Origin of the sequence: Rhodopseudomonas sp. G2_2311 (assembly GCF_047501505.1) — a bacterium.
Taxonomy (GTDB): Bacteria; Pseudomonadota; Alphaproteobacteria; order Rhizobiales; family Xanthobacteraceae; genus Rhodopseudomonas; species Rhodopseudomonas palustris_H.
This window is the reverse complement of the sequence record NZ_JAZDRK010000014.1, coordinates 1-114214: the sequence shown is the minus strand read 5'-3', so window position 1 is coordinate 114214 and position 114214 is coordinate 1. Positions and strand designations below refer to the sequence as shown.

102 protein-coding genes and 2 riboswitches (1 of these 104 cut by a window edge) are annotated in these 114214 nt (G+C 65.7%); of the genes, 59 read left to right on the top strand and 43 right to left on the bottom strand.

Features of this window, described 5'->3' with window-relative positions; all coding sequences use genetic code 11:
- Window positions 1-904 carry the end of a phenylalanine--tRNA ligase subunit beta gene (gene pheT, locus VRZ08_RS17840; RefSeq protein WP_414533371.1) on the top strand. 1508 nt of this gene lie to the left of the window's left edge, so 904 of the gene's 2412 nt are visible here — the last part of the coding sequence; the start codon falls outside the window, past its left edge; the stop codon is at window positions 902-904.
- 6 nt (window positions 905-910) lie between these two features.
- On the opposite strand, the gene VRZ08_RS17835 is transcribed toward pheT, so the two are convergent.
- Window positions 911-2368, bottom strand: coding sequence for a flavin monoamine oxidase family protein (locus tag VRZ08_RS17835; protein WP_414533370.1), 1458 nt, complete (start codon window positions 2366-2368; stop codon window positions 911-913).
- A 348-nt stretch (window positions 2369-2716) separates the two neighbouring features.
- On the opposite strand from VRZ08_RS17835, the gene VRZ08_RS17830 reads away from it, so the two are divergent.
- Complete coding sequence (locus VRZ08_RS17830) at window positions 2717-3598, top strand: YiiX/YebB-like N1pC/P60 family cysteine hydrolase (protein WP_414533369.1); 882 nt, start codon at window positions 2717-2719, stop codon at window positions 3596-3598.
- Window positions 3599-3601: 3 nt separating this feature from the next.
- Here VRZ08_RS17830 and VRZ08_RS17825 read toward each other — a convergent pair whose 3' ends face one another.
- Both VRZ08_RS17825 and VRZ08_RS17820 read right to left on the bottom strand, forming a co-directional pair.
- Entirely contained in the window at window positions 3602-4174 is a 573-nt protein-coding gene (locus tag VRZ08_RS17825; protein WP_414533368.1) for a thermonuclease family protein, read from the bottom strand.
- An 85-nt stretch (window positions 4175-4259) separates the two neighbouring features.
- The gene (locus VRZ08_RS17820) at window positions 4260-4478 is read right to left on the bottom strand and encodes a DUF1674 domain-containing protein (RefSeq protein ID WP_164637583.1); all 219 of its coding nucleotides are present in this window, start codon (window positions 4476-4478) and stop codon (window positions 4260-4262) included.
- A gap of 152 nt (window positions 4479-4630) precedes the next feature.
- On the opposite strand from VRZ08_RS17820, the gene VRZ08_RS17815 reads away from it, so the two are divergent.
- The 3 genes from VRZ08_RS17815 (at window position 4631) to purH (ending at window position 9844) form a co-directional block, all read left to right on the top strand.
- A complete protein-coding gene (locus tag VRZ08_RS17815) occupies window positions 4631-5983 on the top strand; it encodes an RsmB/NOP family class I SAM-dependent RNA methyltransferase (RefSeq protein WP_414533367.1) in 1353 nt (450 codons plus the stop codon).
- Between the two features lie 337 nt (window positions 5984-6320).
- On the top strand, window positions 6321-8036 hold the full coding sequence (locus VRZ08_RS17810; RefSeq protein WP_346295963.1) for a heparinase II/III family protein: 1716 nt from the start codon (window positions 6321-6323) through the stop codon (window positions 8034-8036).
- A 111-nt stretch (window positions 8037-8147) separates the two neighbouring features.
- A riboswitch (ZMP/ZTP riboswitch) is annotated at window positions 8148-8229 on the top strand.
- A 25-nt stretch (window positions 8230-8254) separates the two neighbouring features.
- Complete coding sequence (gene purH / locus VRZ08_RS17805; protein ID WP_414533366.1) at window positions 8255-9844, top strand: bifunctional phosphoribosylaminoimidazolecarboxamide formyltransferase/IMP cyclohydrolase; 1590 nt, start codon at window positions 8255-8257, stop codon at window positions 9842-9844.
- A 206-nt stretch (window positions 9845-10050) separates the two neighbouring features.
- Here purH and VRZ08_RS17800 read toward each other — a convergent pair whose 3' ends face one another.
- Window positions 10051-11139: a 3-deoxy-7-phosphoheptulonate synthase gene (locus VRZ08_RS17800; protein WP_414533365.1), complete on the bottom strand. Its 1089-nt coding sequence runs from the start codon at window positions 11137-11139 to the stop codon at window positions 10051-10053.
- A gap of 215 nt (window positions 11140-11354) precedes the next feature.
- Complete coding sequence (locus VRZ08_RS17795; protein WP_414533364.1) at window positions 11355-12752, bottom strand: MFS transporter; 1398 nt, start codon at window positions 12750-12752, stop codon at window positions 11355-11357.
- A gap of 105 nt (window positions 12753-12857) precedes the next feature.
- On the opposite strand from VRZ08_RS17795, the gene ggt reads away from it, so the two are divergent.
- Both ggt and VRZ08_RS17785 read left to right on the top strand, forming a co-directional pair.
- On the top strand, window positions 12858-14591 hold the full coding sequence (ggt, locus tag VRZ08_RS17790) for a gamma-glutamyltransferase (protein WP_414533363.1): 1734 nt from the start codon (window positions 12858-12860) through the stop codon (window positions 14589-14591).
- Window positions 14592-14835: 244 nt separating this feature from the next.
- Complete coding sequence (locus tag VRZ08_RS17785) at window positions 14836-15711, top strand: SDR family oxidoreductase (RefSeq protein ID WP_414533362.1); 876 nt, start codon at window positions 14836-14838, stop codon at window positions 15709-15711.
- Between the two features lie 107 nt (window positions 15712-15818).
- Here the strand turns inward: VRZ08_RS17785 and VRZ08_RS17780 are convergent, their stop codons facing one another.
- Entirely contained in the window at window positions 15819-16487 is a 669-nt protein-coding gene (locus VRZ08_RS17780) for a glutathione S-transferase (RefSeq protein WP_414533361.1), read from the bottom strand.
- Between the two features lie 215 nt (window positions 16488-16702).
- Here VRZ08_RS17780 and VRZ08_RS17775 point away from each other — a divergent pair, with 215 nt between their 5' ends.
- The 12 genes from VRZ08_RS17775 (at window position 16703) to VRZ08_RS17720 (ending at window position 27685) form a co-directional block, all read left to right on the top strand.
- Window positions 16703-17305 (top strand): 2-hydroxychromene-2-carboxylate isomerase, encoded by a 603-nt coding sequence (locus VRZ08_RS17775; protein ID WP_414533360.1) that lies wholly within the window; start codon window positions 16703-16705, stop codon window positions 17303-17305.
- A 121-nt stretch (window positions 17306-17426) separates the two neighbouring features.
- Window positions 17427-18164 (top strand): SDR family oxidoreductase, encoded by a 738-nt coding sequence (locus tag VRZ08_RS17770; RefSeq protein WP_414533359.1) that lies wholly within the window; start codon window positions 17427-17429, stop codon window positions 18162-18164.
- Window positions 18165-18236: 72 nt separating this feature from the next.
- Window positions 18237-19157 carry a 2-dehydropantoate 2-reductase gene (panE, locus tag VRZ08_RS17765; protein ID WP_414533358.1) on the top strand — a complete coding sequence of 307 codons (921 nt, stop codon included), beginning with the start codon at window positions 18237-18239 and terminating at the stop codon, window positions 19155-19157.
- A gap of 312 nt (window positions 19158-19469) precedes the next feature.
- On the top strand, window positions 19470-21116 hold the full coding sequence (gene ccoN, locus VRZ08_RS17760) for a cytochrome-c oxidase, cbb3-type subunit I (protein ID WP_107342297.1): 1647 nt from the start codon (window positions 19470-19472) through the stop codon (window positions 21114-21116).
- 12 nt (window positions 21117-21128) lie between these two features.
- Window positions 21129-21863 carry a cytochrome-c oxidase, cbb3-type subunit II gene (ccoO, locus tag VRZ08_RS17755; protein WP_414533356.1) on the top strand — a complete coding sequence of 245 codons (735 nt, stop codon included), beginning with the start codon at window positions 21129-21131 and terminating at the stop codon, window positions 21861-21863.
- Between the two features lie 9 nt (window positions 21864-21872).
- On the top strand, window positions 21873-22037 hold the full coding sequence (locus tag VRZ08_RS17750) for a cbb3-type cytochrome oxidase subunit 3 (protein WP_107353670.1): 165 nt from the start codon (window positions 21873-21875) through the stop codon (window positions 22035-22037).
- A 7-nt stretch (window positions 22038-22044) separates the two neighbouring features.
- Window positions 22045-22926, top strand: coding sequence for a cytochrome-c oxidase, cbb3-type subunit III (gene ccoP, locus VRZ08_RS17745; RefSeq protein WP_011155587.1), 882 nt, complete (start codon window positions 22045-22047; stop codon window positions 22924-22926).
- A gap of 116 nt (window positions 22927-23042) precedes the next feature.
- Entirely contained in the window at window positions 23043-24500 is a 1458-nt protein-coding gene (ccoG, locus tag VRZ08_RS17740) for a cytochrome c oxidase accessory protein CcoG (RefSeq protein WP_263990037.1), read from the top strand.
- 19 nt (window positions 24501-24519) lie between these two features.
- A complete protein-coding gene (locus VRZ08_RS17735; RefSeq protein WP_107346359.1) occupies window positions 24520-25020 on the top strand; it encodes a FixH family protein in 501 nt (166 codons plus the stop codon).
- A gap of 34 nt (window positions 25021-25054) precedes the next feature.
- Complete coding sequence (locus VRZ08_RS17730; RefSeq protein WP_414533355.1) at window positions 25055-27253, top strand: cation-translocating P-type ATPase; 2199 nt, start codon at window positions 25055-25057, stop codon at window positions 27251-27253.
- Window positions 27244-27429 (top strand): cbb3-type cytochrome oxidase assembly protein CcoS, encoded by a 186-nt coding sequence (gene ccoS, locus VRZ08_RS17725; protein ID WP_107342292.1) that lies wholly within the window; start codon window positions 27244-27246, stop codon window positions 27427-27429. The genes VRZ08_RS17730 and ccoS overlap by 10 nt, the downstream gene beginning before the upstream one ends.
- 1 nt (window position 27430) lies before the next feature.
- Window positions 27431-27685, top strand: a complete 255-nt coding sequence (locus VRZ08_RS17720; RefSeq protein ID WP_264053747.1) for a hypothetical protein — start codon at window positions 27431-27433, stop codon at window positions 27683-27685.
- Between the two features lie 84 nt (window positions 27686-27769).
- On the opposite strand, the gene VRZ08_RS17715 is transcribed toward VRZ08_RS17720, so the two are convergent.
- Complete coding sequence (locus VRZ08_RS17715; RefSeq protein ID WP_414533354.1) at window positions 27770-27985, bottom strand: hypothetical protein; 216 nt, start codon at window positions 27983-27985, stop codon at window positions 27770-27772.
- Window positions 27986-28172: 187 nt separating this feature from the next.
- Between VRZ08_RS17715 and VRZ08_RS17710 the strand changes: the two genes are divergently transcribed.
- The 4 genes from VRZ08_RS17710 (at window position 28173) to VRZ08_RS17695 (ending at window position 32506) form a co-directional block, all read left to right on the top strand.
- Complete coding sequence (locus VRZ08_RS17710; protein WP_107353666.1) at window positions 28173-28682, top strand: Lrp/AsnC family transcriptional regulator; 510 nt, start codon at window positions 28173-28175, stop codon at window positions 28680-28682.
- A gap of 390 nt (window positions 28683-29072) precedes the next feature.
- The gene (gene kaiC, locus VRZ08_RS17705; protein WP_264074970.1) at window positions 29073-30764 is read left to right on the top strand and encodes a circadian clock protein KaiC; all 1692 of its coding nucleotides are present in this window, start codon (window positions 29073-29075) and stop codon (window positions 30762-30764) included.
- 9 nt (window positions 30765-30773) lie between these two features.
- Window positions 30774-31058: a circadian clock KaiB family protein gene (locus VRZ08_RS17700; RefSeq protein ID WP_107353663.1), complete on the top strand. Its 285-nt coding sequence runs from the start codon at window positions 30774-30776 to the stop codon at window positions 31056-31058.
- The gene (locus VRZ08_RS17695) at window positions 31058-32506 is read left to right on the top strand and encodes an HWE histidine kinase domain-containing protein (protein ID WP_414533353.1); all 1449 of its coding nucleotides are present in this window, start codon (window positions 31058-31060) and stop codon (window positions 32504-32506) included. Before VRZ08_RS17700 ends, VRZ08_RS17695 begins: the two co-directional genes overlap by 1 nt.
- Window positions 32507-32551: 45 nt before the next feature.
- Here the strand turns inward: VRZ08_RS17695 and VRZ08_RS17690 are convergent, their stop codons facing one another.
- A complete protein-coding gene (locus VRZ08_RS17690; protein WP_414533352.1) occupies window positions 32552-33031 on the bottom strand; it encodes an Lrp/AsnC family transcriptional regulator in 480 nt (159 codons plus the stop codon).
- Window positions 33032-33157: 126 nt separating this feature from the next.
- Here VRZ08_RS17690 and hppD point away from each other — a divergent pair, with 126 nt between their 5' ends.
- A complete protein-coding gene (hppD, locus tag VRZ08_RS17685) occupies window positions 33158-34276 on the top strand; it encodes a 4-hydroxyphenylpyruvate dioxygenase (RefSeq protein ID WP_414533351.1) in 1119 nt (372 codons plus the stop codon).
- A 280-nt stretch (window positions 34277-34556) separates the two neighbouring features.
- On the opposite strand, the gene gyrB is transcribed toward hppD, so the two are convergent.
- The 5 genes from gyrB to rpsT form a co-directional block, all read right to left on the bottom strand.
- Window positions 34557-36998: a DNA topoisomerase (ATP-hydrolyzing) subunit B gene (gene gyrB, locus VRZ08_RS17680; RefSeq protein ID WP_414533350.1), complete on the bottom strand. Its 2442-nt coding sequence runs from the start codon at window positions 36996-36998 to the stop codon at window positions 34557-34559.
- Window positions 36999-37214: 216 nt separating this feature from the next.
- Window positions 37215-38354 (bottom strand): DNA replication/repair protein RecF, encoded by a 1140-nt coding sequence (gene recF / locus VRZ08_RS17675; RefSeq protein WP_414533349.1) that lies wholly within the window; start codon window positions 38352-38354, stop codon window positions 37215-37217.
- A gap of 199 nt (window positions 38355-38553) precedes the next feature.
- Window positions 38554-39672, bottom strand: coding sequence for a DNA polymerase III subunit beta (gene dnaN / locus VRZ08_RS17670; protein ID WP_107342280.1), 1119 nt, complete (start codon window positions 39670-39672; stop codon window positions 38554-38556).
- A gap of 241 nt (window positions 39673-39913) precedes the next feature.
- Window positions 39914-41332, bottom strand: coding sequence for a chromosomal replication initiator protein DnaA (dnaA, locus tag VRZ08_RS17665; protein ID WP_107342279.1), 1419 nt, complete (start codon window positions 41330-41332; stop codon window positions 39914-39916).
- 1235 nt (window positions 41333-42567) lie between these two features.
- Complete coding sequence (gene rpsT / locus VRZ08_RS17660) at window positions 42568-42834, bottom strand: 30S ribosomal protein S20 (protein ID WP_107346358.1); 267 nt, start codon at window positions 42832-42834, stop codon at window positions 42568-42570.
- A 364-nt stretch (window positions 42835-43198) separates the two neighbouring features.
- On the opposite strand from rpsT, the gene VRZ08_RS17655 reads away from it, so the two are divergent.
- The 3 genes from VRZ08_RS17655 to VRZ08_RS17645 all read left to right on the top strand — a co-directional run bounded on the left by VRZ08_RS17655 (window position 43199) and on the right by VRZ08_RS17645 (window position 45113).
- A complete protein-coding gene (locus tag VRZ08_RS17655; protein WP_107357337.1) occupies window positions 43199-43516 on the top strand; it encodes a hypothetical protein in 318 nt (105 codons plus the stop codon).
- 168 nt (window positions 43517-43684) lie between these two features.
- The gene (gene msrA / locus VRZ08_RS17650) at window positions 43685-44341 is read left to right on the top strand and encodes a peptide-methionine (S)-S-oxide reductase MsrA (protein ID WP_414533348.1); all 657 of its coding nucleotides are present in this window, start codon (window positions 43685-43687) and stop codon (window positions 44339-44341) included.
- Window positions 44342-44471: 130 nt separating this feature from the next.
- Window positions 44472-45113, top strand: coding sequence for a polysaccharide biosynthesis/export family protein (locus tag VRZ08_RS17645; RefSeq protein ID WP_107346355.1), 642 nt, complete (start codon window positions 44472-44474; stop codon window positions 45111-45113).
- Window positions 45114-45141: 28 nt separating this feature from the next.
- On the opposite strand, the gene VRZ08_RS17640 is transcribed toward VRZ08_RS17645, so the two are convergent.
- Both VRZ08_RS17640 and VRZ08_RS17635 read right to left on the bottom strand, forming a co-directional pair.
- The gene (locus tag VRZ08_RS17640; RefSeq protein WP_264053735.1) at window positions 45142-45813 is read right to left on the bottom strand and encodes a dienelactone hydrolase family protein; all 672 of its coding nucleotides are present in this window, start codon (window positions 45811-45813) and stop codon (window positions 45142-45144) included.
- A gap of 53 nt (window positions 45814-45866) precedes the next feature.
- Entirely contained in the window at window positions 45867-46235 is a 369-nt protein-coding gene (locus tag VRZ08_RS17635) for a hypothetical protein (protein WP_414533347.1), read from the bottom strand.
- Between the two features lie 219 nt (window positions 46236-46454).
- Between VRZ08_RS17635 and VRZ08_RS17630 the strand changes: the two genes are divergently transcribed.
- Window positions 46455-47558, top strand: a complete 1104-nt coding sequence (locus VRZ08_RS17630) for an HD domain-containing protein (protein WP_164638339.1) — start codon at window positions 46455-46457, stop codon at window positions 47556-47558.
- A gap of 112 nt (window positions 47559-47670) precedes the next feature.
- On the opposite strand, the gene VRZ08_RS17625 is transcribed toward VRZ08_RS17630, so the two are convergent.
- The gene (locus VRZ08_RS17625; protein WP_414533346.1) at window positions 47671-49257 is read right to left on the bottom strand and encodes an AMP-binding protein; all 1587 of its coding nucleotides are present in this window, start codon (window positions 49255-49257) and stop codon (window positions 47671-47673) included.
- Between the two features lie 277 nt (window positions 49258-49534).
- Here VRZ08_RS17625 and VRZ08_RS17620 point away from each other — a divergent pair, with 277 nt between their 5' ends.
- Window positions 49535-49813 carry a DUF3551 domain-containing protein gene (locus VRZ08_RS17620; protein ID WP_263990024.1) on the top strand — a complete coding sequence of 93 codons (279 nt, stop codon included), beginning with the start codon at window positions 49535-49537 and terminating at the stop codon, window positions 49811-49813.
- A 21-nt stretch (window positions 49814-49834) separates the two neighbouring features.
- Here VRZ08_RS17620 and VRZ08_RS17615 read toward each other — a convergent pair whose 3' ends face one another.
- The 3 genes from VRZ08_RS17615 to VRZ08_RS17605 all read right to left on the bottom strand — a co-directional run bounded on the left by VRZ08_RS17615 (window position 49835) and on the right by VRZ08_RS17605 (window position 52425).
- The gene (locus VRZ08_RS17615) at window positions 49835-50062 is read right to left on the bottom strand and encodes an FmdB family zinc ribbon protein (protein WP_414533345.1); all 228 of its coding nucleotides are present in this window, start codon (window positions 50060-50062) and stop codon (window positions 49835-49837) included.
- A gap of 83 nt (window positions 50063-50145) precedes the next feature.
- Window positions 50146-51996, bottom strand: a complete 1851-nt coding sequence (gene recQ / locus VRZ08_RS17610; RefSeq protein WP_414533344.1) for a DNA helicase RecQ — start codon at window positions 51994-51996, stop codon at window positions 50146-50148.
- Window positions 51997-52071: 75 nt separating this feature from the next.
- Window positions 52072-52425 carry a MerR family transcriptional regulator gene (locus VRZ08_RS17605; protein ID WP_263990022.1) on the bottom strand — a complete coding sequence of 118 codons (354 nt, stop codon included), beginning with the start codon at window positions 52423-52425 and terminating at the stop codon, window positions 52072-52074.
- Between the two features lie 71 nt (window positions 52426-52496).
- On the opposite strand from VRZ08_RS17605, the gene VRZ08_RS17600 reads away from it, so the two are divergent.
- Entirely contained in the window at window positions 52497-52871 is a 375-nt protein-coding gene (locus VRZ08_RS17600) for an EthD domain-containing protein (protein WP_414533343.1), read from the top strand.
- Window positions 52872-52922: 51 nt separating this feature from the next.
- Here VRZ08_RS17600 and VRZ08_RS17595 read toward each other — a convergent pair whose 3' ends face one another.
- Together VRZ08_RS17595 and VRZ08_RS17590 are read right to left on the bottom strand one after the other, a co-directional pair.
- Window positions 52923-54473 (bottom strand): AMP-binding protein, encoded by a 1551-nt coding sequence (locus VRZ08_RS17595; RefSeq protein WP_414533342.1) that lies wholly within the window; start codon window positions 54471-54473, stop codon window positions 52923-52925.
- Between the two features lie 126 nt (window positions 54474-54599).
- Window positions 54600-55742, bottom strand: a complete 1143-nt coding sequence (locus tag VRZ08_RS17590; RefSeq protein WP_414533341.1) for an iron-containing alcohol dehydrogenase — start codon at window positions 55740-55742, stop codon at window positions 54600-54602.
- A 279-nt stretch (window positions 55743-56021) separates the two neighbouring features.
- Here VRZ08_RS17590 and VRZ08_RS17585 point away from each other — a divergent pair, with 279 nt between their 5' ends.
- The 9 genes from VRZ08_RS17585 to VRZ08_RS17545 all read left to right on the top strand — a co-directional run bounded on the left by VRZ08_RS17585 (window position 56022) and on the right by VRZ08_RS17545 (window position 66108).
- Window positions 56022-56897 (top strand): S-methyl-5'-thioadenosine phosphorylase, encoded by an 876-nt coding sequence (locus VRZ08_RS17585; protein ID WP_012497916.1) that lies wholly within the window; start codon window positions 56022-56024, stop codon window positions 56895-56897.
- 109 nt (window positions 56898-57006) lie between these two features.
- Window positions 57007-58131: an S-methyl-5-thioribose-1-phosphate isomerase gene (mtnA, locus tag VRZ08_RS17580; protein ID WP_414533340.1), complete on the top strand. Its 1125-nt coding sequence runs from the start codon at window positions 57007-57009 to the stop codon at window positions 58129-58131.
- Window positions 58132-58313: 182 nt separating this feature from the next.
- Window positions 58314-58622 (top strand): hypothetical protein, encoded by a 309-nt coding sequence (locus VRZ08_RS17575; protein WP_011160351.1) that lies wholly within the window; start codon window positions 58314-58316, stop codon window positions 58620-58622.
- A gap of 82 nt (window positions 58623-58704) precedes the next feature.
- Window positions 58705-59043: a PepSY domain-containing protein gene (locus tag VRZ08_RS17570; RefSeq protein WP_164573471.1), complete on the top strand. Its 339-nt coding sequence runs from the start codon at window positions 58705-58707 to the stop codon at window positions 59041-59043.
- Complete coding sequence (locus VRZ08_RS17565) at window positions 59043-59708, top strand: response regulator transcription factor (RefSeq protein ID WP_107346761.1); 666 nt, start codon at window positions 59043-59045, stop codon at window positions 59706-59708. The genes VRZ08_RS17570 and VRZ08_RS17565 overlap by 1 nt, the downstream gene beginning before the upstream one ends.
- The gene (locus tag VRZ08_RS17560) at window positions 59705-61081 is read left to right on the top strand and encodes a sensor histidine kinase (RefSeq protein WP_414533339.1); all 1377 of its coding nucleotides are present in this window, start codon (window positions 59705-59707) and stop codon (window positions 61079-61081) included. The genes VRZ08_RS17565 and VRZ08_RS17560 overlap by 4 nt, the downstream gene beginning before the upstream one ends.
- An 88-nt stretch (window positions 61082-61169) precedes the next feature.
- Window positions 61170-63056: a molecular chaperone HtpG gene (gene htpG, locus VRZ08_RS17555; protein WP_107346342.1), complete on the top strand. Its 1887-nt coding sequence runs from the start codon at window positions 61170-61172 to the stop codon at window positions 63054-63056.
- Window positions 63057-63209: 153 nt separating this feature from the next.
- Window positions 63210-64829, top strand: coding sequence for an outer membrane beta-barrel protein (locus VRZ08_RS17550; protein WP_414533338.1), 1620 nt, complete (start codon window positions 63210-63212; stop codon window positions 64827-64829).
- 85 nt (window positions 64830-64914) lie between these two features.
- Window positions 64915-66108, top strand: coding sequence for an ABC transporter substrate-binding protein (locus VRZ08_RS17545; protein WP_264053720.1), 1194 nt, complete (start codon window positions 64915-64917; stop codon window positions 66106-66108).
- Between the two features lie 263 nt (window positions 66109-66371).
- Here VRZ08_RS17545 and VRZ08_RS17540 read toward each other — a convergent pair whose 3' ends face one another.
- The 4 genes from VRZ08_RS17540 to VRZ08_RS17525 form a co-directional block, all read right to left on the bottom strand.
- Window positions 66372-66764: an MAPEG family protein gene (locus tag VRZ08_RS17540; RefSeq protein WP_107346339.1), complete on the bottom strand. Its 393-nt coding sequence runs from the start codon at window positions 66762-66764 to the stop codon at window positions 66372-66374.
- 67 nt (window positions 66765-66831) lie between these two features.
- The gene (locus VRZ08_RS17535; protein WP_414533337.1) at window positions 66832-67920 is read right to left on the bottom strand and encodes a lipocalin-like domain-containing protein; all 1089 of its coding nucleotides are present in this window, start codon (window positions 67918-67920) and stop codon (window positions 66832-66834) included.
- Entirely contained in the window at window positions 67910-70375 is a 2466-nt protein-coding gene (locus VRZ08_RS17530; RefSeq protein ID WP_414533336.1) for an FtsX-like permease family protein, read from the bottom strand. Before VRZ08_RS17530 ends, VRZ08_RS17535 begins: the two co-directional genes overlap by 11 nt.
- A complete protein-coding gene (locus tag VRZ08_RS17525) occupies window positions 70372-71025 on the bottom strand; it encodes an ABC transporter ATP-binding protein (RefSeq protein ID WP_414533335.1) in 654 nt (217 codons plus the stop codon). Before VRZ08_RS17525 ends, VRZ08_RS17530 begins: the two co-directional genes overlap by 4 nt.
- Before the next feature lie 332 nt (window positions 71026-71357).
- Between VRZ08_RS17525 and VRZ08_RS17520 the strand changes: the two genes are divergently transcribed.
- Window positions 71358-72584 (top strand): MFS transporter, encoded by a 1227-nt coding sequence (locus tag VRZ08_RS17520; RefSeq protein WP_414533384.1) that lies wholly within the window; start codon window positions 71358-71360, stop codon window positions 72582-72584.
- A gap of 115 nt (window positions 72585-72699) precedes the next feature.
- Here the strand turns inward: VRZ08_RS17520 and VRZ08_RS17515 are convergent, their stop codons facing one another.
- On the bottom strand, window positions 72700-73920 hold the full coding sequence (locus tag VRZ08_RS17515; protein ID WP_107357314.1) for an ABC transporter substrate-binding protein: 1221 nt from the start codon (window positions 73918-73920) through the stop codon (window positions 72700-72702).
- Between the two features lie 236 nt (window positions 73921-74156).
- On the opposite strand from VRZ08_RS17515, the gene VRZ08_RS17510 reads away from it, so the two are divergent.
- Window positions 74157-75413, top strand: a complete 1257-nt coding sequence (locus tag VRZ08_RS17510; protein WP_414533334.1) for a hypothetical protein — start codon at window positions 74157-74159, stop codon at window positions 75411-75413.
- Between the two features lie 29 nt (window positions 75414-75442).
- On the opposite strand, the gene VRZ08_RS17505 is transcribed toward VRZ08_RS17510, so the two are convergent.
- The 3 genes from VRZ08_RS17505 to VRZ08_RS17495 all read right to left on the bottom strand — a co-directional run bounded on the left by VRZ08_RS17505 (window position 75443) and on the right by VRZ08_RS17495 (window position 78217).
- Window positions 75443-75637: a hypothetical protein gene (locus VRZ08_RS17505; RefSeq protein ID WP_414533332.1), complete on the bottom strand. Its 195-nt coding sequence runs from the start codon at window positions 75635-75637 to the stop codon at window positions 75443-75445.
- 171 nt (window positions 75638-75808) lie between these two features.
- Complete coding sequence (locus VRZ08_RS17500) at window positions 75809-76096, bottom strand: hypothetical protein (protein WP_107346332.1); 288 nt, start codon at window positions 76094-76096, stop codon at window positions 75809-75811.
- Between the two features lie 171 nt (window positions 76097-76267).
- Window positions 76268-78217 (bottom strand): TonB-dependent receptor plug domain-containing protein, encoded by a 1950-nt coding sequence (locus VRZ08_RS17495; protein ID WP_414533331.1) that lies wholly within the window; start codon window positions 78215-78217, stop codon window positions 76268-76270.
- Between the two features lie 180 nt (window positions 78218-78397).
- A riboswitch (cobalamin riboswitch) is annotated at window positions 78398-78601 on the bottom strand.
- Window positions 78602-78732: 131 nt separating this feature from the next.
- On the opposite strand from VRZ08_RS17495, the gene VRZ08_RS17490 reads away from it, so the two are divergent.
- The 3 genes from VRZ08_RS17490 to VRZ08_RS17480 all read left to right on the top strand — a co-directional run bounded on the left by VRZ08_RS17490 (window position 78733) and on the right by VRZ08_RS17480 (window position 82076).
- Window positions 78733-79449, top strand: coding sequence for a DUF938 domain-containing protein (locus tag VRZ08_RS17490; protein ID WP_414533383.1), 717 nt, complete (start codon window positions 78733-78735; stop codon window positions 79447-79449).
- Window positions 79450-79524: 75 nt separating this feature from the next.
- On the top strand, window positions 79525-80772 hold the full coding sequence (locus VRZ08_RS17485) for an MFS transporter (protein ID WP_414533330.1): 1248 nt from the start codon (window positions 79525-79527) through the stop codon (window positions 80770-80772).
- A gap of 86 nt (window positions 80773-80858) precedes the next feature.
- Window positions 80859-82076, top strand: a complete 1218-nt coding sequence (locus VRZ08_RS17480; RefSeq protein ID WP_414533328.1) for an MFS transporter — start codon at window positions 80859-80861, stop codon at window positions 82074-82076.
- 54 nt (window positions 82077-82130) lie between these two features.
- Here VRZ08_RS17480 and VRZ08_RS17475 read toward each other — a convergent pair whose 3' ends face one another.
- Window positions 82131-82676, bottom strand: a complete 546-nt coding sequence (locus VRZ08_RS17475; RefSeq protein ID WP_414533327.1) for a carboxymuconolactone decarboxylase family protein — start codon at window positions 82674-82676, stop codon at window positions 82131-82133.
- Window positions 82677-82841: 165 nt separating this feature from the next.
- On the opposite strand from VRZ08_RS17475, the gene VRZ08_RS17470 reads away from it, so the two are divergent.
- Together VRZ08_RS17470 and VRZ08_RS17465 are read left to right on the top strand one after the other, a co-directional pair.
- On the top strand, window positions 82842-84026 hold the full coding sequence (locus VRZ08_RS17470) for an acyl-CoA dehydrogenase family protein (protein ID WP_414533326.1): 1185 nt from the start codon (window positions 82842-82844) through the stop codon (window positions 84024-84026).
- Between the two features lie 165 nt (window positions 84027-84191).
- Window positions 84192-85331, top strand: a complete 1140-nt coding sequence (locus VRZ08_RS17465; RefSeq protein WP_414533325.1) for an acyl-CoA dehydrogenase family protein — start codon at window positions 84192-84194, stop codon at window positions 85329-85331.
- 461 nt (window positions 85332-85792) lie between these two features.
- Here the strand turns inward: VRZ08_RS17465 and VRZ08_RS17460 are convergent, their stop codons facing one another.
- From VRZ08_RS17460 to VRZ08_RS17420, 9 genes are all read right to left on the bottom strand, one after another.
- The gene (locus VRZ08_RS17460) at window positions 85793-86827 is read right to left on the bottom strand and encodes an amino acid ABC transporter substrate-binding protein (protein WP_414533324.1); all 1035 of its coding nucleotides are present in this window, start codon (window positions 86825-86827) and stop codon (window positions 85793-85795) included.
- Between the two features lie 40 nt (window positions 86828-86867).
- On the bottom strand, window positions 86868-87461 hold the full coding sequence (locus VRZ08_RS17455; RefSeq protein WP_107357306.1) for a L,D-transpeptidase: 594 nt from the start codon (window positions 87459-87461) through the stop codon (window positions 86868-86870).
- Window positions 87462-87502: 41 nt separating this feature from the next.
- A complete protein-coding gene (locus tag VRZ08_RS17450) occupies window positions 87503-87634 on the bottom strand; it encodes a DUF2474 domain-containing protein (protein WP_107346324.1) in 132 nt (43 codons plus the stop codon).
- Window positions 87631-88635 carry a cytochrome d ubiquinol oxidase subunit II gene (gene cydB / locus VRZ08_RS17445; protein WP_414533382.1) on the bottom strand — a complete coding sequence of 335 codons (1005 nt, stop codon included), beginning with the start codon at window positions 88633-88635 and terminating at the stop codon, window positions 87631-87633. The genes VRZ08_RS17450 and cydB overlap by 4 nt, the downstream gene beginning before the upstream one ends.
- Window positions 88636-88654: 19 nt before the next feature.
- On the bottom strand, window positions 88655-90061 hold the full coding sequence (locus tag VRZ08_RS17440; protein WP_414533323.1) for a cytochrome ubiquinol oxidase subunit I: 1407 nt from the start codon (window positions 90059-90061) through the stop codon (window positions 88655-88657).
- A gap of 508 nt (window positions 90062-90569) precedes the next feature.
- On the bottom strand, window positions 90570-91181 hold the full coding sequence (locus VRZ08_RS17435) for a sigma-70 family RNA polymerase sigma factor (protein WP_107357303.1): 612 nt from the start codon (window positions 91179-91181) through the stop codon (window positions 90570-90572).
- Window positions 91182-91384: 203 nt separating this feature from the next.
- Window positions 91385-92125, bottom strand: coding sequence for a response regulator (locus VRZ08_RS17430; protein WP_107346320.1), 741 nt, complete (start codon window positions 92123-92125; stop codon window positions 91385-91387).
- On the bottom strand, window positions 92122-93861 hold the full coding sequence (locus tag VRZ08_RS17425; protein ID WP_414533322.1) for a DUF3369 domain-containing protein: 1740 nt from the start codon (window positions 93859-93861) through the stop codon (window positions 92122-92124). Before VRZ08_RS17425 ends, VRZ08_RS17430 begins: the two co-directional genes overlap by 4 nt.
- The gene (locus VRZ08_RS17420; RefSeq protein ID WP_414533321.1) at window positions 93831-95912 is read right to left on the bottom strand and encodes an ATP-binding protein; all 2082 of its coding nucleotides are present in this window, start codon (window positions 95910-95912) and stop codon (window positions 93831-93833) included. The genes VRZ08_RS17425 and VRZ08_RS17420 overlap by 31 nt, the downstream gene beginning before the upstream one ends.
- 206 nt (window positions 95913-96118) lie before the next feature.
- On the opposite strand from VRZ08_RS17420, the gene ugpB reads away from it, so the two are divergent.
- Entirely contained in the window at window positions 96119-97447 is a 1329-nt protein-coding gene (gene ugpB / locus VRZ08_RS17415; protein WP_414533320.1) for a sn-glycerol-3-phosphate ABC transporter substrate-binding protein UgpB, read from the top strand.
- 6 nt (window positions 97448-97453) lie between these two features.
- Here the strand turns inward: ugpB and VRZ08_RS17410 are convergent, their stop codons facing one another.
- The 3 genes from VRZ08_RS17410 to VRZ08_RS17400 form a co-directional block, all read right to left on the bottom strand.
- Window positions 97454-98425, bottom strand: coding sequence for a helix-turn-helix transcriptional regulator (locus VRZ08_RS17410; protein ID WP_414533381.1), 972 nt, complete (start codon window positions 98423-98425; stop codon window positions 97454-97456).
- Window positions 98426-98587: 162 nt separating this feature from the next.
- Window positions 98588-99394 carry an SDR family oxidoreductase gene (locus VRZ08_RS17405; protein ID WP_011160318.1) on the bottom strand — a complete coding sequence of 269 codons (807 nt, stop codon included), beginning with the start codon at window positions 99392-99394 and terminating at the stop codon, window positions 98588-98590.
- A 60-nt stretch (window positions 99395-99454) separates the two neighbouring features.
- Window positions 99455-100513, bottom strand: a complete 1059-nt coding sequence (locus tag VRZ08_RS17400) for a polysaccharide deacetylase family protein (protein ID WP_414533380.1) — start codon at window positions 100511-100513, stop codon at window positions 99455-99457.
- Between the two features lie 155 nt (window positions 100514-100668).
- Between VRZ08_RS17400 and VRZ08_RS17395 the strand changes: the two genes are divergently transcribed.
- From VRZ08_RS17395 to phoB, 10 genes are all read left to right on the top strand, one after another.
- Window positions 100669-102063 carry an OmpA family protein gene (locus tag VRZ08_RS17395; protein WP_414533319.1) on the top strand — a complete coding sequence of 465 codons (1395 nt, stop codon included), beginning with the start codon at window positions 100669-100671 and terminating at the stop codon, window positions 102061-102063.
- 3 nt (window positions 102064-102066) lie between these two features.
- Complete coding sequence (locus VRZ08_RS17390; protein ID WP_107346314.1) at window positions 102067-102363, top strand: hypothetical protein; 297 nt, start codon at window positions 102067-102069, stop codon at window positions 102361-102363.
- 247 nt (window positions 102364-102610) lie between these two features.
- Window positions 102611-103645 carry a lysylphosphatidylglycerol synthase domain-containing protein gene (locus VRZ08_RS17385; RefSeq protein WP_164638286.1) on the top strand — a complete coding sequence of 345 codons (1035 nt, stop codon included), beginning with the start codon at window positions 102611-102613 and terminating at the stop codon, window positions 103643-103645.
- A gap of 3 nt (window positions 103646-103648) precedes the next feature.
- Window positions 103649-104998: an ATP-binding protein gene (locus VRZ08_RS17380; protein ID WP_414533318.1), complete on the top strand. Its 1350-nt coding sequence runs from the start codon at window positions 103649-103651 to the stop codon at window positions 104996-104998.
- Window positions 104999-105146: 148 nt separating this feature from the next.
- A complete protein-coding gene (pstS, locus tag VRZ08_RS17375; RefSeq protein WP_107357294.1) occupies window positions 105147-106157 on the top strand; it encodes a phosphate ABC transporter substrate-binding protein PstS in 1011 nt (336 codons plus the stop codon).
- A gap of 210 nt (window positions 106158-106367) precedes the next feature.
- Window positions 106368-107369, top strand: a complete 1002-nt coding sequence (gene pstC / locus VRZ08_RS17370) for a phosphate ABC transporter permease subunit PstC (protein WP_107357293.1) — start codon at window positions 106368-106370, stop codon at window positions 107367-107369.
- Window position 107370: 1 nt separating this feature from the next.
- Window positions 107371-108234, top strand: a complete 864-nt coding sequence (pstA, locus tag VRZ08_RS17365; protein ID WP_107357292.1) for a phosphate ABC transporter permease PstA — start codon at window positions 107371-107373, stop codon at window positions 108232-108234.
- Window positions 108231-109052 carry a phosphate ABC transporter ATP-binding protein PstB gene (pstB, locus tag VRZ08_RS17360; RefSeq protein ID WP_107357291.1) on the top strand — a complete coding sequence of 274 codons (822 nt, stop codon included), beginning with the start codon at window positions 108231-108233 and terminating at the stop codon, window positions 109050-109052. Before pstA ends, pstB begins: the two co-directional genes overlap by 4 nt.
- Window positions 109053-109075: 23 nt before the next feature.
- A complete protein-coding gene (gene phoU / locus VRZ08_RS17355; RefSeq protein ID WP_264053702.1) occupies window positions 109076-109792 on the top strand; it encodes a phosphate signaling complex protein PhoU in 717 nt (238 codons plus the stop codon).
- Between the two features lie 73 nt (window positions 109793-109865).
- A complete protein-coding gene (gene phoB, locus VRZ08_RS17350) occupies window positions 109866-110579 on the top strand; it encodes a phosphate regulon transcriptional regulator PhoB (protein ID WP_263989992.1) in 714 nt (237 codons plus the stop codon).
- Between the two features lie 349 nt (window positions 110580-110928).
- On the opposite strand, the gene VRZ08_RS17345 is transcribed toward phoB, so the two are convergent.
- Complete coding sequence (locus tag VRZ08_RS17345; RefSeq protein ID WP_012497883.1) at window positions 110929-111438, bottom strand: GcrA family cell cycle regulator; 510 nt, start codon at window positions 111436-111438, stop codon at window positions 110929-110931.
- Between the two features lie 476 nt (window positions 111439-111914).
- Here VRZ08_RS17345 and VRZ08_RS17340 point away from each other — a divergent pair, with 476 nt between their 5' ends.
- Together VRZ08_RS17340 and argF are read left to right on the top strand one after the other, a co-directional pair.
- Window positions 111915-113126: an aspartate aminotransferase family protein gene (locus VRZ08_RS17340; protein ID WP_414533317.1), complete on the top strand. Its 1212-nt coding sequence runs from the start codon at window positions 111915-111917 to the stop codon at window positions 113124-113126.
- Window positions 113126-114061, top strand: coding sequence for an ornithine carbamoyltransferase (gene argF, locus VRZ08_RS17335; RefSeq protein WP_264074930.1), 936 nt, complete (start codon window positions 113126-113128; stop codon window positions 114059-114061). The genes VRZ08_RS17340 and argF overlap by 1 nt, the downstream gene beginning before the upstream one ends.
- Window positions 114062-114214: the final 153 nt, after the last annotated feature.

Below are 114214 nucleotides of genomic sequence, written 5' to 3'. Positions count from 1 at the left end.
GGCGGCGCGCGGCCTGACCGAGGCGGTAACCTGGTCGTTCATCTCCAAGCCGTTCGCCGAAGCGTTCGGTGGCGGCCAGCCGGAGCTGGCGCTCGCCAATCCGATTGCGTCCGATCTGTCCGACATGCGGCCGAGCCTGCTGCCCGGCCTGATCGCGGCCGCCCAGGCCAACGCCGATCGCGGTTCGGCCGATCTGGCGCTGTTCGAAGTCGGGCAGGTATTCAAGGGCGACCGGCCGCAGGATCAGTTCATGGCTGCGAGCGGCGTCCGCCGCGGCGTTGCGTCCTCCGCCGGCCTCGGCCGGCATTGGTCGGGCTCGGCGCAGGCGACCGCGCTCGATGCCAAGGCCGATGCGTTCGCGGTGCTGGCTGCGGCCGGTGCGCCGATGGCGGGTTTGCAGATCGCCACCAACAAGCTGCCGGCCTGGCTGCATCCGGGCCGCTCCGGCGCGATCCAGATCGGACCGCAGAATGTGCTCGGTTATTTCGGCGAGCTGCATCCGCGGGTGCTCGAACAGCTCGGGGCCGATGGCCCGCTGGTGGCGTTCGAGGTGATCCTGGAAAAGATCCCCGATCCGAAGCAGCGGCCGACCCGCGCCAAGCCGGCGCTGGAATTGTCTGCGTTCCATCCGGTGTCGCGCGACTTCGCGTTCATCGTCGATCGCAAGGTCGCGGTTGCCGATATCGTCCGTGCCGCGCAGGGCGTCGACAAGAAGCTGATCACTTCGGTCAGCGTGTTCGACGTCTATGAAGGCAAGGGCATCGATCCCGACAAGAAGTCGGTGGCGATTGCCGTGACGCTGCAGCCGCGCGACAAGACCATGACCGATCAGGAGATCGAAGCGGTCGCGGCCAAGATCGTTGCGGAAGTCACCAAGAAGACCGGCGGCAGCCTGCGCGGCTGAGGCCGCTCAGCGCCACCACGACGGCGTGCCGCTCGCGGTGGCGGGCGGGCGCTGCTCGCGCTGACGCTGCGGTTCGCGCCGCGGCTTCTGTTTACGTGCGGGCTTCTCTGGCGCGGGCTCCTTGACGGCGCCGATCTTTTTCAGCGCAGCGTCGGCGGCGCGCTCGCCGGATTCCCAGGCGCCCTGCACCGTGCCGAATAGCGTTTCGTGGGTCGCTTCACCGGCAAAGAACAGATTGCCGAGCGGCTCGCCCAGCACCTTGCGCGACGGCTGGCCGCCTGGCTCCGCAGCCGACATCGCGCCCAGCACGTAGGGCATCTCGTTCCAGCGCGTCACCGCCTTGCGCTCGACGGCGCCCGCGATGTCGCTGCCGAACAGCTTGCCGAGCCATTCGATCGCGAAATCCTGCATCGCGGCTTCGCCCTGCGCGGCGAGCTGGCGCCCGAACGAGCCGGCGACGTCCACCGTGCACAGCGAGGTCCCGCCGATATTGCCCACCAGCGTCGCGGTGCGGATGTCGTCGGCGCGTTCGATGATGGTCTCGTCGCGCGACAGCCCGAGCGGGTTACCTTTGAACTGCAGCGCGATGCGGTCGGTGCTGCCGAGATTCAGCCGTGCCGCGGCGTCGAGCTGCCGTTTCGGCAGTTCGGGGGAGAACGCCAGATTGCCCGAGGTCAGCACGTTGGTCGACGCGGTGACGATGATGGCGCGCGCACCGATCCGGCCGGCTGTGGTTTCGACCGCGAGGTCGCGCCCGCTCCACACGATCCGTTTCACCGGCGTCGACAGTGCAATCGGCAACGAGGACGCGAGCTGAGTCAGCAGACTGCCGACGCCCTGCGGGCAGCCGAGCAGCGCGGTGCGGTCCAGCGTCCGCGCCGCATCCATCGCCGACAGCGCGCGCAGGTCCTTGCTGGTGGTCGCGGGGCCCAGCACATATTCGATGGTCGCCGCCCAATCGCCGAGATCGTTCGGCAGCGCGGCGGCGCAGGAAATATCGGCCTTGCCGCGTGACGCATCGCTGATGGCGCGGGTGGCACGGACGTAGGCCGCGAGAAAATCCTCGGTCTCGCGCGAGCGGGCGTTGCGGCGTCCGATCCTGACCTTCTGGCCGGGTGCGACCGGCGTCACCGCAAAGCCGGAGCTGCGCGCCAGCCGGACCAGCGGGTTGCTGTCGGGGTTGTGCAGCCAGCGCGCGCCGCGGTCGAACGGCGCTGCGAAGCTGGTGGTATCGGTGACGCAGCGGCCGCCGATCTCCGAGGCGGCCTCGACCACGATCACCTTGCGGCCGGCCGCCACGATCCGCCGCGCCGCCGCGATTCCGGCGGCGCCGGCACCGACCACCACCACCTCCGCCTCGCGCGGCAGGGCGGCGCTCGCCCGCCCGCCCAACACGGGCAGCAACGCAAGGCCGGCAGTGGCGCCGAGCAGGCCCTCGAGCAGGCTGCGTCGCGAAATCGTCATGGCATGGTTTCCGAAAGCTTGGAGGCGGCCGGGGCGATCGACCGGCGTGGCCAATGGCGGCCGGCGCGGCGACTATCCGGTGGGGCGACGGTGCGGCGTCCCGCGACTGTGACCAATGTGTTGAACTCCGTCGCGTTTTGCGTCGTCCGCCGACTGTTTCGGCGGTGCCGCACTGCCCGGCCGACCCCGTCAACTTGCCGGAATCGCCTCCGGCCGGCAACCGTTCGTGGTGAACGATGCGTAACTGCGCGAGGAACCAGATGAACTAAACTGCAACGGCTTTGCTCGACGATCGTCCACGAACGCGATGTGACGATATCGCAGCAATGATCCCGCAGGAGCGCAGCAATGGGTGTGGTGCTCGAGACCATCGGCAAGTTGATCGCCAGCTACTTGCAGAAGGAAGAGCCCGGCTACGAGCCGTTCACCCCGAGCGATCCCGACCATCTACGTACCATCATGGAGCCCGGCGACGTCCTGCTGGTCGAGGGCAACAGCCGGATCGCCGGCATCATCAAGTACCTGACGCAGTCGACCTGGTCGCACGCCGCCCTCTATGTCGGGCCGATCGACGGGGTGACCGAGCCGGACGGCGAGCCGCACGTGCTGGTCGAGGCCAATATCGGCGAAGGGGTGAGTTCGTCGCCGCTGTCGCGGCACCTTGCCTACCACACGCGGGTGTGTCGCCCCGTCGGCCTTTCTTACGAGGATCGTCACACGGTGTGTCGCTACGCGATCAATCGCATCGGCTTCGGCTACGACACCAAGAACATCATCGACCTGATGCGTTACCTGGTGCCGCTGCCGCTGCCGCAGCGATGGCGCCGCCGCATGATCGCGCTCGGCTCAGGTGACCCGACCAAGATCATTTGTTCGGCGCTGATCGCGCAGGCGTTCGAGGCGGTGCGCTATCCGATCCTGCCGAAGATCACCAAGGCCGGCAGCCGTGCGGCGCGGCGCGAGATCCTGCACATCCGGCACTCGTCGCTCTACATGCCGCGCGACTTCGATATCTCGCCGTATTTCGAGGTGGTGAAGCCGACCATCGTCAACGGCTTTGACTACACCGCGCTGCATTGGGCCGACAAACCGAAGCCGGTCGAGAGTGACGGCCCGTTCGCGCCGCCGATCGATGCGACTGAAAGTGAGCCGTCGCTGGTGACGCAGACCGCCAAAGCCGATCCGGCCCTCGATCTCGCCGGGTCGCCGAGGCTTGGCGCAGTTGCCTAAACCTCAGCGTCCGTCGCACCAGCCATCGCGATGTCCGCCGCCATAGGCCCGGGCATAGCCGCCGTCGAGCAGCGCGCTGGACACGCTGGCGGTGCGTTTGGTTGCGACGTCCGCCACGACGCGGCCCTGATATTTGTCGGGGCCGATGTTGTAGATCGCGACCTCACCCTCGGCGAGCAGCCGACGCAGCGCCTCGGCGGCGGCTTCGGCCATCCGCAATTCGCGGGCGCATTGCGCCTTCAGCTCCGGCGCATCGATGCCGCGCAGCCGCACCCGCGTGCGCAGGTCCGTGCCCGGCCACAGATGCACCCGCGCATCGAAGGTGTCGCCGTCGATGGTGTACAGCACGTCGACCGGATGCCGGGTGGTCGGGTTGCCGGCGCGCCGCCACACCGTCTCGCTGTCGTTCTCGATCCCCTGCGAAGCCGGCGGCTGCAGCCACGGCAGGTGCAGCCAATGCCGTGCCGGTAGCATCGTGCCGGCCGCAACGCCGAGCACGAACACCCACGGCCACAGCCGGCTGCGCCAGGGCAGCCGCGAAATCCGGACCGGATTCGTTCTCGGGTGTGGGGACATTCCTATGATAGCCCGAGTCGGCAGATGTCGCAACAATCCCGCGCAATCACCGGTTGCGGTGAGCCCGTGACGCCCCGCCAAAGCCTCAGAAGTCGGATGCGATGCCTTTGACTTCCCAGTCGCCGTAGCGGGTCGGCTCGGGACCCTTCGGGCCCTGGACTTCCTTGGCGCGGGCTTCGGCGTGCTTGGCGGCTTCGACGCGGCGGGCTTCGGCTTCGGCGAGGGCGCGCTTGGCCGCTTCGGGGAGATCCTTGCGCGGCGGGGCGGCATCCGTCGTGGCGGACTTCGGATCGGGGTTTGTCATCGGCGGACGCCTTTCTTCATCGCGCGGGGCGCAGGCCATTACCGGCAGGTGCGACGGCGATTCTTACATTTGGCATATTCGAATGCCATCCACGGCAGACCAGCGCGCGGCCTCGCGCGGCGTCTCTCCTCCTGCTGTGATACCCTCAATCCATGCCTGCTCCAAGATTCGCCCAAGCTTCCGAGGTGCCCGGCCTCGCTGCGCGCCGCATTGCCGCGGACATTCTGGATGGGGTGCTGCAGAAGCGCCGTATGCTCGACGACCAGCTCGAAGGCCCGGCTGCGCATCCGGGTCTGAAGACGCTGTCGGATCGCGACCGCGCGCTGATGCGCCGGCTGGTGGCGACGATCCTGCGCAGGCTCGGAACGCTGGAAGGACTGCTCGCCAAGCTGCTCGATCGCGGCGTGCCGACCGATGCGCCGCGCGCCAAGAGTGCGCTGTTGATCGGCGCCGCGCAAATTCTCTGGATGGACGTGCCGGATCACGCCGCCGTCGATCTGTCGGTACGGCTGGTGCAATCCGACCGTCGCGCCGCCAAATATGCCGGCCTCGTCAATGCCGTGCTGCGCCGTTGTGCGCGCGAAGGCCAGCCGCTGGTCGAGGAACTGGCGGCCGGCACGCCCGACGTGCCGCAATGGCTGCTGGCGCGCTGGAGCGCGCATTATGGCGCCGACACCGCGCGCGCGATCGCGCAGGCGATCAGCCACGAACCCTCACTCGACCTCACGGTGAAATCCGACCCGGCGCATTGGGCAACGCGGCTGCATGGCGAAGTGCTGCCGACCGGCACCGTGCGCACGCTGCTGCAGGGCTCGGTGCGGATGCTGCCGGGCTTTGATGAAGGCCAGTGGTGGGTGCAGGACGCTGCGGCCGCGCTTCCGGCCCGGCTGTTCGGCGATATAGCCGGCAAGAGCGTCGCCGACCTTTGTGCGGCCCCCGGCGGCAAGACGGCGCAACTCGCCGCTGCCGGTGCCCGGGTCACCGCGATCGACCGCTCGCCCGCTCGCGTGGCGCGGTTGCGCGAAAATCTGGCGCGGCTGTCGCTCAAGGTCGAAACCGGCGTCGCTGATGCGGCCGAATGGCGGGGCGATGCGACCGCCGAGTTCGACGCGGTGCTGATCGACGCGCCGTGCGCCTCGACCGGCACGATCCGGCGCCATCCCGACGTCGCCTGGCTGAAGCAGGAGAGCGACATCGGCGCGCTCGCTGCGGTTCAGAACCGGCTGTTGAAGAAGGCGGCGTCGCTGCTGCGGCCCGGCGGTACGCTGGTATATTGCACCTGTTCGCTCGAGCCGGAGGAGGGCGAGCAGGCGATCGCCGCGCTGCTCGACGCCGAGCCGTCGATGCGGCGGCAGCCGATCGACCCGGCGGAAGTCGCCGGCCTCACCGAGATCGTCACGGCTGACGGTGCGCTGCGGACCCTGCCGTGTCATCTGCCGCACAGCGATCCGCGGCTCGCCGGGCTCGACGGCTTCTACGCTGCACGGCTAGTGAAGTCGTTGTAATCCTTCGAGATTAGTCGCCTGTGGAACGTGGCGCAGCAGCGCCCGTCCACATTCGCCTATCGCCAGGGTGTGTGAACGCCAATTCCAGATTAAAAGGATTCGCAACGAATTTTCGTTAACTTGAGGTTGCTTTGGTCCAGAACAATCTTTCGTCTCCGCTGCGCGCATGTCTGCAGAGCCGTTTCAGTCGAAGCTGTACCGGACTGGACGATTGTCCGACGTCTTGCGCGGACTGACGTCGGCCGTCCGCAGGGGGCAGCAACGTGATGCGTACCAACGACCCGGGGCTCTAGCGCAGGTGTCGGCCGCGCCCCGCAGAGGAATTTCGACGCTGATCGTGGGCCGCTTCGCGCGGACCGTGATGGCGCGCGCCTCCAGCGGTTCGGTGGCGGTGACCCGGCTGTGGCCTGGCCGCACCGATCGGCTGATCATTGCGCCGCACGACCTGCGCACCGCGGACGCGACCCGCGCCGCCGAAATCTATGCCGGCCGTTTCGTGTTTGCGGGCAAGATCGTCACCTGCCACGGCCGCTCGATCTTCGATCTCGAACCGCCTTCCGACGATTGGGAAGCCGCGCTGCTCGGGTTCGGCTGGCTGCGCCATCTGCGCGCCGCCGACACGGCGATCACCCGGGCCAACGCCCGTTCGCTGGTCGACGACTGGCTCAGCAATATGTCGCGCACCGGCCCGGTCGGCCGGCGGCCGGACGTGCTGGCGCGGCGGGTGATCTCGCTGCTGTCGCAGGCTCCGCTGGTGCTGTCCGACACCGACGGCAAGTTCTATCGCCGTTACTTGCGCGGGCTGACCCGTGAAATCCGTGCGCTGCGCTACGCGCTGCTCGATGTCCAGGACGGCGTGCCGCGGCTGCAGGTGCTGATCGCGCTGTGCTACGCGTCGCTGTGCCTCGCCAATCAGGCGCGGCAGATCCGCGGCGCCACCAAGAAGCTGTCGGACGAGCTGCAGCGCCAGATCCTCCCGGACGGCGGCCACATCTCGCGCAATCCGAGCGCGCTGATCGAATTGTTGATCGACCTGTTGCCGCTGCGCCAGACCTTTGCGGCCCGCAACATCGCGCCGCCGCCGGCGCTGCTGAACGCGATCGACCGAATGATGCCGATGCTGCGGTTCTTCCGGCACGGCGACGGCAATTTCGCGTTGTTCAACGGCATGAGCGCGACGCCGTCCGATCTGCTGGCGACGCTGCTCGCCTATGACGACAGCCAGGGCACGCCGCTCGCCAGCATGCCGCATTCGGGTTACCAGCGGATCGATGCCGGCACCACGCTGGTGATCGTCGATGCCGGCACCCCGCCGCCCGCCAATGTCAGCCAGGAAGCGCATGCCGGCTGCCTGTCGTTCGAATTGTCGTCGGGCCCGTGCCGGATCGTGATCAACAGCGGCATGCCGACCACCAATCGCGAAAGCTGGCGCGGCTTTGCCCGCTCGACGGTGGCGCACTCCACCGTCACCTGCCACGACACCTCGTCGTGCAGCTTCGTCGAGCGCACGGCGATGAAGCGCTTCCTGCACGGCGCGCCGGTGGTCGGCGGTCCGCGCCAGGTCGAGAACCGCCGCGAAGAAGTCGCCGGCGGCGTGCTGCTGACGACGTCGCATGACGGCTACCGCGATAAATTCGGCGTGCTGCATCGGCGCGTCCTGGTGGTGAAGCACGACGGCAGCCGGGTCGACGGTGAGGACAGCCTGTCGCCGATGCAGGGTGGCCGGCATCGTGCCGCGCAGGCCGATTACGCCGTGCGCTTCCATTTGCACCCGCTGGTCAAGGCCAGCCGCCTGCACGATGCACGCGGCGTGATGCTGGTGTTGCCCAATCGCGAGGTCTGGACCTTCGAGGCGGCCGACGACAAGGTCGATCTCGAAGAGACGGTATTCTTGGCCGGTAACGACGGACCGCGGCGCTCGACCCAGATCGTGATCCGGCAGAATTCGATCGAGGCCCCGAACGTGCGCTGGAGCTTCATCCGCTCCAATGCGTCGCCGCAGGCGACCAGCGCCCGCCGCGCCGCCCGCCACGAGCCCGAACTGCCGCTCTGAGGCGTCGTCCCGGCGACGGGAATAGCGGTTCGCCAGCAAAACCCGGCAAATCCGCAAGGCTGAACGACCTTGGTCGCCGTTGTGGCAGTCGGCGAAAACTGCTAACCAACGCCCGCCTCGCGCGACTGGCGACCTAGGATGGAGCACCATCGGGAAGCGCGGGACGTATCCGCCGCGCGCCTGGGCATATGTTTCCTTCCATCAGAGGATCTTGCCCCATGACTAAGCCGCGCCGCGTCACCCGTGCCCTTCTGTCCGTTTCCGATAAGACCGGTCTGATCGATTTCGCCAAGGCGCTCGTTGGCCACGGCGTCGAGCTGGTCTCGACCGGCGGCACCGCCAAGGCGATCGCCGCCGCCGGCCTGCCGGTGAAGGACGTCTCTGATCTGACCGGCTTCCCCGAGATGATGGACGGCCGGGTCAAGACCCTGCACCCCAAGGTGCATGGCGGCCTGCTGGCGATCCGCGACAATGCCGAGCACAACAAGGCGATGGCCGATCACGGCATCGCGCAGATCGACCTGCTCGTCGTCAATCTCTATCCGTTCGAAGCCACCGTCGATAAGGGCGCATCTTACGAAGACTGCATCGAGAACATCGACATCGGCGGCCCGGCGATGATCCGCGCGGCGGCCAAGAACCACGACGATGTCGCCGTGGTGGTCGAGGCCAACGATTATCAGGCGGTGCTCGACGAACTGGCCGCCAACAACGGTGCGACCACGCTGAATTTGCGCAAGCGCCTCGCCGCTAAGGCCTATGCCCGCACCGCGGCTTACGATGCGGCGATCTCCAACTGGTTCGCGCTGCAGCTCAAGACCGACGCGCCGGACTTCCGCGCGATCGGCGGCCGGCTGATCCAGTCGCTGCGCTACGGCGAAAACCCGCACCAGACCGCGGCGTTCTACGCCACCCCGGAGAAGCGTCCGGGCGTTGCCACTGCACGCCAGGTGCAGGGCAAGGAGCTGTCCTACAACAACATCAACGACACCGACGCCGCGTATGAGTGCGTCGGCGAGTTCGATGCCAAGCGCACCGCGGCCTGCGTCATCGTCAAGCACGCCAACCCCTGCGGCGTCGCCGAAGGCGCGAGCCTGCTCGATGCCTATCGCAAGGCGCTGGCCTGCGATTCGGTGTCGGCGTTCGGCGGCATCGTGGCGCTCAACCGCACCCTCGATGCGGAAGCCGCGCGCGCCATCACCGAGATCTTCACCGAGGTGATCATCGCGCCCGACGCCACCGAGGAAGCGATCGCGATCGTCGCGGCGAAGAAGAACCTGCGGCTGCTGCTGGCGGGCGCGCTGCCCGATCCGCGCGCCAACGGCCTGACCTACAAGACCGTCGCCGGTGGCCTGCTGGTACAGAGCCGCGACAATGCGGTGGTCGATGACATGGCGCTGAAGGTCGTCACCAAGCGGCAGCCGACCGAAGCCGAGCTGCGCGACCTGAAGTTCGCGTTCCGCGTCGGCAAGCACGTCAAGTCCAACACCATCATCTACGCCAAGGACCTCGCCACCGTCGGCATCGGTGCCGGTCAGATGAGCCGCGTCGACTCCGCCCGCATCGCCGCCCGCAAGGCGCAGGATGCAGCGGCCGAGCTGAAGCTCGCGGCGCCGATGACCAAGGGTTCGGTCGTCGCTTCGGATGCGTTCTTCCCGTTCGCCGACGGTATGCTGGCCTGCATCGAAGCCGGCGCCACTGCGGTGATCCAGCCCGGCGGCTCGGTGCGCGACGACGAAGTGATCAAGGCGGCGGACGACGCCGGCATCGCCATGGTGTTCACCGGCACCCGGCACTTCCGGCACTAACACGCTCCGACGGCTTTCCGTCTCACTTGGTTGCCCCCGAACTCCGTCATGGCCGGGCTTGTCCCGGCCATCCACGCCTCGTCTGAGTTTCAGTCAGCAAGGCGTGGATGCCCGGCACACGGCCGGGCATGACGTGGGAAGCGAAAGTGCCCGCTGCTGAAGATCGCAGTTCGGGGTAGCACGCGATGGCAATCCCGCTCAGCTGATCAAGCTGCAGCACCTTCCTGCTGAGCGCTATGCCGCGCAGCTCGCCGGCTCTCGACCGCTTCCGCCAGCTCGTGCAGCACCGTCTCGGTCGTCGCCCAGTCGATGCAGCCGTCGGTGATGCTCTGGCCGTACTGCAGCGGCCGACCCGGCACCACATCCTGCCGACCAGCGACCAGATTGCTCTCGATCATCACGCCGATGATGCGGTTCTCGCCCGCCGCCAATTGGCGTCCGACATCGGCCGTGACCTTCGGCTGGTTGTCCGGCTGCTTGCTGCTGTTGGCGTGGCTGGCGTCGATCATCAGTCGCGGCGCCAGGCCGATCTTGCCGAGCACCGCCGCGGCGGTTTCCACACTTGCGGCATCGTAGTTCGGCGTGACGCCGCCGCGCAGGATGACGTGGCAGTCGCTGTTACCAGTGGTGGCCGCGATCGCATTGCGCCCGCCCTTGGTCACCGCCATGAAATGATGCGGCTGCGCCGCGGACTTCACCGCCTCCGCGGCGATCCGGACATTGCCATCGGTGCCGTTCTTGAAGCCGATCGGGCAGGATAGCCCCGACGCGAGTTCGCGGTGGATCTGGCTCTCGGTGGTGCGCGCGCCGATCGCCCCCCAGGCGACCAGATCCGCGATGTACTGCGGCGTGATCAGATCGAGGAATTCGGTGGCGGCGGGCAGGCCGAGATTGTTCACGGCCGACAGCACGTCACGCGCCAACCGCAGTCCCTTGTCGATCCGGAAGCTGCCATCGAGATCCGGGTCGTTGATCAGGCCTTTCCAACCCACCGTGGTACGCGGCTTTTCGAAATACACCCGCATCACGATCTCGAGCCGGTCGGCCAGGGTCTCGCGCAGCGCCGCCAGACGGCTGGCATAGTCCATGGCCGCGGCCGGATCGTGAATCGAACAGGGACCGACAATCACGAGCAGCCGGTCGTCGGCCCCGGTCAGGATGGCGTGAATCGCGCTGCGGCTCGCCGCGACAGTGCGTGTCGCGGTCAGTGTGCGCGGAATCTCGCCCATCACTTCGGCGGGCGTACTCAGTTCGGTGATTTTCTGAAGGCGAAGGTCGTCTGTGGTGGTCAACACGGCAGTTTGCTCCTGTTCAGGAGACCTGCCGGCTCAAACGAAAAAGCCGCCAGGTCTGGCGGCTTGTCGGATCTCTATGCTGCAATCTTCAGATCGCGCGAAATCCTCCCGCCGCCAGCGAGCTGCTAAAATAAAAGTACCAGTACGAGGCGGTCAGGTGGATCATGCCCGCTCCTATAGATCATGTCGGCGTGTTTGTCCACGCACCGGCGCGATCAGTCCGCCGAGCCCCGAACCTGGGTCAGCAGCGCCAATCCGGCGACGAAGAACAGCACCAGCACGGCCATGCCGGCCTTCTGGCTGCTCGCCAGCGCGGTGACGGTCGCGATCAGCAGCGGGCCGATGAACGACGTCACTTTGCCGGTGAGGGCGAAAAGGCCGAAATATTGGGCGATCCGGTCCCGTGGGGCGATCCTGATCAGCAGCGTGCGCGATGCCGCCTGCAGCGGTCCGCCGGCGATGCCGATCAGGCAGCCGAGCAGCAGGTAGGCGCGTTCGGCAGGTGAGGCGAACAGCGCCGCGCCCGGTTGCGGCGGTGTTACTTCGATCAGCAAGACATGGCTGGGATCGATCAGCAGGATGCCGGCAATTGCGATCAGCAGGAGGAGCAGCGAGCCGGCAATCACCCGTTTGGAACCGAACGCATCGTCGAGTCTGCCGCCGACGAATGCGCCGATGGTGGCGGCGATCGCCAGGATGATGCCGAAGGTGCCGATCTGGATCGTGCTCCAGCCGAAGGTGCCGGTGGCGTAGATGCCGCCGAACGCGAACAGCGATACCAGCCCGTCGGTGTAGATCATGTTGGCGAGCAGAAAGATCGCGAGCGAGCGCCGTCGCGGCAGGTCGCGCAGCGTTTCGGCGAGCTCGCGCAGGCCCTCGCGGATCGCGGCGCGCGGCGCCAGCTTGGCCGGGAAGTCCGGCGTCAGCAGAAACATCGGCAGCACGAACACGACGAACCACGCCCCGGTGAGCGGGCCGCTGATGCGGTCGCCCTCGTGCAGCGCCGGATCGAGTCCGAACCACGGCGCAAGGCCGAGCAGGGTCTTGCCTGTCTCCGGGCTCGCGGCCAGAAAGCCGAGCACCAGGACAAGCGACAGGATGCCGCCGACATAGCCGGTCGCCCAGCCGGTCCCTGACAGGCGGCCGATCTTCTCCGGCGGCACCAGATTGGGCATCATCGCGTTGTTGAACACGGTGGCGAATTCAACACCGATGGTGGCGATCGCGTAGGCGATCAGCAGCGGCAGAATCGTATGTGGTTCGCCCGGCTTGCCGAACCACATCAGCATCGATCCAATCACCAGCATGCCGCCGAACAGCGCGATCCAGGGCTTGCGGCGGCCGCTGGCATCCGCGATCGCGCCGAGCACCGGCGATGCCAACGCGATGACGAAACCGCTCGCCGCGGTGGCGAAGCCCCACAGCGATTGGCCGGTCGCCGGATCGGGCGCCACGTAGGTGGCGAAATAGGGCGCGAAGATAAAGGTCGTGATCAGCGTGAAGTAAGGCTGCGCCGCCCAGTCGAACAGGATCCAGCCGATAACGGCGCCCTGCGACGGATAGCGGATCGGTTCACGAGTTTGCGCGATGCCTTCCGCGACAGATGACGACATCTTGTTCCTTCCGCGGGCCGGACCGCGTTTTGCCTCGCGGCTTCGATTGCCTATAGGATTCGTCCGGCGCGTGGCAGCCTGCGCCGCAGAAATCGGAGCCGCTCGATGATCACACTGCGCGTCCCGCAACGCATTTTGATGACGCTGGCCGTGCTGGTGCTGGTGCTGAGCCCGGTTGCCGCGCCGGCGCAGGATATGCGCAGCGGCATGGCGCGCGGGCCGGCCCAAGCGGTGATCGCCAAACACGGCATGGTAGTGGCGCAGGAGCGGCTGGCTGCGGAAATCGGCGCCAGCTTTTTGTCCCGCGGCGGCAATGCGATCGATGCCGCGGTGGCGACCGGCTTCGCCATGGCGGTCACCTATCCGCGCGCCGGCAATCTCGGCGGCGGCGGCTTCATGGTGATCCATTCCGCGGCGAAGAATGAGGACGTGGCGATCGATTATCGCGAGACCGCGCCGCAGGCCGCCACACAGGACATGTTTCTGACGGGCGGCAAACCCGACCCGGACAAATCGCGCAAATCCGCGCTCGGCATCGGCGTTCCCGGCACCGTGGCTGGGTTGGCGCTCGCTCTTGAGAAATACGGCTCCGGCAAGTTCAAGCTCGCGGAGGTGATCGCGCCAGCGATTGCGCTGGCCCGGGACGGCATCGTCATCGCCGACGACATCGCCGATACGCTGCCGGATTGGCACGCCTGGCTGTCGCGCTGGCCTTCCACCCGTAAGGTGTTCGCGCGTCCCGACGGCTCGCCGCTGCAGGCCGGCGACAGGCTGGTGCAGCCCGATCTGGCCGCAACGCTCGAAACCATCGCCAAACAGGGACCGGACGGGTTCTATCGCGGCCCGGTTGCCGAGAAATTGTCGCGTGGCATTCGCGAGGCCGGCGGGTTGATCACGCCGGAGGATCTCGCCGGCTATCAGCCGATGCTGCGCCCGCCACTGCGTGGCAGCTACCGCGGCTACGATATCGTGGCGATGCCGCAGCCGTCGTCCGGCGGCGTCGTGCTGATCGAGAGCCTGAACATCCTGGAAGGCTACGCGATGCGCGAGCTCGGGCAGGGCACGCCGCCGTCGCTGCATCTGTTGATCGAAGCGATGAAGCGCGCCTATGCGGATCGCGCCCGCTATCTCGGCGATCCTGCCTTCAGTGAGGCGCCCGTGGCGAAGCTGTTGTCGAAGGACTACGCGGCAAGCCTGCGCGCCGGCATCGATCCGCAACGGGCCACGCCGGTTGCTGAGCCGCTGCCGCAGCCGCGCGAGGGCCAGAACACCACGCACTTTTCAGTCGCCGATGCCGACGGCAATGCGGTGAGCAACACCTACACGCTCAACTTCTCTTACGGCGTCGGGCTGGTGGCGGATGGCACCGGCGTCTTGCTCAACAACGAACTCGATGATTTCACCGCGGCCCCTGGAGCGTCCAACGCCTATGGCCTGGTCGGCTTCGCCGCCAACCTGCCGGCGCCCGGCAAACGGCCTCTGTCATCGATGTCGCCGACGATTCTGCTGAAGGACGGCAAGCCGGTGCTGATCACCGGCTCGCCCGGCGGCAGCCGGATCATTTCGGCGGTGCTGCAGGTGATCGTCGATGTGATCGATTACCGGATGAATGTCGCCGACGCCGTTTCGGCGCCGCGGCTGCATCATCAGTGGCTGCCGGACGAGGTGCGGGTCGAAGGCGGCTTTCCCGACGCGACCCTGGACGCGCTCCGCGCCATGGGCCACCGCGTCGTCACTCCGCTCGGCCAGACCTCGGCGAACTCGATCTGGATCGACGCCGACGGTTTCCACGGCGCGCCGGACCCGCGAACACGGGGCGCGACGGCGGCGGGGAATTGATCGTAATGAGTAGTGCAAGGTGTCATTGCCGGGCTCGACCCGGCAATCCATCTTCGTCCGACTTTTTCTTACGAAGAGGATGGATGCGCGGGTCAAGCCCGCGCATGACGCCAACAGGCGCAACCTCTCGCCGCAAGTGGACCCGGTTGGCGCCTGCTAGCCTTCCGATCACTTCGGTTTTCAGAGAACCGGCGCTACCCTCGCGGGAGACCGATCCGGTTTGCATGAGGGGGGAGGACGTCAGATGGCACCACTAAAGGGCAAGACGCTGTTCATCACCGGGGCGAGCCGGGGTATTGGGCTCGCGATCGCGCTGCGGGCGGCGCGGGATGGCGCCAATGTGGCGATCGCCGCCAAGACTACCGAGCCGCATCCGAAGCTGAAGGGGACGATCTACACCGCGGCCGAGGAGATCGTGGCGGCCGGCGGCAAGGCGTTGCCGCTGGTGTGTGACATCCGCGACGAGGCGCAGGTGGTCGACGCGATCGGCAAGACGGTGGCGGAGTTCGGCGGCATCGACATCTGCGTCAACAACGCCAGCGCGATCAGCCTGACGAATTCGCAGGCGACCGAGATGAAGCGCTACGACCTGATGATGGGGATCAACACCCGCGGCACCTTCATGGTGTCGAAATATTGCATCCCGCATCTGAAGAAGGCCGCCAACCCACATATCCTGATGCTGTCGCCGCCGCTCGACATGAAGGCGAAGTGGTTCGCGGCGTCGACCGCCTACACCATGGCGAAGTTTGGTATGAGCATGGTGGCGCTCGGTCTCTCGGGCGAGCTGAAACACGCCGGCGTCGCCGTCAACGCGCTGTGGCCGCGCACCACGATCGCCACGGCGGCGGTCGGCAATCTGCTCGGCGGCGACGCGATGATCCGCGCCAGCCGCACGCCGGAGATCATGGGCGACGCCGCCCATGCGATCCTGACCAGGCCGTCGCGCGAATTTACCGGCCAGTTCTGCATCGATGACAGCGTGCTGTACGAGGCCGGGGTGCGCGACTTCGAACCGTATCGGGTCGACCCGAGCGTGCCGCTGATGTCGGACTTCTTCGTGCCAGACGACAGCGTTCCGCCGCCCGGCGTCACCGTCACGCCGCTGCCGATGGGGTGACTCTTGTCGTCATTGCGAGGAGCGAAGCGACGAAGCAATCCAGCTCAGTGCACGGTGCTGGATTGCTTCGCTTCGCTCGCAATGACGAGGCCTCGCTGCTCTGGCTATTACGCCTTGCCGATTTCGTACGGCCCGCCTTTTTCGAGCGCGCGGTTGTAGGCGGGGCGGGCGTGGATGCGGTCGAGCCAAGCCTGCGCCTTGGGGTAGCGCTGATCGAGGCCGCCGCGTGAGGCGGCGGCTTCCAGCGGGAAGCTCATCTGGATGTCGGCGGCGGTGAATTCGTCCCCGGCGAAATACGCGGCCTTGCCGAGTTCGCTCTCCCAATAATCCATGTGCAGCTTGAGCTGCGGATCGACGAACCCGGTCAGCGCGCCGGACGCCACCATCTTCACCAGCGGCCGCACCAGAGCCGGGGCGCGCTGCGGCATCATCGAGAACAGCAGCTTGAGCAGCAAGGGCGGCATCGCCGAGCCCTCGGCATAGTGCAGCCAGTAGGTGTAGCGCAGCCGCTCCGGGGTGTTCGGCGGCGGGATCAGCCGGCCGTCCCCATAGGTGCCCACGATGTACTCGATGATCGCGCCGGACTCGGCGATGGTATTGCCGTTGTCGGTGATCACCGGGGATTTGCCGAGCGGATGCACGGCCCGCAGCTCCTTGGGCGCCATCATGTCCGGCTGACGCTGATAGCGCTTGATCTCGTAAGGGGTGCCGAGCTCCTCCAGGAGCCACAGCACGCGTTGCGAGCGGGAGTTGTTGAGGTGATGGACGGTCAGCATGTCGCGAAGACCCCGGATGTCTGTCAGTGATTGAAGCGGCACCAGCCGTGAGAACGTGCTTCGCCTTAGCAGAGTTTCCGCGGCGCGGGACATCACAGTTCCGAAGGTCGCGGACCTCGCCTGCGACCCGGTTGATCGGCCGCGGCAGACGCGCTACGGTCGGTATGGAATGACGATAATCATATAAGGCGACCTCGCCGCTGCCGGAGGAGATCATGACCCAGCCCGCCCCGCAATTCCTGTTCGACTTCGGCAGTCCCAACGCTTTCCTGGCCCACGAGGCAATCCCGGCGATCGAGCGGCGGATCGGCGTCAAGTTCGACTACGTGCCGGTGCTGCTCGGCGGTATCTTCAAGGCGACCAACAACAAGTCGCCAGCGGAAACGCTAGCCGGAATCAAGAACAAGCGCGAATTCCACGCGTTGGAAACCGAGCGCTTCCTCAAGCGCTACGCGGTGAAGCCGTATGTCTGGAATCCGCATTTCCCGGTCAACACCCTCAACCTGATGCGCGCTGCGGTGGCGGCGCAGCTCGACGGCGTGTTCGACCAATATGTCGAGGCCGCGTTCCGACATATGTGGGTGGAGCCGAAGAAGATGGACGATCTCGAAGTCGCCGCCGCGGCGCTGTCATCCTCCGGGCTCGACGGCAAGGCGCTGCTGACCCGCGCGCAGGAGCCGGAGGTGAAGGCGAAGCTGATCGCCAACACCGAAGACGCCGTCCAGCGCGGCGCGTTCGGCTCGCCGACCTTCTTCGTCGGCACCGAGATGTTCTTCGGCAAAGAACAGCTCCGTGACGTCGAAGAGATGTACGGCTAGCTTCAATCGATCTCTCCCGTCTTTGCGAGGAGCGTAGCGACGACGCAATCCAGTCGCTCCGTGCTGAGAACGTGGATTGCTTCGCTTCGCTCGCAATGACGAGCTTGAGGGAGACGCCAGCATGACGCCACGCAACGCAACTGTCGCGGTGATCGGAGCCGGCGATTACATCGGGGCGGAGATCGCCAAGAAGTTTGCCGCCAAGGGCTTCACGGTGTTCGCCGGCCGGCGCAACGGCGAGAAGCTGGCGCCGCTGGTGGCGGAGATCGAGGCGGCCGGCGGCCGCATCGTCGCGCGCTCGCTCGATGCGCGAAAAGAAGACGAGGTGACGGCGTTCTTGAACGATGCCGACGCTCACGCGCCGCTCGAGGTGACGATCTTCAACGTCGGCGCCAACGTCAATTTCCCGATCCTGGAGACGACCGATCGGGTGTTTCGAAAAGTGTGGGAGATGGCGTGCTGGGCCGGCTTCGTGTCGGGCCGGGAGTCGGCACGGCTGATGCTGGCGCGCGGGCAGGGCAAGATCTTCTTCACCGGCGCGACCGCGTCGCTGCGCGGCGGCTCAGGCTTTGCGGCATTCGCTTCCGCCAAATTCGGGCTCCGCGCGGTGGCGCAGTCGATGGCGCGCGAACTGATGCCGAAAAATATCCATGTGGCGCATCTGATCATCGATTCCGGCGTCGACACCGCCTGGGTGCGCGAGCGCCGTGAGCAGATCTTCGGCAAGGATGCGCTCGCCAATCCCGATCTGCTGATGCCGCCGGCGGCGGTCGCTGGCGCGTACTGGCAGCTCTATCAGCAGCCGAAGAGCGCCTGGACGTTCGAGATGGAAATCCGTCCCTACGGCGAGAAGTGGTGAGGGGTATGCCGGCATCGCGCTCGTAGCCGCTGCGCGATCCGGCTAAGACTCGCGAAAATTCGGGAGGACGTGATGCGGATTCTGATCGTTGGTGCCGGTGCGATCGGCGGATATTTCGGCGGGCGCCTGCTGCAGGCTGGCCGTGACGTGACGTTTCTGGTGCGGCCGGGCCGTGCGGCGGAATTGGCGCGCGACGGGTTGGTGATCAAGAGTCCGCACGGCGACGCGCAAATCGCAAATCCGCCTGCGCTGCAGGCTTCGGCGCTCGCTCCCGATTACGATCTGGTGGTGCTGAGCTGCAAGGCATTCGACCTCGACGACGCGATCGCGTCATTCCGGGGCGGCGTCGGGCCTTGCACCACGATTCTGCCGCTGCTCAACGGCATGAAGCATCTCGATGTGCTGGACGCTGCATTCGGCCGCGACCGCGTGCTCGGCGGCCAATGCGTGATTGCGGCGACGCTCGATGCGCAGCGCCATGTCGTCCAGCTCGCGCCGATGAGTGCGATCACCTTCGGCGAGCGTGACGGCGCGATGTCGGAACGCGTGACGCAGATCGCTGCCGCGCTCGGCGGCTGCGACTTCGGCGTCAACGCCTCGCCGGTGATCATGCAGGAGATGTGGGAGAAGTGGGTGTTTCTGGCGACGCTCGCCGGATCGACCTCACTGATGCGGGGTGCGGTCGGCGACATTCTCGCCGCGCCCGGCGGTGCCGACTTCATGCTCGGGGTGTTCGACGAGATCACCACGATTGCGGCGGCGGCCGGCCATGCGCCGCGCCAAGCCTCGGTCGAACGCACCCGCGGCATGCTGCTCGCCGAAGGCTCGACGCTGACGGCTTCGATGTTTCGCGACATCCAGGCTGGCGCCCGGATCGAAGCCGATCACGTGATCGGCGACCTCATCGTCCGTGCCGATGAGGCGAAGGTTCCGGTGCCACGGCTGCGGGTGATCTACACCCACCTCAAGACCTATGAACGACGCCGTCCCTGACCGCCGTCAGACTGGTTTTCCCGCACTGCGGAAGCGAATGAAAGTCATTTGCTGAGCCGCGCCTCATTCTTTGGTCGAACGTTCCATTTGGGGTGTTCGTCCGTCCTCGTACGCAGCCGAGGGCAGCCCGCGCAAGTCGCGATGGTTCTTGCAATTTCGAGGCATTTCATCGAAAAGCAGCAAGTGTCGATCGCACCGCACAAAACGCGCGTCGTCGTGGCGCAAATTTGGGCATTTTGATTTCAATCAAACGTGCGGTCCCGAAACCGGGGATGGTGCAGTCACCTGCCCGCCGAAGAAAAGATTGATCAGATGAATCAAGCCCTGAATTCGAAGCGGATCACCCTTGGCGAGGGTGGTCTCACGGTCGTGTTCGCATTGACCACGATCCTGTCCATCTATGCGGCGATCTACGCCAAGGATGCTCCCTTCGCATTTCATGCCGCGCTCGCGGCCGCGTTCAGCGCCTGGGCGGTGTTCGCGATCATCGTTCGGCATCGCAGCCGTTCGGGCCTGCCGCCGCAGGAAATCAACGGCGCTCCGAATTACAATCTCGGGCCGATAAAGTTCCTCTCCTTTATGGCAATGTTTTGGGGCATCGCCGGATTCTCGGCTGGCCTCTACATCGCCCTGGAACTCGCCTATCCGGGCCTGAACATCGCCCAGTGGGTCAATTTCGGCCGGCTTCGTCCGCTGCACACTTCGGCGGTGATCTTCGCGTTCGGCGGCAACGTGCTGCTGGCGACCTCGTTCTACGTGGTGCAGAAGACCACCCGGGCCCGGCTCGCCGGTGACCTCGCGCCGTGGTTCGTGGCGATCGGCTACAACTTCTTCATCGTCATCGCGGGCACGGGCTATCTGCTGGGCGTCACCCAGTCGAAGGAATACGCCGAGCCGGAATGGTACGCCGACCTGTGGCTGACCATCGTCTGGGTCACCTACCTGCTGGTGTTCCTGGCCACCCTGATGAAGCGCAAGGAACCCCACATCTACGTGGCGAACTGGTTCTATCTCGCCTTCATCATCACCATCGCGGTGCTGCATCTCGGCAACAACCCGACTCTGCCGGTCAGCTTCCTCGGCTCGAAGTCCTACATCGCCTGGTCGGGCGTGCAGGACGCGATGTTCCAGTGGTGGTACGGCCACAACGCGGTCGGCTTCTTCCTCACCGCCGGCTTCCTCGCCATCATGTACTACTTCATTCCGAAGCGGGCTGAGCGGCCGGTCTATTCCTACCGGCTGTCGATCATCCACTTCTGGGCGCTGATCTTCCTGTACATCTGGGCCGGTCCGCACCACCTGCACTACACCGCGCTGCCCGACTGGACGCAGACCCTCGGCATGACCTTCTCGATCATGCTGTGGATGCCCTCATGGGGCGGCATGATCAACGGCCTGATGACGCTGTCGGGCGCCTGGGACAAGCTTCGCACCGACCCCGTGCTGCGCATGATGGTGGTGTCGGTCGCCTTCTACGGCATGTCGACCTTCGAAGGTCCGATGATGGCGATTAAGGCGGTCAACTCGCTCAGCCACTACACCGACTGGACCGTCGGTCACGTCCACTCCGGCGCGCTCGGCTGGGTCGGCTTCGTCTCCTTCGGCGCGCTGTACTGCCTGGTGCCGTGGGTCTGGGGCCGCAAGCAGCTCTACAGCATCCGCCTGGTGAACTGGCACTTCTGGATCGCGACCCTCGGCATCGTCCTCTACATCTCGGCGATGTGGGTGTCGGGCATCCTGCAAGGTCTGATGTGGCGTGCTTACACCTCGCTGGGCTTCCTCGAATACTCGTTCATCGAGTCGGTCGAAGCGATGCACCCCTTCTACGCCATCCGCGCCGCCGGCGGCGGCCTGTTCCTGATCGGCGCGCTGATCATGGCCTACAACCTCTGGATGACCGTCCGCGTCGGCGAACGGTCCGAGGCTCAGCCTCGCGTCGCCCTGCAGCCTGCCGAGTAAGGAGAGCAAACAATGTCAATCTGGGCTCGGCACAAGATCTTCGAGACCAACTCGGTCGTCCTGATCGTCGGCATCCTGCTCGTGATCGCGATTGGTGGTCTCGTCGAAATCACCCCGCTGTTCTACCTCAAGAGCACCATCGAAAAGGTCGACGGGGTGCGTCCTTACACTCCGCTCGAACTGGCAGGCCGCAACATCTACATCCGCGAGGGCTGCTATCTGTGCCACTCGCAGATGATCCGTCCGCTGCGTGACGAGACCGAGCGTTACGGCCATTACTCGCTGGCTGCGGAGTCGATGTACGACCATCCGTTCCAGTGGGGTTCCAAGCGCACCGGTCCGGATCTCGCCCGGGTCGGTGGCAAGTACTCCGACGATTGGCACGTCGCGCATCTGAAGAATCCGCGTTCGATCGTGCCGCAGTCGGTGATGCCGAACTACGCGTTCCTCGCCGACAGCAAGGTCGATCTCGCCAGCCTGTCGGATCACCTCAAGACCAACCGTACCCTCGGCGTACCTTACAGCGACGAGGACATCGCCAAGGCGGCAGCCGACGCCAAGGCGCAGGTCGATCCGGAAGGCGCCGACGCGGCCGATCTGCAGAAGCGCTACCCCAAGGCGGTGGTGCGCAACTTCGACGGCCAACCGGGTGACCCGACCGAGCTCGACGCGCTGGTCTCGTACCTGCAGATGCTCGGTACCCTGGTCGACTTCAAACTGTACGACGAAAAAGCGAACCTTCGCTGAGGCGGCGACATGAAAGCGATCATCTACTTCGACAACATCGCGTCCAGTCTCGTCACGACATGGTGGACGCCGCTGTTCATGGCCATCTTCGTCGCCATCGTGGTGTATGCGCTCTGGCCGAAAAACAAACAGGCGTTCGACGAGGCCGCCCAGATGCCGCTTCGAGAGGACTGAGACGACCATGGCTGACCATGCACATCACGGCGAAATCGACAAAGTCACCGGCACGGCCACGACCGGCCATGAGTGGGACGGCATCCAGGAACTGAACACGCCGCTGCCGCGGTGGTGGATCTGGACGTTCTACGCCACCATCATCTGGTCGATCGGCTACTTCATCGTCTATCCGGCGTGGCCGCTGATGAACGGCTACACCCGCGGCCTGTTCGGTTACTCTTCGCGTGCCGAACTCGACGTCGATCTCGCCAAGCTCAATCAGGTTCGCGGCGAGAAGATGCAGGCGCTGGCGACTGCCTCGCTCGAAGAAATCGAGAAGAATCCGGCACTGCTTGCTCTGGCCCGCGCCAAGGGCAAGGTGGTGTTCGGCGACAACTGCGCGCCGTGCCACGGCTCGGGCGCTGCCGGCGGCAAGGGCTTCCCGAACCTCAACGACGACGATTGGCTGTGGGGCGGCTCCCTCGAGCAGATCGAAAAGACCATCAAGTACGGCGCGCGCTCCGGTAACGACGAAGGCCACATGGGCAACATGCTGGCGTTCGGCAAGGACGGCACGCTGACCAAGGACCAGATCGTTCAGGTCGCCAACTTCGTTCGTTCGCTGTCGGGCCAGTCGACCCGGCCGGGCGTCGATCTGGCGGCCGGCAAGCAGATCTTCGCGGAGAACTGCGTTGCCTGTCACGGTGAAGACGCCAAGGGCAATCCCGAACTTGGTGCGCCCAACCTGACGGATAAGATCTGGCTGTACGGTGGTGACGAAGCCACCATCATCGAGACGATCACCAACGGCCGCGGCGGCGTGATGCCGGCGTGGATCGGTCGCCTCGATCCCACCACCATCAAGGCGATGGCGGTGTACGTCCACTCGCTCGGCGGCGGCAAATAGCCGACGCTCGCGGGCGCGCAGAACCTTGTGTGTTGGGGGACACGCGAGGTTGTGATCTGCGCGCCCGGAATTGAGCTTGCGCTCGACGATAGAAGAAGTGGAAAAGAACCCTCGATATGAACAAGCCCCTGCGCGCGACGGACCTGCAGCCGGACGACGACGGACCGCTGTACACGGCCCAAAAGAAAATCTTCCCCCAAAGCGTATCCGGCCCGTTCCGGCGAACCAAATGGATCCTGATGGCGGTCTGCCTCGGGATCTATTACTTTTTGCCCTTCGTGCGATGGAACCGCGGTCTCGGCGCCCCCGATCAGGCGGTGCTGATCGACCTCGCCAATAACCGGTTCTACTTCTTCGCCATCGAGCTGTGGCCGCAGGAAATCTATTACTTCACCGGCCTGTTGATCGTCGCCGCGATCGTCCTGTTCCTGATGAACGCGCTCGGCGGCCGGGTGTGGTGCGGTTATCTCTGCCCGCAGACGGTCTGGACCGATCTGTTCTACGCGGTCGAGCGGTTCGTCGAAGGCGATCGCCGCGAGCGGATGCGCAAGGCCGGCGAAGGCTTCAAGATGCAGCGCGCGGCGGAACTCGCGCTCAAGCACTCGATCTGGCTGATGATCGCGTGGTGGACCGGCGGCGCCTGGGTTCTGTACTTCGCCGACGCCCCGACCCTGATCAAGGAGCTGGTCACCTTCGATGCGCCGATGGTGGCGTATATCTGGATCGGCATCCTCACCTTCACCACCTACACGCTGGCCGGCTTCATGCGGGAGCAGGTCTGCGTCTATATGTGCCCGTGGCCGCGCATTCAGGCGGCGCTGACCGACGAGTGGGCGCTCAACGTCACCTATAAGTACGACCGCGGCGAGAAGCGTTCGTCGCTCAAAAAGGCGGCGCAGCTCCGCGCGATCGGCGAGCCGGTCGGCGATTGCGTCGACTGTAACCAGTGCGTCGCCGTGTGCCCGACCGGCATCGACATCCGCAACGGACCGCAGCTCGACTGCATCCAGTGCGGCCTGTGCATCGACGCCTGCGACAACGTGATGAAGAAGATCGGCCGCCCGACCCGGCTGATCGGCTATGACAACGACATCAACATCCATCGCCGGATGGAGGGCAAGCCGGAGGTCTTCAAGCCGGTCCGCGCCCGTACCGTGATTTACTCGCTGATCATCGTCGCGATCGGAGGTGCGATGGTTTACAAGCTGGCGAACCGCAGCCTGCTCGACGTCAACGTCCTGCACGACCGCAACCCGGTCGCGGTGCGGCTGTCCGACGGCTCGGTGCGCAACGGCTACACCATCCGCTTCCTCAACAAGCGCGGCTTCGACCGCGTGGTGGCGGTCGACGTCGAAGGTCCGCCGAATGCGATGATCCACATCGTCGGTGCGGACTCGATCACCCCGTCCCGGCCGATGATCATCCTCGGCCGCGACACCACCACCGAGCTGCGGGTGCTGGTCGACTCCAACGCAAACGATGACGTGCCGCAGTCGGTGCCGGTGACCTTCCATGTCACCGATATCGGGCTGGGCGAGGTCGCCTCCACCAAGGACGTCTTTGTCACGCCCTGATCCGAACCGGAGCCTTATGATGAGCCGTTCGCAATCATCGCCGCGTCCTCTCACCGGCAAAGTCGTTCTCGCCGTCCTGGTGGCGTTCTTCGGCATCGTGTTCGGCGTCAACGGACTGATGATGACGCTGGCGATCAAGACGCTGCCGGGCACCGAGGTCGACAGCGCCTATGCCGCGAGCCTCGCTTACGAGCGTGAGATCGCAGCCGCGCGTGATCAGGATCAGCGCGGCTGGAAGGTCGAAGCCAAGGTCGAGCGCAAGCCCGATGGCGCCGCCGTGCTGCAGGTCGAGGCCCGTGACAAGGCCGGCCTGCCGCTGGCCGGTCTGAACTTCTTCGGCCGGCTGGAGCGGCCGTCCGACAAGCGCTACGACCGCGAGGTTGCGCTCGCGGAGGTCGGCAGCGGCGTGTACCGCGGCGACGCTAATGGCGTGCTGCCGGGCCGTTGGGATCTGGTTCTGGAAGGGGATCAGGGCGGCGTTCGCATGTTCCTCTCCAAGAACAAGCTGCTGTTGAACTAAGCGCCGCTCCGGCAGGCGTGACGAGGATCGCCGAATGCTGCAGACGCGGGATTTCTCTCACTACGTCAAAGACGTCGACGGCCGGATCGCGCATCTCGACCTCGCGGTGGAAGGCGTTCACTGTGCCAGCTGCATGGCCAAGATCGAGCGCGGTCTGCAATCGATCCCGGACGTGACGCTGGCCCGCGTCAATCTCACCGATCGCCGTCTCGCGGTGGAGTGGAACAAGGGCAGCACGCTGGAGCCCGGCCAGTTCATCGATCGCCTCGCCGAGCTCGGCTACAAGGCTTACCCCTACGAGCCGGTGCGGGCCGAAGTCGAAGAGGCTGAGCGCACCAAGTTCCTGCTGCGCTGCCTCGGCGTCGCGGTGTTCGCCACCATGAACGTGATGATGCTGTCGGTGCCGGTGTGGTACGGCGGCGATCTCAGTCCTGAGGCACGCGACTTCTTCCATTGGCTGTCGGCGCTGGTGGCGCTGCCCTGCGCCGCCTATGCGGGGCAGCCGTTCTTCCAGTCGGCATTCCGCGCGCTGAAGGCCAAAAGCGTCAACATGGACGTGCCGATCACGATCGGCATCACGCTGGCGCTCGGCATGTCGCTGGTCGAGACCATCAATCACGCCGAGCACGCTTACTTCGATGCCGCCGTGATGCTGATCGCGTTCCTGCTGGCGGGCCGCTTCCTCGACCAGAAGATGCGGCAGAAGACCCGCGCGGTCGCCGGCAATCTGGCCGCCCTGAAGGCCGAGACCGCCACGAAATTCGTCGGCCCCGATGAGATCAGCGAAGTGCCGATCGCCGCCGTCCGCGCCGGTGACATCGTGCTGCTGCGGCCCGGCGAGCGCTGCGCCGTCGACGGCACCGTGATCGAAGGCCGTTCCGAGATCGACCAGAGCCTGATCACCGGCGAGACGCTGCATGTGCCGGCCGAGCGCGGCACCCAGGTTTATGCCGGCACGTTAAACGTCTCCGGTACGCTCCGCGTTCGCGTCGCTGCGGCCGCAGAGGGCACGCTGCTGTCCGAGATCACCCGGCTGCTCGACCACGCGCTGCAGGCCCGCTCGCGTTATGTCCGGCTCGCGGACCGCGCCTCGCAGCTCTATGCGCCGGTGGTGCACGCCACCGCGCTGCTGACGATCATCGGCTGGGTGCTGGCCGGTGCGGGCTGGCACGATTCGATCGTAATCGGCATCGCGGTGCTGATCATCACCTGCCCCTGCGCGCTCGGCCTCGCTATTCCGGCGGTGCAGACCGTCGCATCCGGCGCGATGTTCCGCGCCGGCGTGCTGCTCAACGCCGGTGACGCGATCGAGCGCGCCGCATCGGTCGACACCATCGTGTTCGACAAGACCGGTACGCTGACGCTGCCCGAGCTGGATGTCGTCAACGCCGCCGGCATCCCGCCCGAGGTGTTCGAGCTCGCCGGCCGGCTTGCGCTGGCCAGCCACCATCCGGTCGCCGCCGCTGTGGCGCGCGCCGCGCACGCCAAGTCGCCGCTGCCCAACGTGGTCGAAGAACCCGGACGCGGCGTCCGCACCAGCTTTGGCGGCGAAGAATTGAGGCTCGGCAGTCCGGCGTTCTGCGGCGCCGATGCTGAAGCCAATCAGATCCTCAGCGAAGACCCCGAAGTCTCCGTGGTGGCGTTCAGCCGCGGCGAACAGCGGGTGGTGTTCGCCGTGCGCCAATTGCTGCGTCCCGATGCCGCCAAGACGATCGACGCCTTGATGAATCGCGGCATCGCGGTGGAGCTGCTGTCGGGTGATCGCGAACCGGCGGTGCGCCATGCGGCCGATGCGCTCGGCGTGTCCGCCTGGCGCGCCGGCGTGACGCCGGCCGAGAAGATCGCCCACATCGAGGCGCTGAAAAAGCAGGGCCGCATCGTCATGATGGTCGGCGACGGCATGAACGACGCACCGTCGCTGGCCGCTGCGCACGTCTCGATGTCGCCGATCAGCGCCACCCATCTCAGTCAGGCCACCGCCGATCTGGTGTTCCTCGGCAAGGAGCTTGCGCCGGTGCTGGCCGCGGTCGATTATTCGCGTAAAGCGATGGCGGTGATGCGGGAAAATCTCGGTCTGGCCATCGGCTACAATGTGCTGGCGGTACCGATTGCGATCGCAGGCTATGCCACACCGCTGATCGCGGCGCTGGCGATGTCGGGATCGTCGCTGCTGGTGATGCTGAATGCGATGCGGGCCCGCCGCGTTCGCCCGGGAGCCGCGGCATGGAAGTAATGGTGATCCTGGTCCCGCTGGCGCTCGGGCTCGGCCTGCTCGGACTGATTGCGTTTCTGTGGTCGCTGAAGAGCGGCCAGTACGAAGATCTCGACGGAGCCGCCTGGCGAGCGATCGCCGACGACGATCCGCCCTTGCCACCGCCGGCGACTGCGCCGGCAGAAAAGCGAGGCTGATATGGCGATGCTCACTTATGACGACCGGCCGCGGATCGCGGTCGCGTTCGAGGCTCCGGCCAAGCCCGCTGCCCCACCGGTGATCGATCCGGCGCCAGCGCCAGGACCTGCCGCCACCGAGGCGCCGATCGAGCCGGACGAGGACGTTCAGGAGCGCTGGCTCCAGGCGCAGCCCTGGCCGCGCCGCTGGTTTGCCCGGTTCTACCGCGCGCTGCGCAAGCTGCAGCCGGCGTTTCCGCCGATGTCCTGCTGCTGAGCGGCCGGTTCCCTCCTGCTCAGCAGATCGACGTAAGATCAAAGCTTTAAGCGCGCTTCATCTGGGTGAAACAGAGCGCGGCTATCAGGCCGGCGTACCCGCTCCCCCGAGCGAGTCGACGACCAACGAAGTGCCGCCATGTCCCATGCCTTCATCATCGAAGTGAATTCGCGCGCCGCCGGTATAGTGGTTCGCGACGGTCGCAGTTTCCGTTTCCACGCCGCTAGCGACGACTTCTCCGGGCTCGAAGGGCAGGGCTTCCGCTCGCCCGGAGATGCGCACAAAGCGGCGGTCCGTCATCTCGAAACCTCACCCAGCGGCCGCGGACCTAAGCTGAGGGTTGCTTAACCCCCTCAACTTGCTGGCGTTTCGATCAAGGCGGCTCAGGTCGCAGCTGGCTTCCTGGGCCGGAACCTAGTGCTTGCGAGAAATTTCTTTCCATATAAGATGCGTCACACCATCGAATTTGGAAGAAAGTTCTCTCGTCATGACCGACATCGACAGCGTCGTCGCCGAATCCAGCCGTCGGCTCGATGCGATTGACCGCAAAATTCTGACCGTGCTGCAGCAGGACGCCTCGCTGTCCGTGGCCGAGATCGGCGATCGGGTCGGGCTGTCGTCGACCCCGTGCTGGAAGCGGATCCAGCGGCTCGAGGCCGATGGGGTGATCATCAAGCGGGTCGCCCTGGTCGACCAGGACAAGATCGGCCTAGGCCTGTCGGTGTTCGTCTCGATCGAGAGCGGCGACCATTCCGACGCCTGGCTGAAGACCTTCGCCGACGCCGTCAGCGCGATGCCCGAGGTGATCGAGTTCTACCGGATGGCCGGCGATGTCGACTACATGCTGCGCGTCGTCGTCGCCGACATGCGCGCCTACGATCAGTTCTACAAGAAGCTGATCGGCACGGTGGCGCTGAAGAACGTCACCTCGCGCTTCGCAATGGAGAAGATCAAGTCGGTGACGGCACTGCCGGTGCCGCCGATGCCGGTATCCTAATCGCTGGGTCGTTGAGGCGGCTGTTGCTAATAGAGCCGCGTAAATTTGGACATCGACGAGCGGCTATCCAATCTGAGGCACTTCGGGCGACAGCCGAGGTGCCTCAGCCCGCTTCCAGCTCAAGCCGGGCTCCGAAGCCTATCGTGAGCTCGGCTGTGAGGGGAGATATCGGCGCCGGACTGATCGATCCTGATCGTGATCTGTTTCGAGACACCAACGCGGCGCGCCAGGCGCGGGACCGTCAAGTTGGTTTGACAGTCAGGTAGGATCAGCCGCCGCAACGCAGAAAGCCCCGTTTCGTTCCCGCGTCGGACACCAGGATTTTCGCAGGGCTTCCACTAGGCAGCGAGTTCCTGTTCTCCTACAAATCGCAAAACGGCCTGGGGTACGATGGCGGACGGCATATCCAAATCTCTGACGGGGATCGAAGGGTTCGACGATCTCACCCTTGGCGGCTTGCCCTCCGGGCGCCCCAGTCTGGTGTGCGGCTCGGCCGGCTGCGGCAAGACGCTGTTCGCCTCCACCTTCCTGATCAACGGCGCGCGCTTCTATGACGAGCCCGGCGTGTTCGTCACCTTCGAAGAGCGTCCGGTCGACATCGTCGATAACGTCGCCTCGCTAGGCTTCGACCTGCAGGGACTGATCGAGCAGGAGCGGGTGCTGATCGAGCACATCGCGATCGATCCGACCGAGGTCGCCGAAGTCGGTGACTACGATCTCGAAGCGCTGTTCTTGCGGCTGGAGTTTGCGGTCGACCAGATCGGCGCCAAGCGGATCGTGCTCGACACCATCGAGAGCCTGTTCTCGGCGTTTCAGAACCCCGCCGTGCTGCGTGCCGAAATCCGGCGGCTGTTCGATTGGCTGAAGCAGAAGGGGCTCACCGCGGTCATCACCGGCGAGCGCGGCGACGGCACTCTGACCCGGCAGGGGCTGGAGGAGTACGTCTCCGACTGCGTCATCCTGCTCGATCATCGCGTCGACAATCAGATTTCGACCCGCCGGCTGCGCATCGTTAAATACCGCGGCACTGCGCACGGCACTAACGAATATCCGTTCCTGATCGACGAAGAGGGCTTCAGCGTTCTGCCGGTGTCGTCGCTCGGGCTGTCACATAAGGTGCACGAGGAGCGGATCTCGAGCGGCGTTCCCGACCTCGACGCGATGCTGTCCGGCGGCGGGTTCTATCGTGGCACCAGCGTGCTGATCACCGGCGTCGCCGGTTCGGGCAAGAGTTCGCTGGCCTGCATGATGGTCGACGCCGCCTGCCGGCGCGGCGAGAAGGCGCTGTATCTGTCGTTCGAGGAATCCGAGGCGCAGACCGTCCGCAACATGAAGTCGGTCGGCACCGATCTCGGCCGCTGGCTGAGCAGCGGCCAGCTTCGCTACATCGGGGCGCGGCCGACCTTTTACAGCCTGGAAATGCACCTGGCGGTGATGCTGCGCGAAGTCGCGCGTTTCAAGCCGGACCTCGTGGTGCTCGATCCGATCTCGGCGTTCACGGAGAGCGGGCAGATCGGCGAAGTGCAGTCGATGCTGCTGCGGATCGTCGACTATTTGAAATCCAACGGGATCACCGGCGCCTTCACGCATCTTGCGCACGGCGCTCAGACCGAAACCGACGCCGGGCTGTCGTCACTGATGGACGCCTGGATCCTGCTGCTCAATCGCGAAGCGCACGGCGAATTCAATCGCGAGCTCTATCTGCTCAAGGCGCGCGGCATCGCGCACTCCAACCAGGTGCGCGAGTTCGTGATGTCGAACGACGGCATCCATCTGTTGCCCCCCTATCTCGGCGAAGGCGGGGCTCTGACCGGGTCGGCACGCCGGGCCGAAGAAGCCAAGGCGCGCCGCGCCGAACGCGAGCGCCGCGTCGAGGTGGCGCGGGTGCAGGATCAGATCGAGCAGCGCCGCCGGCGTGCGCTCGCGCAGATCGAGGCGCTGAAGGCCGATCTGGCGGTCGACGAGGCCGAGCTGCAGCGGCTCACGCAAGATGAAGTCAGCTTCCGGGCGCAGAGCGAGCGCGATGTCAGCGAGATGGCGCGGAGCCGGGGCCTGATCGGCTCGCCCGACGACACCGAATAGGGGACGACGATGGCTGATCCGATCAAACTGGTGCTGTACGTCGCCGGCGAGACGCCGAAATCCCTCGCGGCGATCCGCAATCTCGAGAAGATCTGTGCCGAGCATCTGGCCGGCAAGTACAAGGTCGAGGTCATCGACCTGAAGAAGCAGCCGCAGCTCGCTCGCGAGCACGGCATCGTGGCGATCCCGACGCTGGTTAAGGAGCTGCCGGTGCCGATCCGCAAGATCATCGGCGACCTGTCCGATACGCCGAAAGTTCTGGTGCATCTGGCGGTGGAGGAGTCGTCCTCGTGATGTCGGCGGTCTCGGCGCTGAGCAGGGCGGAACTGGAAGCCCGGCTTGAGGAGGCCGAGGAGACGCTGCGGGCGATCCGCGACGGCGAAATCGATGCGGTCGTGGTCCGCGGCGCCGATGAAGAGCAGGTGTTCACGCTCGAAGGCGGCGGCCAGTCCTATCGCACCTTCATGGAAGCGATGGACGTCGGGGCCGCGGCGTTTGATCAGGACGGCCAGCTCCTCTACGCCAATCAGGCGCTGTGTGCGCTGCTCGACTGCGCCCATGGCTCGCTGACCGCATCGGCGCTGATCGGACTGCTCGATCAGGTGAACCAGGCGGCGTTCCGTCGCCTGCTGGCGCAGGCCCAGCGCGAACGGCAATCCGCCGAAATCCACCTGCGGGTCGGCAGTGCCGAACGCAGCATGCTGCTCACCGGCACGCCGCTGGAGTTCGGCGTGGTCCGCGGCGCGGCGATCACCTTCACCGACATCAGCGAGCGCGAGCAGGCCGCCGCTGCCCGCGAGTCCGAGCGGCTGGCGCGCGCGATCCTGGCTTCGGCCAATGAGGCGGTGATCGTCTGCGACCGCGCCGGCCGTGTCACCCATCTCAACGGCGCCGCGATGCGGATCTGTGCCGAGGCGCCGGTCGGCAAGACCTTTGCCGAGGCGATCGCGCTGAGTTTCCCCGAAGCGTCCGAACTGATGAGCAGCGACGACATCGTCGTGATGGCGACCGCGGGGTTGCCGGTGCAGGGGCTGGAGGCGGCGGTGCGCACCCCCTCGGCCGCGATCACCGACGTGATGATCAGCGCGGCGCCGCTGGTGGTGTCGGGCGAGCGCACTCAAGGCTGCGTCGTGACGCTGGTCGACCTGTCGCAGCGCAAGGCCGCCGAGCGGCATCAGGCGCTGCTGATGGGCGAGCTTGACCATCGGGTGAAGAACACGCTGACCATGGTGATGGCGATCTGCGCCCGCACCGCCGCGCACGAGCGCACCATCGAGGATTTCCAGAAATCCTTCACCGGCCGGATCCAGGCGCTGGCTGCCACCCACACGCTGCTGTCGAATGCCTCGTGGCAGAACCTGCAGATCCGCGATGTGCTGGCCGCCGAGCTGGCGCCGTTCGCCTCGCTGTCCAGCGGCCGTATCGTCACCGACGGGCTTGATATCGCCGTCGACGCCAAGACCGCAGTGTCGCTCGGTCTGGTATTTCACGAACTCACCACCAACGCGGTGAAATACGGTGCCTTGTCGGTGCCGTCGGGGCGGATCTCGGTGCGCCGGGTCGCCGCCACCGACGAGGCGCTGACGATCGAATGGCAGGAGCACGACGGCCCGCCGGTCACGCCGCCGCAAAGCTCTGGCTTCGGTCAGACGCTGATCTCGCGCAGCCTTGGCAATGGCGGCGCCAAGCTGGAGTTTCCTCCCACCGGCGTGGTTTGTCAGATCTCGATTCCGAGGAGCTGATCGACCACGGTCGAGCCTGCATCCGATCGCTGTCGTCCAAAAAACTCAGCCGTCCGTGAGCTGTTTCAGCGGAAGCCGTGCGCTTTCCTTGAGGCGATCGAGCACAATTGACGAGCGCACATGCGCGACGCTCTGGTGCGGCATCAGCACGTTGTTGACGAGGTCGGAGAGGCCTTTCAGGTCGCGGAGCACGGCCTTCAGCACGTAGTCCGCGTCGCCGGTCAGCGAATAGGCTTCCTGCACTTCGTCGATCCGCCCGACCAGCGACCGGAATTTCTCGGCATTGCCCGGCGAATGCGTCGCCAGGGTGATCTGGATGAAGGCGACCACGCCGAAGCCGAGCGCGTCGCCGGACAGCTCGGCCCGATAGCCGGTGATGATGTTGTCCTGCTCCAGCCGCATCCGCCGCCGCGAGCATTGCGACGGCGACAGCTGCACCCGGTCGGCCAGCTCCTGGTTGGTGAGGCGGCCATCGTCCTGCAGCGCGCCGAGGATCTTCAGGTCGAACGCATCGACAGATATCATGCACGAAAGCCCAGTTTGATGCACGGATCGTGCACAGGCTAGCGCGATCCGCTCGCATTTGCACGCCTCTTGCGGGCGGGGCGGACGATACTACCGGCTCAAAGAACCAATCTGGAGGAGCCGCCGATGGGACCATTTCCGCATGATGCGCAGCCGGCCACGATCAGCGCCGACAATCCGATGGGCACGGATGGCTTCGAGTTTGTCGAATTCGCCCATCCGGATCCGGCGCAGCTTCATAGCCTGTTCAAGCTGATGGGGTTCAGCCTGGTTGCGAAGCATCGCACTAAGGCGATCTCGGTCTATCGCCAGGGTGACGTCAACTATCTGCTCAATGAGCAGCCCGGCACTCACGGCACCGACTTCGTCACCGCGCACGGCCCCTGCGCACCGTCGATGGCGTTCCGGGTGGTCGATGCCAAGCAGGCCTATGAGCGGGCGATCGCACTCGGCGCTGAACCGGCCGGCGTCACGGCCGCGCAAGCCACGCTGGACGTCCCGGCCATCAAAGGCATCGGCGGAAGTCTGCTGTATTTCGTCGATCGCTACGGCGCCAAGGGCTCGGCTTATGACGCCGAGTTCGACTGGGTCGGCGGCCGTGATGCCCGGCCCATCGGGGCCGGCCTCTATTACATCGATCACCTGACCCACAACGTCCATCGCGGCCGCATGGACGTATGGACGGAGTTCTACGCCAGGCTGTTCAACTTCCGGCAGATCCGCTTCTTCGACATCGAAGGCCGCGCCTCCGGCCTGTTCTCGCGGGCGCTGACCAGTCCGGACGGCAAGATCCGGATTCCGATCAACGAGGATGCCGGCGATTCCGGCCAGATCGAAGAATATCTCAACCTGTATCGCGGCGAGGGTATTCAGCACATCGCCTGCGGCTGCCGCGACATCTACAGCACCGTCGAAGGCCTGCGCGCCGCCGGCCTGCCGTTCATGCCGTCGCCGCCCGAGACGTATTTCGAGCGCGTCGATGCACGGCTGCCAAAGCATGGTGAGGATGTTGCCCGGCTGCAGCGGAACGGCATCCTGATCGACGGCGAAGGCGTTGTGGATGGCGGTCAGACCAAGGTGCTGCTGCAGATCTTCTCGGCCAATGCGATCGGCCCGATCTTCTTCGAATTCATCCAGCGCAAGGGCGATGACGGCTTCGGCGAAGGCAACTTCAAGGCGCTGTTCGAGTCGATCGAAGAAGATCAGATCCGTCGCGGTGTGCTGAAGGCAGGGAAGGCGGCGTAGCGCGAGATGCCCGGCGCGTTTGACTCATCAGAGTGAAACGCCACGGGACCGACTTCTCAGCGTTCTTGTTGGCCGCTTAGTTCACCCAGGGATCCGTCATGGCCCGGCTTGTCCCGGCCAGCCACTCCTCGTGTCGGCACTTTCGCCAGCAAGGCGTGGATGCCCGGCACAAGGCCGGGCATGACGCGCGGAGACGTCAGCGCCCCATCGAGAAGGCGCGTCATCGGCAGACGCCGGATGAGGATGTGGTCGTCGGGAAAGCTCCGATCGACGACGTAAGTTACACGTCCACGGTCGCGTGCAGCGAGTTTTCCTGGATGAACTCGCGGCGCGGCTCGACGACGTCGCCCATCAGCTTGGTGAAGATGTCGTCGGCTTCATCCACCTCGCGCACCTTCACCTGCAGCAGCGAACGGGCGTTGGTGTCGAGCGTGGTCTCCCACAGCTGTTCCGGGTTCATCTCGCCGAGGCCTTTGTAGCGCTGCAGCGTCACGCCCTTGCGGCCGGCGTCGGTCACCGCCTCGAACAGGCTGACCGGGCCGTGGATCGCGGTTTCGGCGTCCTTGCGACGCAGCAGGCCGGGCCGCGGATACACTTCCTGCAGGATGGCGGCGTATTCGTCGAGCTTGCGCGCATCGGCCGAGCCGAGCAGCGCATCGTCGATGGTCGCGACTTCCTTGACGCCGCGCACCGTGCGCTCGAATGCGAAGCCTTCGCCTTCGATGAAGCGGCCGACCCAGCCGCGTTCGACCTCGTCGGCCAGCGCATCGAGCCGCCGCGCAATATAGGCGGCAGCGTCATTGGCGGTGGCGATATCGGTGGTGATCCGCGGGCTGAGCACGCCGGCGATCGCCGCCTGCTCCACCACGCTGCGGTTATAGCGGCTGTGCAGATTGTGCAGCGTGCTGCGGATCACGCGCGCATCCTCGACCAGCTTCAACAGGTCGCGGCGGCCGCGCTCTTCGCCGGTTGCCAGCTTGAACACGCAATCGTCGAGGCCGGTGGCGATCAGATAGTCTTCGAGCGCGCGTTCGTCCTTGAGATACTGCTCGGACTTGCCGCGCGTCACTTTGTAGAGCGGCGGCTGCGCGATGTAGAGATAGCCGCCCTCGATCAGCGCCGGCATCTGCCGGAAGAAGAACGTCAGCAGCAGCGTGCGGATGTGCGCGCCGTCGACGTCGGCGTCGGTCATCAGGATGATCTTGTGGTAGCGCAGCTTCGACAGGTCGAAGTCTTCGCGGCCGATGCCGGTACCGAGCGCGGTGATCAGCGTGCCGATCTGCTCGGAGCTCAGCATCTTGTCGAAGCGCGCGCGCTCGACGTTGAGGATCTTGCCGCGCAGCGGCAGCACGGCCTGAAATTCGCGGTTGCGGCCCTGTTTGGCGGAGCCGCCTGCCGAGTCACCCTCGACGATGAACAGTTCGGATTTGGCCGGATCGCGCTCCTGGCAGTCGGCGAGCTTGCCGGGCAGCGAGGCGATATCGAGCGCGCCCTTGCGCCGGGTCAGCTCGCGCGCCTTGCGGGCGGCTTCGCGGGCAGCGGCGGCTTCGACCACTTTGCCGATCACGATCTTGGCTTCGGACGGATGCTCTTCCAGCCAGGCCGCGAGCGCTTCGTTGATGACGTTTTCGACCACCGGCCGCACTTCCGAGGACACCAGCTTGTCCTTGGTCTGCGACGAGAACTTCGGGTCGGGCACCTTCACCGACAGCACGGCGGTGAGGCCTTCGCGGCAGTCGTCGCCGGTCAGCGCGACTTTCTCTTTCTTGGAGCCGGCCTCGGCATAGCCGGTGATCTGCCGCGTCAGCGCGGCGCGGAAGCCGGCCAGATGGGTGCCGCCGTCGCGCTGCGGGATGTTGTTGGTGAAGCACAGCACGTTCTCATGATACGTGTCGTTCCACCACAGCGCGGCTTCGACCGCGATGCCGTTCAGTTCGGCGCCGATCACCACCGGGGTCGGCACGATCGGCTTCTTGTTGCGATCGAGATATTTGACGAATTCGGTGACGCCGCCCTCGTAGCGCATCTCTTCGCGCTTCTCGACCGCGTGGCGCATGTCGGACAGCACGATGTAGACGCCGGAATTGAGGAAGGCGAGTTCGCGCAGCCGGTGCTCCAGCGTGGCAAAGTTATATTCGATGTGCGTGAACGTTTCGGCCGAGGCATAGAACGTCACTTCGGTGCCGCGCTTGCCATTGGCGTCACCGACGACTTTCAAAGGTGCCACCGCGTCGCCGTGGGCGAATTCGATGTAGTGCTCCTTGTCGTTGCGCCACACCCGCAGCATCAGCTTGCTCGACAGCGCGTTGACGACCGAGACGCCGACGCCGTGCAAACCGCCCGACACCTTGTAGGAGTTCTGGTCGAATTTTCCGCCGGCGTGCAGTTGGGTCATGATGACCTCGGCAGCCGACACGCCTTCGCCCTTGTGAATGTCGACCGGGATGCCGCGACCGTCGTCGCGCACCGTCACCGAGCCGTCGGCGTTGAGGATTACCTCGACGCGGCTGGCATGGCCGGCCAACGCTTCGTCGATCGCGTTGTCGACGACTTCGTACACCATGTGGTGCAGGCCGGAGCCGTCGTCGGTGTCGCCGATATACATGCCCGGCCGCTTGCGAACGGCATCGAGGCCCTTCAGCACCCGGATCGATTCCGCGCCATATTCGGCCGGCGCGGGATGCACGGATTCGGCAGAGGGCTGCCGGGCAGGTTCAGTCATGCAGGGACCTTCAGGATTGCGATCGAATCGGCGTGCGCCATTCGTTGCGAAGCGCTCTTTTGTGCCATGAAAGGAGGGTCGTCACCAGCGCAAAGTCGCGCCGTTCAACCCGTTGAAGAGATAGAGATTTTAGCCGCGTTCGCAAGCCTCGCGAAGGCCGATTCGGCGGCCGCTGCAAACCGCGGCCAAGCTGCCGATTTTGCGCGTCTCAGCGCCTCATCCGCGCGGCCTGATTCGCCCGTTTTCGACGTCGAAAATGCCTGCTGCCGGACCGATCTCGGCAAACGCCAAAGGATCGGCGCCAGTCATCCAAACCTGTGCGCCGAGCTTGCCGAGTTCGGTGAACAGCGCTGCGCGGCGGCCGGGGTCGAGGTGCGCCACCACTTCATCGAGCAGCAGCAGCGGCGTGATCGAAGTGGTTTCGGCAACGAGCTGCGCGTGCGCCAGCACCAGGCCGATCAGCAGGGCCTTCTGTTCGCCGGTGGAGGCGTCGTGCGCCGGCATCGCCTTGGGCGCGTAGATCACTTCGAGATCGGTAAGGTGCGGGCCGTCGAGCGTGCGGCCGGCGGCGGCGTCGCGGCCGCGGCTGTCGCGCAGGATGGCGCGGTAGCGGTCTTCCACCGCGGTCGCCGGCTCGGATGTCAGCGCGTTCTCCATCCAGCCGTCGAGCATGATCTTGGCGGAGGGAAATGCCGAGGTTGCGCCGCGGGCGTCGAGCATCGCGGCGAGTTTGAGCGCGGTCTGGCCGCGCTGGGCTGCCACCGCGATCGCAAGCTCCGCGGTTTCGCGCTCGATGGCGTCGAGCCAGTGCGAGTCGGCGTTGCGGATATCTTCGAGAAGCCGGTTGCGCGACCGCAGGCTGCGATCGAGCGCCGAAACCCGGGCCGAATGGCCGCTGTCGATCGCCAGCACCAGGCGGTCGAAGAATCGCCGGCGTTCCGAGGCCGCGCCCATGAACAGCCCGTCCATCGACGGCGTCAGCCACACCATCCGCAGATGATCGCCGAACGCGGCCGCCGACCCGACCGGCTCGCGGTCGATCCGGCAGCGCCGCGTCGTGGTGGTGTCGCCGCGTGGCGGCTCGATCCCGGTGCCGAGCGTCGCCAGCCCGAGCGCGCCTTCGACCTCGGCCGACACCGCCCACGAGCCGTCGCCCTCATGATCGGCGACGTCTTCCAGCGTCGCGCGCCGCAAGCCTCGGCCCGGCGACAGAAACGAGATCGCCTCCAAACAGTTGGTCTTGCCGGCGCCGTTCGGCCCGACCAGCACCACCTGCTCGGCCGTCGTGGTCAGCGACGCCCCGCGATAGTTCCGAAAATGCGTCAGCGTCAGGCGTGTGATGCGGGCGGCGGTCATGATGAGGGTGTCATTGCCGGGCTTGACCCGGCAATCCAGCGTCCGCGCCAGCGGACAAAATTATCGTCGAGATCCGGCGACGTCTCGCTGGCCGCAACGCTTGGGTCACACGAACAAGATGAGTTGCCGGGTCAAGCCCGGCAATGACGAATTCGGCTCCAACCGTGCGATGACGATGGTGCTATTGAAGCGGCTCGTATTACACCCGCATCGGCATCAGGACGTACAGCGCATTCTTGGAGTCGCGGTCCTGGATCAGGGTCGGCGAGCCGGGATCGGCGAGCTTGAGCACGGCGACTTCGCCTTCGATCTGCGCGGCGATGTCGAGCAGATAGCGCGAGTTGAAGCCGATATCGAGCGGATCGGACGCGTATTCGACTTCGAGTTCTTCGGTCGCGCTGCCGGAATCCGGATTGGTCACCGACAGCACCAGCTTCCCGGCGGACAGTGCCAGCTTCACGGCGCGGCCGCGTTCAGAAGAGATCGTCGAGACGCGGTCGACCGCGGCTTCGAAGTCCTTCTTGTCGACCAGCAGTTCCTTGTCGTTGTTCTGCGGGATCACGCGTCCATAGTCGGGGAAGGTGCCGTCGATCAGCTTGGAGGTCAGCACGACGTTGCCGAGCGTGAAGCGGATTTTGCCGGTCGACAGTTCGATGCCGATCTCGGCTTCGGTGTCTTCAATCAGCCGCTGCACTTCGCCCACGGTCTTGCGCGGCACGATCACGCCGGGCATGCCGTCGGCGCCGCTCGGCAGCGTCAGGTCGAGCTGCGCCAGCCGGTGGCCGTCGGTCGCAACCGCGCGCAGGCTCGAAGCCTTGGGGCTGCCGGCGGTGTGCAGATAGATACCGTTGAGATAATAGCGGGTCTCTTCGGTCGAGATCGCGAACTGAGTGCGATCGATCAGCCGCTTGACGTCGGAGGCCGGCAGCCGGAAGGCGTGGCTCATCTCGCCGGCGGCGAGATCCGGGAAGTCGCTCTCCGGCAGCGTCTGCAGCGTGAACCGCGAGCGGCCGGCGCGGATCGCCAGCACCGAGCGGTCGCCGTCGCTCTCGAGCACGATCTGCGAGCCGTCCGGCAGCTTGCGGACGATGTCGTAAAACATGTGCGCCGGCACGGTCGTCGAACCCGCGGTCGCGGTTTCGGCCGGCAGCGTCTCGGTGACCTCGAGGTCGAGGTCGGTCGCCTTCAGCGCGAGCTGCGCGTTTTCGGCGCGCACCAGCACGTTGCCGAGGATCGGGATGGTGTTGCGGCGCTCGACCACGCGATGCACGTGGCTCAACGACTTCAACAGTTGCGCGCGTTCGACCGTGACCTTCATTGCAAAACCCGCCTGCTCCGCGCCCACATCGTGTGATGAAGCTGCCGGATATGATGGAGGTGCCCGGCAGCCGTTGCGGCGCCAAGGCCATTGGCACCCGCTGAGGTCGCCCGGACCCCGCGGGGGGTCCGCAGGGTGGCGTGGTTGAGCGATCGACGCAAGAGCACGCGACCGCCGCCGGCGCAAATTTCCCCGAGATTCGGCCCGAGAATGAAGGCCGGCTGTAGCGAGCGCGAGCGCCTTACTCCTGAAGCTGGCGCTTCAGGGATTCGACCTCGTCCGACAGCGTGGTGTCCTTGGACACCAGCCCTTCGATCTTGCGCACGGCATGCAGCACCGTGGTGTGGTCGCGTCCGCCGAAGCGGCGGCCGATCTCCGGCAGCGAGCGCAGCGTCAGCGTCTTGGCCAGATACATCGCGACCTGACGCGGCCGCACCACATTGGCGGTCCGGCGCGACGACAACAGATCGGAGCGGCTGACATTGTACTGCCGCGCGACGATGCGCTGAATGTCTTCGATCTTGATGCGCTTGGGCTCGGACGGGCGGATCAGGTCGCGCACTTCGTGCTCGGCCATCTCCAGCGTTACCGGCTGATTGTTCAGTTTGGAATGCGCCAGCAGGCGATTGATCGCGCCTTCGAGATCGCGGCCGTTATGCGTGATGGTGCGGGCGAGATATTCGAGCACCGGCTGCGGCACGTCGAAGCTGACGTGATGGGTGCGGGCCGCGACCACGCGCGAGCGCAGGATGCCGAGGCGCAGATCTTCGCCGAGCGGGGCCATTTCGACGACGAGACCGCCGGCGAGCCGCGAGCGCACGCGCTCGTCGAGGCTTTCCAGATCGGCCGGCGGCCGGTCGGCGGCCACCACCACCTGGCGGCCGGCGTCGATCAGCGCGTTCAGCGTGTGGCAGAACTCGGCCTGAGTGGTCTTGCCCTGCAGGAATTGAAGATCGTCGATCACCAGCACGTCGATGCCGCGCAGCGCTTCCTTGAAGGCGAGCGAGGTCTGCGTCTTCAGCGCCGCGACGAAGCCGTACATGAACTTCTCGGCGGTGAGATACAGCACCTTGCGTTCGGTGCCGGCATTGCCGGCCCAGGTCACGGCCTGCAGCAGATGGGTTTTGCCGAGACCGACGCCGGAGTGAATGTAGAGCGGATTGAACATCACCGGGTCGCCGCGGCGGCCTTCGGCCACCTGCTTGGCCGCGGCGTGCGCCAGCGTATTGGAGCGGCCGACCACGAAGCTCGCAAACGTCAGGCGCGGATCGAGCGGCGAGCCGCCGAGCGCATCGTGATTGGCCGAGACCGGCGTCGCGCCGTTGCTGCGTTCAGCCGACGGACGCTGCTCATCGCGGCGGCTCTCCACCGGCGCCGGCGCTTCCTTGGCGGGCGCTGCACAGCGCACCGGAGAACGTACGGTGAGATCGACGCGATTGACCTCCGGCAGTTCGGCCTGCCAGCACGACAGCACCTTGTCGGAGTAGTGCGTCTGAATCCAGCTCTTCAGGAACCGGGTCGGCACCGACAGGTGCACGCTCTCGTCCTGGACGCTTTCGAGGTCCATCCGCGCGAACCAGCTCGAATAAACGTCCTCGCCGACGCTCGAGCGCAAACGGCCCTTCACGCGTGACCAGCGATCCTGTTCCATGTTCGACATTTCAGCAGCTTTTCAATTCCAGAGTTACGGGCCATCGCAGCGGCGAGCCATGACGGCTCACGCCATCGCCGCGACCAGCGAGTTGAGTTCGGACATGGCTCCGCCGCTTCGGCTGAAGCAGCCGGCGTCAGATCAGGGCCGAAGAGAGATGGAAAAAAGTCAGCTCAGCGGAGGACTCGACGGATAAACCGGAGTGTGAGCACGGCAATGACTATTGAAAAACGCATGGCCCGCGAAGGCGGAAAATTCAACCGGATGATCGGCAGGTTCGAATGATACGTCGACTTCGGTGCTCATGAAACCTCCCCCTCTCGCCGCGCTTGCGCGCGGCCAGACGTCGCCAAAACAAAACCGCGTCGATGCTCTCACCAAGACTGCGTCTGCATTCCGATGGATCGCCGGTGCCGTCGTTCGTCAGAAACCTTCGAACGAAGGCCTCTGCTTGAATTCAGACACGGCTTCGCCAGCCCCATATTGCTATGAGTTGCAGTTCGACCGTCATTTGGAAAAGCCACCAACATGCACACCGCCGCCGATTTGCATGTCCGCCCTTGGTTCTCAAACCGCGCTGATCTGAAGAGCCGTGGGCGTCGCGGGTGGACTATGAAAACCACGACGGCCCCTCCGCTGCAATGGATATGATTCCGAGGGGAGGGTGAAGATTTCGCCTCGACCGGTAGCAGAACAGGCAACTAATCACTTCGGGATCGGCAAGATTTTGAATCTGTGCATAGATTCGATGTGCGCTGCGAGCGTGACATTTTGGCCGCGTGCCTAAAAGAATTTCATGAATCCTTTACCTTTGACGCTCGGGCGAGGGCGTTTTCCAAATGGTCGTCCGCGCTTTGCCGATAAGTGGTTCGCTCGCCGCGGATTTTTGTGAGCGCTCGGACAGGGTAACCCTTGTCACAAACGACCGCGTAGTTGCACGAGGAAGCGCGCGCCGAAAGTCAAGCGAGTCCGACAAAGATCGGAGTTCCTGCTGTGCCGCAGCGTTTTCTTGAGCCGCGCGTCAAGCACGGTTGACGCTTGGTGGTGTGTTGTTCCGGAACGAGGCAGGTGACGGCGAAGACGCGCGTCATTCGATTCAAATTATGAGCGAGCGCGTACCGTAATCGAGTGAGCAACTACACGACCGGGCGCGGCGAGTATGACTATGCTGGCGCAAGCTGTCGCCGAAAAAGAAAATGCCCGGCAGAGCCGGGCATCGAAACCATCCAAGATGATGGTGAGAATTACTTCGCCAGCTTGGCGATGCTGTGGGTCAGGCGCGACACCTTCCGGCTCGCGGCGTTCCGGTGGATGATGTTGCGCTGCGCAGCGCGCATCAGCTCGGGCTCGGCGCGAGCCATCGCCTTCAGCGCCGCTTCGCGGTCGCCGCTCGCGATCGCCTCTTCGACGGTCCGGACCGACCCACGCATCTGAGTCCGACGCGACTTGTTCACCGCGGTGCGCCGGGCGATCTTGCGGGTCGCTTTCTTGGCGGAAGACGTATTAGCCATGATCTCTCAAATCCTGCAGCGGCCTCTGCTCGAGCGGCCGGGGCTGATTGGCGGAGCCGCAATCGCGACGCGCCGTGTGTTCCGGATGTTGCTGAAGATGCTCCCGGAGCCGACACGGCCGCAATTCACGGCGCCGCCCAAAGAACAGCGGCGGCAGGATCGCCCCTACCGCCATCGGCCGCGTTATACTGGCAGTGCCTTCCAGCGTCAACGGGGACGCGCGGGTCTAGGGCCCGGGGCGGTTCCGGCCGAGGGCTTGAGACACCCCAGATGTGGTCCAAGTTGCTGGCGAGGTTGAATTCTGCCGTTCCGCCCGGTAAGCCCGGCCTGGGGCACAGGCGAATTTCTGATCGGGGTGGTTGAGATGATCCGCGGCTTCTTTCGGCTGATCGGCCTGCTGTTCCTGACCGGGGGGTTCATCTTCCTGGTCTATGACGGCGCGCGGTCGGTCGCCGACAATTCGGTGCAATGGACCAAGCTCGGCGACTTCTGGAACGACATCCACCAGGCCAGCCAGCAGTCGTTTCGCGACTGGGTCGAGCAGACCGCGCCGTGGCTTTGGACCCACGTGGCCAAGTTCGTGCTGACGCAGCCGACCTTCGCGGTGCTGGGCGTGATCGGGCTGGCGCTGATGCTGCTGTTCCGTCCGCGCAAGCCGCTGATCGGCTACGCCCGCGACTGACGGGCAGAGCGCGGCGTAACAATCTCGCCGCCGCTGCGAAGACACCTATATCCTGAAATTGAGTTGAGAGCCGATTGCATCAGCGCCACGCTGAGGCTCGGCTTTCGCCATCATGCGTGCGCGGACGCGCGGCACCCGCCGCCATCGGCCGCGCCGGGAGGGTCTTCGATGTTCTTCATGCGCAAATCGACCGCGATGCCGAGTGCCGACGAGGCTTTGCCGGGCCGGCCGACGCCGATCCCGACGGCACGGACGCATTTCGTGAACGGCAACCGGCTGCAGCCGCCGTTCCCGGAAGGCCTGCAGCAGGCGGTGTTCGGGCTCGGCTGCTTCTGGGGCGCGGAGCGCAAGTTCTGGCAGCTCGGCGACGGCGTTTACAGCACCGCGGTGGGCTATGCCGGTGGCTTCACGCCCAATCCGACCTACGAGGAAGTCTGCTCGGGCCGCACCGGCCACACCGAAGTGGTGTTGGTGGTGTTCGATCCGGCCACGATCTCCTACGAGGCGCTGCTCAAGACGTTCTGGGAAAGCCACGACCCGACCCAGGGGATGCGGCAGGGCAACGACGTCGGTTCGCAGTATCGCTCGGCGATCTACACGTTCGGCGACCACCAGAAGCGCGCGGCGGAAGCCTCACGCACGACCTATGGCGCGGCGCTGAAGGCCAAGGGCTATGGGCCGATCACCACCGAGATCGCGCCGTCCGGTCCGTTCTATTATGCCGAGGACTACCACCAGCAATATCTCGCCAAGAATCCCGGCGGCTATTGCGGGCTCGGCGGCACTGGCGTGTCGTGCCCGGTCGGGGTCGGCGTCACCGCTTGACGATCGCATCGTCCGCCGCCCCGGCGGCGGACGGGCCTCGCGCGAGTACGGGGGCGGAAGCCAAACCCAAACCGTTTGTTAACCCTAACGGGGCATAAACGAAGCTGTCTCGTGGCAAGGGATAGCTCCAGTGCGTGTCGTAGGCGCGTTTCAAGTATCGATGATCATCGTGGCGACCGCGCTCGCGCTGGGCGGCTGCATGCGGCGGCCTGGGCCGGTCGCGATGGTGCAGCCACAGAACACCCTCGACACCATGGCCTATGGCGGCGGCGTTCCGCCGATGGCGGCTGCCTATGCGGCGCCGAGCGGGGAGCCGGCGTACCGGCTCGACGCCGGCGATCGGCTGCGCGTCGTGGTGTACGGACAGGAAGGGCTCACCAACACCTATGCGATCGATGCCGCCGGTTCGATCACCATGCCGCTGATCGGCGCGGTGCCGGCACGCGGTCGCACCCCCGCCGGTCTGGCCGCCGAGATCACCGCGCGGCTACGCCGCGGCTTCATTCGCGAGCCATCGGTCGCGGTCGAAGTGGAATCGTATCGGCCGTTCTTCATCCTCGGCGAGGTCACGGCGCCCGGCCAATACCCGTACGTGCCGCATATGAGCGTCGAGAGCGCGGTTGCGATTGCCGGCGGCTTCACCCCCCGCGCCCAGCGCGACCGGGTCACGGTGACGCATCCGGAAGGCGGCGGCATGGTGCGCGAGGTGGTGCCGCTCGGCACGCCGCTGAGCCCCGGCGACACCGTCTATGTCGGCGAACGCTGGTTCTGAGCCGGCGAGTGCGCCGTCCGATCCTGCTTTACTTCAGATGCGCGGCGAAGAACGCCAGGCTGCGTTGCCACGCCAAGTCTGAGCTCGGCTTGTCGTAGCTGGCGCGTTCGTCGCAGCCGAAACCGTGCTGCGCGCCCGGATAGACCAGAATCTCGACCTCCGGCCGCTTGGTCCGGATCGCGTCGACGTCGCTGAGCGGAATCCCGGAATCCTTTTCGCCGAAATGCAATTGCGTCGGCACCAATGGCTTGTCGTCGGCGAAACGCACGATGGCGCCGCCGTAGTAGCCGACCGCAGCCTTCAGCCCGTGCAGCTTGGTGGCCGCCGCATAGGCGACGCTGCCGCCGAGGCAAAAACCGATGATGCCGACCGGGCCGATGCTGCTGACGGCGTCGATCGCTGCCTGGGTGTCGCGCAGCATCGCCGGCCAGTCCGGATTGGCGACGAACTTGCGTGCCACCGCGATCTCGTCCGGCGAATAGCCGCTCTGGAAATTGCGCTCGCTGCGATCGAAGATCGACGGCGCGAGAGCGACGTAGCCTTCAGCAGCGAGGCGGTCGCAGACGTTGCGGATGTGGTGATTGACGCCGAAGATCTCCTGGATCACCACGATCGCGGCTTTCGGCGTGCCGGCGGGATCGGCCCGATAACCGCCGAGTTCGAAACCGTCCGCAGCCTTCAGCGTGATGTCGTGTCCCACGGGTGATCCTTTGCGCGCGTTGATGATGAGATCGGTGCGACGTCGCCGGGCGGTTAGCGCCACATCCAGTTGCGGCCCCAGTCGCCCTTCCATCCTGCCAGCCGGCCGTGACGGAATTGCAGATACAGCCGGTCGCGGCGGTCGAAGAAGCCGCTGCCGCCCTGGGTGCGGATCACCATGAAAATCTCGTCGCCGGGTTTGCCGCTGACGTAGTTGAGCGGCATGCCGAGCGCTGCGGCCGCCTGGTTGGCATCCATGCCGAACACCAGCGGCGTGGTGTTGGAGAGTGTCGCGACGAACGGCGGCGGGACGATCACCGCAGGCTGTTGCGCGAACGCCGGCGCGGCCGATAGCAGCAGCGCGCCCGCCAGAGTTGCAGCACCACAGAACCGAGGTGCGATCGCTAGATTTGTCGCAGTCATCTGTCCCCGTTCCGCCCCATTCATCCCGGCACTCTGTCGCGGCAATCATAACGCTGCGGCTGGTCAGAGCGAGACCTCGCATAATCACGGTTTTGACATTGTATCAAATGTGAATCGCGAAGGTCACGGCTCGTTAACAACGCCCATTAATCTCAAGGAACCAGTTTTTCGTTAGTGTAAGGAGATTACCTGCCAACGGTAGCAATCCCGGTGACCTTCATGAATGCATTAGCCCGACAGCCCGCCTCCAACCCTGCGCCGCGCCGGCGTCTGTTGCTGGCGTCCGATCGCCGTGACGGCAGCGTCGACATCGCGGGCATTCTGGCGAGCGTGGCGGAGGTCGAGACCGTGCCGACGGCGCACCTGCCGGACGCGCCGGCGCGCGATCTGTCGGGCATTGTGGTCGATATCAATCTGCGCTCGGCCGACAGCGTGCAACTGGTTCGGCGCAAGCTGCTCGGCGGGGCCTATCAGCCGATGCCGCGGCTGTTCGTGCTCGCCGATGAGTTGCATCACGGCTCGATGCAGGCGTGGGCGCTCGGCGCTACCGATACCATCGCCCGTCCGTTCGATCCGCGCGATCTGTTGCAGCGGGTCCGCTCGGCGTTTCCCGATCCTTCCGAGGACACCGCGACCGCCCGCGCCGAAGCGCTGAGCGACGGCGTCACCGCCGCCCACAAGGTGCTGGTGAAGATCTTCGAGCGGCTGCACGGCAAGCCGCTGACGTTCCAGGACGTGATGCAGGCGGAAGGTCCGATCCTCAAAGCGATCAAACGCTCGTCGCTCCGGGAATGGCTCGCCACCGTCGGCCGCCATCACGACGAGAGCTATCGGCTGTGCCTGTTCGCGACCGGCTTCGCGGTGGCGTTCGCGCAATATCTCGGCATGCGCGAAGAGGATCAGCGCCGGCTGACCCGTGCGGCGCTGCTGTACGACGTCGGCAAGGCCTATGTGGACGTTTCGGCGCTCGACAATCTCGACAATCTGAAGGGCGAGTCGCTGCGCAAATATCGCGAGCATCCGCGGCTCGGCTACGAGGCGCTGGTCGCCGAAGGCAGCTTCCCGCGCGAGACGCTCGACGTCGTGCTGCACCATCACGAACTGCTCGACGGCTCGGGCTATCCGGACGGGCTGCACGGCGATCAGATCGCCGACATCGTCCGCATCACCACGATCGTCGATATCTTCGCGTCGCTGGTCGCGCCGCGCAAGAACCACAAGCCGATGTCGCCGCTGCAGGCCTTCATCACCATGGAGAACATGGGCGGTAAGATCGACCAGCGCCTGCTGCAGGCATTCCGCCCGGTGGCGATGGGCGGCTGATCGGGCCCTGTCATTTCCGGGACGCGCGAAGCGGACCCGGAACTGCTTCGTCCTGAACCTCGAGATTCCGGGTTCGCGCCTCGCGGCGCGCCCGGAATGACGTGAGGAATGATTACTCCGCCAGCATCTTGCGGAGTTCGGCTTTCGCCACCTTCTCCAGCGTCGAGCGCGGCATATCGTCGACCAGCCGCACTTCACGTGGCCGCTTGAAGTCGGCGAGCGCGGCCGCGCAGGCGGCGGTGATGCGATCGGCAAAATCCTGCGGCGCCGCGGCGACGCCGCCTTGCGGGATCACGAACACCACCGGCACTTCGTCGAGCATCGGGTGTTTCTTCGCCACCACCGCGGCTTCGCGCACGCCCGGCACGGTGATCACCACCTGTTCGATTTCGGACGCCGCGACATTCTCGCCGCCGACCTTCAGCATGTCCTTGGCGCGGTCGCCGAACCGAATTGCGCCGTGCTCGAGTCGCGTCACGCGGTCGCCGGTGATGAAGTAACCGAACTCATCGAAGCTGTCGCGCGTCGCCGCCTCGTTGTGCAGATACTCCTTGAACAGCGACAGTCCCGGCACGCCCTTGATCAGCAGATTGCCGGTGTCGCCGACGCGTGTCGGGGCGCCGTCGTCGCCGACAATGCGGATCGCGTATTCGGGCGCAGCGCGGCCGATCGACATCGGCGTGTTGGGCTGATCGGCTTCGGCGATGATGCCGTGGGTGATGGTCTCAGTCATGCCCCACCAGCCGATGATCTTGATTCCGAACGAGGCGAACGGCGGCGGTTCGGCGACCGCGGTGCCCCACAGCCGGAAGCGATGCGCCTTCGGGACCTCGTGCTCGAGCAGCGCCTTCATGCAGAATGGGATCGTCGACAGCCAGGTGCAGCCATGCTCCAGCGAGACCTTCCAGAAGCGGCTCGCGGAGAACCGCGGCTGCACCACCACGGTGCCGCCGACCCACAGCGTCGACAGCATCGAATAGGCCAGCGCATTGGTGTGGAACAGCGGCAGATACAACAGATGCACGTCATCGGCGCGCAGCGTCTGGTGTGCGGCGTTGATCTTGGCGCCCCACAGTGCGTTGGCGTGGGTCCACAGCACCGCCTTGGGTCGCGAGGTCGTGCCCGAGGTGTACTGCACGCTGCACGGCGCCAGCGGATCGGTCGGGCGACGCGGCCGATCGGCGCTGTCGCCAAACAGACTGTCGAACGAGTCGCCCTTTGCGACCGGCTGCGCTGCGATTGCTGCGCCTGGATCGTGTCCGATCACCGCCATCCATTTCAGCTTCTTGCAGTTGGTGGCCACCAGATCGGCATAGGCAGGCTGGGTGATGGCGGCGACCGCGCCGCAATGGTCGGCGAAGTACTCGATCTCTGCGGCGGCCGAGCGGGTGTTGGTGGTGACCGCAATTGCACCGAGCTCCGTGCAGGCGAACCAAGCGAGCAGGAATTCGACGCAATTGTCGAGATGGATCAGCAGGTAATCGCCCGGCTTGATGCCGCGCTTGGCGAGGCCGGCGGCGAGCGCGCCGACGCGCTCATGGAATTCGCCGTAGCTCCAGCTCCGCGACGGGCCGTCGAACGGCGCCGAGATCACGAAAGGATGCTCGCGCCGCGCCTCGGCGTGCAGCTTCAACAGCCACGGCACGTCCATTCCGTCGAATGGCGTCACCATGCCCGGCGCTTCGATCAGCTGCGACATGTCTCGTCCTCCCTTTGTCCCGCGCATGCTGCGCGTTGTTGTTGGCGTTCCGCGCTGCGCAATTCGCACGCGGTCGCATGATGGGAGGTTTGCCATCCGCCGCGACGGCGCGCAATCGGTCCGGCCGGCGTCACCGGATGCGCGGATCGCAAGGCTCAGCGCGCAGTGCGGCGGCGACGCGTCGCAGCTTCGATGATGCTTTTGTGAAAGCCGGTCCGGAACGGCACTCGGACGCTGCGGTTCTGTCTCGCATCGGTGACAACACAAGGAGAGCGAGATGAGACGTCTAGCATTGGCAGTGATGGCGCTCGGCGCACTTGGCGCGACGCAACTGATCGGCGCCCAGCCGGCGGCGGCGAGCGTCGAATATCCGTACTGCATCCAGGGCAAGCAGCAGGGCTATCCCGGCGACTGCAACTACGCCACCTACTCCTCCTGCCGCTTCACCGCGAGCGGTACCGGCGGCAACTGCGTCATGAATCCGCGCTACAGCGCGTGGGATCGCGGCTACGACAGCTACGGTTACGCGCCCGCCAACGCAGTCGGCGGTTATTGATCGGCTCGCGTGGGCGTGGTCCTAGAGACCGCGCTCCTTGCGGCTGAAATTCGACAAATGCCCCTCGCGCGCCGCCTGAGCGCGAGCGGCTTTCATCACGCTTTTGCTCTTGCCGGGCGGGGCGGGGCGAGACACCAGCCGCTCCATTCGCCGGCTGCCGCAGCCCGGGCACGGCGGCTTGTCGTCGAAGCCGACCAGCAATTCGCTGTCTTTGTCGCATTGCTTACAATGGAAGCCGTAGAGCGGCATCGCGACACCTCCTGAAGTCCGTCAGGAGAAGCTGTGCAGGATCCGGACCACTTCCTTTAGGCTGGCGATGATCCGGCGGCCGGTTAGCGGCGTCCGCCGATCACCGCCAGCAGCGCGGTGCCGTAATGCTCGAGCTTCTTGTCGCCAATGCCCGGAATGCCCCGCATCTCGTCCAGCGTTCGCGGTTTCGCCGCGGCCAGCCCGTCGATCGTGGCATCGTGCAGCACCACATAGGCCGGCACGCCGCGAGCCTTGGCCACTTCAGACCGCCACGCCTTCAGCGCGGCAAACAGCTCTGGATCGCCGCTGGTCTCGCGCTGGGCGCTGCCGACCAGATCGCCGCGGCGCGATTTCGACCGCGGCGGCCGGCCGGTCTGCTCGCGCAGCGCCACCTCCGACTCGCCTTTCAGCACCGCACGCGAGGTCTCGGTCAGTTTCAGCGCGCCGAACGCTTCGCTGTCCGGTGCCAGATGCCCGAGCGACACCAGTTGCCGGATCACCGCGCGCCATTGTTTCTCGCCAAACTCGCCGCCGATGCCGAACACCGACAGTTTGTCGTGGCCGAATTGAGAAACGCGCTCGGTCAGCCGGCCGAGCAGCACGTCGATCAGGTGCTGAGCGCCGAACCGCTGCCCGGTGCGATAGGCGCAGGACAGCAGCTTCTGCGCCGCCACCGTGCCGTCGATCACCTTCGGCGGGTTCAGGCAGTTGTCGCAATTGCCGCAGTGCGGGTGCGGCGAGGTCTCACCGAAATAGCCGAGCAGCCGCGTGCGCCGGCAGCCGGTGGATTCGCACAAACCGACCAGCGCATCGAGCTTGCCCATCGACACCCGCTTGAAGGCGTCCGAGCCGCTGCTCTCGTCGATCATCCGGCGCTGCTGCACGATGTCGGACAGGCCATAGGCCATCCAGGCGTCGGACGGCTTGCCATCGCGGCCGGCGCGTCCGGTCTCCTGGTAATAGGCCTCGATGCTCTTCGGCAGATCGAGATGCGCGACGAACCGCACGTCCGGTTTGTCGATCCCCATACCGAACGCGATCGTGGCGACGATCACGATGCCGTCCTCGTTGAGGAAGCGGTCCTGGTTGCGCGCGCGAACGTCCGGCGGCAGGCCGGCGTGATACGGCAGCGCGGTGAGGCCGGATTTGCTCAGCGTCTCGGCGATGTCCTCCACCTTGGCGCGTGACAGGCAATACACCACGCCGGAATGGCCGCGGTGGCGGTCGTCGATAAAGGCTTTGAGTTGGGCCGGTGCGTTCTGCTTGTCGACGATGGTGTAGCGAATGTTCGGCCGGTCGAAGCTCGACACGAAGCACGGTGCATCCGTTAGTGACAGCCGCTCGGCGATCTCGCGCCGGGTCAGCGCGTCGGCGGTCGCGGTGAGCGCGATCCGCGGCACGTTCGGAAACTTCTCGGCGATGGCCGAGAGGCCGACATATTCGGGACGGAAGTCGTGGCCCCATTGCGACACGCAATGCGCCTCGTCGATCGCAAACAGCGAGAGCTTGGCTTTGGCCAGCAGCGACAGGCAGCGCGGTGTCAGCAATCGCTCGGGCGCGACATAGAGCAGATCGAGTTCGCCATTGAGGAGTTGCCGCTCGATCTCGTTGGCCTCGTCGTAGGACAGCATCGAATTCAGCGCGGCGGCGCGCACGCCGCTCTCCAGCAGCCCGGCCACCTGGTCGCGCATCAGCGCAATCAGCGGCGATACCACCACGCCGCAGCCGTCGCGCAGCAGTGCCGGCAATTGGTAACACAGCGACTTGCCGCCGCCGGTCGGCATCAACACCAGCGCATCGCCACCACCGGCGACGTGCCGCACGATCGCTTCCTGCTGGCCGCGGAACGACGGCAGCCCGAACACGTGGTTGAGAACCGACAGCGCCCGGGCGTCGAGGTCGTCGTCGGTGTGGCGCGAAACCGGAGCGATCATGGGAGGCAGGCGAAGCAGGACATCTGCTGCATATAGCCGAAACTGTGAGATTCGCCTGCTGCGATGGCGCGGCGGTCACCGCAGCGGAGTCTGCTCCAGATAGGCGCGCAGCAAGCGGCGACTGGCCGCCAGCGCGGCGATCTGGCCGTCGATTTCAGCGAGCCGCCGGCGAATACCGTCGCGGAACGCCGGGCAGGGCCGGAATCCGCCCGAATCCGGCTCGGCGCAGGGCAGCAGCAGCCGGATCTTCGCCAGCGTCAGCCCGGCGGCTTGCAGCGTGGTGATTCGCTGCACGGTCGTGATGTCGGCCGGACGGTACAGCCGGTACCCCGCTGGCGAGCGGCCGGGCCGCAACAACCCCTCCGTCTCGTAATAGCGCAGCATCCGCGCGCTGACGCCGCAGCGGCGCGCCAATTCCCCGATCTGCATCGCGGCCTCTTGACCCTGACAACGCTGTCAAAGCGTAGCCTCGGAGCCGCCCACAAGCCAAGAGAGGACCGATGCTCAAGCTCACGATGTTCGTCCGGCGCCTGCCGGAGCTGTCGCGTGACCAGTTCGACAGCCATTGGCTTGATCGCCACGGCCCCCTGGTGCGGTCGCACCAGCAGGTGCTGCGAATCCGGCGCTATGTGCAAACCGTGCCGCTGCCAGATCCGGCCCAGCAATCGATCCGCGCCAGCCGCGGCTTGGCGGCCGCCGATTACGACGGCTGCGGCGAATTGTGGTGGGACAGTTTCGACGACCACAGCTCCGCCCGGGCCTCGCCGGAGGGCCTGGCGGCGCTGCGCGAACTAATCGCCGACGAGCGCAGATTCGTCGATCTGTCGCGCTCTATTGCCTGGTACGGCACCGAGCGGCTCATCATTCCGGACTGACGCAACGCGCCGTCTGCGGGCGGGCCGAGGCGCCGGTCGCAACCGGCTGCATCACACGATCCGGCTGTTCTTGTTGCCCCAGTATCTGTCGCGCAGCAGGCGCTTGTAGAGTTTGCCGGTGGGGAGCCGTGGCAGTTCGTCCATGAAGTCGATCGAGCGCGGCACCTTCTGCCGCGACAATGATTGCGCGCAGAACGCGATCAGCTCTGCGGCCAGATCGGCACCGGTGGCGACGCCCGGCATCGGTTGCACCACCGCCTTGACCTCCTCGCCGAGATCCTCATTCGGCACGCCGAACACCGCGGCATCCGCGACCTTGGGGTGAGTGATCAAGAGGTTCTCGCACTCCTGCGGATAGATGTTCACCCCGCCCGAGATGATCATGAAGGTGGCACGATCGGTGAGGTGTAGGTAACCGTCGTCATCGACATAGCCGACGTCGCCGACGGTGCTCATGCTGCCGTCTTTGGAGCGAGCTTCCTGGGTCTTCTTCGGGTCGTTGAAGTACTCGAACGGCGTCGCGGTCTTGAACCAGATCTGCCCGGGCATGCCCTTCGGGCACGGCTTCATGCCGTCGTCGAGGATATGCAGGTCGCCGAACATCACCTTGCCGACCGTGCCGCGATGCGCAAGCCATTCGGCGCTGTTGCAGGCGGTGAAGCCGAGCCCTTCGGTGGCGCCGTAGTATTCGTGGATGATCGGTCCCCACCATTCGATCATCTGTTCCTTGACCTGCGGCGGGCAGGGCGCTGCGGCGTGGATTGCCACTTCCAGCGTCGACAGATCGTAGGCCTTCCGCACCTCTTCAGGCAGCTTCAGCATCCGCGAGAACATCGTCGGCACGAGCTGGCTGTGCGTGACCTTGTGCTTCCCGATCAGCGCCAGATACTGCTCCGGATCGAAGTGCTCCATGATGATCACGGTGCCGCCGTCGCGGATGGTGAGGCCGACCGCAGCCTGCGGCGCCGAGTGATACAGCGGCGCGGGCGACAGATAGATCATGCCGTCGCGATACTTCCACAGCATGTTGAGGAAGTGGAACAGCGGCAGCGGTTCGGACGGCGGCTGCTCCGGCAGCGGGCGCAGGATGCCCTTCGGCCGGCCGGTGGTGCCGGACGAATACAGCATCGCAGTGCCGAGGCTTTCGTCGGCGATCGGCGTGTCCGGCAGGTTCTTGGTCGCGTCGGCGAGCCCGACGATCCGCTCGCTCTCGCCGTCACCGTCGACCACCACGCACAGCGTGACGTTGGGGCATTCCTTCAGCGCTTCGCGGGCGACGTCGAGCTTGGCTTTCGAGGTGATCAGCGCGCGCGATTCGCTGTTGGTCAGGATGTAGGCGAGCTCGGCCGGCGTCAGGTATGAGTTGACGCAGGTGTAATAATAGCCGCTGCGCTCGCCGGCGGCGCACGCCTCGATGTAGCGGTTGTTGTTCTCCATGAAGATCGAATAGTGGTCGAGCCGCTGAAGGCCGTGATTGCGCAACAGATGCGCCAGACGGTTGCTGCGAGCCTCGAGTTCGGCATAGCTCACCGTTTCTCCGGTCGAAGCCATGATGAAGGCGGGATGGTCGGGGCGGGTCTTCGCGAACTGGCCGGGATACATCGTGCTCCTCGTTCGTCAGTGTCTATTCATCCGTCATTGCGAGCGAAGCGAAGCAATCCAGGGGCCGTGCACTGGGCTGGATTGCTTCGTCGCTTCGCTCCTCGCAATGACGGCGATGGTGATGGCTCACGCCGCGAGCTCCAGGATCTCCCGGACCTGCGCCGGTCCTTCGATCGGGCGCGGATTGCGCGGCACCCATGGGGTGCCCATTGCCTGGGTGGCGATCCGCTCGAAATGCTCGGGCCCGACGTTCACTTCGCGCAAGCTGCGCGGCATGCCGAGCACCCGGATCAGCGCGTCGAGCACGTCGCCAGCGTCTTCGCCGGGATGTCCCATCGCGGCGGCAACCAGCGCCTGGCGGTCGCGATTGCCGGACTTGTTCCAGCGCATCACCGCCGGCAGCATGATGCAGGAGGTATGGCCGTGTGGCACGTCGAACACCGCGCCGAGCACATAGCCGATGCCGTGGCTGGCTCCCATCGGCACGCCGGACGACAGCGCGCCCATCGACAGCCAGGTGCCGATCTGACAATCGAGCCGGGCGTCGAGGTCGGTTGGGTCGGCTTTCACCCGCGGCAGCCCCGCGGCGAGCATCGAAAGGCCGCGTAGCGCCTGGGCGTCGCCGTAAGGGTGTGCCTCGCGTGAACAGATCGCTTCGACGCAGTGGTCCACGGCGCGGATACCGGTCGACAGAAACAGCCATTCCGGCGTGTGCAGGGTAATGGCCGGATCGAGGATCGCGGCGCGCGGCATCGTCAGCGGATGCGCCAGCCTCTCCTTCACCCTGGTGGCTTCGTTGGTGACGCCCGCGATGGCACTGAATTCGCCACCCGAGATCGTGGTCGGGACGCTGATCTGACGGACTTTGGGGGCGACAGGCGCGTTGATGTTGCGGACGCGGTCGATCTCGGCGGCGCTTGAGATGTCGTTGGCAAGGCAGATCTGCACCGCCTTGGCGGCGTCGGTGATCGAGCCGCCGCCGACGGTGACGATGATGTCGGCCTGGATGGCGCGGGCCTGTTCGGTGGCGGCGATGACTGCCGCGCGCGGCGTATGCGCCGGCATCGCGTCGAACACCCCGGCGCAGCGGCTGCCGAGCGCATCTTTAATCTTGACGATTTCATCGGTGGTGCGGTTCAGCGTCCCCGACACCATCAGCAGCGCGCGCTGTGCGCCGATGCGGTCGAGCTGAGCGGCGAGCGCCTCCGCCGCCGGCTGACCGTAGACGACCTCCTCCATGGCGCCGAACACGACGCGTCCAGTCATCACGTTGTTTCTCTCCCCTTGGCCGCTTTTGCGTGGCCTTAGCGATGATCCTAATCCGATCGTCGTAGGTTCGGGAACAGGAAAATTCGTCGCGGCGACGGCGCGTCATGGGCGTGTCCGATACCACGGTATGATAAGACGTTTGGCTGATCCGCCGCCGTAAGGGGTTGTCGCTGCCCCGCCCGCATGTTGAATGCGGCGGCAGATTTTGTTGTGACGCGTTTTCTTCACGCGAACCGGTGACCACTTCGCTCGAAAACGCTTTCGTCGGGGAGACAGTCCATGACTAAGGCCGTGCTCGGCATTATCGGCGGCTCCGGGATCTATGATTTGCCCGGGCTGGAAGACGTCCGAGAGGAAGCGATCGCGAGCCCGTGGGGCCAGCCGTCTTCCGCGGTTCGGCGCGGCAATATCGCCGGCCTGCCGATCGTGTTCATGCCGCGCCATGACAAGGGCCACCGGCTGTCGCCCTCCGACATCAACTACCGTGCCAATATCGACGTGCTGAAGCGCGCCGGCGTCACCGACCTGATCTCGCTGTCGGCCTGCGGCTCGTTCAAGGAAGAGCTGCCGCCCGGCACCTTCGTGCTGGTCGATCAGTTCGTCGACCGCACCTACAAGCGCGAAAGCTCGTTCTTCGGCAAAGGCTGCGTCGCCCACGTCTCGATGGCGCATCCGGTGAGCCCGCGGCTGCGCATCCACCTTGCGGCTGCGGCGGAGGCCGAGGGCATTCCGGTGGCGCGCGGCGGCACGTACCTCTGCATGGAAGGGCCGCAGTTCTCCAGCTACGCGGAGAGCATGACCTACAAGCAGCTCGGCTATTCGGTGATCGGCATGACCAACATGCCGGAGGCCAAGCTCGCCCGTGAGGCGGAAATTTGCTACGCGACGGTGGCGATGGTCACCGATTTCGACTGCTGGCACCCGGACCATGACGCGGTGACGGTGCAGGACATCGTCCGCGTTCTCACCTCCAATGCCGAGAAGGCCAAGAGCCTGGTGGCGCGGCTGGCACAGGACTTCCCGCGCGAGCACGAGGAATGCCCGATCGGCTCCGACCGCGCCCTCGATGCCGCCTTCATCACCGCCCCCGAAGCGCGCGATCCGGAACTGCTGAAGAAGCTCGACGCGGTGGCCGGGCGGGTTTTGAAGGCGTAAACCTCGTCATTGCGAGGAGCGGAAGCGACGAAGCAGTCCAGTGCTGGCATGTGAATTTCTGGACTGCTTCGCTTGCTCGCAATGACCGATTCGATCTCAGCGAGGCACCATGAAAGTCGACGGCAAGCATACCCGCACGATCTGGCTCGAGGCTGATGGCTGGACCGTCGGCACTATCGATCAGCGCCGGCTGCCGCACGACTACGTGGTGGTGAAGCTGACCAGCTCCGATGACGAGGCCGATGCGATCCGCACCATGCTGGTGCGCGGCGCGCCGCTGATCGGCGCGACCGCGGCCTATGGCATGGCGCTGGCAATGCGTGAGGATGCCTCCGACGCCGGGCTCGATGCCGCCTACGCCAAGCTGGTCGCAACCCGGCCGACCGCTATCAATCTGAAGTGGGCGCTCGACGAGATGCGCCGTGCGCTCGCCCCAATTCAGCCGGCGGATCGCGTCGCGGCGGCGTATCGGCGTGCCGGTGAGATCGCCGACGAAGACGTTGCGATCAATCAGGCGATCGGCGCCAGCGGCCTGAAGCTGATCGAGGCGATCGCGGCGACCAAGAAGCCCGGCGAGCGGGTCAATGTGCTGACCCATTGCAACGCCGGCTGGCTCGCCACCGTCGATTGGGGCACCGCGACCGCGCCGATCTATCAGGCGTTCGATGCAGGTATTCCGATCCACGTCTATGCTGACGAGACCCGCCCGCGTAACCAGGGCGCGTCGCTCACCGCCTGGGAGCTCGGCCATCACGGCGTCGATCACACCGTCATTCCGGACAATACCGGCGGTCATTTGATGCAGCACGGGCTGGTCGATATCGTCATCGTCGGCACCGACCGCGTCACCGCCGACGGTGATGTCTGCAACAAGATCGGCACCTATCTGAAAGCGCTGGCGGCGGCCGACAACAAGGTGCCGTTCTACGTCGCGCTGCCGTCGCCGACGATCGACTTCACCATCCACGACGGCGTCCGCGAAATCCCGATCGAGCAGCGCGAGGCCGCGGAAGTGACCGATATGACCGGCCGTACCAGTGACGGACGGATCGAGACGGTGCGGATCGTGCCGCAGGGGTCAAAGGTCGCCAATTACGGCTTCGACGTCACCCCGGCGCGGCTCGTCACCGGCCTGATCACCGAGCGCGGCGTGCTGAAAGCCGATCGTGCCGCGCTGGCTGCCGCCTTCCCGGAGCGGGCGGCCCAGGCCAAGGAACTCCTGCGGGCGTCCTGAGTTCGTTCGGCTACGGCTTTTCGGCCGGAGCGCACCACCTCACCGGTATTGCTGCCTCGAAACGGCGTGCCGCGCGGCCGATCGCCGCGTAACCCTGTGGAAACGCTCTCGCGCTCGCCACCTTTGTGGCTATGCTGGATTCGCGCCGGAGCCGACCCGCGCGCGCCCCAAGGACACGCATCATGACCGATCAATCCAGGCCGCCGGAGCGGCCGCGCTATGAGCCGGAGATCATTCCGCCCGGACAGACCCACGATCCGATGGGGACGCGGATTTTCATCGACCAGAACACTACCGAGCACGTCTTCGTCGGCAAAGTCGGTCCGCTCGGGCTGTTTTTGATGGCGCTGGCGATTGGGGCGGTGATTGCGGTGGTGCTCGTGCTGCTGCTCGGGGCGTTCCTGTTGTGGATTCCCGTGGTCGGGCTGCTGATCGCCGCCGGGCTGGTGGCCGGGGTGCTGCGGCCGTTGTTTTCGCGGAACGGCGGCTGACGCCGGGTTTGATCATTGTCAGCGTGCGGTCAGCGGCCGGGCGTCAGACTGGCAGTTTCGAAACGAGCCGGCCGAAGCACCGATGGGGCGCCTGTTCATTTTCATCTTCGCAGCCCTGATCGCCGCGGCACCGCTGCCGTCGGCGCGCCTGCTCGCGCATGAGCACAATCACGGCGCCCATGACCACCGCCAGGATCATGACGAAGCCCGCCTCGCTGTCGAGCGCGGCGAAATCCGCCCCCTCGCCGAACTGCTCGGCCAGATTCGCGACAAGCTCCCCGGCGAGATCACCGGGGTCGAGATCGAACGCCACCACGATCAGTGGCTGTACGAGTTCATCGTGGTCGACAAGGCCGGCCGGCTGTACGAAGTCTATGTCGATGGGCGCAGTGGCGAGATCCGGCGCACCAAGGAGAAGTGATGCGGGTGCTGGTGGTCGAGGACGACAGCCGGATCGCGTCGGAGTTGGCGCGCGGCCTCGGCGAAGCCGGTTACCTTACCGAGATCGTCGGTGACGGCGAAGAGGCGTGGTTTCGCGGCGATACCGAAGATTACGCCGCCATCATCCTCGACCTCGGCCTGCCGGGGCTCGACGGCCTCACCATCCTGAAGCGCTGGCGCGACAATGGCCGCCTCACCCCGGTGCTGATCCTCACCGCCCGCGGCAGCTGGGCCGAACGGGTCGACGGCATCGATGCCGGCGCCGACGATTACCTGCCAAAGCCGTTCCAGATGGAGGAGCTGCTGGCTCGGTTGCGCTCGATCGTGCGGCGCTCGGCCGGCCATGCCTCGTCGGTGGTCACCATCGGCGAGGTCACGCTCGACGAGCGGCAGATGCAGGTCAGCGTCGGCGGCAAGCCGGTGTCGCTGTCGCCGCTGGAATACCGGCTGGCGTCCTATCTGGTGCTGCATCGCGGCCGGGTGGTGTCGCAATACGAGCTTGCCGAGAACATCTACGGCCAGGACGACGCCCATGATTCCAACGCCATCGAGGTGCTGGTCGGCCGGGTCCGCCGCAAGATCGGCACTGAGCTGATCGAGACCCGGCGCGGCTTCGGCTACATCGTGCCGGACGAGCGTCCATGAAGCACAGCTCGCTGCGGCTGCGGTTGATCGCCGGTGGGGCTGCGGCGATCCTAGTCGCCCTCAGCATTGCCGGTTTCGCGCTCACGATCTTGTTCGAGCGCCACGTCACCCGCACCATCGCGGACGATCTCGAAGTGTCGCTGAAGCAGCTGCTCGCCGGCATCGAGGCCGGGCCGGACGGAAAGCTTGTGGTGGTGCGTCCGCCGACCGATCCGCGGTTCTCCGAGCCGCTGTCCGGGTTGTACTGGCAGGTCGGCGACGACGGCGACCAGCTCGTCCGCTCGCGCTCGCTGTGGGACGACCGGCTGACGGTGCCGATCGATCAGCCCGGCCCCGGGGAAGTCCATCATCACGACATCGCCGGCCCGTTCGGCTCGCGTCTGTCGATCGTCGAGCGCCGCGTGCAGCTCACCATGGGCGGCAAGAGCGTCCCGATCCGGGCCGCGGTGGCTGTCGATCTGGCGCGGGTCGATGCGGCCGGCAAGGCGTTCGCGCGCGATCTCGTGGTCGCGCTCGGCCTGCTCGGCGTGGTGCTGGCGCTCGCCACCTCGGTGCAGGTGATGCTCGGCTTGCGGCCGCTCGCGGCGTTGCGCCGCGACGTCGCCGCGATCCGCTCCGGCCGCAGCAGCCGGCTGCCCGAGGCGGTGCCGGACGAAGTCCGCCCGCTGGTCGAGGAGGTCAACGCACTACTCGAAGCCCAGGCGCGCGAGATCGACCGCTCGCGCGACCGCGCCGCCGATCTCGCCCATGGCCTGAAGACGCCGCTGGCCGCGCTCGCCGGCGATGCGGCGCGGCTGCGCGAGCGCGGCGAGGACAAGCTCGCACGCGATATCGAAGCGGTGGGCGCGGCGATGAGCCGGCATGTCGACCGCGAACTGGCGCGTGCCCGGCTGCGCGGTGCGGTGCGACGCGGCGAGAGCGTCGCGGTCGAGCTGCTGCCGCTGGTGCGCTCCCTGGTGACGATCCAGTCGCGCACCCCGGCCGGCCGCGCGATCGACTACGCCATCGAGGTTGCCGACTACGTTGCGGTGCCGATCGAGCGCACCGATTTGGCCGAGGTGCTCGGCAATCTGCTCGACAACGCCACCCGCCACGCCAAGTCGCTGGTCCGGATCGGCACCGCCTGCGACGCCGACGAATTCTGCATCGTGATCGAAGACGACGGCGAGGGCTTGGACGAAGCGGCGCGCACCGAGGTGCTGTCGCGCGGCATCCGGCTCGATCAGCGCGGCGAGGGCGCGGGGCTCGGCCTTGCCATTGTTCAGGACGTGCTCGACGCCTATGGCTGGGGCCTGCGGCTGTCGCGCTCCGAACTCGGCGGTCTCAAAGCCTGCTGCTGCTCCGCGGTGGCCTCGGCCGGTCCCGGCATCTAGACCGGCGCCGCGATCTTGCCATCGCGCCCGACAGCGCTATATCCCGGTTTTCCCTCACATTCCTTCTCCAGGACCAGCGACATTCGCCATGACCATGACTGATACCGCCAGCGAGACGAAGCCGTTCCAGGCTGAAGTGGCCGAGCTTTTGAACCTGATGGTGCACTCGGTCTATTCCGAGACCGACATCTTCCTGCGCGAGCTGATTTCGAACGCGTCCGACGCGCTCGACAAGCTGCGCTACGAGTCGATCGCAAAGCCCGAGCTGATGGAAAAGGGCGGCGAGCCGAAGATCCGGATCATCCCGAAGAAGGCGCCCGACACCCTGACGATCGTCGACAACGGCATCGGCATGGATCGTCAGGAGTTGATCGACAATCTCGGCACCATCGCCAAGTCCGGCACCAAATCCTTCATCTCCAAGCTTACCGAGACCAAGGACAGCGCCGGCCTGATCGGCCAGTTCGGCGTCGGCTTCTACGCCGCCTTCATGGTGGCCGATAAGATCACCGTCACCAGCCGCCGCGCCGGCTCGAACGATGTGTGGACCTGGACCTCCGCCGGCGGCGCCGGCTTCGAGATCGCCCCTGCGTCCGAAGAGGCGGCAGCGCGGGTCGAGCGCGGCACCGAGATCGTGCTGCACCTGAAGCCTGACGCGTCGAAATATCTCGAAGACTGGCAGATCGAACGGATCGTCACCGAGTACTCGGACAACATCCAGTTCCCGATCGAGCTGGTGCCGGAAGAGGGCGAGCCGCGCCAGATCAATTCGGCCAGCGCGCTGTGGCAGCGCTCGAAGTCGGAGCTGAGCGAGGACGACTACAAGCAGGCCTACAAGCAGATCGCGGGCGCCTTCGACGAGCCGGCGATGACGCTGCATTATCGCGCCGAGGGCCGGCAGTCCTATGCGGTGCTGCTGTTCGCGCCGTCGACCAAGCCGTTCGATCTGTTCGAGCCGGAGCGCAAGGGCAAGATCAAGCTCTATGTCCGCCGCGTCTTCATCACCTCGGAAGCCGAGTTGCTGCCGCCCTATCTGCGCTTCCTGCGCGGCGTGATCGATTCCGAGGATCTGCCGCTCAACCTGTCGCGCGAGATGCTGCAGAAGAATCCGCAGCTCGCGCAGATCCGCACCGCGGTGACCGGCAAGGTGATCAGCGAGCTGGAAAGCCTCGCCGAGAAGAAGCCGGAGGACTTCACCAAGATCTGGGATTCGTTCGGCCCGGTGCTGAAAGAAGGCCTGTACGAAGACTTCGAGCGCCGCGAGAAGCTGCTGTCGCTGGCCCGCTTCACCACCACGGCCGGCGAGAAGCGCTCGCTGAAGCAGTATGTCGAGGCGATGAAGGAGAACCAGACCGAGATCTACTATCTGGTCGGCGACTCGCTGGAACGGCTGAAGTCCAACCCGAAGCTGGAATCAGCCACCGCGCGTGGCATCGAAGTGCTGCTGCTGACCGATCCGGTCGATGCGTTCTGGACCTCCGCGCAGCTCGATTTCGGCGGCAAGCCGCTGAAGTCGCTGAGCCAGGGCGACGTCAATTTCGATCTGATCCCGAAGCTCGAACAGGACCAGGACAAGGACACGAAGGACGAGACCAAGGCCGACGAGGCGACCGTGATCGCGGTGATCAAGGACGCGCTCGGCGATCGCGTCTCCGACGTCAAAGCCTCGCAGCGGCTGACGTCGAGCGCATCGTGTCTGGTCGCGGGCGGCATGGGTCCGGATCGCGAACTCGAGAAGCTGCTGGCGCGCGCCAACAAGGGCGCGGGCTCCAAGCCGATCCTCGAGATCAATCTGCAGCATCCGCTGGTCGCGACGCTCGGCGATACCAAGACCGACAAGGCGGAAGCCGCCGATCTTGCTTTCCTGCTTTTGGAGCAGGCGCAGATCCTCGACGGTGAACTGCCCGAAGATCCCGCCGCCTTCGCCAGCCGGCTCAACCGGCTGGTGCTGCGTGGCGTGGTTGCACATGGTTAGCAGCTAGCTAACAAACAGGGTTACCACTTTTTTAATCCCTGGCGCGCACTCTGCTCGGCGTCGTTGTGCCGAGCAGAGTGTGTTGCCATGAGTCGAGTCCTTGTTGCCGCTGCCATGCTCGCGACGGTAGTTTCGCCGGTCGCAGCGGCCGACATGCCGCGCTTTCCTCCGCTGATGCCGGTCGCACCGGTGTCGTGGAATTGGGCCGGCCTGTATTGGGGCGTGCATGTCGGCGGCAGCTTCGGTTCGTCGAGCTTCAGCGACCCTGCCGGCCCTGGTCTTTACGGCGGCAGCGTTCGCAGCCCGGCGGCACTTGCCGGCATCCAGGTCGGCTACAACTATCAGCCGAACGCAAATTGGCTGATCGGCGTCGAGGCCGATCTCAGTTCGATGAACGCCAAGGGCACCAACACCTGTATGGCGTCGTCGGGGTTATTCATTTCGTCCAATTGCCGCGTCCGCCAGGATGCACTTGCGACGCTGATCGGCCGTGCCGGATTTATCACCGGCCCCGCCGGCCGCACGCTGCTCTACGCCAAAGGCGGCGCGGCTTTCCTGAGTGAACGGCTCGACATCGCCGTCGGCTATCCGCTCGGCAATTCGACCGCCCTCGATGACGGTCGCTGGGGCTGGACCGTCGGTGCCGGCATCGAACGGGCGCTCGCGCCGGCCTGGTCGGTGAAGCTCGAATACAACTACGCCGATTTCGGCAGCCGTGACATGGCGACGCCGGGCAGCGAACGGCTGGTGCCAGGCGTCGGTCTTTTCGCCACGCCGCCCGGCACCAGCAAGGTCGAGCAGGACCTGCATGCGGTAAAGGTCGGCCTCAATTTGAGATTCGGCGGCGATGTCGACGCACGCTTCGACGACTATCATCTGCGCGGCACCCAGGCCGGTGTCGATGTCGTCGAGCGCGGCGCGGTCGAGGTCGGCGGTCGCGTCTGGTACAGTTCTGGGCGCTTCCAGAAGGATCTCGGCGCGACGGTCGATCAGGGCACTCAGAATGTCCTGATCTCGCGTTTGACCTATCAAAGCACCGCGGCATCGGGCGAGGCATTCGGTCGCGTCGATGGTCCCTACGATACCTTCCTCAAGGGCTTCGCCGGCGGCGGCACCCTGCTGAGTGGACATATGAACGACGAGGACTGGATCGCCCCTAAGCATATCCCCTATTCGAATACGTTGTCGGATCCGGTCAAGGGCAGCATCGCCTACGCGACGCTCGATGTCGGCTACACTCTCTTGCGTGGACCTGACCACAAATTCGGTGGCTTCGTCGGCTACAATTACTATCGCGAGAACAAATCGGCCTATGGCTGTGTGCAGACCGCGGGCGCTACGTCGCTGGTTTGCGCGCAGCCGATCTCGGCTACGGTTCTCGGCATCACCCAGAACGACACCTGGCACTCGCTGCGGGTTGGCCTGAACGGCGAGTTCGGGCTCGGCCGCGGGTTCAAGCTCTCGGCCGATGCGGCCTATCTGCCCTATGTGAAGACCTTCGGAACCGACACGCATCTGCTGCGGACGGATGCCTCCGATAAGGTCTCGCCCTCGCAGGGCATCGGGCAGGGCGTCCAGCTCGAAGCCATCCTGTCGTATCAATTGAACAGCGCTTTCAGCGTTGGCGCCGGTGCGCGGTATTGGGCGATGTGGGCGACCACCAACGCCTACACCAATATCTTCGGCACGGAGTGTCCCTGTCAGACCCAGCCGGCGCGCACCGAGCGCTATGGAACTTTCTTGCAAGCGGCTTACAAATTCGACGGTATCTAACGATTGCCACTGCTGAACAATCCGCTGGGCAGCGGCAATTTTCCTAACTAAGCTGCGCGCCAACCAAAACACTGGGAGGCACGCCATGAAACTCAAACTTCTTTCCGCCGCGCTCGCGGCGACTGCCCTCGTCGCCGTCACGCCGGCCTCGGCGCAGGGCGTCAAGATCGGCATTCTCAACGACCAGTCCGGCGTCTATGCCGACTACGGCGGCAAGTGGTCGCTCGAAGCCGCCAAGATGGCGGTCGAAGATTTCGGCGGCGAAGTGCTCGGGCAGAAGATTGAGCTTATCTCCGCAGACCATCAGAATAAGCCCGACAACGCCGTGGCGATCGCGCGCAAATGGTACGACGTCGACGGCGTCGACATGATCACCGAGCTCACCACTTCGTCGGTGGCGCTGGCAATCCAGGATCTGTCGAAGGAAAAGAAGAAGATCGACATCGTGGTCGGCGCCGCGACCTCGCGCATCACCGGCGATGCCTGCCAGCCTTACGGGTTCCATTGGGCGTTCGACACCCATGCGCTCGCGGTCGGAACCGGCGGCGCGCTGGTGAAGGCCGGCGGCGACACCTGGTTCTTCCTCACCGCCGACTACGCGTTCGGCTACGCGCTGGAGAAGGACACTAGTGAGATCGTGCTGGCGAGCGGCGGCAAGGTGCTCGGCTCGGTGCGGCATCCGCTGAATTCGTCGGACTTCTCCTCGTTCCTGCTGCAGGCGCAGGCATCGAAGGCCAAGGTGGTCGGTCTCGCCAATGCCGGCCTGGACACCGCCAATTCGATCAAGCAGGCCTCCGAATTCGGCATCGTCGCCGGCGGCCAGAAGCTGGCGGGTCTGTTGATGACGCTGGCCGAAGTGCACGGTCTCGGCCTCAAGGCGGCGCAGGGTCTGGTGCTGACCGAAGCCTATTATTGGGATCGCGACGACAAATCGCGTGAGTTCGCCGAGCGCTTCTTCAAGCGCACCAACCGGATGCCGAGCATGATTCAGGCCGGCACCTATTCGGCGACGCTGTCCTATCTGAAGGCGGTGAAGGCCGCCGGCACCAAGGACACCGATGCGGTGGCCAAGAAGCTGAAGGAACTCCCGGTCGACGACGCGTTCGCGTCCGGCAAGGTGCTGGCCAACGGCCGCTTCGTCCACGACATGTATCTGTTCGAGGTGAAGAAGCCAGAAGAATCGAAGAAGCCGTGGGATTACTACAAGCTGCTCGCCACCGTGCCGGGCGACAAGGCATTCCCCACCGCGGCCGAGAGCGGCTGCCCGCTCACCAAGTAAGCGCTTATCGGGCATCTGAAGCGAAGGCCGGCGCTCCGCAAGGGGCGCCGGCTTTGCCTTGAGTAGGTTGCGCCGAGCGTTGTGCGACCTCTCCCGCTTGCGGGAGAGGTCGGATCGCGTAGCGATCCGGGTGAGGGCACTCCTCTCAGCGATCGATAACTCACTGCCCGGGGCGCCCTCACCCCACCCCTCTCCCGCAAGCGGGAGAGGGAGCCGGCTATGCGCGGGTCAAGCCCGCGCATGACGTCCGTGACGCAGGATGTTCAAGCCCCCAACATCTGGTGCACCACGCCGTACACCGAACCGCCCCACAGAAAGGCGGTCGCCACCATCTGCACCGCAAAGCCGAGGCCGCGTTTCTCGGGGGCTTCGGCATAGCCCAGCATGTAGAGAATCCGCCCGATGATCCACACCGCGCCCGCCGCGGCCGCGAAGGCGTCGCTCAGATAGTACGCGAACAGCCACAGCGACGGCAGGAAGATCGGCATCCATTCCAGCGTATTGGCCTGCACGCGAAACACCCGCTCGAAATCCGGGTGGCCGGAAATCGCCGGCGCCTTGACGCCATACAGCATGCGCGCGCGCGCGACCTGCACCGAGGTGTAGAAATAGAACATCAACGCCAGAAGGGTGGCGATCGTGGTGTAATGAAACATCCAAGGGCTCCCAGACTAGGTTCGTTCTTGCCCGGCTTGATGGCCGCCGGTTGTGCGCAGCTTGAACTCAATATCCGGTCATCTCAAGATACCCGAAGCCGCTCCGGTTACCGTTGAACGCAATCGGCCCTTCCCAATACGGGAAGCTGGTCCCCATCCAGCTTTTCGGATTGAGCGGCGTGGTCTCGATCGCAAGGTCATGCCCGGCGACCGCCACGCGCCAGCGTGTCGGCACCTGGCGCGTCCCAATCGTGGTGACGCCGAGCGGTTCGAGCCGGATCTGATCCGGTGACAGCGGCATGGAGCGGCCGTCGGCGCCGATCCAATTGCCGGCGAAGTAATTGCTGCCCTCGCGCTGCCGCAGCCGAAACAGCATCACCTTCTCGCCGGAGGACAGATGCAGCGAGAACCAGTCCCAGCCGGTCTGGTCGGAAGCGAGCGGCTGGCTCGACCATTCGCGGTCCATCCAGGCCGATCCCTCGACCGCAATGGAGCGGCCGTCCTGCGTCAGCGTGCCGGAGGCGGTGAAATACGGCTGGCTGTAGTAGTACGACGCCTGACCGCGCTCGGACTTGCGCGAGTAGCCGTTGTCGCCCTGCAGCACCAGCGGCCGATCGGCACTCAGCCGCAATGCGTAGCTGAAATCGGTGCCGCGCGCGGTCACCGTGAGCGGCGACAGCTTCGCTGGCACCAGCGATGGATCGCCCTGCATCGCCCAATCGTCGATGACGGCTTTGAACGGCGAGGCCTCGACTCCCGACACGCCCACCCCGCCGCGCGAAAACTTCTCGGCGAAACGATGGATGTCGGCGCTGGTGACGGCGGCATGTGCCATCCAGATCTGCTGGTTGGCCCAACCGCTGCGTTGCGGGCCCGGCGTCATGGCTTGGCGGAACAGGGTCCACTGCGCCCCATAGGCGTTGCCGGCGGCATCCTTCAGATTGGCCGTGAGGTACCACCACTCGATCCGGAAATCCGGATGCGGACCATGATCGTCGGGAAACGCCAGCGTGCGGCCCGGCACCACAGGAGCAAATCCGCCGGCATCGCTGCCGAGGCCGGCAAAGCCCTGCGCCCATGCCCGCGGTGCGGCGAGAGATGCGGCAACAAGGCCGCCGGTGAAGATGCGGCGGCTGATCCGGCCTCTAGCGCTCATCGGCAAACACCTTCACCAGCCGCGCCGGCTGCATCCGCATCAGCTTCAGGATCGGCAGCGCCGCCGCCAACAGCGTCGCCAATAGAGCGACGCCGACCAGCTTGGCCAGTTCGAACGGAAATACCTCGAACGGCAGCCGCCAGCCGAACGCTTTGACGTTGACGACCGCGATCAGGCACCACGCCACCATCAGCCCGAGCGGCAGCGCCACCAGCGCGGTGATCGCCGCCATCGCCAGCGTCTTCGTCAGTTCGATCAGCGCCAGCCGGCGGCGGGTGATGCCGATCGCCCACAGCGGCGCGACCTGAGGCAGCCGCGAGGCACCCAGCGTCAGGAGGCTGGTCAGCAGCGCCACGCCGGCAATGCCGAGCGTGAAGGCGTTGAGCGCGGTGGTGACTGCGAAAGTGCGGCTGAAGATCTGCTTGGAGATCGCCTTCAGGGTCGACTGATCAGCGAGGCTGCGCTCCCCGAGCGCGAAGCTGCTGCGCAGGTCGGCGATCAGCGTGGGCACTTTTGCAGGATCGACCCGCAGCCCGAACCTGGTCTTGGCCACATCGGGAAAATGCGTCACCAGCGCGCCGAACGCGACGCCGAGTTGGCCGCGCGGATTGCCGTAGTCGGCATAGATCCCCACCACTTCGACCGGCCACGGGCCGCGGTCGCTCGGCACTACGATGCGGTCGCCGAGCTTGACGGCGAGCCGGCGCCACAGCTGTTCGCTGACCAGCGCCGCATCGCCGCGTGCGACGCGGTCCCAGACGTCTGTGGCGTGCTCGAGCAGCGGCCAGTGATCACGATAGGTCGCATCGTCGGCGAAGCCGATCAGCTCCACCGGCTGGCCCTGCAGCTTCACCTCGGCGCGAGCACCGGGCAGCATAGACCTGACTTCGGGACGTTCTTTCAGCCAAGCCCTGATCTCGGTCGCCTGCTGATCGGTGGCCGCATTGAGATAGACCTCCGCGGCGAGCCGGCCGTCGAGCCAGCGCTGGAAGGTGCGGCTGAAGCTCTCGACCATGGTGCCGACGCCGACATTGACGCCGAGCGCCAGCAGCAGCGCCATCAGCGCCAGCGACAGGCCGGAGAGCTGCAGCCGGCTGTCGGCCCAGAACCACGTCGTCAGCGGCCCGCGCGCCAGCTTTTCGCCGAGCGCCAGCACCAGCCCGAGGATCGCCGGCAGTCCGAGCGCGGCGCCGAGCAGGATCGCGGCCAGCACCGCAAAGCCCGACAGCAGGGAGTCGCCGAACCAAAGGAATCCGAAGCCGGCGGCGAACACCGCGAGCGCGGCTGCGCCCTGCACGATCAGCCAGTGATACTGCGCCTGCTGCCATGCGTAAGGCTGCGCGGCGGCGAGCACAGGAAGCCGTGCCGCCTTGACCAGCGCAGCGGAGGCCGCCGCGATGGTGCCGAGAATGCTGATGGCGATGCCGGCCAGCCACCACTCCGGCCGCAGCGACAGCTCGCCGGGAATCTGCGCGCCGTATAGACCACGCAAGGTGGCGGCGACGTCGGGCAGCAGCGTCGCGGCGATCAGATAACCGCAAACGAGCCCGATCAGGCCGGCAAGCAGGGCGATGAGACACAGCTCGATCACCATCACGGCATTGAGCTGCCGTGCCGAGGCGCCACAGGCCCGCAAGGTGCGGAGCATCGGGCGGCGCTGCTCGAACGCGAGCCCGATCGCCGAATTGACGATGAACAGCCCCACCAAAAATGAGAGCAGCCCGAAGGCGGTGAGGTTGAGGTGGAAGCTGTCGGTGAGGCGCTCGAGTTCAGTGGCGGCATCCGGCTGATCCAGCTGCAGTCTATCGCCGACAATGTCGCGCAGTGGCGGACGCGAACCGTCCTGCTTGCTGCCGAGCAGCAGCCGCGACAACCGGTCCGGCATGTCGAGCAGCTTCTGCGCAAGGCCGATATCGACCACCAGCACGCCGGGTGCGATCTCCGCCTGCGGCTTCAGCGGCGGCAGATGCTGGCCGTTCGGCAACTCGGGCGTGGCGCCTTCGGCCAGGCCGAATTCGCGCAGCGTCTCCGGCGCGATCAGCGTCTGGCCGGGCGGCAGGATGAAGCCCTGCAGGTCGCCGGTGCCGAGCGCCGGCGCGGTGCGGGCTTCGACCGGCAGCGACAGCGGCTCGACTCCGAGCAGCCGCAGCGACCGGCCGCTCAGCCGGATGGCGCCTTCGACCGCCGGCGATACTTGCCAGCCGGCGCGGCGCAGATCGACATAGAGTTGCTGTGCGAAGCTGCCGCCGTCACGCGCCACCAGCGTCGCGGTGCGGTTGCCGCCGAGCGCCGCGGCGGCGCGGTCGTAGCTCAGGCGCGCCTGCGCGTTCAGCGCCTGCACGCCGCTCCACAACGCAGTCGCTGAGATCAGCCCGATCGCCAAGGTCGCGAGCTGCATCGGATGCCGTCGCCAATGGCTCAGCAGCACGGCGAGGATCCACAGCGCGCGCCTCAATGGATCAGCCCCGCGTGCAGATGCACCCTGCGGTCGAGCATGCCGGCGAGACGTTCGCTGTGCGTCACCATCAGGAAGCCGCAGCCGGTGCGGCGGACCAGATCGGTGGCGAGCGCCAGCACGTCGTCGGCGGTTGCTTCGTCGAGATTGCCGGTCGGCTCGTCGGCGAGCAGCAGCAGCGGCTTGATCGCCAGCGCGCGGCCGATCGCAACGCGCTGCTGCTGGCCGCCGGAGAGTTGCTCCGGGTAGCGCTTCAGTAAGGCGCCGAGCCCGAGCCGCTCGATCAGCTCGCTGCGCCACGCCTCATCATGGCAGCCGGCGAGGCGGGCCTGGAATACCAGATTGTCGGCGACCGTCAGGCTTGGGATCAGATTGAACTGCTGAAACACCAGGCCGAGCCGCTCGCGGCGGAAGGCGGCGCGCTCGGCGTCCGGCATCGTCGAGATCGTCGCGTCGCCGAAAGTGATGGCGCCGCTGTCGGGTTGATCGAGGCCGGCGATCAGATGCAGCAAGGTCGACTTGCCGCTGCCGGATTCCCCGGTCAGCGCCACGCTCTCACCCGGCTGCACCGCGAGGTCGACGCCGCGCAGCACCGCAACGCGGTCCTGGCCGGACACATAGGATTTGGTGAGACCGGAGACGATCAGCATGGGCGCAGTCCGCGCAGCGTGGCGATCACAGCGCGTCGCACGCGCCGGCGCGATCCGGTCATTCTTGCCTTCCAGTCTGTCGTCATTGGCTTGGAGGATATGGGGCGCGGCGCCGACCACTCAAGACGACGCGCTGCTGCGCCGCAAACAAGGTTGCGATGCACGTAAGCGCGGCGGCAGCGAATCCTGGATTGCATTCGCGCGGGAACAGCGGCAGCATTGCAACAGGTTCGCACTAAGCGCGCCATCAAACACGATCCAGGGAGCACGCCGTGACCGCGCAGCCGACGCCGCAGGGTGCTTGGAGGATCACCTTCCTGCTGTTTCTCTTCATGGTGGTGAACTTCGCCGACAAGATCGTCGTCGGTCTCGCCGGCGTGCCGATCATGCAGGAGCTGAAGCTCTCGCCCGAACAATTCGGCCTGCTCGGCTCGTCGTTCTTCTTCCTGTTTTCGATCGCCGCGATCGTCGTCGGCTTCGTCGTCAATCGCGTCGAGACCCGATGGGTGCTGCTGGCGCTGGCGCTGGTGTGGGCGGTGGCGCAGTTTCCGATGGTTGGCGAAGTCTCGTTCGCCACCTTCGTGATCTGCCGGATCATCCTCGGGGCCGGAGAAGGACCGGCGTTCTCGGTCGCGGCGCATGCGATCTACAAATGGTTTCCCGATCATCAGCGCACGCTGCCGACCGCGATCCTGTCGCAGGGCTCGGCGTTCGGCGTGATCCTGGCGGTGCCGGCGCTCAACTGGATCATCGTCAATCACTCCTGGCACTACGCGTTCGCGGCGCTCGGCATTGTCGGGCTGATGTGGGCGGTGGCGTGGCTCGCGCTCGGCAAAGAAGGACCGCTGGTGCCGAGCCCGACGGTCGCGGCGGCCGAAGTGCGAATTCCCTACGCGCGGCTGCTGACCTCGCGCACCTTCATCGGCTGCGTGCTGGCGACCTTCGGCGCCTATTGGGCGCTGTCGCTCGGGCTGACCTGGTTCACCACCTTCATCATCCAGGGGCTGGGGTTCAGCCAGCATCAGGCCGGGCTGATCTCGATCACGCCGTGGGTGTTCGGCGCCTGCGTTGTTCTGTTCACCGGCTGGCTGTCGCAGCGGCTGATGCAGCGCGGCGTCTCCAGCCGGATGGCGCGCGGCGTGCTCGGTGCGGCCCCGCTCCTGGTCGGCGGCGCCATCATCCTGATGCTGCCCTATATCGATAGTCCCGTTGCGCAGATCGTCGCCCTGGTGGTCGGCTCCGGCCTGTGCGGCTCGATCTACGTGGTGTGTCCGCCGATGATCGCCGAGTTCGCCCCGGTGTCGCAGCGCGGCGCCGCGATCGCGATCTACGGCGCGCTGTACACGCTGGCGGGGATCATCGCGCCCTGGGTGATGGGCAGCGTGCTGCAGCACGCCAGTTCGCTGCTGCACGGTTACGTGGTCGGCTACGCCATCAACGGCGCGGTGCTGATCGTTTCGGGCATCGCCGGCCTGGTACTGCTGTGGCCGAACACCGAACGGTCAAGGCTGCTGCGCAGCGCCGAGCCGGTGTCTCTCGGACTGCGCAAGCCGGCTTGAGTTCGATCTCTGGCCAGCCGAGTTTCGGCGCCCTCACCACTTTAAATGATCCAACAACGGAAATGGCCGGGACGAGCCCGGCCATGACGTCGTTTATGTGTTGGGCTGCTGAGGCTTACTGGCTCGCTGCGTCGGTGTTGAACACTTCGCCTTCCGGCACCCAGCTCTTGCCGTCGAACCGCGCGATCTGCATCTGGGTGTAGGGCGCGTAGCGGTCAGGGCGGGTCGAGATCTTGATGCCCGGCAGCAGCAGCGGCGCCGCGGTCGGCTTGATGTTGGTGGCCTGCTTCAGCAAGTTGTCGCGGGTCAGGTTGTCGCCGCAGGCCTCCAGCACCTTCACGGTCATATAGGCCGAGATGTAGCCGGTGACGGTGGAGCCGTCGGCGATGTCGCCTTTCGGATACCACTTGGCGAGGAAGTCCTTGAACTCCTTGACGTCGGCATCGTTCTCGAACCGCGGGTCGGTCGGCGTCTTCGCCGCCAGTGCGGTCAGGAGGCCGGTGGAGGCTTCCTTGCCGGCGGGCTCGAGCACACCCTTGATCGAGCTCGACACGCTGACGACGAAGTTCAGCGGCTTCCAGTTCAGTTCGTGCACCTTGCGGATCGCCTGCGCGCCGAACTTCGGCGTCGCCATCGTGAACAGCGTGTCGGCGCCGGATGCCTTCAGTGCGACGATCTGGGAGTCGACGGTCGGATCGGTGACCTCGTAGGTGACCTCCTTGACGATCATGGTCTTGGCCTTGTCGCCAAGCCCGTCCTTCAGGCCCTTGACGTAGTCCTTGCCGGCGTCGTCGTTCTGCGAGAACACGCCGAGCTTGGCGTCGGGTTTGTTCTTCAACAGATACTTCGCGAAGATCATGCCCTCCATCTGGTAGGGCGGATACAGCTGCGTGGTCCATGGAAAGTTCTTCGGATCGTCCCACTTCGCCGCGCCGGTCGAGATGAAGATCTGCGGCACTTTCTTGGCGTTGAGATATTTCTGGATCGCCGTGTTGGTCGGGGTACCGATGGTGCCGATGATCGCCAGCACCTCTTCCTGTTCGACCAGCTTGCGGGTCTGCTCGACCGTCTTGGGCGGCGAATAGGCGTCGTCGAGGCTGATCAGTTTGATCTTGCGGCCGTTCACGCCGCCTTTGGCGTTGACCATTGTGTAGTACGCATCTTCGACGTGGCCCTGCACGCCATAGGCCGAAGCCGGGCCGCTATACGGCATGGTCTGGCCGATCTTGATCTCGGTGTCGGTGACGCCGGGGCCGTATTGTTTCTGGGCGAAAGCAGGCTGAGCTGCAGCGAGCGCGAGAGCGCTGGCCAGGAGGAGCGAGGTGCGAATGGACAAATGCGTTTCCTCTCGTTGAAAGCCGCACTCTGCGGTGCGGGCTGAAGGTCGATCGCCCGAGCTTGTTGTTTGCGGTGCGATCTTGCTTACGGTCTCACGAGAACCGCTGCGGTTCAATTGAATTACGTGGTGACGTAGCAGCGCAGGCCGCTCGCATCTGCACAAATTTCGTGAAGCGGACTAAGTGCTGCTAGACTGCCCTCCCGATCGGATCAGGGAGTATCAGTGGCGACGCGATGATTACTCCCGCACATCGCCGGCTGCGTGTGCTGCTGTCCGAGGGCGGCAGCACCTCGGCACGCCAGGCGATCACCGTGCTCGGCCTCGCCGGACATCACGTCGAGATTTGCGATCCATCGCCGCTATGCCTCGGCAGGTTCTCGCGCTTCGTGCGTGCGGTGCATCGCTGCCCGCCGCTGCGCCGCGATCCCGCCGGCTATCTCGGTTTCGTAACGGACCTGCTGGCGACGCGCCGGTTCGATGTGCTGTTGCCGATCCACGAGCAGGGCTTGGTGTTCGCCCGCGCGTCCGACCGCATCGCAGCGCAAACCGGCGTGGCACTGCCGCCGTATGCCAGCTACCGCACCGCGGTGACCAAGGCCGGCTTCAGCCGGTTGTTGGAATCGCTCGGTCTGCCGCAGCCGCCGACCCGGATCGTGACCTCGGAGGCCGAACTGCGGGAGGCGGCGCGCGCTCCCTGCGTGATCAAGACCTCGGTCGGCACCGCCAGCCGCGGCGTCTGGCGGGTGATCGATCAAGCGACGCTCGATCGGGCGGTGCGTGAGCTGGTCGCGGCCGATGGATTTGCCGGCGAGGTGTTGATGCAAGACTTCGTTGCGGGCCGGATCGAGCATGCCCAGGCGGTGTTCGATCGTGGCGCACTGCTGGCGCTGCACGCCTATCGACAGGTCGCATCAGGGGCGGGCGGCGGACCGGCGCGTAAGCTCAGCATGCGGAGCGATGAGATTCGTCAAGACGTCGCCACGATCGGCGCCGCCCTCCGCTGGCACGGCGCGCTGTCGTTCGATCTGATCCGGCCGGCGAACGATGCGCGGCCGCTCTATATCGATTGCAATCCGCGGCTGGTCGAGCCGATGAGTGCGCAGCTTGCGGGGCTCGACCTCGTCGATCTGTTGCTGCGCCTGTCCCTGGGCGAGCATCCGCCTGCGGCTGCGCCGTCGCGGGAGGGTGTTCGCAGCCATCTCGGCATGCAGGTGCTGCTCGGCTGCGCGCTGGGTGGTGGCACGCGGCGTGACGTGATGCGGGAGTGCGCGCGACTGATGCTGCGGCAGCCGCCTTATGCGGGCAGTGCCGAGGAGCTGACCCCCGCGCGGCAGGATTGGTGCAGTGCTGTGCCGGTGGCCGCAACGGCTTTAATCCTGCTCGGCCAGCCAAGTCGCGCCGCAGCGCTGGCGGCAAAAGGCTGGGGCGATCATCTGCTCGATGCGGCGGCGCTGGCGCGGATCGATCGAGGATTTGGTCAACAGGCTTGATGCGCCGACTCGTGCGTGGCGCCTGCCTGTTACAGATCCTTGGTATAGTCGTCGCGATCGCGGGACGGCGCGCAGATGTCGCCGGTCTCGTACAGATCATCGTCCGGGGCAGGCGCGGGATTCGGCGGCGTGGGCTTGGCTTCGCCTTTCCCCTCGTTATTGCCGGATTTCTTGTCGCGTTTGGGAGCAGCGGCCTTGGACCGCTTGCGTAGGAAGCCGATCATTGGCTCTCGGTTCCGTAATGGCCGGCGCGGGTGGTCCGAAGGCGCACACGCGGCCAGCGTTGTTGTCAGCTCAGTTCAACTGCGACGACCATCCAAGATTAGACTGGTTCGTCACAGCCCGCACGCAATTTTCGCATCGTGCGATGCCGCAGTGCGATGCGTTGCGTCGCGTCAGGTTCGCCGACCTGAGCTCTGCTGGTCGGCCAGCCATTCAGACAAGGGGCGCGGCTTGTCGTCTTCGACCTTCTTGGTGCCTCGCTTGGTGGGGGAGGCCGCCGTTCTGGTTCGCTTGGTCTTGCTCGATGTCGCCGATTGCGGCATCGCAGCTTCGCGGGCGAGCCGCAGAGCGCGCAGGCGCGCCATGTTGTCCAGGACCGCTTTTGCCGCGGCGTCGCGTTCGGTCTTGCCGCCGTCGCCTTCAGCGGCGCTGCCAGCGCGGTGATCGTCGTCGTTCGTCATTCTTCCAGTTCAATTGCATTCAATTCGGGAGGCGGCGTGATAGCACGAAAAAAGCCTCCGAACAGCCTTTCGGCATTCGGAGGCTCTTCGACATTGGTTTCGCGCATGAGCCCGTGTGCGGGGAACATGGCGTCCGCCGCCGACTTGTGCGGCGGCGGAGCGCGATGATCGCTAGTTGGTGACGCGGACGCCTGCGAAAGCGCCGAATCCGGGCTGCAGGAAGCCGACCGGCACCTCGTATTTCTTGTCGAACAGGTTGTCGATGCGGCCGAACACGGTGACGTGCGGATCGACCTCATAGCTCGCCGCCAGGTTCACGGTGGTGAACGACGGCGCGTCGAGCAGCGTGGTGCCGAACCGGTCGTAGTCGACCCACGAGCTGGTGTAGAGCACGGTCGCCGACACCGTGGCGCGCTCGACCGGATTCCAGATCGCCGCCATCGTCACCTTGTTGTCGGGACGCCGCCGCAGCTTCTGGTCGGTGGTCTGGTCAATGGCGTGCGTATAGGTGTGGTCGACCCGGAAGCGCAGCGTCTCGGTCGCCTGCCACGACACGAACGACTCGACGCCCGAGGTGCGCGCCATGCCGATGTTCTTGTAGCTGTAGCCACCGAGCGTGACGTCGTAACCGGTCGAGTTGATCAGATCGTTGATCTCGTTGTTGAAGTAGGTCGAACCGAAAACGACGCGGTTGGCGAACAGCGGCTGCTCGAAGCCGACGTCGTAGCCCTTGCTGGTCTCCGGCTTCAGCGCCGGGTTGCCGACTGTGGCATAGGCTGGATTGTTGACGTAGAGCTGGATCAGCGTCGGCGCCTTGAAGCCGGTGCCGTAGGTCGCCTTCAGCCGGGTCTCGAGGGTCGGCACGATGAACACCGGCGCGACACGCCAGGTCGAGTGCCCGCCGAAGCTGTCGTTGTCGTCGTAGCGCACGTTGGAGACCAGGAAGAAGTTCTTGGTGAACTCCGACTGCAGTTCGACGAATCCTGCGGTGTTGCCGGTGCGAGCATGGAGCGTCTTCTGCTGATAATTTCCGGCGAAGTCGTAGTCGCCGACCGAATTGGTCCGGATCGTCTCGTCCTGGCGTTCGGTGCCGACCACCAGTTTCTGCCCGTAGCCGACGTCGAGAACGCCCTTCCAGTCGAACTTGGTGCGTTCACCGGTGTACGAGCTTGGCGGCGAGATCCCGGCGGTACCGGTGATGAGGTTGGTAGTGAAATTTGGATTGGGATCGAACGTGCGGTTCCATTGGTTGCTGTAGCTGACCCCGAACGTGCTGGTGAAGTTGCCGAGTGGCGACCACACCGCTTCGCTGCGGGTTAGGAAATCGCGGCTTGCCATAGTGCTCTGCAGCGATGCAGGGAAAGAATTTGGATAGTTCGAATAATCGTCGCCGGTGAACCCTTTGTGAGCGTCGGTGTAGCGGGCGACGTAGTTGAAGGTGAGCTCGTCGCTGGCACGGACACCGAGCCGGGTCGAATAGGTCAGGTTGTCGTAGTTGTCGTTGTTGCGCTGCTGGCCCGGCGCCAGCAGATCGAGCGGCGTCACCGGCAGGCTGGTCGTGCGATAATGCGCGACGTTGAAGGCGTAGTCGAAATTGTCCTGCGAGCCGGCGGCGCGCGCGGTCTGGTTGAAGGTGCCGAACGAGCCGCCTTCGATCGAGCCGGTCAGCTTGGCAGGCCCGCTGCCGCGCTTGGTGACGACGGAGATCACGCCGCCGATCGCGTCCGAGCCATACAGACCGCTCTGCGGGCCGCGCAGCACTTCGATCCGCTCGATGTCGGAGGTCAGCAGATTGGCGAAATCATAAGCGCCGTTCGGCTTGCTCGGATCGCCGGCGTCGATGCCGTCGATCAGTACCTTGACGTGGTTGGAGTTGGTGCCGCGCATGAAGATCGCGGTCGAGCCGCCGGGGCCACCGGTGCGCACCACATTGAGGCCGGGGACCATGCTGAGCGCGTCGGCGGCGGTGCGCTGCTGATAGCGGGCGAGATCGTCCGCGGTGATCACGGTCACTGAACTGGCCACCTGCTCGCGCGGCGTTTCGGTGGCGGTGGCGCTGACCACGATCTCGGGCAGCACGTCCTGCGCGGCGGCAGGCGTGGTGAGCGAAAGTGCAGGCACCAGGATGGTGGAAGCGAGAAGCGCGCGTGAGAGTGCGGAGCAAGGCCGCGGCGCGGCGGGTCGGGATTGCATAAGGTTCAACCTCGGCTGACGTCTGTGGCACGTCACAGCGAACGAGGTCTCACCGAGCTTTTCGAAAGCGGTGAAGACAATGCCTGCAATTCCCGGCCGGCAACTTCGCGTGTGACCACGAATGACGGCAGGTCTCCTGGCTCGCAGTTGATCTTCCGTCGCCTTCCCAGGACCGAGGTTCCCAGTGGCATCCGACGAAAGACGATCCGCTTACAGTTGCGGGAACAGCTACGGCCTAGAACGCGAAAGTGTCTGCGTCCGCACCGTATTCCCTTTTCATCCCTCTCGGGAACCGTCATCGCCATTAGAAGTCGCGGAATTGGCGAGTCAATTCGCCCATGGCGGCGAACAGGTGCAATCGTGGTCGGATTGTGACGAGCTGTGACTTGCGTGTAACAGCCGGGTCTGTACACCTCGCACGATAGTGGATGCGGCAGGTGGTGATGGCGGAGTTCGTGGTGGAGTTCGGCAAGGACGGGCGGCGGGTCGAACCCGACGGCCGGCTCGATGCCGCCGCGTTTCATCGCAACGATGCGCCGATCCGCGCCGTGCTGGCCCGGCTGCTCGCCGGGCGACAGGGCGACGTGCTCGAAGCCGGCAGCGGCACCGGCCAGCACATCGCAGCGCTGGCGCGCGAGCATCCGGACATCGTGTGGTGGCCGAGCGACGTCAACGACCACCACCTCAAGAGCATTGCCGCCTGGCGCGCCCATGCGGCGCTGCCCAATCTAAGGCCGCCGCAGCGGATCGACCTGGCCGATCCCACCTGGTCGGTGGCGCCGGCCGACGGGGCGGAGCCCGGGCCATTGCTGGCGATGTTCTGCGCCAACGTCGTCCACGTCGCGCCGTGGCGCGTCGCCGAAGGGCTGCTGGCCGGCGCCGGACGGCTGCTACGCCAGGACGGCATGCTGGTGCTGTACGGACCGTTCAAGCAGGACGGCAAGCACACCGCGCTCAGCAATGCGGTGTTCGACACCAGCCTGCGCGACGCCAATCCGGAATGGGGTGTCCGCGATGTTGCGGACCTGGAAAAGCTCGCGGCCGGCGCCGGTCTGGCGCTGAGCGAGATCGTCGAGATGCCGGCCAACAACCTGATCCTGGTGTTTGTACGGGCGAAACCGGGCAGGGGCCATGCCGCAGCCGGCGGCGCGGCGGGTTGATCACGCCCGGCCCGGCCCTATGATGCGCGCGCAATCGCCGGCCGTCGTCAGCCGGTGCGAGGAGAATCCCTGCCGATGGTCGATGCGACGGCCAACGACATCGTCGAAGACGATGCCCGTGCCCGTTCCAACGTGGTGCGGCTGGTCGCGGCGCAGGCGCTGACCGGCGCCAACGCCGCGGTGATCTTCGCGACCGGCTCGATCATCGGCGCGCAGCTCGCGCCGGAGATGTCGCTCGCGACCGTGCCGCTGTCGATGTACGTGCTCGGCCTTGCTGCCGGCACGCTGCCGACCGGTTGGATCGCACGGGTTTACGGCCGCCGCGTCTCGTTCATGATCGGCACCGGCTGCGGCGCGCTCACCGGCGTGCTCGGCGCTGTCGCAATTCTCTACGGTTCATTCCTGCTGTTCTGCATCGCGACGTTCATCGGCGGGCTGTATGCGGCCGTGTCGCAGTCCTATCGGTTCGCCGCCGCCGATGGCGCCAGCGCCGCCTATCGCCCGAAGGCGGTGTCGTGGGTGATGGCCGGCGGCGTGTTCGCCGGCGTGCTCGGTCCGCAGCTCGTGCAGTGGACCATGGATGTCTGGCAGCCTTTTCTGTTCGCATTCTCCTATGTGGTGCAGGCGGCGATCGCGCTGATCGCGATGGCGGTGCTGTGGGGCGTCGATGCGCCCAAGCCGAAGCCGGCCGAGCGGGCTGGCGGCCGGCCGCTGCTGGAAATCGTGCGGCAGCCGCGCTTCATCGCCGCGGCGCTGTGCGGCGCGATCGCCTATCCGATGATGAATCTGGTGATGACCTCGGCACCGCTGGCGATGCAGATGTGCGGGCTGAGCGTCGGCGATTCCAATTTCGGCCTGCAGTGGCACATCGTGGCGATGTATGCGCCGAGCTTCGTCACCGGCTCGCTGATCGCCAAGTTCGGCGCGCCGCGCGTGGTCGCGGCCGGCCTGATCCTGGAAGCGCTCGGCGCGTCGATCGGCCTGCTCGGCGTCACTGCCCCGCACTTCTGGGCGACGCTGTTCGTGATCGGCGTCGGATGGAATCTGGCGTTCGTCGGCGCCTCGGCGCTGGTGCTCGAGACGCATCAGCCGAGCGAGAAGAACAAGGTGCAGGCGTTCAACGACTTCATCATCTTCGGCCTGATGGCGCTCGGCTCGTTCTCGTCCGGCCAGCTGCTGGCGAACTACGGCTGGACCACCGTGAATCTCGCGGTGTTCCCGCCGGTGCTGCTCGGCCTGATCGTGCTGGCAATCACCGGTTGGTCGAAAGTCCGGAAACGGGTGGCTGACGCCGCCAGCGAACTATCCGATCGCGGCGTCTGAGCCGCGCAACAACACGTCCGGCCTCAAGCCGGGACAGGGAGTGAAGCAATGCCGTCGCGTGCGACCGGCCGCGCTCGCCGCCGCCGATGGTGACCGCTCCCTCTCCCGACGAGACCTCGTTCCGCTATCACGGTTGGCGGATCGTCGTGGTGTGCTTCATCGTCGCCACCTTCGGCTGGGGGCTCGGCTTCTACGGCCAGAGCGTGTACCTCGCCGAACTGGCCCGACTGCATGGCTGGCCATCGTCGCAGATCGCGACCGCCACCACCTTCTTCTATCTCGCCGGCGCGCTGCTGGTGGCGTTCGTCGGCGATGTGATCCGCGCCATCGGCGCGCGCGCCTGCCTGCTCGGCGGCATTGCGGCGATGGCGCTCGGCACGGTGCTGCTTGGCCGGATCGATGCGCCGTGGCAGCTCTATGCGGTGGATGCGATCCTCGCGGTCGGGTGGGCCGGCACCAGTCTCGGCGCAATCACAAACACGCTCGGCCTGTGGTTCGACCAGCGCCGCGGCATGGCAATCAGCCTGGCGCTGAACGGCGCCAGCTTCGGCGGCATCGCAGGCGTGCCGCTGCTGGTGGCACTGATCGGTGCGCTCGGGTTCACCGGGGCGACCACGACGGCGGCGATCGCCGCGGTGGTGCTGCTGATGCCGCTGGTCGCGATCGTGGTCGCGCCGCCACCGCATCTCGCCAGTGCTGCGCCGGCGGCCACTGCACCGCGGGCACTGTCGTCCGGCGCGATCCGCAGCGGCGCGCTACGCGACCTCGGTTTTCTGACCGCCACCATCGCGTTTTCGCTGGTGCTGTTCGCGCAGGTCGGGTTCATCGTCCACCTGATCGCCTATCTCGATCCGCTGATCGGACGGGAGCGTGCCGCGGTGGCGATGTCGCTGCTGACCGCGATGGCGGTGGTTGGCCGGGTGTCGCTGTCGGTGGTGATCGACCGGCTCAATCAGCGTCTGGTCTCGGCGCTGTCGTTCGCCAGCCAGGCGGTGGCGCTGGGTGTGCTCATCTCCACCCGCGATGCGACGCTCTTGTTGGTCGCCTGCGCGCTGTTCGGCTTCTCGGTCGGCAATCTGATCACCTTGCCGGCGCTGATCATCCAGCGCGAATTTCCGGCGTCGTCGTTCGGCATCCTGGTGGCGCTCAACACCGCGATCAACCAGGTCACCTATGCGTTCGGCCCCGGTGTCATCGGCCTGCTGCGCGATGCATCGGGCAGCTACACGCTGCCCTTCACCGGCTGCATCGCGCTGCAGTTCGCCGCTGCAGCGCTGATCATGGTGCGGCTGAGGCGAAGATAACCGTTTCTATGGTCATCCGGGGCGGGCGTCTTCGGCGTGTCCCAGAGGACTGGTTTACGACAGCTCCGGCGTCTCGCCGTCGGGCAGCGGGAACTGGTAGGTGTTGAGCGTCATCGACACCATGGTGTAGTAGCCGCACAGTCCGATCACCTCGGCCAGCCCGCGCTCGCCGAGCAGCCGCATCGCCTCGTCGTACAGCGGCTGCGGCAGCCCCTTGGCTTCGTGCAGCGACCGCGCGACGTCGTAGATCACCTGGGCCTTCGCGCTGTCGAAGGACGGCGTGCGGCGGTCGCGGATCGCGTCGATGATTTTTGGATCGAGCCCGCCGTCGAGTGCCATCTTCTTGTGCGCGTACCATTCGAACTGCGCGCTCCAGTGCCGAGCCGTCACCAGGATGGCGAGTTCGGATTCCGCCGCGGTGAGTGAGGTGTCGTAGCGCAGGAAGGCGCCCAGCCGTGTGGCGTGCCGCGCCATCTCCGGGCTCGCCAGCCACGCCATCATCGGCGGCGGCGGGCTGCCGCGCTTGCTGGCGATGGACTCGTCATAGATGGCGCGTTGCTCGGCGCTCATTTCGCTAGGCGAAAGCAGATTCAGGCGCATCCTCGGTTGTCCTCTTTGGCCGTCGGGGCTTCGTTCCCTAGCACATCGCCGCAAGACCGCCGCCCGAGACGGATATTGAATTCCACCGCGCGACGCGCCAAGGTCGCCGCCAACAAATGCATCGCCGGCGTGCAACGCGCCGGCGCAAATGTGGATGGAAACCGCATGACCGATCTCGATACATTCCGCGCCGAGACCCGCGCCTGGCTGGAGGCCAATTGCCCCGCCGAGATGCGCACGCCGATGCAAGGCGACGAGGACAATTTCTGGGGCGGCCGCGACGCCAAATTCGCCTCCGAGGCGCAGAAGGTCTGGTTCGAGCGGATGCGCGACAAGGGCTGGACGGTGCCGGACTGGCCGACGCAATACGGCGGCGGCGGGCTCGATGGTGCGCGCCACAAGATCCTGCGCGAAGAGATGGCCGCGCTCGGCGCGCGCTCGCCGCTGTCCTCGTTCGGCATCTGGATGCTCGGGCCGGCGCTGTTGAAATACGGCAATGAGCAGCAGAAGGCCGAACATCTGCCGAAGATCGCACGCGGCGAAATCCGCTGGTGCCAGGGCTATTCCGAGCCGAACGCCGGCTCCGACCTTGCGTCGCTGCAGACCCGCGCGGAGAGCGACGGCGACGATTTCATCATCAACGGCTCGAAGATCTGGACGTCCTACGCCAACTACGCGGATTGGATCTTCTGCCTGGTGCGGACCGATCCGACCGCCAAGAAGCATGACGGCATCAGCTTCATCCTGTTCGACATGACCTCGAAGGGCGTGACGACCAAGCCGATCCTGCTGATTTCCGGCAAGTCGCCGTTCTGCGAGACCTTCTTCGACAACGTGCGGGTACCGAAGTCGCACGTCGTCGGCACCATCAACCGCGGCTGGGATGTGGCGAAGTATCTGCTGCAGCACGAGCGCGCGATGATCTCCGGGATGGGCGGCCGCGACGGCGGCCGGCCGCTCGGTCAGGTCGCGGCGGATTCGCTCGGCACCGACGAGAAGGGTCGGCTCGATGATCCGATCCTGCGCGGCCAGATCGCCACGTTCGATGTCGACGAGGCGGCGCTGGCCTGTGCGGCGGAGCGGACGGTCGATCTCGCCAAGGCCGGGCAACTGCATCCGGCGTTCTCGTCGGCGATGAAGTACTACGGCACTGAGCTGAACAAGCGCCGCCACGAGATCCTGATGTCGGCCGGCGGCATCGATGCGCTGGAGTGGGAGAGCGAGCGTAGCCAGGAAGGCAGCCGCGCCCGCGCTTGGCTGCGCACCAAGGCCAACTCGATCGAAGGCGGCACCAGCGAAGTGATGCTCGGCATCGTCGCCAAGCGCATCCTGGATCTGCCGGGGGCGTAGTTAGCCGGCACACCCTCTCCCCGAGTCATTCCGGGGCGCGCGCAGCGCGAGCCCGGAATCCATAACCACCTCCAGGGGATATGGATTCCGGGCCTGCGCCCCCAAGGGGCGCATCCCGGAATGACGAACGCAAAGTCATCACTCCGAATTCATTGGATCATCACCATGGCTCTCGTCCTTACCGAAGAACAAACCATGCTGCGCGACTCGGCGCGCGGGCTGATCGGCGACAAGGCGCCGGTGGCGCATTTGCGCAAGCTGCGCGACGAGCGTGACGCCACCGGCTTTTCCCGCGACTTGTGGAAGAGCTTCGCCGAGATGGGCTTTGCCGGCCTGCTGGTGCCGGAGGAGTTCGGCGGCTCGGGGCTCGGCTGCGTCGAGGCCGGCGTGGTGATGGAGGAGATCGGCCGCAATCTGACGCCGTCGCCGCTGCTGTCGACCGCGATCCTGGCGGCGTCCGCGCTGGCTCGCGGTGGCTCGGAGGCGCAGAAGAAGGCTTACTTGCCGAAGATCGCCGACGGCTCGCTGATCGCCGCGCTGGCGGTCGACGAGGGCGCCAAGCACCGTCCCGCGAAGATCGCGCTGCAGGCAGCCCGTGCCGGCAACGGCTTTCGGCTGAAGGGCGACAAGGCGCTTGTGGTCGACGGTCACGTTGCCGATCTGTTGATCGTGGCCGCGCGGAGTTCCGGCGCACCGGGCGATGCCGACGGCCTGACGCTGTTCCTGGTCGACCCGAAGGCCAAGGGCGTCGCGATCGAGCGCACCGTGATGGTCGACGCGCACAACGCGGCGCGGATCAGCTTCGACGACGTCGAGGTGAACGCCGATCAGGTCCTCGGCGAGGTCGATCGCGGCGGCGCGCTGCTCGAGACGGTGCTGAACGTCGGCCGTGCTGCCGTCGCAGCCGAAATGCTCGGCGTTGCCGACGAGGCGTTCGGGCGGACGGTAAGCTATCTGAAAGAGCGCAAGCAGTTCGGCAAGCTGATCGGCGAATTCCAGGCGCTGCAGCACCGCGCCGCGCATCTCTACACCGAGATCGAAATCCTCCGCGCCGCGGTGCTCAAGGCGCTGCAGGCGGTCGCTGCCGACGCCGCGCAGGCGCGGGTGGCAGTGGCGGTCGCCAAGGCCAAGGCCGGCACGGTGGCGACGCTGGCGGTGCAGGAAGGCGTGCAGATGCACGGCGGCATGGGCATGACCGACCAGTTCGACATCGGCCTGTTCATGAAACGCGCCCGCGTGCTGCAGGAATTGCTCGGCGACAGCGCCTACCACGCCGAGGCGCTGGCGGAGTGGAAGAAGTACTGAGGCGCGAAGCGACGGCCGCCCTCGCTTCTTTTCGTCTCACGCCCTCTCCACTCGTCATTCCGGGATGCGCCGCGCAGCGGCGCAGGCCCGGAATCCATAGCCCCTGAGTTCTCGGTTAAGCACCGGCGATGCTGCGTCCGATCGCTGCACAGGGGATATGGATTCCGGGCTCGCGCTGCGCGCGCCCCGGAATGACGGACGAGAGGGTGCTATCAGCGGTTGGCGTTCAACGCCAAGGACCTTCAACCCCGCCCACAGTCGTCATCCCCGCGTATGCGGGGGTCCAGTATTCCAGAGACTTCGTTGCTGATCGCCGGCGCTCTGCAATACTGGGTCGGCCGCCTGCGCGGGCGATGACGTGAGAGGGTGGGGCGGCGGTTCGATATGAAATGCCGCTGCAAGAAGCGCCGCTGCAAAGAGCGCCGCCGCGAATGAGCGCGTTGCCGTGGCGTTAGATGGCCCTACCTGATCGGCGGCGCGTATTGGATGCCGCCGTTGCTCCAGAGCTGGTTCATGCCGCGCGGGATGCCGAGCTTGCCGACGTTGCGGTCGTAGACTTCGCCGTAGTTGCCGACGTGGCGGATGACGCGGGCTGCCCAGTCCTTCGACAGGCCGAGATCCTCGCCGAACGCGCCTTCGGTGCCGACCAGGCGCATCACGTCCGGCTTCTTCGACTTCAAAGCTTCGCCGATGTTCTGCGAGGTGACGCCGAGCTCTTCGGCGTTGATCATGGCGTACAGCGTCCACTTCACGATCATCATCCAATCGTCGTCGCGCTGGCGCACCACCGGTGCGAGCGGCTCCTTGGAGATGACGTCGGGCAGGATGACGTGGTCGCCGGACTTTTCGAAGGTCTTGCGTAGCGCGTAGAGCTGCGACACGTCGGCCGTGAAGGTGTCGCACCGGCCGTCCTTGTAGGCCTTCACGACGTCGTCGAACTTCTCCGACTTGACCTCCTGAAACTTCATGTTGTTGGCACGGAAGTAATCGGCGAGGTTGAGCTGGGTGGTGGTGCCGTTCTGGACGCAGACCTTGCTGCCGTCGAGTTCGACCGCGCTGTCGATCTTGCGCGAGGCCGGCACCATGAAGCCCTGGCCGTCGTAATAGGCGACCGCCGGAAAATACAGGTCGTAGTTGGTTTCGCGCGACATGCTCCAGGTCGAGTTGCGCGACAGGATGTCGACCTTGCGGCTCTGTAGTTCCTTGAAACGCTCGTTGGCGTCGAGCGCCACGAACTGGACCTTGTTCGGGTCATCGAAGATCGCCGCCGCCACCGCGCGGCAGAAATCGACGTCGAAGCCGGTCCAGTTGCCCTTGTCGTCGGGCGTCGAGAAGCCGGGCAGGCCCTTGTTGACGCCGCACAGCACGGCGTCGCGGCGGATGGTGCGCTTCAGCGTCTTGGTGTCGTAGCGCTCATAGGTGATCGCCGCCGCCGCGATGCCCGCCGCGACCACGAGCCCGATCGCGAGCCCGGTCTGAAACGTCCGTTTGAACATGCTGAGTCTTTCGCAATGAGAAGGGAAGGCCGCCGCGCCGTTACAGCTCGGGCTTTTGCCGGACCACCACCTTGGTGCCGACCGGCACGCGGTCGTACAGGTCCATCACGTCGGCATTGACCAGCCGGAAGCAGCCGGACGAAATCGCGGTGCCGATGGTGTCGGGGCGGTTGGTGCCGTGGATGCGATACACCGTCGAGCCGAGATACATCGCCCGCGCGCCGAGCGGATTGCCCGGGCCGCCGGCCATGAAGCGCGGCAGATAAGGTTGGCGCTGGATCATCTCCGGCGGCGGCACCCAGTCCGGCCATTCGGCCTTGCGCGAGATCTTCAACAGGCCTTGCCAGGTGAAGCCTTCGCGGCCGACGCCGATGCCGTAGCGTAGCGCGCGGTTGTTGCCCTGAACCAGATACAGATAGCGTTCGGAGGTCTGGACGATGATGGTGCCGGGCGCTTCGGTGGTGCGGAAATACACCATCTGCTTCTGCCACTCCGGCGGCAGCACGTAGCCGTCATCGGCGATCAGGCCGGGCTCGTCACCGGGATCCTGCTGCTGCGCGTAGCTCGGCATCGCAGCGAGCGTAACCAGGGCTGCCGCGGCCACCACCCGGCTCAACAAGCGCGGAAATCTCATGATACCCCCATCGCAAACCACTGGCGGGGCTATGTATCACGTCAGCCCTTACCGATCCACAACCGCAGCAGCAGCGAGACCAGCGTCACCGCGCCGACACCGGCGAGCCACAGCGCCACGAACCACAGCAGTCGTCGTGGCAGCGGCGTTTTCGGTTCAATCGGCGCGCTCAATGATAGCCGTTCTCCGGATCGACCTTGCCGCGAAACACCCAATAGGCCCACGCAGTGTAGGTGAGGATGATCGGCACCAGGATGGCGACGCCGACCAGCATGAACAGCTGGCTGTTCTCAGGCGCGGCAGCCTGCCAGATGGTGATGCTGCGCGGCACCACATAGGGCCACAGGCTGATGCCGAGGCCCGCATAGGACAGCGCGAACAGGCACAACGTCAGCAGGAACGGCTGATAGTCGCGGCGCTGTGCCAACGCGCGCAGCAGCAGCGCGGTGACGATGGCGACCGCGAGCGGCACCTGGGCGGTGGCCAGCACGTTCGGCCAGGCGAACCAGCGCTGCGAATAGTCGTAGCTGAGGAACGGCGTGGCGGCGCTGACGGCGACGATCGCGGCGAGCAGCGCGAACAGCAGCCAGCGGCTCAGCCGATACGCCTTCTCGCGCAGGTCGCCGGTGGTCTTCATCACCAGCCAGGTGGCGCCGAGCAGCGAATAGCCGATCACCAGCGCGACGCCGGTGAGCAGGCTGAACGGCGTCAGCCAGTCCCACCAGCCGCCCGCATAGCCGCGGCCTTCGACGTGAATACCCTGCAGCAGCGCACCGAGCGCAATGCCTTGCGCCAGCGTCGCCACCAGCGAGCCGAGGAAGAATGCGATGTCCCAGCGGTTGCGCTCGCGCTGGGTGCGCCAGCGGAATTCGAATGCGACGCCGCGAAACGCGAGGCCGAGCAGCATCGCGATGATCGGCGTGTACAGCGCCGGCATCAGTACCGCGTAAGCCAGCGGAAACGCCGCAAACAGCCCGCCGCCGCCGAGCACCAGCCACGTTTCGTTGCCGTCCCACACCGGCGCGACGCTGTTCATGATGACGTCGCGGTCGCGCTTGGTGCGAAACAGCGGAAACAGAATGCCGAGTCCGAGGTCGAAGCCGTCCATCACCACATAGACGAACACCGCAAAGGCGATGATGAAAGCCCAGATCGTCGCGACATCGTAAGCCATAGTCACAGCCGAATCCTGCTCAACTGAATCTGCGGGTGGCGATCGCCGGCGCCGGCGTGATGCCGGCGGCGCGTTCGGGCGTATCGCCGCGCGGGCCTTCTTCGCCGTGGTGTGGCGGATGCGCCATCAGTCGCAGGATGTAGACCACGCCTGCGATGAAGATGGCGAAATACACCACGATGAAGGCGATCAGCGACGTCGCCACCGCCGGGGCGGCCAGCGGCGATACTGAGTCGACGGTGCGCAGCAGGCCGAACACGGTGAACGGCTGCCGCCCGGTCTCGGTGGTCACCCAACCGGCCAGCGCGGCGACGAAGCCGGCCGGGCCCATCGCCAGTGCGAAGCGGTGCAGGGGGCGGGATTCGAACAGCCGGCCGCGCCAGCGCAGCCACAGGCTGAACACGCCGAGGCCGAGCATCAGGAAGCCGAGCGCGACCATCACGCGGAACGACCAGAAGGTGATCGGCACCGGCGGCCAATTCTCACGCGGCACGGTGTCGAGGCCGGCGAGCGGCGCGTCGAGCGAGTGCTTCAGGATCAACGATGACAGCTTCGGAATCTGCAGCGCGTAGCGCACCACCGCGGCGTCCTGATCGGGCAGGCCGAACAGGATCAGCGGCGCACCGTCAGGATGGCTCTGGTAGTGGCCTTCCATCGCCATCACCTTGGCGGGTTGGTGCTCCAGCGTATTCAGGCCATGCGCGTCGCCGGCGAAGATCTGGATCGGCGCCACCACGGCGATCATCCACATCGCCATCGAAAACATCATCCGCGCGCCGGGCTGCCGGGTATTGCTCAGCAGATGATAGGCGCCGACCGAGCCGACCACGAGCGCCGTGGTCAAATAAGCCGCCAGCACCATGTGGGCGAGACGATACGGGAATGACGGATTGAAGATCAGCTTGAACCAGTCGACCGCCACGAACTGCCCGGCCTCGTTGATGCCGTAGCCGGTCGGGGTCTGCATCCAGGAATTGGCCGACAGAATCCAGAACGCGGAGGTCAGCGTACCGATCGCGACCATCAGCGTGGCGAGGAAGTGCAGCCGCGGCCCCACCAGCTTGAGGCCGAACAGCATGACGCCGAGGAATCCCGCCTCGAGGAAGAAGGCGGTCAGCACCTCATAGGCCATCAGCGGGCCGAGCACCGGGCCGGTCTTGTCCGAGAACACCGCCCAGTTGGTGCCGAACTGGTAGGACATCACGATGCCCGACACCACGCCCATGCCGAACGCGATGGCGAAGATCTTCATCCAGTAATTGAACAGGTTGATGAAGACTTCACGCTTGGTCCACAGCCACAGCGCTTCGAGCACCGCGAGATAGCTCGCAAGGCCGATCGAAAAGGCGGGGAAGATGATGTGAAACGACACCGTGAAGGCGAACTGGAGGCGCGCCAGCACCACCGGATCAAGACTTTCGAACATCCCACCGATCCGTAGACGTGAGCGTAAGATGATGCGCACATCATCGAGCGACTATGTATCGCCGCAGTGCATCGATGCCTAGACGGCAGCAGTTAACAATTCCGCGACGGCGCTGCACTCAATCGAAAATCGTCCGGTTTGTTCCTGATTTGCGTGGCATCGATCGTGCTGCGGCAACACAACGCATTGGCGTACCTTCAACAAGGCAGAACCCGGACGAGGGGGCATCTCGTCCGGGTCCCTTGGAGGCCTACGATGGGGTGTCGGAGGCTTTGAAAATTCGCTGTCGCGCGACCTATGTTTGGTGGCCGCTGCGTCGATGAAGATCACCCTAGCAGGCTGATCTTTCCGTTCGATGTCGTCGATCGTTTCAATTGTTTCGTTCGACGATTGAGCATCGCTGTGTTGACTATAGTGACCAGCACATCGTGGCACGAGGGCGGCGAACCAGAACCTCTCCAAACTGCCGGCGTGCGACCAAGCGGCGCGGACAGCCTCGCGTGCGACGTCAGGCCGCGAGGCTTTCGACGCCGTGGCGCTTCAGCAATTCGGCAAGCTGCTTGCGGGCGTAGAACATCCGGGTCTTCACCGTGCTCTGCGGAATGCCGACGATGCGTCCAACTTCCTCGACCGACTTCTCATGGTAGTAGACGAGATTGATGATCTCGCGATGCGCCGGCGACAGTTTGGCGATGCAGGCGCGCAGGATGTCGCTGGTGCGGCTGCGGTCGAGCGCGGTCTCCGGCGAGTCCGAGCCGTCGGCGATCTCCAGCACGTCGTCCTGGTCGATGTCTTCGTGCTGGCGCTGGCGCAGCGCGGTCAGCGACTTGAACCGGGCGATCGACAGCAGCCAGGTCGACACCTGAGCGCGGCCTTCGAACTGCCGGGCGGTCCGCCACACGTCGAGGAAGACTTGGCTGACCAGGTCTTCGGCGGTCGCGGCGTCGCGCACCATCCGCAGGATGAAGCGATACACCCGCACATTGTGCCGGGCGTACAGAGTATGCATCGCAGTCCGGTCTCCGCCCGCAATGCTGGCGAGCAGCATTTCATCGCTCGTGGCTCTGGCGGCCAGGATGCCCAGGCGGCCGGCGTCGTTGAGCGCAATGACGTTCTGCATGACGAGCTCCCTTCGTGCCGCGCTCCCCCGCGGCGTGTTGGGAGAACTACTAGCCAGCTACCGTTTCAGGAGGTCTGCGCCGGAGGGGAAAATGGTTTCGTGGCGAAATGGAAGTGTTTCGTCGCCGGAGCCGCGACGAAACATTCGGACGGAAAAGCGAGGGAAATCAGGCCCTGCAGCCAGCGATACCGGCGGCCAGCGGCTCAGGCGCGGTCGCTGGCGGGCGAGAACAAATAGCCGCCGCCGCGAATTGTCCTGATTACGGCCGGCTTCGTCGGGTCCGGCTCGATCTTGCGGCGGATCCGCATGATGCGGAGATCGACCGCGCGGTCGAACGCTTCGGCGTCGCGCGCATTCGCCAGCTCCAGCAGCCGCTCGCGCGACAGCACCCGTTTGGGATTGGCGGCGAACACCTTCAGCAGGCCGAATTCCGACGCCGTCAGCGGATGCTCGTTGCCGTCATCGTCGCGCAACGCCTGGGCTTCGAGATCGAGCCATTTGGTGCCGAACCGCACCAGCTGGGCGCTGTCGGCCTTGGCGGCGCTCGCAGGCTCCGCGGCGGCGGGCTTCGGTGGCGCCGCGCGGCGCAGCACCGACCGGATCCGGGCCATCAATTCCCGCAGCTCGCAAGGCTTGGCGATGTAATCATCGGCGCCGAGTTCGAGGCCGACCACCCGGTCGATCGGGCTTGCGGTCGCGGTCAGCATGATCACTGGAACGTTGGACTTGGCCTTGAGGTCGCGGATGATCGACAGCCCGTCCTCTTCCGGCATGTTGAGGTCCAGCACCACCAAGTCCGGCAGCTTGGTGGCGATCTCGGCACGCAGGCTCTTGCCGCCATCGCACAGCGTGACGGCGAAGCCGTGCATCTTGAGATAGTCGCCGACCATCTCGCGGGCCGGAGCTTCGTCGTCGACGACGATGATGTGCGGGTTCTGGCTCATGACACCGACGCTGCGGGCAGAATAATGGTGAAAGTCGCGCCCTGACCGGGGCCAGGGCTCTCGGCGACGATCTCGCCGCCATGCATGTCGACGATCTTCTTGACGATCGACAGCCCGAGGCCGGTCGAGCTTTCGCCCGCCGTCGGCTTGGCGGACAGCCGCTGGAAACGCCCGAACAGCCGGCTCAGATCTTCCGGCGACAGCCCGGCGCCCTCGTCGGTGACACGGATCATGGTGCTGTCGCCATCCCCGTCGACCTGCAGGGTGATGTTGCCGCCGATCGGGCTGTATTTGATGGCGTTGCTGACCAGATTGTCGATCGCCTCGCGCATCCGGTCGGAATCGCACATTGTCGCGCAGGCTTCCGGCGTCGACACCGAAATCACCTGCTGCTTGTTCTGCGCCATCGGCCGGTTGGCCTCGGCGACCTCGCCGACCAATGCCGCGATGTCGACAGCCTCGCGCCGGATCGAGATGTCGAACGCATCCGCCATCGCGTCGGAGATCAAATGATCGACCATCAGCGTCAGTCGCCGGGTGGCGTCGCGGATATGATCGACCTGGGCGATGACGTGGTCCTTGGAGGATTCGGCGCCGATCAGCTCGGTCAGCATTTCGGTGCGACCGAGGATGACGCCGAGCGGGTTCTTCAGGTCGTGCGCGACGGTGCCGAGGATCTCGTTCTTGAACGCATTGGCGCGCTGCAGCCGCAGCCACTGCGTCGACAGCCGGCGGTTGGCCTGGGTCAGCGCCCGGGTGCGCTGGGCCACCCGCTCTTCGAGCTGGGTGTTGGCCTCGTGCAGCTGCCGATACAGGATGACGTTGTCGAACGCGATCGACAGCCGGCTGCCGAAAATCTCGACCAGCGAACGGTCGGTGTCCGACAGTTCGCGCTCGGCCTGCAGCAGCACCACCACTTCGCGGCCGCTGCCGGTGCGGATATAAAGCACGGTGCGATGGTCGGCGAATTCGTGCTTGCGGCGCCGGAACGCCTCTTCAACCATCTGGCGCAGGTCGGGGTCGAGCGAATTGCTGTGGCCGGTGGGGCCGATGAAGCGACTGTAGCAGCCCGAGCCTGCCAGCACCGCCAGTTCGTCGCCGGCGTCGCGCAGCACCAAAATACCGGCGCAATCAACATTGAGCAGCGAGGCGAGCTGGGTCAGCACCCCCTCGGCGAGCCGCTGCATCGATTTGAAGTCGTACAGCGTCGAGGCGGCGTCGATGATGATTTCCAGGCCGCGCCGGGTCTGCACCATCCGCTCGAGTTGCTGATAGCTGCGCAGCGCCGCAGTCAGCGAGGTGAACAGTTTGTCGGCGGTGAGCTCGGTCTTGGCCTTGTAGTCGTTGATGTCGTAGTCGACGATGACGCGGCGCTCGGGCGCCTGGCCTGGCTGGCCGGTGCGCAGGATGATCCGGACGGTCTCGTTCTTGAGGTCGTTGCGGATGAACTCCACCAAATCGAGGCCGGCCGCATCGGTCTCCATGATGACGTCGAGCAGCACCGCGGCGATGTCGGGGTTGGCGCGCATCAGTTCGCGGCCTTCGGCGCCCGAATAGGCCGACAGGATCTCGAGCCCCTGGTTGTTGAGGCTGTAGTCGCTCAGCGCAAAGCGGGTGCCGTCGTGAACCGCGGTGTCGTCGTCGATCACCGCGATCTTCCATTTCCGTGCGCCCGATACCTCCGGCGTCGAATCGGCGTCTTCGATCAGCTCGAGGATATCGTCCTGGTCGGCCATTGCAGGTTTCCGTCGATGGGCGGGGCAGCGGATGCCGCTCCGCCAGTGGCGGTTTTCGGCATGATAATGCGAAAAGTCGTGCCTTGTCCTAGTCTTGATTCCAGCATCATCCGGCCGCCGAGCTGCTGGGTCACCAGATTGTAAACGATGTGCAGGCCGAGCCCGGTGCCGCCCTCATTGCGGCGGGTGGTGAAGAACGGGTCGAAAGCCTGGCGCTGCACGTCCGGCGTCATACCGGCGCCGTCGTCGGCGAAGATGATCTCGATGTCATCGTTGCCGCGCGGCCGCGCCGTGATGGTGATCGTTCCGGAGCGTCCGTCGGTGAAGGCGTGGTTGGCGGCGTTCAGAAACAGGTTGGTCAGGATCTGCCCGTAGGCGCCGGGGTAGCCGTCGATCACCAGGCTTTCCGGCACGTCGATGTCGAGCCGGATTGGCGCCCGCTTCAGCACCGGCTTCAGACTGGCGACGATCTGATCGGTCGCCTCGTGCAGGTTGAATTGCCGGCGTTCGGCGTGGGACCGGTCGACCGCCACCTGCTTGAACGACTGGATCAGTTCGGCGGCGCGCTGCAGATTGCCGACGAGCTGCTGGGCGGCGTCGCGCGTACTGCGGACGAATTCGTCGAGCTGCGAGCGCCGCAGCGGCGTATCGCCTTTCAGCTCGGCCTCGAAGGTGGTCGCCCGTCGGGTGAAGCTCGACGCCACCGTCAGGCTGATGCCGATCGGGTTGTTGACCTCGTGGGCGACACCGGCCACCAGACTGCCGAGCGCCGCCAGTCGTTCGGCGTCGATCAAATTCTGCTGTGCGGTTTTCAGTTCGAGCAGCGCGCTCTCGGCTTTTTCTTTCGACTCGCGAAGATCGTCCTGCGCCTTGCGCTTGTCGATCGCGTTCTCGCGGAACACTTCGACCGCGCGCGCCATCGCGCCGATCTCGTCCTTGGCCTCGGTGCCGGCAACGCGGCGGTCGTAATTGCCCGAGGTGATGGCGTGCATCGCCGACAGGATCTGCTGCAGCGGCAGGCGGATGCTGAGCGCGATGATGATGCCGGCGGTCATGATGACGCCGAGGAAAATCAGCGCGATCGACAGAACTTTGCGCGAAATGCCGGTGAGGGTGCGGTCAAACGTCTCCTGCGCCTTCTGTTCGCGCTGGCGCATCTTCACCGACAGCGCGTCGATCGCCGCGATGGTGGCGGCCTGGCTGGCGTCGATCGAGTTGCGCAAGAGATCGCTGCGCTTGGCCAGCTGATCGGTCAATTCCTGCAGGCCGTCGCGCAGCGCCGCGGTGCGCAGCTTCAGCTTTTCCAGCGCCATCTTTTGCAGATCGTTGTCGGCGAGATTGCTCATCACCGGAATCGTCCGCTCGATGGTCTCGGTGTTCTGCTGCGCCTCTTCGGCGGCCTGCTGCGACAGCGACAGGTAGTAGGAGTTGGCCGCCACCAGCATCGCGGTGAAAGCCTCGCGGGCACGGCCGAGCGGCGGCAGGATCAGCGCGTCCCGCTGGCCGGTGGCGCCGCCGATCACCGCAAACAGCGCCGCGATATCGCGGGCCGGCGCCTGCACCTGGTTCTCGTAGGTGGACTTGATGGTGGTCTGCAGTGCTCGCAGGTCGCCGAAGCCGCCGAGGAAGCGTTCGGTGGCGCGCTCCAGCTCTTCGACCGAGCCCGACAGCATCGGATCGGTGGAGGCGCGGTTGGTCAGCGTGCCCAGCACCGCTTCGCGCAGCAGCAGGATCTCGGCGAACAGGTCGGGGCTCGGCTGATTGATGTAGCGATGGATCAGGTTCTGCAGCCGCCCGGTCTCGCTTTCCAAGAGCGCCAGGATCTTGTCGGACTCCCGCACCTGGCGGACATCGTCCCAGGCGGTGCGCAGCACCCGCGTGCCGCTCCAGATCAGGCTCACCAGCACCAGCACGACCAGCGAGTTCAGCGCGGCGATCGACAGGATTCGCCAGCGGATCGGCACCGCGCGCACCAAGCCGACGAGGCCGGTGCGGCTGCGCCGGTCCGGCCGTGGCTCGGTATCAGCGGACTGCGGGGCGACCGGATCCAACTCAGTCGACCTCACGCCGGACCATATCGCGGCCAGTTGCGCGCGCAGCAGCGGCGCGCACAGTGTTGCCGTCAGGGACCTCGGCTCGGCTGGACAGCGGCAAGTTCAATCCCATACAGTTGGTGCCGGTCGCAGGGACCGGAGAAGTCCCACCAAGCTAGCAGATCAGCCTGGGCGATGGCTATCGGGAGTGAGCGCATCAGGCGATGGCCGGAATTTTGGGAAGACTCGCGCAAATCGCCGCCACCTTGCTGGTTTGCGCCACCGCCGGTATCGCCCCCGCCGGCGCCGCTACGGAAATCGCCTGGTGGCACGCGATGTCCGGCGAGCTCGGCCGGCAGCTCGAGAAGCTGGCGGCGGATTTCAATGCGTCGCAATCCGATTACCGCGTGGTCCCGACCTACAAGGGCAACTACACCCAGACGGTGACTGCGGCGATCTTCGCGTTCCGCTCCTCCAGCCAGCCGGCGATCGTGCAGGTCAACGAAATCGCCACCGCCACCATGATGGCGGCCAAGGGCGCGGTCTATCCGGTGTACGAGCTGATGCGGGACGAGAGCGAAGTGTTCTCGCCGGCCGATTATCTGCCCGCTGTGACCGGGTACTACACCGATCTCGACGGCAACATGCTGTCGTTCCCGTTCAACGCGTCGACGCCGATCCTGTACTACAACAAGACCCTGTTTCGGCGCGCCGGGATCGACCCCGAGGCGCCGCCGGCCACCTGGCCGGACGTCGGGACGATGGCGAAGCGTCTGATCGACGCCGGCGCGACCTGCGGCTTCACCACCTCGTGGCCGTCCTGGGTGCACATCGAGAATTTCTCCGCCTATCACGACCTGCCGTTGGCGACGCGGTCGAACGGGCTTGGCGGGCTCGATGCCGAATTGGTGTTCAACAATCCGGCGGTGGTTCGCCATATCGCGCAGCTTGCCGATTGGCAGAAGACCAAGATCTTCGACTATAGCGGCCGCGCCACCGCGGCCGAACCGCGCTTCCAGCAGGGCGATTGCGGCATCTTCATCGGTTCGTCCGCAACGCGGGCCGACATCCTGGCCAACGCCAAGTTCGACGTCGGCTATGGCCGGCTGCCGTATTGGCCCGACATCGCCGGAGCACCGCAGAACACCATCATCGGCGGCGCCACGCTATGGGTCCTGCGGGGCCGTACGGCTGGCGAATACAAGGGCGCCGCCAAGTTCTTCGCTTACCTGTCGAAGCCGGAAGTTCAGGCGGCCTGGCATCAGCACACCGGCTATTTGCCGATCACCAAGGCGGCCTACGACCTGACCCGTGCGCAGGGCTTCTACGACCGCAATCCCGGCACCGCGATCTCGATCGAGCAGATCACGCTGAAGCCGCCGACCGAGAATTCGCGCGGGTTGCGGCTCGGTTCGTTCGTGCTGGTGCGGGCCGCGATCGAAGACGAGATCGAGCACGCGGTGCGCGGCGAAAAATCTGCGAAGGACGCGATGGATGCGGCGGTTGATCGCGGCAACAAGCTGCTGCGGCAGTTCGAACGCACCAAGCCGTAGGGGCGGTTACGGCGCAGCCTCGCGCAGGCCGAACGCGCCGGCATCGCGACTGAGCACCGGCGACACCATCGCGACCAGCTTCTGCGCGGCGGCTTCGACCGACAGCCCGGCGGTGTCGAGCACGCCGGCGGCGCGGGCATACAGCGGCTCGCGGCTCTGCAGGATGGTGCGCAGCTCCTGCATCGCGGCGCGGTCGTCGGCCATCGGCCGCAGGTCGCCCTGGCCGCGCACCCGCGCCATGTGCTCCTCCGGCTCGGCCTTCAGCCAGATCGTATAGAACGAGGTCAGGATCTGATCGAAGGTGATCGGCTCGGAAACGATGCCGCCGCCGGTCGCCAGCACGATCGGCTCCTGGCGGGCGAGCAGCCGCGACAGCGCGGCCTGCTCCATCCGGCGGAAGCCTTCTTGGCCGTACAGCGCGATGATTTCGGATACCGACAGCCCGTTCTGGCGTTCGATCTCGCGGTTCAGTTCGACGAAGCTCCAGCCGATGCTGTCGGCCAGCATCTTGCCAAGGGTCGACTTGCCGGCGCCGCGCAGGCCGATCAGTGCGATGCCGTGGAAGGTCGCCTCCCGCTCCAGTCCGCCGAACCGGCCGAGGCCGGACAACACGTCCTTGGCATGCGCGATCTGCACCGGGGTTGCGCGCCGCACCAGGTCGCGGATCACCGGCCAGTCCGCCGACGACTCGTTGGAGGGCAGCAGGTCTTCGAGCGGCGTCGCCAGCGCTTCGGAGATCCGGCGCAGCAGCATGATCGACACGTTGCCTTTGCCGCTTTCGAGCTGGGCGATGTAGCGCTCCGAGATGCCGGAGACCTTGGCCAGCACCTTGCGCGACATGCCGCGTCGCCCGCGCATGGTGCGGACATGGCGGCCGAGGTCGAGCAGAAAGCTCGCGTCGGTATCGTCTGGCTCGGCCATCTTGGTCCGTTCACATCTGTCTGGAGAATGATAATGCCGGCCGAAAACGCCAGCAATCGAACGGATGCCGTTCGATGCACTATAATTCAAGGCAAATTTCGTCAGGTGGGACGCAAAACCGCAGCCCGCGCGCTGTCGGGCGCGGGCGTCGCGGTGGAGCACTTTTGACCGGAGAGGTGGGCTCTGGCGCTTCGAGCGGGAGACCGAAGCGCGGCGGCGTTACGCCCAGCCGTCGCCCTTGATGCCCGGGTTGGCGAAGGCGACGCCGCCGTCGACCGTCACGGTCGAGCCGACCACGTAGTCGCCGGCGCGGGAGGCGAGGAACACGGCGGTGCCGGCCATGTCCTCGTCGGTGCCGATCCGGCCCGCCGGGACGCGCTTGGCGACCGCATCGGACTCGTCGCGCGCCGCCTTGTTCATGTCGGAGGCGAACGGACCCGGGGCGATCGCAGTGACGACGATGTGGTCCTTGATCAGCCGCACCGCCAGCCGGCGGGTGAGGTGGATCAGGCCGGCCTTCGACGCCGCGTAGGGATAGGTCTCGAGCGGATTGACGAAGATGCCGTCGATCGAGGCGATGTTGATCACCTTGCCGGGCTGTTCGGCGCTCGCGGCGGCGCGCAGCAGCGGGGCCAGCGCCTTAGTCAGGAAGAACGGCGTCTTGACGTTGAGGTCCATCACCTTGTCCCAGCCGCTCTCCGGGAATTCGTCGAAGTCGGCCGCCCAGGCGGCGCCGGCGTTGTTGACCAGGATGTCGAGCGAGCTCTCGCGGCGCTTGATCTCGGCGGCCAGCATGTCGATGCCCGCCATGGTCGAGATGTCGATCGGCAGCGCAACGCATTCGCCGGGATACATTTCGGTGAGTTCATCGGCGGTGGCCTGACACGCTGCGGCCTTGCGCGCGGTGATGTAAACGCGCGTCGCGCCGTAGGCGAGAAAGCCGGCCGCGATCATCTTGCCGATGCCGCGCGAGCCGCCGGTCACCAGAGCGACGCGGCCTTGCAGCGAAAACAGATCCTTGAACATGACATCTCCCTCGGGGCTTTGGCCGCCTGTTTGAGGCGGCCAGGGAGGTGAGTCAAGAAATCACGCCGCAGCGACGCGGCGGAAGCCGTTCCACATTGCGGTCGCGGCCCCGGAAGTCAGCACCGGCAATAGCCGGTGGTCCTGGTAGTGACCGTTCAGTGAGATCCGCGGCAGCGCGGTGAGGTGATCGGCGCACTCGGCGAACATCATGCCGGGGCGCGTGGTCACCGCAGTCTTGTAGCCGACCGCCTGCGCGATCGCGAATTCGCGCGGACCGGCAGACGCCCTGTCGCCATACGGATAGGCGAGGTGGTCGACTGCCTGTTGCAGCTCGTCCTGGATGCGGGCGCGGCTGCCGGTGAGTTCATGCGCGGCGACCAGCTCGGTCTGCCGGCGCAGCATGCAATGGGTGATGCCGTGCGCGCCGATCGTCACCAGCGGGTGCGCGGCGAAGCTGCGCAGTTCGTTCCACGGCAGGCACAGTTCGCGCGCCGCGGCGGTTTCGTCGATCCCGTAACGCAGGGACAGCGTGGTCATCGCGGCATCGAGATCGCCGCCGTTCGGCAGGCTGCGCAACAGATCGTGCAGCCGGTCGAATGCCGCCTGCTTGGCCTCGGGCGTCGTAGTGTCGAGACGCAGCTCCTGGCCGTCGATCGACACATCGATCCGGCTCTGGGCGGCGATCAGCCGTTCCAGCGTCACCCACCACAGCCGGCCGGTGCCTTCGGCGAAGTCGCTAGTGACGAAAACGGTGAACGGTGCGCCGAACTCTTCGAACACCGGCAGGGCGAAATCGCGGTTGTCGCGATAGCCGTCATCCAGCGTAATGCAGGCGAAACGCCGGCTGAAGTCGCGCGCACGCAGCCGTCGGTGCAACTCGTCCATCGGCACCAGATCGATTCCGAGCTCGCGCAGATGGCGCAGCGTGGCGCGGAGGAAGTCCGGCGTGACCTCGAGGTGGCGATTGGGCTGAAACGAATCGTCGCGGGCCGGCCGCACGTTGTGCAGCATGAAAACCGTGCCGATTCCGGAAAAGATCGGGCGCAGCACCCGATGCGCGCCGGTGTAATAAAGGGCTTCGAGCCCGGCGCGGATAATATTGTGGCGAAAGTGCTTCATCGAATAGCGGCCGCTCAATTTCTGCACGATGCTAGGCGCCGACGGTTGAAGAAACGGTTATGGGAAGCGCAACTTTGGTTGCTGTTTCCTTGAATTGCGTTTGACAGCCCTCCAACGGTTTGATTTCTCTCTGCTTCTGATCCACGGGAAGCGGAATGCGCGGACTCTACAGCTCCAGCGGTAAATGGTGGCCCGGCGCCATTCCGTTGGTTATCCTCTGGGCTATCGCCGCTTGGACGACGATGCCGGCCGTGGAAGCCGATCTTGGCGCTCGCGCCACGGCTGCGCTCAAGGACACCGTCCTCGACAAAACGAAGATCACCGCTGCGGGTCGCGACATCACGCTGACCGCCGAGGCGTTCTCCGAAGAAGGGCGCCGCGCCGCGGTGTCCGCGGTCGAGGCAGTGCCGGGCCTCCGTTTGGTGAACGACCGGACCAAGCTGGTACCGGAAGCCTCTCCTTATGTCTGGTCAATTGAGCGCGATGTCGTCCGCGTGACCCTGACCGGCAGCGCACCGCTGCCGGCGAGCCGCACCCGGCTGGCCGATGGCGCGCGGGCGGCGGTGAACGGCACCGAGGTGGTCGACCGGATGGCGCTGGCGCGCGGCGCCCCGCAACGGTTCGACGCCGCCGCGATGCTGCTGATCGACCAGATCGCCAAGTTGAAGCAGGGCAAGATCACCCTCACCGGCACCCAGGTTGCGCTGAAGGGCATGGCCAAGGATCTCGGCGGCCGTGAATCGATCGCCGCGGCGCTGCGCAGCCTTCCCGACGGCTACACCGTTGGCGAGAACGACATCGAGGCGCCGCCTTACGTGTTCCGGGCCTACAAGGACCCGGTCGCCGGGCAGGTCACGCTCGATGGCTACGTGCCGGACAATAATGTCCATGCGGCGCTGGCCGCGGCCACTGGCCGCAAGTTCTTCAGCGAAAAGGTGGTCGACAACCTCAAGGCAAGCGTCGGCGCCCCGAAGGGCTTCCTCGAAGCCGCAACGCCGGCGCTCGGCGCGCTGTCGCGGCTGTCGACCGGCACTCTGGTACTGTCAGACCGTGAGGTTCATTTGTCCGGCGACGCCCTTTACGAGGTCGCCGCCAATCAGATCCGCGGCGGTCTGAACAAGGAGCTGCCGCAGGGCTGGACCGTGAAGGCCGATCTGTCGGTCAAACCGGCCGCCGCGCCGGTCGATGCGTCGGTGTGCCAGCAATTGTTCAACGGGCTGCTGGCCAAGGCCACTATTCAGTTCGAATCCGCCAGCGCCAAAATCGACAAGGATTCCGCCGCGCTGCTCGACCGGCTGATCGAGACCGCGATGCGCTGCCCGAACGCCAAGATCGAAATCGCCGGCCACACCGACAGCGACGGCGACCCCGCGTTCAACCAGTCGTTGTCGGAAAAGCGCGCCCGCGAGGTGGTTGACTATATGGTGCGGGCCGGCCTGTCGCCGGAGCGTCTCCAGGCATTCGGCTACGGCAGCAAGATCCCGGTCGCCGGCAACGACACCGACGCTGGCAAGGCGAAGAATCGCCGGATCGATTTCGTGGTCAGGTGACGCATGGTGGCTTTGGCGGATTTCTTCTGGGGCTGGCTGGTCGGTTCGCTGCTGCTCGGCTTCGCGGTGGGCTGGATCTCGGTGGTGCATCGCGGTCCGAGCTTCTCGCGCAATGCCGGGCTCGGTATCGCCGGCGTCGCAGCCGTGCTGGTCGGGCTGTCGCTCGCCCGTCTGGTTCCCGGCCGGGCCGGCTACTGGCTCGACCTTTTCCTCGCCATGCTGGCCGCCTATCTGATCGGGTGTGCCATCGGTTCATGGCTCCGCTACTGGGTGGTCGCGCGGCAATCGCAGCGGCCCTGACGACAGCTTTCGGCCGTGATCGACCGAGCGCTGCGACGATAGGTCCCGCGCTGCAACGAAGTCCCAAGAATGCGAAGCGCAGCCGGCCGGCTGAAGCGGATTTGAAGCGTCGCGCACCGTCCTGCGGCGTTGACCGAATTCCACTTGGCTGGAAAACACGCTACCAACGATGTGCGGCCGGCCGAAACACGGCGACAGGGCCGGGACACCAGGGGTAGAACGCGGGCGAAGGGGATTCGAGGTCTCGATGCGGATCGCAATACGCAGAACGATCGAAGTTCTGCGCGAGAAGCAAATCCTTCACAAACTCGGTGTTGCGGTCAGCATCGCGGTCATCGCGGCCGCTTGCTACGTTCTGTACCACATCCTGCGCGGCATCGACCACGACCGCGTGCTCGACGCGATGGGTCAGACCGAGCCGACCTCGATCGCGCTCGCTGCCTTGTTCGTCGCCGCCGGCTATTTCACCCTGACGTTCTACGATCTGTTCGCCGTTCATGCGATCGGCCGCGACGACGTGCCTTACCGGGTCAACGCACTCGCCGCCTTCACCAGCTATTCGATCGGCCACAATGTCGGCGCCAGCGCCCTGACCGGCGGCGCGGTGCGCTACCGGATCTACTCGGCCTGGGGGCTCGACGCGATCGACGTCGCCAAGGTGTGTTTCCTTGCCGGCCTGACGTTCTGGCTCGGCAACGCCGCGGTGCTCGGACTCGGCGTCGCCTATCATCCCGAGGCGGCGTCTGCGGTCGATCTGTTGCCGCCGGCGGTCAACCGCGTGCTGGCGCTGCTGATCCTTGCCGGCTTGATGGTCTATGTCGCGTGGGTGTCATTCAAGCCGCGCTGCGTTGGGCGCGGCAGTTGGACGGTGACGCTGCCGGGCGGCAAGCTGACGCTGCTGCAGATCGCGATCGGCATCGTCGATCTCGGCTTCTGCGCGCTCGCGATGTACGTGCTGACGCCCGACGAGCCCAATGTCGGATTCGTCGTGGTCGCGGTGATCTTCGTGTCGGCGACGCTGCTTGGTTTCGCCAGCCATTCGCCCGGTGGGCTCGGCGTGTTCGACGCCGCGATGCTGGTCGGGCTGTGGCAGATGGACAAGGAAGAGCTGCTCGCCGGCATGCTGCTGTTCCGCCTGCTGTACTACATCGTGCCGTTCGTGATATCGGTCGTCGTGCTTGCGGTCCGGGAGATCGTGCTCGGTGCGCGGCTGAAGCGGGTTCGTCCGCTGGCCGAAGCGCTGAAGCCGGAACCGGTGCGCGGAGATCCCTCACCAGGTTGAGCCATGACCACCGCACCCGCGCCCGACGAGCAAGCCCGCCCGGTCCGCGAACTCGTGCTCGCTCCGCCGACGCCATCCTCGACATCGCTGCTGACGCATTGGTCCGATCGGCTTCGCCACGCCGCAATCATCCTGATCGCCGGCGCGCTCGCGCTCACCGCCTTGGTGCTGTTCGCCCAGCTTGCGATCGGTCCGGCGCTCGCGGCGTTCGCCTGCCTGGTCGCCGCCGCGTTGGTGCCGTGGCGGCTGCATGACAGCTCCACCGCGCTCGACGATGCGTTCGGCGTCAGCCCGGTGGAAATGCCGGTGGTGCGCGCCATCGTCGGCGGCATGCCCGATCCGGCGGTGCTGCTCGATCGTGCCGGCCGCGTCATTCATCTCAACGCCGCTGCGGCGCAGCTCGCGCCGGCCCTGCGGGTGCGGGAGCTGGCGCAGTTCGCGCTGCGCAGCCCCGAGATCGTCACCGCGCTGCGCGAGGCGATTGCGACCTCGGAGCCGCGCCGCGCCACCTATCTCGATCACGGCTCGATCGAACGCTGGCTCGAACTGATCATCGCGCCGGTGCAGGTGCCGACCGCGTTCGGCGGCACCGATCAATGCATGCTGATGACGTTCCACGACCTGACGCCGCTGCGCCGGGTCGAGGAGATGCGTGCCGACTTCGTCGCCAATGCCAGCCACGAGCTGCGCACGCCGCTCGCGGCCTTGTCCGGCTTCATCGATACGCTGCAGGGACAGGCCCGCGACGATCCGAAAGCGCGCGAGCGTTTCCTCGGCATCATGCACGCTCAGGCGACCCGGATGGCGCGGCTGATTGACGACCTGCTGTCGCTGTCGCGGGTCGAGCTCAGTGCGCATGTTCGTCCCGATGCGATGATCGACCTGAAGCCGCTGATCAAGCAGGTCACCGACGGCCTCGAACCGCTGGCCAAGGAACGCCAGGTGGTGATCGAGCTGGAGCTGCCGGAGGACGCCGCGACGATTGCGGGCGATCGTGAAGAGCTGCTGCGGGTGTTCGAAAACCTGATCGAGAACGCGCTGAAGTATGGCGCTTCGGGCGGTCGGGTGGTGGTCTCGGTGGTGGCTGCCGTGTCGGGCGACGGCGTGCCGGAGTATCGCGCGTTGGTGCGCGATTTCGGCCCTGGTATCCCGCCCGAGCATCTGCCGCGACTGACTGAACGGTTCTACCGGGTGGACGTCGGCGACAGCCGCTCTCAAGGTGGTACCGGGTTAGGATTATCGCTGGTGAAACATATTGTTAACCGTCACCGCGGCCGTCTTTTGATCGAAAGCGTGCTGAAGAAGGGCGCGACTTTTACCGTCTGTTTCCCTCAGGGAAAGCCCCAGGTCTGAGTCGAATAATCATTCGATTTCAGGTGCTTAGTGCAGTCACATGACTGTCATCAAACCCTCATAAAAGGTCAACCGACCGCTCGTAGACGGGCGGGGTAAGCGCAGTCGGGCGCGCGGAGCGCTTCGCTTACAGATGGAGACCTTCCCCATGAATTTCATCAAGGCAATCGTCGCGGCCGGTCTGGTTGCGGCGTCGACCTCGGCCTTCGCCGCCGACATCACCGGCGCTGGCGCCACCTTCCCGTACCCCGTCTACTCGAAGTGGGCCGATGCCTATAAGAAGGAAACCGGCAACGGTCTGAACTATCAGTCGATCGGTTCGGGCGCCGGCATCAAGCAGATCATTGCCAAGACCGTGACCTTCGGTGCCACCGACGCGCCGCTGAAGCCGGAACAGCTCGACAAGGAAGGCCTGGTGCAGTGGCCGATGGTGATGGGCGCCATCGTGCCGGTCGTGAATCTCGAAGGCGTGAAGCCGGGTGAGATGGTGCTCGACGGCGAGACCCTGGCCAACATCTACATCGGCAAGATCACCAAGTGGGACGACCCGGCGATCAAGAAGCTGAACCCGAAGGTCAGCCTGCCGAGCGACGCGATCACCGTGGTTCGCCGCTCCGACGGTTCGGGCACCACCTTCAACTTCACCGACTACCTCTCCAAGGTCAGCGCTGACTGGAAGACCAAGGTTGGTTCGGGCACCGCGGTCGAGTGGCCGGTCGGCGTCGGCGCCAAGGGCAACGAAGGCGTTGCCGGCAACGTCGGTCAGACCAAGAATTCGATCGGTTACGTCGAATACGCCTACGCCAAGCAGAACAAGCTGACCTACACCGGCCTGGTGAACAGCGCCGGCAAGACCGTGCAGCCGACCATCGCGGCCTTCCAGGCTGCGGCGTCGAACGCCGACTGGGCCAAGGCTCCGGGCTACTACCTGATCCTGACCAACCAGCCGGGCGAAGCCTCGTGGCCGATCACCGCCGCGACCTTCATCCTGATGCACAAGGAGCCGGTCGATAAGGCGGCGTCCGCCGAAGCCGTCAAGTTCTTCAAGTGGGCGTTCGAGAAGGGCGCCAAGGCTGCCGAAGAACTCGACTATATCCCGATGCCGGAACCGGTCGTCAAGCTGATCGAGAAGACCTGGGCCTCGGACATCAAGAGCTGATAGTCTGGCGTCTGGCTGCGATCCGGCTCCGTCCGGGTCGCAGCACGACGTTCACGCGAACGGCGGACCCCGAGGCGTCATAGACTCGGGCTCCGGCTTTGCACCGCAGTCGGTGCTGGCGCGACCCTCGATCGCGCATCCGGTTTTCAATTCAGATCTCCAGCCGCGAGGCGCGGTTTCGGCCCTGCAGTAGGCATGAGGAGAGTTAGCGTGGCGGACATGGCGGTTGAGACGACCGGGTTGCAGACGGCTGCCGGACCTTACGACCGGGCCAAGGCCCTGAGTGCCTTCAAGCTCGGCGACAAGACCTTCTACTGGACGACGCGCGCCTGCGCGATTTCGGTGCTGCTGATCCTCGGCGGCATCATCATCTCGCTGATCGTCGGTGCCTTGCCGGCGATCCGCGAATTCGGTCTCTCGTTCCTCACCACCTCGCGCTGGGCGCCGGCCAACGATCCGCCTGTCCTCGGCGCGCTCGGCCCGATCTACGGCACGCTGGTGACGTCGCTGATCGCGATGATGATCGCGATCCCGGTCGGCCTCGGCATCGCGATCTTCCTGACCGAGCTTTGCCCGATGTGGCTGCGCCGCCCGATCGGCCTCGCCATCGAGCTGCTCGCCGGCATTCCGTCGATCATCTACGGCATGTGGGGCTTCTTCGTACTCGGCCCGTTCCTGGCCTATCACTTCCAGCCGGCGATGATCGCGCTGTTCGAAGGCGTGCCGGTGCTCGGCGATATCTTCGCCGGTCCGCCGTCTTATCTCAGCCTGTTCAACGCCTCGCTGATCCTCGCCATCATGGTGCTGCCGTTCATCACCGCGATCTCGGTCGACGTGTTCAAGACCGTGCCGCCGGTGCTGAAGGAAGCCGCCTACGGCGTCGGCTGCACCACCTGGGAAGTCGTCCGCAGCGTCGTGATCCCCTACACCCGGGTCGGCGTGATCGGCGGCGTGATGCTGGCGCTCGGCCGTGCGCTCGGCGAAACCATGGCGGTGACCTTCATCATCGGCAACTCGTTCCGGATCTCCGGCTCGATCTTCGCGCCCGGCACCACGATCTCGGCGGCGATCGCCTCCGAGTTTGCCGAGAGCGACGGCCTGCACCAGTCCGGCCTGATCCTGCTCGGCCTGCTGCTGTTCATTCTGACCTTCCTGGTGCTGGCGGCCGCCCGGCTGCTGCTGCTGCGGCTCGAACTGAAGGCGGGCAAGTAAGATGTCGCCGATCCATCTCGACAACCCGATCTACAAGCGGCGTCACCGCAACGACCTTGTGATCAAGGTGCTGTGTTCGGGGGCGGCGCTGTTCGGCGTCACCTGGCTGGCGCTGATCCTGTTCACGCTGTTCTGGAATGGCCTTGCCGGCCTCAATCTCGAAGTGTTCACCCAGAACACGCCGCCGCCCGGCTCAAGCGAGGGCGGTCTTCTGAACGCGATCGTCGGCTCGGTGCTGATGACCATTCTGGGCGTCGGAATCGGCGCGCCGCTCGGGCTGTTCGCCGGTACGTATCTGGCCGAATACGGCAAGTACGACAAGCTCACCTCGGTGATCCGCTTCATCAACGACATCCTGCTCAGCGCCCCCTCGATCATCATCGGCCTGTTCATCTACGGCGCGGTGGTGGTGACGATGGGCCGGTTCTCGGCGCTCGCCGGCGCGCTGGCGCTGGCGGTGATCGTGATCCCGGTGGTGGTGCGCACCACCGAAGACATGCTGCTGCTGGTGCCGAGTTCGCTGCGCGAAGCCGCCTCGGCGCTCGGCCTGCCGCGCTCGCTGGTGATCCGCCGGATCGCCTATCGCGCCGCCCGCGCCGGCCTGATCACCGGCATCCTGTTGGCGACCGCGCGCGTCGCCGGCGAGACCGCGCCGCTGCTGTTCACCGCGCTCAGCAACCAGTTCTTCAGCCTGGATCTGACCAAGACGATGGCCAACCTGCCGGTGACCATCAACAACTTCGTCCAGAGCCCCTACGCTTACTGGAAGCAACTCGCCTGGACCGGCGCGCTGCTGATCACCCTGACCGTGCTTGCCCTGAACATTGGCGCGCGCATCATCGGCGCCGAGAGGACCACGAAATGACCGAGATCTCGATCGCCACCAGCGTTCCGTCCGCGATGCCGCCGATCGGCGCCCAGCCGGACGGCCCGGCCAAGGTGACCGTGCGCGACCTCAATTTCTACTACGGTCAGAACCACGCCCTGAAGCACATCAATCTGGCGCTCGCCACCAACCGCGTCACCGCGTTCATCGGTCCGTCGGGCTGCGGCAAGTCGACCCTGCTGCGCATCTTCAACCGGATGTATGATCTGTATCCGGGGCAGCGCGCCGAGGGGCAGGTGCTGCTCGACAACACCAACATCCTCGACCCCAAGCTCGACCTCAACCTGCTGCGCGCGCGGGTCGGCATGGTGTTCCAGAAGCCGACGCCGTTCCCGATGACGATCTATGAGAACATCGCGTTCGGCGTCCGGCTGTACGAGAAGATCTCAAAGTCCGAGATGGACGGACGTGTCGAGAAGGCGCTGCGCGGCGCGGCGCTGTGGAACGAAGTCAAAGACAAGCTCAACGCTTCCGGCCTCAGCCTGTCGGGCGGTCAGCAGCAGCGGCTGTGCATTGCCCGCACCATCGCGGTGCGGCCGGAAGTGATCCTGTTCGACGAGCCGTGCTCGGCGCTCGACCCGATCTCCACCGCCAAGATCGAAGAGCTGATCGACGAGCTGAAGGAACAATACACGATCGCGATCGTGACCCATAACATGCAGCAGGCGGCGCGCGTGTCGGAGTCGACTGCCTTCATGTATCTCGGCGAGCTGATCGAGTTCGGCCCGACCAACAAGATCTTCACCTCGCCGAGCGATCGGCGCACCCAGGACTACATCACCGGCCGGTTCGGCTGACGCGGCGGGCGAGGAGCACGGATATGGGATTCGAACATACCACCAAGGCGTTCGACGGCGATCTGCAGGATCTGACCCGGCTGGTTGCGGAGATGGGCGGATTGGCCGAGCGCCAGATCGTCGACTCGGTCGATGCGCTGATCCGGCGAGACGTCGCGCTGGCCTCGCGCGTGGTCGCGGCCGACGCCGAGATCGACCAGATGCAGCGGAGTATCGAAGAGCGCGCGGTGCTGACCATCGCGCGGCGTCAGCCGATGGCGATCGACCTGCGCGAAATCGTCGGCGCGATGCGCGTCGCCACCGATCTCGAGCGGATCGGCGATCTGTCGAAGAACATCGCCAAGCGCGTCAACGCGATCGACAACGACTTCCATCCGTTGAAGCTGATCCGCGGCCTCGAACACATGACCGATCTGGTGCAGTCGCAGGTCAAGGCCGTGCTCGATGCCTACACGGCGCACGATCTGCCGGCCGCGATGGTGGTGTGGAACGGCGACGAGGAAGTCGACGCGATCTGCACCTCGCTGTTCCGCGAGCTGCTCACCTACATGATGGAAGATCCGCGCAACATCTCGTTCTGCATCCACCTGATGTTCTGCGCCAAGAACATCGAGCGGATCGGCGATCATGCGACCAACATCGCCGAGACGGTGTTCTACATGATCGAGGGCCAGCAGATCATGGACAAGCGTCCGAAGGGCGACATGACCACGTTCGCCAACGCGACGCCCGGCAACTGACGCTGCTCTGGCGGCCGGCCCGCCGGGCCGGCGCCATGGGACGGATCGAGACGACACTGAGACGAGGACGACGATGGCTGCGCGCATTCTGGTAGTTGAAGACGAGGAAGCGCTGACGACGCTGCTGCGATACAATCTGGAATCCGAAGGTTACGAGGTCGAGACGGTGGCGCGCGGCGACGACGCCGACACCCGGATGAAGGAGCGGATTCCGGATCTGGTGGTGCTGGACTGGATGCTGCCGGGCCTGTCCGGCATCGAACTGTGCCGCCGCCTGCGGGCGCGCAGCGACACCAAGCAACTGCCGATCATCATGCTCACCGCGCGCGGCGAGGAAAGCGAGCGCGTCCGCGGGCTCGCCACCGGGGCGGACGATTACATCGTCAAGCCGTTCTCGGTGCCGGAGCTGCTGGCGCGGGTGAAGGGCTTGCTGCGCCGCGCGGCGCCGGAGCGGCTCGCTACCGTGCTGGCGTATGGTGATCTCGAGCTCGATCGCGACAAGCGCCGGGTGGCGCGGTCCGGTCGGCCGATCGATCTCGGCCCGACCGAGTATCGCCTGCTCGAATTCTTCCTGGAGCACCCGGGCCGGGTGTTCAGCCGCGAGCAGCTGCTCGACGGCGTCTGGGGCCGCGATATCTATATCGATGAGCGCACCGTCGACGTGCATATCGGCCGTCTGCGCAAGCTGCTCAATATCGGCCGCGAGCAGGACCCGATCCGCACCGTTCGCGGCGCCGGCTACGCCCTCGACGACCGCTTCGCCAAGGTCGAAGGCAGCCCGTCGTAGTTGTTAGCAGGTTTGCGACGTCGGGTGGGCAAAGCGAAGCGTGCCCACCAAGACACTCGTTTCAAATCACGATGACCGCGAGCGTGATTTAGCGACACGTGGGAACGACGCGATGGCGGCGTTTGTCGACTCTATCGCTTTTGCAATCGTTCAGCCGCGGCCTCAGCCCAACATAGCAGCGTCATCCTCCGCGAAGGCGGAGGATCCAGTACTGCAGTGAGTGGGGGGAAGTAACCGACGCTCTGGAATACTGGGTCGCCCGCTTTTGCGGGCGATGACAGTTTGGAGGTATGGCGCAGCCCTGCGCTGCACGCGCGGTTTGCCGCGGCCTCGGGCAGGCGGCGTCAGTCTAGCGCGTGGTCTTGGGAGCTGCGCGGCGGCGATCGCCGACCGGCTGATAGGCGATGCGCGAGTGATGCGCGCAGTAGGGCAGGCCCGGCAGCGACTTGCCGCCGCAGAAGAAGAATTCCGGGCTCGACGGATCGCCGACCGGCCAGTGGCAGGTGGCTTCGTTGAGTTCCAGCAGCGACAGGCGCTGGTTCATCGGAACCACGTTGTCGAAGGCGATCGGATCGGGCTCGGCTTCCACTTCGAAAGCGTGCGCCAGCGCGGTGTTGCCGCGCGCCACCGGGCGGGTCACCCTCATCATCTGCTGCACCGGGCGCGCCTTGCGCGGCCGCGGCGCTGCCGACGTGGGGCTCTTGGCCCGGCCCGACAGGCCGAGGCGGTGGACCTTGCCGATCACGGCATTGCGGGTGACGTTGCCAAGCTCGGCGGCAATTTGACTCGCCGACAGCCCGCCCTCCCACAATTTCTTCAACTGCTCGACGCGCTCGTCGGTCCAGGTCAATGCCGTCATAGTTCTATCCCTTCCTGCCGCGGGCGCCGAAGGGCGGCGCGGAACCGCGGCTGTGAGGTCGTCAAAATCTCAGCTGTCAGAATCCCTTAGCGCTCGCCGGACGACCCTTGCCGCCCCGGCGTTACGCCTCATCCGAGAACTCGAAATGGATTACAAACCGCGCACGAGATGTCGTACCCGACAGTCAAAAGGCTACAATATGCCGTGACTCGCGCGCAAGAGTCCGACCCGGTGCGTCCACACCTTCTCCTGTGAGTGAGTCCGCGAAGCCACAACAAACAGCGCGAGTGCTGCTTTCTGGCAGCACTTCGTCGAAGCTCCGTGTTGACAGTGAGTTCGACGCTTCTAGAATAATCCCACGTGCCGCCTGGAAAGGCGGCACGTTTCGTTTCCGGGGTACGTTGTCCCAGACTGCGTTCGTGTCATGCGCGTGACGCGGCCGGCCGGCGGCCCGCTATTTTCCGATCGGATCGGCCATGTCTCAGAGCGCTTCAACGTCCCATCTCCTCCCGGTTTTCGCCAGAGCGGATGTCGCGTTCGAGCGCGGCGAAGGTGTCTGGCTGCACGGAACTGATGGCGAGCGCTACCTCGACTTCACCAGCGGCGTCGCCGTCAACGCGCTCGGCCATTGCCATCCGCATCTGGTCGAAGCCTTGCAGCAGCAGGCGACCAAACTGTGGCACATGTCCAACCTGTTCAAGAGCCCCGACGGCGAGAAGCTGGCGGCGCGGCTGTGTGAACAGAGCTTTGCCGACAAGGTGTTCTTCTGCAATTCGGGTGCTGAAGCGGTCGAGTGCGCGCTGAAGATGGCGCGGCACTATCACTTCTCCAAGGGCGAGCCCGAGCGCACCCGGGTGATTACTTTCGAGGGCGCGTTCCACGGCCGCACGCTCGGCACGCTCGCCGCCACCGGCGCGGCAAAGTACCTGGAAGGCTACGGCAAGCCGCTCGACGGTTTCGATCAGTTGCCGCTCGGTGACCTCGATGCGGTGAAGGCCGCGATCGGTCCGACCACCGCCGCGATCCTGATCGAGCCGCTGCAGGGCGAGGGCGGCGTGCGCTCGCCGGAGCTGGCGTTCTTCCGCGGCCTGCGGGAGCTGTGCGACGCGCACGGCCTGCTGCTGATCTTCGACGAAGTCCAGACCGGCATGGGCCGCACCGGCGAACTGTTCGCCTATAAGCGGGTCGGCGTCGCGCCGGATTTGATGTCGCTGGCCAAGGCGCTCGGCGGCGGCTTTCCGATCGGCGCCTGCCTGTCGACCGCGGAAGCCGCGAAGGGCATGGCGCCAGGCGCACACGGCTCGACCTTCGGCGGCAATCCGCTGGCCGTCGCGGCCGCTAACGCTGTGCTCGACATCATGCTGCAGCCGGGCTTCTTCGACCACGTCAAGAAGATGTCGCTGCTGCTGAAACAGAAGCTTGCCGGTGTCGTCGATCGGCATCCGCGCGTCGTCAGCGAAATCCGCGGCGAAGGCTTGCTGCTCGGCCTCAAGGCGGTGGTGCCATCGCCGGAGCTGATCGCGGCGCTGCGGGCCGAGAAGCTGCTCACCGTCGGCGCCGGCGACAACGTCGTGCGACTGCTGCCGCCGCTGATCGTCAGCGAGGCCGAGCTTGATGACGCGATCGGGCGACTGGAGCGCGCCTGCATCACGCTTGCCGGGCAGGCGGCGCAGAAGGAGGCGGTGTGATGAGCAGCTCCAGCAACACGCCGCGGCACTTCCTCGATCTGACCGAACTGCCGACCTCCGAGCTCCGCAACATGCTGGCCGCTGCGGTCGCCATGAAGGCGAAGCGCAAGGCGAACGCCGTTGCCGACAAGCCGCTCGCCGGCAAGACGCTGGCGATGATCTTCGACAAGCCGTCGACCCGGACGCGGGTGTCGTTCGACGTCGGCATGCGCCAGCTCGGCGGCGAGTCGATCATGCTGACCGGTGCCGAGATGCAGCTCGGCCGCGGCGAAACCATCGCCGACACCGCGCGGGTGCTGTCGCGCTTCGTCGACATCATCATGATCCGCATCCTCAATCACGAGGCGCTGCTGGAGCTCGCCGCCAACGCCACCGTGCCGGTGATCAACGGCCTGACCCGCAAGTCGCATCCGTGTCAGGTGATGGCCGACGTGATGACGTTCGAGGAGCATCGCGGCCCGATCAAGGGGCGCACCATCGCCTGGACCGGCGACGACAACAACGTGCTGGCGTCGTTCGCTCACGCCGCGCAGCGCTTCGACTTCAAGCTCAACATCGCCACTCCGCCGCAGCTGTCGCCCAGCAAGGCGCTGCGCGACTGGATCAAGCAGAGCGGCGCGGCGATCACCATCGGCACCGATCCGGAGGAGGCCGTGCGCGGCGCCGACTGCGTCGTCACCGACACCTGGGTGTCGATGGGCGACAAGGACGGCGAGCACCGCCACAATTTGCTCAAGCCCTATCAGGTCAACGCCAAGCTGATGTCGCTCGCCCACAAGGACGCGATCTTCATGCACTGCCTGCCGGCGCATCGCGGCGAAGAGGTCACCGACGAGGTGATCGACGGCCCGCAGTCGGTGGTGTTCGACGAAGCCGAAAACCGCCTGCACGCCCAAAAGGGCATTCTGGCCTGGTGCCTCGGCGCGGTGGCGTAGTTACTTCTTCCCATGTGAGCGAAGCGGCCGCCGTGCCCCTCCCCCTTGCGGGGAGGGGCGGCCGAGCGAAGCGGAGGCCGGGGTGGGGGCTCCGAGCACTGAGCGTGTGGTTACCCCACCCGACCGGCCTTACGGCCGGCCACCCTCCCCGCA

Bases quoted from the DNA above. Each gene is read 5' to 3' on its own strand.
- VRZ08_RS17835 (WP_414533370.1), bottom strand. From the start codon at position 2,368: ATGACGATTTCGCGACGCAGCCTGCTCGAGGGCCTGCTCGGCGCCACT.
- VRZ08_RS17830 (WP_414533369.1), top strand. From the start codon at position 2,717: ATGGGTGTGGTGCTCGAGACCATCGGCAAGTTGATCGCCAGCTACTTG.
- VRZ08_RS17825 (WP_414533368.1), bottom strand. From the start codon at position 4,174: ATGTCCCCACACCCGAGAACGAATCCGGTCCGGATTTCGCGGCTGCCC.
- VRZ08_RS17820 (WP_164637583.1), bottom strand. From the start codon at position 4,478: ATGACAAACCCCGATCCGAAGTCCGCCACGACGGATGCCGCCCCGCCG.
- VRZ08_RS17815 (WP_414533367.1), top strand. From the start codon at position 4,631: ATGCCTGCTCCAAGATTCGCCCAAGCTTCCGAGGTGCCCGGCCTCGCT.
- purH (WP_414533366.1), top strand. From the start codon at position 8,255: ATGACTAAGCCGCGCCGCGTCACCCGTGCCCTTCTGTCCGTTTCCGAT.
- VRZ08_RS17795 (WP_414533364.1), bottom strand. From the start codon at position 12,752: ATGTCGTCATCTGTCGCGGAAGGCATCGCGCAAACTCGTGAACCGATC.
- ggt (WP_414533363.1), top strand. From the start codon at position 12,858: ATGATCACACTGCGCGTCCCGCAACGCATTTTGATGACGCTGGCCGTG.
- VRZ08_RS17785 (WP_414533362.1), top strand. From the start codon at position 14,836: ATGGCACCACTAAAGGGCAAGACGCTGTTCATCACCGGGGCGAGCCGG.
- VRZ08_RS17780 (WP_414533361.1), bottom strand. From the start codon at position 16,487: ATGCTGACCGTCCATCACCTCAACAACTCCCGCTCGCAACGCGTGCTG.
- VRZ08_RS17775 (WP_414533360.1), top strand. From the start codon at position 16,703: ATGACCCAGCCCGCCCCGCAATTCCTGTTCGACTTCGGCAGTCCCAAC.
- VRZ08_RS17770 (WP_414533359.1), top strand. From the start codon at position 17,427: ATGACGCCACGCAACGCAACTGTCGCGGTGATCGGAGCCGGCGATTAC.
- panE (WP_414533358.1), top strand. From the start codon at position 18,237: ATGCGGATTCTGATCGTTGGTGCCGGTGCGATCGGCGGATATTTCGGC.
- ccoN (WP_107342297.1), top strand. From the start codon at position 19,470: ATGAATCAAGCCCTGAATTCGAAGCGGATCACCCTTGGCGAGGGTGGT.
- ccoO (WP_414533356.1), top strand. From the start codon at position 21,129: ATGTCAATCTGGGCTCGGCACAAGATCTTCGAGACCAACTCGGTCGTC.
- VRZ08_RS17750 (WP_107353670.1), top strand. From the start codon at position 21,873: ATGAAAGCGATCATCTACTTCGACAACATCGCGTCCAGTCTCGTCACG.
- ccoP (WP_011155587.1), top strand. From the start codon at position 22,045: ATGGCTGACCATGCACATCACGGCGAAATCGACAAAGTCACCGGCACG.
- ccoG (WP_263990037.1), top strand. From the start codon at position 23,043: ATGAACAAGCCCCTGCGCGCGACGGACCTGCAGCCGGACGACGACGGA.
- VRZ08_RS17735 (WP_107346359.1), top strand. From the start codon at position 24,520: ATGAGCCGTTCGCAATCATCGCCGCGTCCTCTCACCGGCAAAGTCGTT.
- VRZ08_RS17730 (WP_414533355.1), top strand. From the start codon at position 25,055: ATGCTGCAGACGCGGGATTTCTCTCACTACGTCAAAGACGTCGACGGC.
- ccoS (WP_107342292.1), top strand. From the start codon at position 27,244: ATGGAAGTAATGGTGATCCTGGTCCCGCTGGCGCTCGGGCTCGGCCTG.
- VRZ08_RS17720 (WP_264053747.1), top strand. From the start codon at position 27,431: ATGGCGATGCTCACTTATGACGACCGGCCGCGGATCGCGGTCGCGTTC.
- VRZ08_RS17715 (WP_414533354.1), bottom strand. From the start codon at position 27,985: ATGACGGACCGCCGCTTTGTGCGCATCTCCGGGCGAGCGGAAGCCCTG.
- VRZ08_RS17710 (WP_107353666.1), top strand. From the start codon at position 28,173: ATGACCGACATCGACAGCGTCGTCGCCGAATCCAGCCGTCGGCTCGAT.
- kaiC (WP_264074970.1), top strand. From the start codon at position 29,073: ATGGCGGACGGCATATCCAAATCTCTGACGGGGATCGAAGGGTTCGAC.
- VRZ08_RS17700 (WP_107353663.1), top strand. From the start codon at position 30,774: ATGGCTGATCCGATCAAACTGGTGCTGTACGTCGCCGGCGAGACGCCG.
- VRZ08_RS17695 (WP_414533353.1), top strand. From the start codon at position 31,058: ATGTCGGCGGTCTCGGCGCTGAGCAGGGCGGAACTGGAAGCCCGGCTT.
- VRZ08_RS17690 (WP_414533352.1), bottom strand. From the start codon at position 33,031: ATGATATCTGTCGATGCGTTCGACCTGAAGATCCTCGGCGCGCTGCAG.
- hppD (WP_414533351.1), top strand. From the start codon at position 33,158: ATGGGACCATTTCCGCATGATGCGCAGCCGGCCACGATCAGCGCCGAC.
- gyrB (WP_414533350.1), bottom strand. From the start codon at position 36,998: ATGACTGAACCTGCCCGGCAGCCCTCTGCCGAATCCGTGCATCCCGCG.
- recF (WP_414533349.1), bottom strand. From the start codon at position 38,354: ATGACCGCCGCCCGCATCACACGCCTGACGCTGACGCATTTTCGGAAC.
- dnaN (WP_107342280.1), bottom strand. From the start codon at position 39,672: ATGAAGGTCACGGTCGAACGCGCGCAACTGTTGAAGTCGTTGAGCCAC.
- dnaA (WP_107342279.1), bottom strand. From the start codon at position 41,332: ATGTCGAACATGGAACAGGATCGCTGGTCACGCGTGAAGGGCCGTTTG.
- rpsT (WP_107346358.1), bottom strand. From the start codon at position 42,834: ATGGCTAATACGTCTTCCGCCAAGAAAGCGACCCGCAAGATCGCCCGG.
- VRZ08_RS17655 (WP_107357337.1), top strand. From the start codon at position 43,199: ATGATCCGCGGCTTCTTTCGGCTGATCGGCCTGCTGTTCCTGACCGGG.
- msrA (WP_414533348.1), top strand. From the start codon at position 43,685: ATGTTCTTCATGCGCAAATCGACCGCGATGCCGAGTGCCGACGAGGCT.
- VRZ08_RS17635 (WP_414533347.1), bottom strand. From the start codon at position 46,235: ATGACTGCGACAAATCTAGCGATCGCACCTCGGTTCTGTGGTGCTGCA.
- VRZ08_RS17630 (WP_164638339.1), top strand. From the start codon at position 46,455: ATGAATGCATTAGCCCGACAGCCCGCCTCCAACCCTGCGCCGCGCCGG.
- VRZ08_RS17625 (WP_414533346.1), bottom strand. From the start codon at position 49,257: ATGTCGCAGCTGATCGAAGCGCCGGGCATGGTGACGCCATTCGACGGA.
- VRZ08_RS17620 (WP_263990024.1), top strand. From the start codon at position 49,535: ATGAGACGTCTAGCATTGGCAGTGATGGCGCTCGGCGCACTTGGCGCG.
- VRZ08_RS17615 (WP_414533345.1), bottom strand. From the start codon at position 50,062: ATGCCGCTCTACGGCTTCCATTGTAAGCAATGCGACAAAGACAGCGAA.
- recQ (WP_414533344.1), bottom strand. From the start codon at position 51,996: ATGATCGCTCCGGTTTCGCGCCACACCGACGACGACCTCGACGCCCGG.
- VRZ08_RS17605 (WP_263990022.1), bottom strand. From the start codon at position 52,425: ATGCAGATCGGGGAATTGGCGCGCCGCTGCGGCGTCAGCGCGCGGATG.
- VRZ08_RS17600 (WP_414533343.1), top strand. From the start codon at position 52,497: ATGCTCAAGCTCACGATGTTCGTCCGGCGCCTGCCGGAGCTGTCGCGT.
- VRZ08_RS17595 (WP_414533342.1), bottom strand. From the start codon at position 54,473: ATGTATCCCGGCCAGTTCGCGAAGACCCGCCCCGACCATCCCGCCTTC.
- VRZ08_RS17585 (WP_012497916.1), top strand. From the start codon at position 56,022: ATGACTAAGGCCGTGCTCGGCATTATCGGCGGCTCCGGGATCTATGAT.
- mtnA (WP_414533340.1), top strand. From the start codon at position 57,007: ATGAAAGTCGACGGCAAGCATACCCGCACGATCTGGCTCGAGGCTGAT.
- VRZ08_RS17575 (WP_011160351.1), top strand. From the start codon at position 58,314: ATGACCGATCAATCCAGGCCGCCGGAGCGGCCGCGCTATGAGCCGGAG.
- VRZ08_RS17570 (WP_164573471.1), top strand. From the start codon at position 58,705: ATGGGGCGCCTGTTCATTTTCATCTTCGCAGCCCTGATCGCCGCGGCA.
- VRZ08_RS17565 (WP_107346761.1), top strand. From the start codon at position 59,043: ATGCGGGTGCTGGTGGTCGAGGACGACAGCCGGATCGCGTCGGAGTTG.
- VRZ08_RS17560 (WP_414533339.1), top strand. From the start codon at position 59,705: ATGAAGCACAGCTCGCTGCGGCTGCGGTTGATCGCCGGTGGGGCTGCG.
- htpG (WP_107346342.1), top strand. From the start codon at position 61,170: ATGACCATGACTGATACCGCCAGCGAGACGAAGCCGTTCCAGGCTGAA.
- VRZ08_RS17550 (WP_414533338.1), top strand. From the start codon at position 63,210: ATGCCGCGCTTTCCTCCGCTGATGCCGGTCGCACCGGTGTCGTGGAAT.
- VRZ08_RS17545 (WP_264053720.1), top strand. From the start codon at position 64,915: ATGAAACTCAAACTTCTTTCCGCCGCGCTCGCGGCGACTGCCCTCGTC.
- VRZ08_RS17540 (WP_107346339.1), bottom strand. From the start codon at position 66,764: ATGTTTCATTACACCACGATCGCCACCCTTCTGGCGTTGATGTTCTAT.
- VRZ08_RS17535 (WP_414533337.1), bottom strand. From the start codon at position 67,920: ATGAGCGCTAGAGGCCGGATCAGCCGCCGCATCTTCACCGGCGGCCTT.
- VRZ08_RS17525 (WP_414533335.1), bottom strand. From the start codon at position 71,025: ATGCTGATCGTCTCCGGTCTCACCAAATCCTATGTGTCCGGCCAGGAC.
- VRZ08_RS17520 (WP_414533384.1), top strand. From the start codon at position 71,358: ATGGTGGTGAACTTCGCCGACAAGATCGTCGTCGGTCTCGCCGGCGTG.
- VRZ08_RS17510 (WP_414533334.1), top strand. From the start codon at position 74,157: ATGATTACTCCCGCACATCGCCGGCTGCGTGTGCTGCTGTCCGAGGGC.
- VRZ08_RS17505 (WP_414533332.1), bottom strand. From the start codon at position 75,637: ATGATCGGCTTCCTACGCAAGCGGTCCAAGGCCGCTGCTCCCAAACGC.
- VRZ08_RS17500 (WP_107346332.1), bottom strand. From the start codon at position 76,096: ATGACGAACGACGACGATCACCGCGCTGGCAGCGCCGCTGAAGGCGAC.
- VRZ08_RS17490 (WP_414533383.1), top strand. From the start codon at position 78,733: ATGGCGGAGTTCGTGGTGGAGTTCGGCAAGGACGGGCGGCGGGTCGAA.
- VRZ08_RS17485 (WP_414533330.1), top strand. From the start codon at position 79,525: ATGGTCGATGCGACGGCCAACGACATCGTCGAAGACGATGCCCGTGCC.
- VRZ08_RS17480 (WP_414533328.1), top strand. From the start codon at position 80,859: ATGGTGACCGCTCCCTCTCCCGACGAGACCTCGTTCCGCTATCACGGT.
- VRZ08_RS17475 (WP_414533327.1), bottom strand. From the start codon at position 82,676: ATGCGCCTGAATCTGCTTTCGCCTAGCGAAATGAGCGCCGAGCAACGC.
- VRZ08_RS17470 (WP_414533326.1), top strand. From the start codon at position 82,842: ATGACCGATCTCGATACATTCCGCGCCGAGACCCGCGCCTGGCTGGAG.
- VRZ08_RS17465 (WP_414533325.1), top strand. From the start codon at position 84,192: ATGGCTCTCGTCCTTACCGAAGAACAAACCATGCTGCGCGACTCGGCG.
- VRZ08_RS17460 (WP_414533324.1), bottom strand. From the start codon at position 86,827: ATGTTCAAACGGACGTTTCAGACCGGGCTCGCGATCGGGCTCGTGGTC.
- VRZ08_RS17455 (WP_107357306.1), bottom strand. From the start codon at position 87,461: ATGAGATTTCCGCGCTTGTTGAGCCGGGTGGTGGCCGCGGCAGCCCTG.
- cydB (WP_414533382.1), bottom strand. From the start codon at position 88,635: ATGGCTTACGATGTCGCGACGATCTGGGCTTTCATCATCGCCTTTGCG.
- VRZ08_RS17440 (WP_414533323.1), bottom strand. From the start codon at position 90,061: ATGTTCGAAAGTCTTGATCCGGTGGTGCTGGCGCGCCTCCAGTTCGCC.
- VRZ08_RS17435 (WP_107357303.1), bottom strand. From the start codon at position 91,181: ATGCAGAACGTCATTGCGCTCAACGACGCCGGCCGCCTGGGCATCCTG.
- VRZ08_RS17430 (WP_107346320.1), bottom strand. From the start codon at position 92,125: ATGAGCCAGAACCCGCACATCATCGTCGTCGACGACGAAGCTCCGGCC.
- VRZ08_RS17425 (WP_414533322.1), bottom strand. From the start codon at position 93,861: ATGGCCGACCAGGACGATATCCTCGAGCTGATCGAAGACGCCGATTCG.
- ugpB (WP_414533320.1), top strand. From the start codon at position 96,119: ATGGCCGGAATTTTGGGAAGACTCGCGCAAATCGCCGCCACCTTGCTG.
- VRZ08_RS17405 (WP_011160318.1), bottom strand. From the start codon at position 99,394: ATGTTCAAGGATCTGTTTTCGCTGCAAGGCCGCGTCGCTCTGGTGACC.
- VRZ08_RS17400 (WP_414533380.1), bottom strand. From the start codon at position 100,513: ATGAAGCACTTTCGCCACAATATTATCCGCGCCGGGCTCGAAGCCCTT.
- VRZ08_RS17395 (WP_414533319.1), top strand. From the start codon at position 100,669: ATGCGCGGACTCTACAGCTCCAGCGGTAAATGGTGGCCCGGCGCCATT.
- VRZ08_RS17390 (WP_107346314.1), top strand. From the start codon at position 102,067: ATGGTGGCTTTGGCGGATTTCTTCTGGGGCTGGCTGGTCGGTTCGCTG.
- VRZ08_RS17385 (WP_164638286.1), top strand. From the start codon at position 102,611: ATGCGGATCGCAATACGCAGAACGATCGAAGTTCTGCGCGAGAAGCAA.
- VRZ08_RS17380 (WP_414533318.1), top strand. From the start codon at position 103,649: ATGACCACCGCACCCGCGCCCGACGAGCAAGCCCGCCCGGTCCGCGAA.
- pstS (WP_107357294.1), top strand. From the start codon at position 105,147: ATGAATTTCATCAAGGCAATCGTCGCGGCCGGTCTGGTTGCGGCGTCG.
- pstA (WP_107357292.1), top strand. From the start codon at position 107,371: ATGTCGCCGATCCATCTCGACAACCCGATCTACAAGCGGCGTCACCGC.
- pstB (WP_107357291.1), top strand. From the start codon at position 108,231: ATGACCGAGATCTCGATCGCCACCAGCGTTCCGTCCGCGATGCCGCCG.
- phoU (WP_264053702.1), top strand. From the start codon at position 109,076: ATGGGATTCGAACATACCACCAAGGCGTTCGACGGCGATCTGCAGGAT.
- phoB (WP_263989992.1), top strand. From the start codon at position 109,866: ATGGCTGCGCGCATTCTGGTAGTTGAAGACGAGGAAGCGCTGACGACG.
- VRZ08_RS17345 (WP_012497883.1), bottom strand. From the start codon at position 111,438: ATGACGGCATTGACCTGGACCGACGAGCGCGTCGAGCAGTTGAAGAAA.
- VRZ08_RS17340 (WP_414533317.1), top strand. From the start codon at position 111,915: ATGTCTCAGAGCGCTTCAACGTCCCATCTCCTCCCGGTTTTCGCCAGA.
- argF (WP_264074930.1), top strand. From the start codon at position 113,126: ATGAGCAGCTCCAGCAACACGCCGCGGCACTTCCTCGATCTGACCGAA.